The sequence below is a fragment of the Kibdelosporangium persicum genome, assembly GCF_013280595.1.
GTDB lineage: Bacteria > Actinomycetota > Actinomycetes > Mycobacteriales > Pseudonocardiaceae > Kibdelosporangium > Kibdelosporangium persicum.
Window position 1 is genome coordinate 56,408 of record NZ_JAAATY010000002.1, and the last position, 112,478, is coordinate 168,885.

Consider the following 112,478-nt stretch of genomic DNA (forward strand, 5'->3'; position numbering starts at 1 on the left):
TGAGTTCGTGCTCCAGGGCCTCTAGTTCCGCTCCGCCCGCCATCTGCCGGGTGAGCTCCTCGATGGTGATGTCGCCCTTGTCGAACGACCCCAGGCTCCGGCCGCGTTTGAGCAACAAGAACCTGTCGCCCACCGGATAGGCGTGGTGCGGGTTGTGCGTGATCAGCACGACCCCAAGCCCGCGGTCCCGGGCCTGGGCGACGTACCGCAGCACGACACCGGCCTGCTTCACGCCCAGCGCGGCGGTCGGCTCGTCCAGGATGAGCACCTTCGCTCCGAAGTGGACGGCACGGGCGATGGCCACGCACTGCCGTTCACCGCCGGACAACGTGCCCACCGGCTGTTCGACGTCACGCAGGTCGATGCCCATCTCGGCCAACGCGGCCTTCGTGGTGTCCCGGCCCTTCGCGCGGTCCAGCCGCCGGAACGGGCCCCACCCGACCGTCGGCTCGGACCCCAGGTGGAAGTTCCGCCACACGCTCATCAGCGGAACGACCGCCAGGTCCTGGTACACCGTCGCGATGCCGCGGTCCAGGGACTCACGCGGCGAGGAAAACCGGACCTCCTCGCCCTCGACCAGGAACCGGCCCCGGTCGTGCTGATGCACGCCGGCCAGGATCTTGATCAGCGTGGACTTGCCCGCACCGTTGTCACCGAGGACACACGTGACCTCACCGGCATTGACCACAGTGGACACGTCGGCCAGCGCGACGACGCTGCCGTACGTCTTGCCGACGTCACGCACCTCAATGAGTGGACTCATCGACGCACCCTCTCCGCCCGGCGCCGGAAGGTGTTGTTCACCAGCACCGCGGCCAGCAGCATGATGCCGAGGAACAGCATGAACCAGTCGCTGTTCCACTGCGCGTACACGATTCCCTGCCGGGCCATGCCGAAGATCAGCGCGCCGATCGCCGCGCCCACCGCGGACCCGAAGCCGCCGGTCAGCAGGCAGCCGCCGATCACCGCGGCGATGATGTACTGGAACTCCAGGCCGATCCCCTGGTTGGCCTGCACACTGGCGTTGCGCAGGATGTTGATCGACCCGACGATCCACGCGGCGAACGCGGTCGTCATGAACAACATGATCTTCGTGCGCACCACCGGCACACCGACAGCACGGGAGCTGAGCGACGAGCCGCCGACCGCGAACGTCCAGTTGCCGAACCTCGTGCGGACCAGGACCCACGCGGCGACCGCCGCGAACACGATCCACCACAGGATCGAGACCTGGAAGTCCGTGCCGCCGATGTTGACGGTGGACGCGAACAACATGCCCGCCGACTCGTACCCGTCGGTCGACCGCATCCCGGAAACCTGCACGGTTCCGGTGACCAGCCGCGTGACACCAAGGTTCAACCCTTGCAGGGCAAGGAAAGTACCCAGCGTCACGATGAAGCTCGGCAGCCCGGTCCGCATCACCAGCCAGCCGTTGAGCGCGCCGACGGCCAGGGCGAAGACCAACGACAGGATCAGCGCGAACCACACGTTCAGCCCGACCTGGGTCGCGAAGATCGCGGTGACCAGGGCGGTCGACGCGGTCATCACCCCGGCGGACAGGTCGAACTCGCCACCGATCATCAGCAGCGCCACGGCGACCGCCATGATGCCCAGCGTGGAGGCGTCGTCCAGCCAGTTCGCCACGCCGAGCGGGCTGAGGAACTCGCCGGTGACCACCGAGAAGAACACGAACACCAGCAGCGCCCCGAGCAGGGCGCCGATTTCGGGCCTGACCACGAGACGGTCCCACAGCCGGGGTTTGACCAGCCTTTCGTCGGGCTGGCTCGGCACCGCGACACTCATCGGCCACCGACCCGGTTCCCAGGAGCCGGACCCAGGAAGGTCGCCGGGCACTGGACGCCGAAGGTGCCTGCGGCCGGGCGGCCCACCGACGTCACCGAGCCAGCCGCTCCAGCGAAGCCACCCTCCCTCGCCGGGCCAGCCGACATCACCCAGCCAGCCATCGTCGCCGGGCCAGCCACCCTCACGGACCCAGCCACCGCGGCCGAGCCAGCCGCCCTCGCGGAACCAATCGCCCTCGCCGAGCCAACGGTCCGTTCACAAATCCAGTTGTCCACAACCGCCGAGTAACCCCTTTGACTCGGCCATACTCCCGGTAAACTGGAGCAGGGCAGTCCCCCCGGGGAGTGGTGGGGGATGTACTGGGGCGTTTGCTGAGAAATTTGCTGGGGGAAGTGCCGGGGTGGATCTGGCAGTGCCCGCATAGCTGCTGTCACCGTGTGCCCTTCTCGGTGAAGGGCGCGATCGTGTCCACGTTGGACTTGTCGACGAAGCCGGGGCCGGTCAGCACCGGGCGGCCGCCGCCGACGGTGTTGGCGTTCTCCTTGTACAGCTTCAGGAACACGATCGGCAGGTAGCCCTGCTCGTACTGCTGCTGGTCGACCGCGAAGAGCACGTCGCCGGACTCGATCGCGTTGACCACGTCGGTGTTCAGGTCGAACGTGGCCACCTGGGCCTTCGAGCCCGCGCCCTTGATCGCCGTCACGGCACCGGCCGCGACCTGCGAGTTCAGCGCCAGCACGGCGTCGACCGACGGGTCGGCCTGCACCGCGCCCTTGATCCGGGACTGCGCGTCGGTCGGGTTGTTGATGTCCACCTGGAGCGTGGTGACGTTGCCGAACGCGCTCTTGGCGCCGTCACACCGCTGGTTCTGGCCGATGTTGCCGGCCTCGTGGATCACGCAGAGCATCTTGGTCTTGCCCGCGTCCTTCAGGCGCTTGCCCGCGCCCTCACCGGCGATCGTCTCGCTCTGGCCGACGTGCGTGATCGCGCCGAACTCGGCGCTCCTGGCCTCGCCGGAGTTGATCGTGACCACCGGGATGCCTGCCTTGACCGCGTTCTCGATCGAGGTCCGCAGCGCGTCCGGGTTGGCCATCGACACCACCAGGCCGTCGACCTTCTGCGCGATCGCGTTGTCGATCAGCTTGGCCTGGGCGCCGGGGTCGCCGTCGGACTTGTAGTCCACCTGCGCGCCGAGTTGCCTGCCTGCGGCCTCGGCACCGTTCTTCACCACGTTCCAGAAGGCGTCACCCGCGCTGCCGTGGGTGACGACGGCGACCCGCAGGCTGCTGCCGCCGCCACCCGGGGTGGGCGCGGCGCCGCCACCTGCGTTGTTGGCCGGCTGGTCGCCTTGCGGGCCGCTGCACGCGGCCAGGACCAACGCTCCGGCGGCCGCCATGGCCGCGAACTTGAACTTGACGAAGCGATCGGACGTCATCGTCTCTCCTCGCTGAGCGGCTTGCTAAGGACCGCCGATTATCTGGTTGAGGTGGCGCAGGCTGCTCGCGGTGTCCAGTTTCGGCGTGTCGACTGAGCTCTGCTCGCTGAGGGCGGTGTCCTGTTCCAGGACGTACCACCCGTCGTAACCCGCTTGGCGGACGAAGCCAACGACCGCTTCGATGTCCACGTCCCCCTGACCGAGCGGCACGTACATGCCCTGCCCGACCGCTTCGGCGTAGCCGAGTTCGCCCGCGCGGACCTTGTCCGCGAGGTCGGCCCGGACGTCTTTCAGGTGCAGGTGCCCGATCCGTTGCGGGTACCGCTCGGCGAGCGCGACCGGGTCGGTGCCGCCGATCATCAGGTGCCCGGTGTCCAGGCACAGCGGCAGGTCGGAGTCGCGGAGGAACCGTTCGACCTCGGCTTGGGTCTCCACGTGCGTGCCCACGTGCGGGTGCAGCACGGTCTTCAGGCCGTGTTCCGCCGCGATGTCCCGGATCTTGGCCGCGGTGCTGATCAGCGTGACCCACTGCTCGTCGGTGAGCGCGGGACGGTCGTCGTAACCGTCGAGGCCCGTCGCCGCGGCCAGCACGAGGACGTCGGCGCCACACGATGCCAGCAGCTTCGCGGTCCGTTCCGCCTCCGCCACGCTCGATTCGTCGTGCAGCGGTACCGCGAGGAACCCGCCGACCAGTGTCAGGTTGTACGTGGTCAGCAGCGCACGCAGGTCGGCCGGATCGGTCGGCAGGTACTCCGGCGGGCCCAGTTCGGTCGCGGTCAGGCCGAGTTCGGCCATCTCGCTCAGCACCTTCGCCCGGTCGAGCATCCTGCCCCAGCCTGGGACTTCGCAGACGCCCCACGAGATCGGCGCTCCAGCGAGCTTCACACGACCACCTCCTGCTCGATCTTCACCGGGACGCCGGAGCGACGGGACTCGTCACACGCCAGCGCGAGGCGCAGGCTCGTCAGGCTGTCCCTGGCCGGGGACGGGTTCTGTGTCCGGCCCGCGACGACGTCCACGAACACGGCCATCTCGTTGAGGTACGCGCGGTGGAACCGTTCCGGGAAGCCCGGATACGCGTCCGGGCCGGCCTTGGGGCCGTCCGGCTCAAGCGAGGTCAGCGGCGTCCGCGAGTCCACGCCGACCGCCAGGGAATCCTTGCTGCCCAACACTTCGATGCGGTGGTCGTAACCGAGCGGATCATGCCGTCCCCCGACGAGTACGGCATGCGCGCCACCCGCGAACTTGAGCATCACGACGGCGTTGTCCACGTCGTCGGCGTCCGCGAAGGCCTGGTCGACCAGGACGGACCCGGACGCGTAGACCTCCACGACCGGCTCGCCGACCAGCCACGGCACCGCGTCGAGGTCGTGGATCAGCAGGTCACGGAAGATCCCGCCGGACGCGGGCAGATACCCGAAGTCGGGCGGCTCGGCGTCGTTGCCGGTCGAGCGGACCAGGTAGAGCTTGCCCACCTCGTCCGCACGGATGCGGCGGTGCAGCTCGGCGACGGCCGGGTCGAACCTGCGCTGGAACCCGACGAGCACCTCGACACCGGACGCCTCGATGTCGTCGACCAGCGCGCTCATCTCGGCGTAGTCGCTCGCGATCGGCTTCTCGCACAGTGCGGGCTTTCCGGCGCTCAAGGCCCGGCGGATGGTCTCCGGGTGGGTCGGGGTCGGAGTCGCGATCAGCACGCCGTCACCGGCTTGGAGCAGCGCGTCCAGGTCGTCGACCGCTGTCGCCTTCGCGCCCGTCTGGGCGGCTACCGCGGCGGCACGGCCGGGGACCGGGTCGAACAGCACGACCTCGTCGACCGCGTCGAGCGAGGCCAGGTTGCCGGCGTGCATCGTGCCGATCCGCCCGACACCGGCTACTCCGATACGCATGCTTCTCCAATGGATCCGCAGGTCAAGGCCCGTCATCGTTAGAGCGCTCTATTTGTTGGAGCGCTCCAATGCTGTAACGTGACCCAGGTCATGTCAAGGCCGCGTTGCGCGCTTGTTACGCCCGGAGGGCCCATTGACCCGCCCGACCATGGAGGACGTGGCCCGAGTGGCCGGCGTGTCCCGCGCGCTGGTCTCCCTGGTCATGAACGGTTCGCCGAAGGTAAGCGAGCAGCGGCGCAAGGCCGTGCTCGACGCGGCCGAACAGCTCGGCTACTCACCGCACGCGATGGCCCGTTCCCTGGCCAGCCGCACGTCGACAGTGCTCGGCGTGATGGTCTCGGACCTGCACAACGCGTTCTTCGCCGAAGTGGTCGACGGCATCGACGAAGTGGCGCAGGCCGAGGGCTTCGAGCTGATCATCAACACCGGCGGCCGCAGCCCGGCCCGGGAGAGGCGTGCGGTGAACGGACTGCTGGCCTTCCGTCCGGCCGGACTGGCGTTACTCGGCCCGGTCGTCCCGCCGACCACCCTGGCCGAGGCCGCGTCCCAGGCGCCCACGGTGCTGGTGGCCCGCTCGTCCCGCCTGTCGACTTTGGACACCGTGAACGACGACGGTGAAGCAGGATCCGGGCTGGCGGTCGACCATCTGGTGTCGTTAGGCCACACCGAGATCGCCCATCTGGACGGCGGCGTCGGCTCCCAGGCACCGCAACGCCGCCGCGGCTACATCGCGGCTATGCAACGCCATGGCCTCACACCGCGCGTGATTCCCAGTGAATACACGGACATCGCCGGCGCCAAAGCCGTCCGTCAACTGCTCGGACAGGGCCCGCTGCCGACAGCCTTGGTGGCGGCCAACGACTTCAACGCGGTCGGCGCTATCTCCGCACTGGAAGAGGCCGGCCTGCGGGTGCCCCAGGACATGTCGGTCGTCGGTTACGACAACACGTCGCTGGCCGGCCTCCGGCACGTCTCACTGACCACGATCGACCAGCCGCGCCACGAGATCGGCAGGCTCGCCGGCGAGGCCCTGGTGCAACGGGTCCGCGGCGAGCGGACCGAGCCGGTGAAAAGGCTGCTGCACCCCTCACTCGTCGTCCGCTCGACCACCCAGGCCAGGAGCTGAAATGACTTCGGTTGTCCCCCACTACATCGACGGCGCCCGCACCACCGGTTCCTCGGTGGCCACCAGCGATGTGTTCGAGCCCGCCACCGGTGCGCTGGCCCGTAAGGTGATCCTGGCTTCACAGTCCGATGTAGACCTCGCGGTGGCCTCCTCGGTGAAGGCGGCCCGCGAGTGGGCGGAGTCGTCGTTGTCGACCCGCAGCCGGATCATGTTCGCCTTCCGCGAGCTCGTGCACTCCCACCGCGACGAACTGGCGGCTTTGATCACGTCCGAGCACGGCAAGGTCCTGTCGGACGCGGCGGGCGAGGTGCAGCGCGGGCTTGAGGTGGTGGAGTTCGCCTGCGGCATCCCGCACCTGGTCAAGGGCGAACACTCCGAGCAGGTTTCGCGAGGCGTTGACGCGTACTCGGTTCGCGAGCCGTTGGGCGTGGTCGCGGGGATCACGCCGTTCAACTTCCCCGCGATGGTCCCGATGTGGATGTTCCCGCTGGCGATCGCGGCCGGGAACGCGTTCGTGCTCAAGCCTTCCGAGCGCGACCCGTCGACCGCGGTCCGACTGGCCGAGTTGTTCACCGAGGCCGGTCTGCCCGCCGGTGTGCTGAACGTCCTGCAGGGCGACGCGACCGCGGTGAACGCCTTGCTGGATCACCGTGACGTCGCCGGGGTGTCCTTTGTCGGATCGACTCCTGTCGCGAAGCACGTGTACTCGCGGGGAACCGCGAACGGCAAGCGCGTGCAGGCCTTGGGTGGCGCCAAGAACCACATGGTGGTGCTGCCCGACGCCGACGTGGATGTCGCCGCCGACGCTGCCGTGTCCGCAGGATATGGCAGCGCTGGTGAACGATGCATGGCCATCTCGGTTGTCGTTGCCGTTGGCGACATCGCTGATTCGTTGGTCGCCGCCATTGCCGCCCGCACAAGCACTCTGGTCACCGGTCCTGGCACAGACCCCGTGTCCCAGATGGGCCCGCTGGTCACCGGTGCACACCGGGACCGAGTCGCCTCCTATGTGGACGCCGGTGTCTCCGAGGGCGCTTCGCTCGTGGTGGACGGCCGTGGCTTCACTCCGGCCAGTCATGAGGACGGCTTCTGGCTCGCGCCAACGCTGTTCGACAACGTGACTCCAGAAATGTCGATTTATCGCGACGAGATCTTCGGCCCGGTGCTGAGTGTCGTGCGCGTCCCGACGTTCGACGCGGCGGTGCAGTTGGTGAACGCCAACCCTTACGGCAACGGCACGGCGATCTACACCGGTGACGGCCTGGCGGCGCGTGAGTACCAGCGTCGCGTGCACGTGGGGATGATCGGGATCAACGTGCCGATTCCCGTGCCGATGGCGTACTACTCGTTCGGTGGCTGGAAGGACTCCTTGTTCGGCGACACCCACGTGCACGGCGCCGAGGGCGTGAAGTTCTACACGCGCGCCAAGGCCATCACGTCACGCTGGCCCCGCCAGTCCGGCATCGACCTCGGGTTCCCCACCCACGGCTGACCGGTCCCACCACTTTCCTTCCGCACGGCGGATTACGCTTCGTCATCAGGTTCACGATCGGGTGATTGCCTTGCACATCAAGGATCTTCGGAGTGTTCAGGCGTAATCTGGAGGCATGGGGGAGATCGCATCGACGCTCTGGCAGCTGAGCAACCGTGAGCTTGTCGCGCACATCTCCGCTTCCGAGGACAAGCTTCGGCGGGACTACGCCGAACACCTTGCTCTTCTGGCCGAAGCGGATGCGCGGGGTACCGCGTACGAGCTCGGCTACAGCAACACCACCGCGCTTCTGGTGCATACCCAGAACATCTCACGGCGTGAAGCCAATCAACGACTCGCCCACGCGGCTGCTCTACATGATGCGAAGACACCCACCGGCGCCGTTGCCGAGGCGTCGATGCCGTTGACTGCCAAGAAACTCGCCGCCGGTGAGGTCTGCGTCGAACAGGTCGAGGTGATCCGGAAGTTCATCGGCACTCTGGATCACCTCGAACCGGACAAGGTCGCCCTGGCTGAGGAGTTGATGATCGAGCGGGCCGCCGAGGACGATCCGAACGCACTCGCGCGGTACGGCGAACGCTGGGTGCGAGACATCGTCGACCCTGACGGGAAACCGCCGAACTTCGACGAACCCCAGCGCCCGGAGCGAGAGCTGCGGCGGCACGTGTACCGAGACGGGCGGATGCAGTTCTCAGGACGGCTCGACGCCGAGACCTCCGCACTTTTCGACCAACTGCTTGCGCCCTTTGAGAAAAACGGACCAGACGACACCCGCGGGTACGCCGAACGAGCCGGGGACGCCTTCGCCGACGTGCTGCAGAAAGCTGCCAACTGCCCGGACTTGCCCACGCACAACGGACTCAAGACCGAAGTCGCGTTCACCATCTCGATGGACGAACTGGCGAAGGCCGTGGACGAGCGCGTGCTGCCGGGGACACAGCTGACCGCCGGTGAAATGCGACGGATCGCCTGCGATTGTCACGTGCTTCCCGCTGTGATGGGTGGCGAATCAAAGCCACTGGATGTCGCGGTTCCGGCTTACGTCGTGCCCGCGCACATCCGGCGGGGCTTGGTGCTACGGGATCACGGGTGCGCCTTCCCTGGGTGCGAACGGCCGGCAAGCGTCTGCCATTCGCACCACATTCGGTCGTGGCTGCAAGGCGGTCCGACCGCGCTAGGCAACCTCGTGCTCCTCTGTGGACACCACCACCGGCTGATCCACCGCAGTGAATGGGAAGTCAAGCTGGTCGACGGCGTTCCCTGGTTCACTCCACCGGACTACGTCGACCCGGAACGGAAACCGAGACGCAACCACCTGCACCGGTTAGCCGCCGGGTGAGGCCGCGCCGGAGTGCGGCGTCACCGTGCGGCGGGGTCAACCCAGACGAGGTCGGGAGCGGCGTCCGGATCGCTCCTGACGTACATCAGCGCGTTCTCGGCTTCGGCGAGGAAGTACTGGTTGCGGCCGTTGGCCGTGATCATGTACGCGCTGTCGGGGAACTCCATGCCCCAGCCGACGACTGTGGTGTCCCCGCTCTGGTTCGTCACGACGGTGGCGAACAGGCGGGGCGCCTGCGCCGCGACGATGGCCCTGATGTCAGACATGGTTGGTCTCCTTTTCCGGGACGAGGAGGTGCCGGTGCGCGATCAACCAGATCCGGCAGGGAAACCGCCGCTGTCGCCGCCATCCCCTGCAGCCACGGCACCTGCCGTGACAGTCAGGCTGGTGCAGTTCGAGGATCTCGCGCATTGCCGAGGACAGGTTTCCCAGGTCGGCATTGCCGAGCCTGGCCAACCGGTTGATCATCGCGTCCCGGAGGACAGCGGCAAGTACGTGCGCCATCCCTGCCCACCTCCCTCTGTTACCGGAATTACCGTAGCGCCGAAAGCGGCAACATTCCTGGTAAGTCGCCCGATCAGGCGACACAATGCAGCTGGTGAGCACCTCTAGTCTTTGTTGCATGGCTGGTAACAAGACATCGACGCCAAGAGGTCTGGCTCTGGGCTCAGCGTTGCGTGAGGCACGGTTGGCCGCTGGCTACGACAACCTCACCAAGTTCGCGGAGCGACTCGGCAAGACCGCGGCGACGCTGTCCCGATGGGAGACCGGCCAGCGAACGCCACGCCCCGAGGATGTCGCACAGATCCTCACAATCCTCGGAGTCGTGGGCGAGCGGTTCGAAGATCTTGTGGCGTTGACGCGAAATGCCGACGCTTCCTCATGGCTGGCGGTGGCGATGCCGGAGCAGCGCCGTCATCTGGACGCCTTGCTACGGTTCGAGCGCGATGCGAAGACGATCATCGCGGTGGCACCGTTGCTCTTGCCAGGTTGGTTGCAGACACCTGACTATATCCGGGCAATCATGACTGCGGGCGGTGTACCCGAAGATGAGGTCGAGTCCCGCATCGCCATCCGCTTGGGCCGCCGTGAGGTACTGCGCAACACCGAAGTGACGGCTTACATCGGTCAAACGGCTCTCGTACAGCAGGTCGGCGGCAGGGAGGTGCTGCGCAGCCAGTTGATGCACTTGCTCGAAATAGGCGAACAGGTGGATTTGCGAGTGGTCCCGTTCACGGCTGGGTGGCACCCGGCGCTTGAGGGACCGTGGTACCTGATCCAGTCGGTTCGGGAGACGTTCGTCGTGTACCTGGAGACCCGTCGATCGGCTTTGTTCCTCCATGAGGAAGCTGACATCGTGGCCTACCAGGAGGCAGTGGACATGGTGCACGAAGTGGCGATGAGCCCTCAGGACTCGAAAGGGCTCATCGCAAAGGAGATCAACAACCTCAAGGAATGAGGCGTGTCATGACGGTCCCCACTGGGTGGAGAAAATCGAGCCGTAGCCAGAACGGCGGCAACTGCGTCGAGGTCCGCGCTGACCTCAGTGCCGTTCGGGACAGCAAGAACCCAGACCGGTTCATCCGCGGCGACGTAAGGGCGTTGGCGCGTGCCGTCCAGGGCGGGTTTTCCCTGCGCTAGCGGCAGAAGACGGCCGCTGCAATGGTGACCACGGCGGTGGTGGACGGGTCCCGCTCGTACGGGTTGAGCGACAGGACCAGCGACTTGCCTTTCCCGTCAGTGACGGCCAAGGTGACGTAACCGATCAGCTGCCCGGTGTGGCCCCAGACCGGCCTCGGGCCGTCGGCGCAGGGGATCGCGAACTCCTGGAGTCCCAGGCCGTAGCGGAACAGCGGATCGGCTTCGCGCGTCCGCCGCATCTCCGCGAGGCTCTCCTTGCTGGTCAGACGGCCGTCCAGCAGTGCGGTGACGAACGTGGCCAGGTCCTGCGTTGTGGAGATCATCTCACCGGCTGCCCAGTCCAGTGACGGGTCCATGTCCGTGGCGTCCACAATGGTCGGTGGAGTCGTGGGCAGCGGTTCGTAGCCGCGGGCATGGGGGACGGGCAGGAACGGGCGGTTGCCCGGCACGCTCGTGTGCCGCAGGTTGAGGGGGCGCAGGATTCGTCGCGCCACCTCTTCGCCGTACGGGCGCCCGGTGAGCTTCTCGATCAGCAGGCCGGCCACGATGTAGTTGGTGTTCGAGTAGCGCCAGGACTCGCCCGGGTTCTCGAAATCCGGGCCGTGCGCGAACGCCACATCCAGCAGTTGCATGGGCTTGTAGTCGTCGAAGCGGGCGTCGCCACGCCAGCGGTTGGTCGAGTAGCCCGGCTCGCTCATGTAGTCGTGCAGGCCGCTGGTGTGCTGGAGGATGTGCCGCACGGTGATGGTTTCGCCGTTGGGCACGACGCCTGGCAGGTGCCGCGCGATCGGGTCGTCGAGGGCCAACCTCCGCTCATCGACCAACTGCAGGACCACCGTGGCCGCGAAAGTCTTGGTGACGCTGCCGATCCGGAAATGTCCGTTGGCCACGGCCGGTGTCTTCGACGCCAGATCACGCACGCCGACAGCGTCCGACCACTGGTTCCTGCCGTCCTGGACGTGGACCAGTCCGGCCGTGATGTCACGGTCTGCGGCGAGGGCGGCCAACTGGTCGCGCAGCTCGGCTTTCGGGATGTCCGGTGTGGACACTACTGGCCCCGCGGCGAGGGCGACGGCCAAGATCGTCTTCAGGAGCATGACCGCGACGGTACGCACGGCATGCCCGGCGAACCATGGGGTTGGCCGGACAGCCGACTGCGGAATTCCGCACCTCCCGGGGTGCGCACCGCCGCAGGCGTCAGACGCTGATCCGGGCCAGCTTGCCGTTCTCCAGCGCGGTCCACACCGCACCGTCCGGGCCCATGGTGATGCCGTGGGGTTCGGAGCCGGGAGTCGGCAGTTCGTACTCGTCGATCTTGCCCGCGAGCGTGATGCAGCCGATCTTGTTGGCACCCCATTCGGTGAACCACAGCGCGCCGTCCTCGGCCGCGACGATCGCGTGTGGACGGCATTCCCTGTCAGGCAAGGGGAATTCGTCGACGTGACCGTCCACCGCGATCCGGCCGACCTGGCCCGCGCCTATCTCCACGAACCAGAGGCCGCCGTCGCCGCCGTCGGTGATGCCGACCGGCGCGGCCGCCTCGGTGGGCAGCGGGTGGATCGTCACGTCGCCGCCGAGGTCGATCCGGCCGATCGCGTTCGCCTGGTTGAGGGTGAACCACAGGCCGTTGTCCGGGCCCGCTGTCAGGTGGCCGGGGTACGCGCCCGCGACCGGCAGCGGGAACTCCGTGATCTCGCCGTCCGGGGTGATCCGGCCGATCCGGTCGAGGTTGATCTCGGTGAACCACAGCGCCCCGTCGGCGCCGGACGCGATGCCGTACGGCTGGGCGTCGGCCGTGGGGAGTTCGAACTCGGTCAGGGCGCCGTCGACCGCGATCCGGCCGATCTTGTGGCCCTTGAGCTGCGTGAACCACAGTGCGCCGTCGGGGCCCAGCGTGATCACCGTCGGCTCGCTGCCGGGCGCCACCGCGAACTCGCGGACCTCACCCGCCTGGAACCGGCCGATCTTCCCGGCGTGCACCAGGGTGAACCACAAAGCGCCGTCAGGGCCGGACGTGATCCCGTAGGGACCCGCGTCCGGCCCTGACACCTCGAACTCCTCGATCATGCCCCGACCATACGGCCCTAGGCGTCAATCTTCTCGCGATCCACCGGACGGCGGGTCAGCCTGCGGATCAGCGGCCAGGCCAGGATCGCCACGATGACCACGTAGACGATCACCGACATCGGGGTGTTGACCAGGCCGCTGACCTGCCCGTCGCTGATCTGCAGCGCCCGCCGCAGCTGCTGCTCGGCGGCCGGGCCGAGGATCACGCCGATGACCGCCGGGAGCACCGGCAGGCCGTACCGGCGCATCGCCAGGCCGAGCAGGCCGATGACGAACAGCACGATCAGGTCGACGACGTCACCGCTGACCGCGTAGGCACCGACGCTGGCGAAGAACAGGATGCCTGCGTAGAGGTACGGCCGTGGGATGCGCAGCAGCTTCGCCCACACCGGAGCCAGCGGCAGGTTGAGCACGAGCAACAGCACCAGTGCGATGAACAGGCTGGCGATCAGGCCCCACACCAGACCGGACTCACGCTCGAACAACAGCGGGCCCGGCTGGATGCCGTACTGCTGGAACGCCGCCAGCATCACGGCCGCGACAGCCGTGGTCGGCAGGCCCAGGGTGAGCATCGACGTCAGCGTGCCGGACGCGGACGCCGAAGCCGTGGCCTCCGGACCGGCGACGCCCTCGATGGCGCCCTTGCCCCACTCGTCCTTGTTCTTCGACAGCCGCCGTTCGGTCACGTACGACAGGAACGTGGGAATCTCCGCGCCACCAGCGGGGATCGCGCCGAACGGGAACCCGATGAACGGGCCGCGGGCCCACGGTTTCCACGACCGCCGAACGTCCTCGCGGCCCAGCCACGGACGGCCGACCGGGATCGGCTCGGCCTGGATGCGCCGCAGGTGCGCGGCCACCCAGAGCGACTCGCCGACCGCGAACAACGCGACCGCGACGATCACGACGTCGATGCCGTCGGACAGGTGCAGCGACCCGAACGTCAGCCGCTGCTGGCCGGTCATCTCGTCCAGTCCGATCAGGCCGATCGCGAGGCCGATCAGCAGGGACGCGAAGCCGCGGATCCGCGACTTGCCGAGCACCGACGTGACCGAGATGAACGCCAGCAGCATGATCGCGAAGAAGTCCGGCGCGCCGATGCCGACCGCCAGCTTCGCGACCGTGGGCGCCAGCAGTACCAACAACAGGGTGCCGATCACGCCGCCGACGAAGTGCCCGATCGCCGCCGCGGCAAGGGCTTGCGAGCCACGGCCGCGCTTGGCCATCGGGTTGCCCTCGATCGCCGTGACCACCGCCGCGGTCTCACCCGGCGTGTTCAACAGGATCGACGTGGTCGAGCCGCCGAACATGCTGCCGTAGTAGATGCCCGCGAACATGATGAACGCGCCGGTCGGGTCGAGGCCGTACGTGACGGGCAGCAAGAGGGCGACGGCCATGGCGGCGCCGATTCCCGGCAGGACGCCGATGGCCGTGCCGAGCAGTACGCCGATCACGGCGTACATCAGGTTGACGGGAGTCAACGCGGTCCCGAAACCGTCGATCAGAGAGGCGAAGGAACCCATCAGAGCACTCCCATCAGCGGCCCGCCCGGCAAGGACACCCCGAGCAGGTCGTTGAACACGAAATAGGTGACGAGCGAGAGCCCGGCCGCGACGAGCGGGTCACGCACGAAATCACGGCTGCCCAAGGCATACGCCGCGCCCCAGAACAACACGGTCCCGGAGATCGGGAAACCCACCAGCCCGATCAGCACGACGTTCGCCAGAAAAGCCGCGGCCAGCAACAACACTGTCCGCCAGTCACCGGGCGCGCTCAGGTCGATGTCCTCGCCGCCCTCCGCTTCCCCCTTGCCACCGCGCAGCACGTCCCTCGCCAGCAACAGGGCGACCAGGATCAACGCGCTGCCGACCACGATCGGGACCACGTCCGGGCCGATCCCTCGCTCGGTCGGGATCTCCGGCAGGCCGATCGCGTCGACGAGCACAAGGACACCGAGTGCCGCAAGCACGACGCTGATGCCGAGCTCGGAGTACTCCTTGAGCCAGGACTTTCGCTCCACTGTGGACGTGCTCATACCAGCCCCAGCTCCTTCAGCGTCGAGGCGACCCGGTCGTTCTCGGCGGCCAGGAACCTGCCGAACTCCTCACCGGGCTGGAACGCCGACGTCCAGCCGTTGCGCTTGAGCACTTCCTGCCACTGCGCCGACGAGGTCAGCCTGGTGAACAGGGTGACCAGCCTGGTCCGCTCGCTCTCGGTGATGCCCGGCGGCGCGACCATGCCGCGCCAGTTGGTGAACACGACGTCCACACCGGACTCGGTCAGCGTCGGCGCGTTCACCCCGGGCAGCCGGTCCTTGCTGGTCACCGCGAGCACCCTGAGCTCACCGGCCTGGATCTGGTCGCGGTACTCGCCGATCCCCGAGACACCGAAGGCGATCTTGCCGCCGAGCACGGACGCCAGCAGCTCGCCGCCACCGTCGAAGGGCACGTAGTTGACCTGGCGCGGGTCCAGCCCGGCCGCCTTGGCCATCAACATCGGCGCCAGGTGGTCCGGGCCGCCCGCGCGGGAACCGCCGCCGACCGGCAGGGCACCGGGATCGGCCTTCCACGCCCGCAGCAGCTGGCCGATGTCCTGGTACGGCGAGTCCTTGCTGACCACGACGATGTCGGGTTCCTCGATCAGCTTCGCGATCGGTGTCGTGTCGGCCAGCGACGACGGGGACTTGTTCGTGTAGACCGCGCCGACGACACCGAGGCCCATGGACATCACGAGCTTGCCGTTGCCGCGCTCGTTGACCATCCGGCCGAGGCCGACCGTGCCACCCGCACCGGGCAGGTTGAACACCTCGATCCGGCGGGACAGGTCCGCCTCCTCGATCGCCTTGGCGGCGTTGCGCGCGGTGACGTCGTAACCACCACCCGGCGCGTTGGGCACCAGTACCCGGAGGCCGCGCACCTGGTCGCCCACGTCGTCGTCACTGCCGGAACTCAGCAGCGGTGGGATCAGCAGCAGGGCTGCGATCGCACCGAGCACGGCAAGCAGGGTATTCGCTCGCACGTCGCGACACCTCACCTCTCTGTGACTTCGCCGACTGCGTTGACTTATGTTGCACGCGGTTTACGGTGATGTCGCGCTTAGGCGCGTATCGAAGTTTTCGGTCCTTGTGTTCACGAGGAGGTGTGCATGGGCGTCAAGGGCTCGCTGGCCCGCCAGCTGCTGGCGTGGCAGGTGGTGATCGTGGCCGCCCTGCTCAGCTCCGTCGCGGTGTTCTCGACCATCCAGGCGAACGAGACCTTCATGGACGTCGAAGGACGCCGGATGCTGCTCGCCGCGGAGAACCTGGCGGCCACGCCGACGGTCCGCGGCACCGACGACAAGCCGCCGATCCCCGGCGCGCTCGCCGATCCGCTGCGCTACCAGCTCCTGCCGGGCTTCGGCGAGACCACACGCAGCCTGTCCGGTGCCGACAACGTCACGTTCGCGCTACCGGATCTGACCGTCGTGAGCTCGACCGTGCCGAACCGCATCGGATCGAAGCTGCCCGTCGACGGCAGCACGATCACAAATGGACGGTCGTGGGTCGGCGTGATCGACGACTCCCTTGTCGCGCACGTGCCCGTGATCGACAACAACCACCAGGTGACCGGCGTCGTCGCGGTCGGTGTGGAGACTCCCGGGTTCTTCGCCGGGATCGTGGAGTCGCCGACGAGTGCGCTCGCCCTGCTCGGACTGGCCACTGTGCTCGGTGTGGTCGGCTCACTCCTGCTGGCTCAGCGGGTGAAGAAGCAGACGCTCGGCCTGGAACCCGCCGAGATCACCTCGCTGGTGGAACAGCGGGAGGCCATGCTGCACGGGATCAAGGAAGGCGTTGTCGGCCTCGACCGCAACGACCGGATCATCCTGGTGAACGACCACGCCAGGACGCTGCTGTCGATCCCGCCGGACAGCGTCGGCAAGTCCGTGTCCGATTTGGACTTCAACGAGCGGATGACGGACGTGCTGACCGGGCGCTCGGCCGGGGCGGACCAGATCGTGCTGCGCAGGGGCCGCGTGCTGACGATGAACCGGATGCCGATCACGCTGCACGACCAGTCGATCGGTTCGGTGGTGACGATGCGGGACCGGACCGAGATGGTCGCACTGCAGACCGAACTGGCCGCGACCCAGAACGCCACGGACACCCTGCGTGCGCAGGCGCACGAGTTCTCCAACCGCCTGCACACCATCTCGGGCCTGATCGAACTTGGCGAGTACGACGAAGTGAGGCAGTTCATCACCACGGTGTCCAACACACAGCAGCAGTGGCACGCCGAGGTGAGCTCGCGGATCGACGACTCGGCGGTGGCGGCCTTGCTGATCGCCAAGGCCAGCGTGGCCGCGGAACACGGCGTCGGCCTGCGGCTGTCCCCCGGCAGCCGCTTGTCCGAAGTAGACTCGGCGCTGTCCGCCGATCTGGTCACCGTCCTGGGCAACCTGGTGGACAATGCCGTGGACGCGCTCGGCGGAGTGCGGGACGGGTGGATCGAGGTGCACATCAGCGAGCTCGACGACGCGATCCGGGTCGTGGTGCGCGACTCGGGGCCGGGCGTGGCCCCGGAGATCGCGCGGGAGGTGTTCCGCAACGGATTCACCACCAAGGCGGCGGAGCAGGGCGGTCAACGCGGCCTCGGCCTGGCGCTGGCGCGGCAGACGTGCATCCGCCGGCAGGGGTGGATCGACGTGCACAACGAAGGGGGCGCGGTGTTCACCGCGCTGGTGCCCCGATGATCAGGGTACTGGTGGTCGACGACGACTTCATGGTCGCCAAGGTCCACAGTGGATACGTGTCCCGGACGCCCGGCTTCGAAGTGGTCGGCGTGGCCCACACCGGCGCCGACGCGTTGCGCCTGGCCCAGGAACTGCGGCCCGACCTGGTCCTGCTGGACATCTACCTGCCGGACATGGACGGACTCGCCGTCCTGCAGGAACTCCGCTCAAGCCAAGGCGACACGGACGTCATCGTGATCAGTGCCGCCAACGACGTGGACACTGTACGGCGAGCGATGCGCGGAGGCGTACTGCACTACCTGATCAAGCCGTTCTCCTACTCGGCCTTGTTCGACCAGCTCCGGCACTTCGCCGCCCTGCACGAGAAACTCGACCGTCTGGCAGTCGCCGGGCAGGCCGACGTGGACCAGGTCTTCGGAGCACGACCGCGCGGCGCGTCCACTTTGCCCAAGGGGCTCACCGAGCAGACCGCGGAGTTGGTGGAACGCGTGATGCGGCAACACCCGGAAGGCCTGTCGGCCACGGAATGCGCGCAGCTGACGGAGTTGTCGCGGGTGTCGGCCCGGCGCTACCTCGAGCACTTCACCGAGTCCGGCAAGGTCGACGTGACCCTGAAGTACGGCGGTACCGGCCGCCCGGAACGCCGCTACCGCTGGCAGAGCTAGCCGAACACCTCGCGCAGCACACCGGGATCGACCGTCCAGTTGCCGACGAGTTCACCGGCCGCGCGGTCCATGTCGCGTTCGAGGATCGCCTTGGCGATCAGCCGGTGCTCGGTCTCCGCGCGCATGATCCGCTTGCGGCTGGTGAAGTAGGCGAACTCGTAACGGTGGACGACCGTCTTCTGCGCTTTGATCAACTGGAGCAGGCGCTTGTTCGGGCAGGACTTGAGCAGTTCGTCGTGCCACTGGTCGTCGATCCTGCCCGCTTCGAGCGGATCGACGTCCAGCATGCGCTGGGCCAGTTCGTTCAGCCGCGGCACGCTTTCGGCCAGCACCTGGATGTCGCACTGGCGCAGCGCGAACGCCTCAAGGGCGCCGATGATCGGGTACGTCTCCTTGACCTCGTCGACGGTCAGCGGCAGCAGCCAGAAGCCACGGTTGGGGCGTAGTTCGAGCACACCTTCCTGGGCCAGACCCGCCAGGGCCTCGCGCAGCGGCGTACGGCTGACGCCCAGCTCGTCGGCCAGTTCGCCCTCGTTGATCCGTTCGCCGACCGGGTGGTCGCCACGGACCAGCCTGGTCAGCACTTCGTCGCGGATCTGCTCGCGCAACGGCCGCCTGGTGATCGTCATGAACACAGAGTACTACATGCTGAACACAGAGTGCTGTATGTAGCACTTTAAATTCTGAATTCAGAATGTAGAGTGCAGGGCATGTACCTCAATCCGTCAGCCACTTCCTGGACCGCGCCGGTCACCGACCCGGACGGCGATCCGAGGACGGTGCACCGCGCCCTGCCCGGGTTCGCGCCCACCCCGCTGATCGAAATCCCCGAGCTGGCGACGGAACTCGGCGTCGGCCGGCTCCTGGTGAAGGACGAACACATCCGGGCCGGGCTGCCGTCGTTCAAGATCCTCGGCGCGGCCTGGGCCGTCTTCCGCGGACTCGGCGGCACCACGGGCACGTTCGAAGACCTCAAGATCGACCCGGACACCACGCTGGTCAGCGCCACCGCGGGCAACCACGGCCGAGCCGTCGCCTACCTCGCCAAACTGCTGGGCATCAAGGCGCACATCTTCATCCCGGCAGGGACCGCGCCCGGACGAATCGAAGCGATCCGCTCGGAAGGCGCACTGGTGGACGTCGTCGACGGCGACTACCGCGTCGCCGTGGCCCAAGCGACAGCCCGAGCCGACCAGGACCCGAAAGCACTGCACGCCGCGGACGTCGGCAACTCGATGACGCCGGTCTGGGCGACCCAGGGCTACCGGACGATCATGCACGAGATCGACGACCAACTCGCCGGGGTCGAACCGGATCTGGTGGTCGTCCCGGTAGGCGCCGGATCGTTCGCCTCGACGGTCGTGAGCCACTACCGGAGCGACGGACCCCGGCCCGCAATCCTGACCGTCGAACCGGATTCAGCGGCCTGCCTGCTGAAGTCGTTGCAGGCGGGCGAACCCGTCACCGTGCCAGGCCCACACCCTTCGGTGATGGCGGGTTTGAACGCGGGCGACGTTGACGGGCACGCGTGGCCGGTGCTGAAGCACGGCGTCGACTCGGCGATCACGGTCACCGATGAGGACGCCCACGAGGCCATGCGGACCCTCGCCGCGGCGAACGTCGTCGCGGGCGAATGCGGCGCGGCGAGCCTCGCGGGCGCACGGAACTTCCTTGCCACACAAAAACTACGGCCCGATGCCGTGGTCGTATTGATCAGCACTGAGGGCGTACACGACCAAGCCGCGTACGACGCCGTGATCAGTCGCTGAACGACGCGCGGCGCGAGCGCTTCGTCTCGCCACGCCGGCGCTTGGCGTCGAGACGCCGCTCCTTCGCCGCCCGGCTGGGCCGGGTCGGGCGCCGTTTGGGCGGTGGCGCCTCCGCGGCACTGCGCAACAACGCCGCGAGCCGTTCCCGCGCGGCCTGCCGATTCGCAAGCTGCGCACGGAATTCACTCGCCGCGACCGTCACCACCCCGTCGACGAGCCTGCGGTCGAGCCGTTCGAGGATACGCGGACGCAAAGTGTCCGGAATGGACGGTGAACCGACCACGTCGAACGACAGCTCCACCCGGCTGTCCGTGGTGTTCACCCCCTGCCCACCTGGTCCGGACGACCGAGAGAAGCGTTCGCGCAACTCGGCCGCTGGGATCACCAGCGCACCCGTCACGAACAAGTCCTCAGCCATACCCCCAGTGTGACGTGCGATCACCCGGAATGCGAATGGATAACGCTAGAACCGCGGGTGGTCGCCGCGGAGGATCGCACGCGGGCTGCCGGCGTCGGCGACCTCGATCTCACCGATCACCCACGCCGGCAGGTGCCGGGCGGTGAGGATCGCCAGCGCGCGGTCGATGTCCTCGGGGCTGAGCACGGCGACCATGCCGATGCCCATGTTGAAGGTGCGTTCCAGTTCGTCACGCTCGACCCGGCCGCGCCGGCCGATCAGGCCGAACACCGGAGCGGGCGTCCAGGCGCCGCGGTCGAGCACGGCGCTGAGGCCCTGCGGGATCACGCGCGCGAGGTTGGCGACCAGGCCACCGCCGGTGATGTGGGCGAACGTGCGGACGTCGGTCTCCGCGGCGAGAGCAAGGCAGTCCTTGGCGTAGATCCGGGTCGGCTCAAGCAGTTCCTCGCCGAGCGTGCGGCCGAACTCCTCGACCTGACCCGCCAGCGGCATCCGGGCGATGTCCAGCAACACCTTGCGGGCCAACGAGTAGCCGTTGGAGTGCAGACCGGACGACGCCATCCCGATCACCACGTCACCGGGCCGGACCCGTTCCGCGCCAAGGATGTTGTCCGCCTCGACCACTCCGACACCGGTCGCCGAGACGTCGTAGTCCTCCTCGGGCATCAGACCCGGGCGCTCCGCCGTCTCACCGCCGAGCAGCGCGCAGCCCGCTTTCACGCACCCGTCCGAAATGCCCTTGACCAGCGCGGCGATCCGGTCCGGGTTGATCTTTCCGGTGGCGATGTAGTTCTCCAGGAACAGTGGCTCCGCACCGCACACCACCAGGTCGTCGACCACCATCGCGACCAGGTCGATGCCGATCGTGTCGTGCACGTCCATCGCCTGCGCCACCGCGATCTTCGTGCCGACACCCTCGGTCGCCGACGCGAGCACCGGCTCACGCCAGCGGTCGAGCTTCAGCTTGAACAGCCCGGCGAACCCGCCGAGCACGGACAGCACCTCGGTCCGGGACGCCTTGTCCGCCCACGGCTTGAGCTTCTCGATGTGCTCCGCCGCGGTTTTGCTCGAGCCAGGGTCGTCCTGTGTCATCACCGAGCGGTCATCCTTGTCGTGTGGTTACGGCTTCAGGGACGCTGCAACGCGTCCTCGGCACCGTACCCGTTGACCAAGACAGGCGTGGCCGGCCCGGCGACACCTTTTTCCACACTTTCCAGCAGATGCTTGCCGATCAGGGCCTCACCGGGCAACTGGATCGGGTAGTTGCCGTCGAAGCACGCCATGCATAGCCGGCTGCGCGGCTGCTCGGTCGCGGCGACCATGCTCTCCCGCGACACGTAGCCGAGCGAGTCCGCGCCGATCGACCGGCGTACGCCGTCGAAGTCCAGTCCGTTGGCGATCAGCTCGGCGCGTGAGGCGAAGTCGATGCCGTAGAAGCACGGCCATTTCACCGGCGGGGACGCGATCCGGACGTGCACTTCGAGTGCCCCGGCCTCCCGCAGCATCCGCACCAGCGCGCGCTGGGTGTTGCCGCGCACGATCGAGTCGTCCACCACGACAAGACGCTTGCCGCGGATGACGTCGCGCAACGGGTTGAGCTTGAGCCGGATTCCCAGCTGGCGGATCGTCTGCGACGGCTGGATGAACGTCCGTCCGACATAAGCGTTCTTGACCAGGCCCTGGCCGTACGGGATACCCGACGCCTGCGCGTAGCCGATCGCCGCGGGCGTGCCGGACTCCGGGACCGGGATCACCAGGTCGGCGTCGGCCGGGTGCTCGCTGGCCAGCCGACGGCCGATCTCCACGCGGGTGGCGTGCACGCTGCGACCGGAGATCGTGGTGTCCGGCCTGGCCAGGTAGACGTACTCGAAGACGCAGCCCTTCGGCTCCGGCACGGCGAACCGCGAGGAGCGCAGGCCGTCTTCGTCGATCGCGAGCAGCTCGCCGGGCTCGACCTCACGGACGAACGACGCGCCGACGATGTCCAGTGCCGCGGTCTCGCTCGCGACGACCCAGCCGCGCTCCAGGCGGCCGAGCACAAGCGGGTGCACGCCATGCGGGTCACGCGCCGCGTACAAGGTGGACTCGTCCGAGAAGACCAGGCAGAACGCGCCGCGCAGCGTCGGCAGCAACTCCATCGCGGCCTGCTCGAGCGTGGTCTCGGAGGCGAGCGCGGCCAGCAGGCCGCAGATCAGGTCCGAGTCGGTGGTGGCGCCGTTCTTGGTGGTGATGCCCGCCTGCTCCGAGCGCTCCAGCAGCTCGGCGGTGTTCACCAGGTTGCCGTTGTGGCCCAGCGAAAGGCCCTTGCCCGCGGCCGTGGTGCGGAACGTCGGCTGCGCGTTCTCCCACGTGCCCGAACCGGTCGTGGAGTAGCGGCAGTGGCCGACCGCGACGTGTCCCTTGAGGGAGTGCAGCACCTGCTCGTCGAACACCTGGCTGACCAGGCCGAGGTCCTTGAAGACGACGACCTGCCGGCCGTCTGCCACCGAAATACCGGCCGCTTCCTGGCCACGGTGCTGCAACGCGTACAGCCCGTAGTAGGTGAGCTTGGCGACTTCCTCACCGGGCGCCCAGACGCCGAAGACCCCACATTCCTCGCGGGGTTCTGCGTCGATGGTGCCGGATTGGGGGGCTGACTGGTCGGTGACCACGCGAAGCGCTCCCTGGGGACGAATGCAGGCTGCGTCGTCCAGTGTAGATGGCGCTGCCACCCGTTCAGCCCACGCGGCTGTGGTCCGCCCCACTATCGCAACCGCGTTTGCGCTCGTCCGGCCTGCTTCACAGCCGCACGATCGGCAGCAGGCCGCCGATGTCGGCTCGGGTGCCGGACGCGGCGACCCGGGTGTTTTCGACGGCATCGGCCCACGTCAGCAGGCCGGTCGCGAGTTCGAGCCAGGTCCGCGGATCGGTCTCGATCACGTTCGGCGGCGTGCCGCGGGTGTGCCGGGGGCCCGGAACGCACTGGATCGCCGCGAACGGCGGGACCCGGACCTCGACGGTGTGCCCGGGGGCGATCTGTTCCAGGGTGCGGAGACTGGCCCGCACGGCCGTCGCGAGGACGGGCCGTGCGGGCTTCTCGTCTGTCTCGCCGGTGAGCCAGGGCATCACTTCGGCGACAGCCGAGCGCAGTTCGTGCGGGTCCACCGGTTTGCGGGGCACTACCTGCTCTCAGCTTGCCGGACTATCTCGCCGAGCAGCAGCTCGACCTGGTGGGTCAGGCGCCGGTTGTCGGTCGGCGAGATCGTGGTCCAGGCGCTGCCGTCCGGCGAGGGCTTCTTGACCTGGACGTACCGGCCGTCCTCGGTGTCGAAGAAGGCGATCACCCGCTCCGCGCGGTGCCGCTTGCCCCACTTGTCCCGCGCGGCCGCGCCGAAGTTCCCGGTCGCCACCACGTCCTTGATCATTTCCGCGAGCACCTTGACGTCGTCCTCGCGGATACCGCGCTGACGCAACGCCTTCTCGAACCCTTCCTTCGTGCCGCCCGCGCGGTTCGCGGCCGTCTCGAAGTCGTCCGAGCGGACGTTCACCGAGTGCCCGGGACCGGCGGGGACCGGGGAGAGCACCCCGGTCGCCACGCTCGGCAACGACTGCGCGGGCACGCTGTGCAGCGTCAGGAAGTCGTCCGCCAGGATCGCGAGCACCGCCTCCTCCTCGCGCGCGGCGGCGAGGAAACGGACACTCCGGCCGAGCCACGTCCGGCCGTCGACCTCACGGTCGGGCCGGGACAGGATGCCCAGGGCGCGCTCGATCCCCGGGTTCAGGTCGACCGGACGGCCCAGACCGCGCCGTTCCAGCTCGGTCCAGGCCTGGTCGACCAACTGCTTGCGCTCGGTCCACGTCGCGCCCGGTGAGGGCACCTTGACGGCCAGCGGCATGTCCTCGTAGCCGAGGTGCTCCCACAGGACGTCGAACTCGAGTGCCGACAGCGTGATCGGCCTGGATTGCACGGGTGCGCCCAGATCGATCACTGTTCCGGCTTCTCGCCGATCACGGACGGGGCGATCAGGCGCTCGTCACCGAAGATGTCGTCGGTCTCCATCAGGTAGTCCGGCGTCTCGTGCTCGGTGTCCTCTTCGCCGTCGACCGCACGCCCGCCAGGTGCCATCCCGCCCTGCGCACCACGGCCACCAGGGCCCATGTTGCCCGCGGGGCCGCCGGGACGGGCCGCGCCTTCCTGCAGCATGGGGTTGCCGCCCATGCCGGGACGGCCCTGCCTGCCGTCGTCCATCATCGACGAGTTCTGGCCGAAGCCCGCGTTCGGGTTGCCGCCCAGGCCGCCCCGGCCGCCGCCCGAGTTCGGGCCGCCGGTGCCGGAACCACCGCCGGTACCGGGCAGACCGTGCCGGGGGCCGGAGTTCGAGTTCTGGCCACCGGGACCGGTGTTGTACGGACCCGTGCCCGGCGGGAAGGGGCCGGGGCCGGTCCACGGACCGTTCTGGCCGCCGACGTTCGGCGGGAGCGGCGGCGGGAACGGCGGCTTCTGACCGGGCGGCAGAACCGGGTTGTGGTTCTGCGGCGGGGTCGGGTAGCCCTGGATCGGCGTCGGGTAGTTGTTCGGGTTGGTCGTCTGCGGCGGCGTGAACGTCTGCGGCGACACGTTGGGACCAGGACCGGTGCCGGTCTGCGACCCGATCGGGGTGTGGTGCACCGAGCTGGTCGACGTCTGGTTGTGGTGCACGCCGGTGGAGTTGTACATGCCGCTGGTCTCGACCACGCTCTGGTTCATGCCGGGGGCAGGCGGCGGCGTCTCGACGACAAGCTTCGGCGGGTCCTCGAAGTGGCCGAGGGTGTCGGCGTTCCACTCGCTGCTGGACTCGTACTTCTCCATGGCTTGGACGGCCTGACGCGCCGCCTCGTCCTGCGCGCGCTCCTGCGCCTCGTGATCCGCGGACTGCGCCGCGACCGCGGCGGCCGGGCCGGCGTTGCCGATCATCGCGGCGCCGACGGCGCCCGCGATCTGCCAGCCGGACGGCGCGGGCGTGGTGACCTCCTTGGGCGGCGGCACCTCGGCGCGGGCGTCACCCACGTAGTTGCCCTGCAGCTCGAAGGACGACTTCATCACGTTCGACCCGCTCTGGGCCTTGGCCGCCCATTCCTTGAGCGGGGTCATCCCGGCGAGTGCCTGGTCGGCGGACACACCCTGCCAGTGGACGTCGAGGTCCCCCAGCTTCTTGTGCAGGGTGGAGCTGATCTCGTTCAGGCCGTTGGACAGCGTTCCCCAGAAGTCCGCGGGAGCGTCGGACGCGTTCGCGCCAGGCCCCGCGTTGATCATTTTGTGGATGGCCGGGTGGTCCAGTCCCCGCCACCTGATGTCGCTGCTCATCGTCACCAACCCCCTCAGACGTCCTGGAAGCCCTGGCCCTGCCACCGCTCGGAGTTGACTCCCTCGACCCGCACGTAGCGGTCGTGGGCCTCCTGCAGGGCGTCACCGGAGTTCTGCAGCTCGTTGGCGTACCTGGTCAGCGCCTCGATCGCCGCCGCGCGACCGGTCGTGCCGTCACCGACGTCGAACCGCGCCGCGGTGAGCCTGCTGACCGGGTCGCCGGCCCACGCGGGCGTCTGCATGCCCTGGAGTTGCGTGACCAATGCCCGGATCTTCTCGGCGGCCTCGTGGAAGGCGGCACGTGCACCCGGAATCGCCTGCGGGTTGACCCTCACGGTGTGTGACGATCCCGCTCCCGTGGGGCCCGGTGCCGACGACCCCCCACCATCAGCTATAGACACGGCGCGTCTCCCTGATCTGCCTGTGCGTTTGCGATGACTTTAGCTCTGATGTATCCGGCGTGGGAGTGGTTCCCACAACCTCACAACTTTGTGCAGTGAATATGTGACGTACCGGCGCACCGGTCATGACGCGACGAGGACCTTCATCGCCGCCGTGGCGGCCTTGGTGGCAGCCGCGCACACATCGCTCATGGCGGGCTTGCCATTCGGCACGGTGATCGTCCACTGAATGGAGAAGGTCTGCCCGTCGGCCACGTCGACGCCGACATAGCAGTCGTTCTGGTAGTTGCCTTCCAGCAACAACGCCGGGAATCCCTCGAGCGTGAGCGGCGTGGAAACCTGGTAGCTCAGCGCGTAGTCCGCCAAGCCGAGACTGAGAATCGGCAGCACCTGCAAACTGGGCCCGCTGCCCGCGGTGGTCTGGATGCACGTGGCGGAACCGGGAAAAGCCACGGACTTCTCGGGAGTCAGCGGCTTCTCCGGAAGACCGACCTCCGGCCGGATCTTTTCCATGATCCGGCACGGATCAAAAGCCTTCAGATCGATTGTCCGAGGTCGCGTGGACTGAGTCGTCGTCTTCGTCGTCGTCGGGGCCGGTTGCGGTGTACTCGCCGTCGTGGTCCCGGTCCCGGCCTGCGCTGTCGGCGATCCCTGTTCGCTGCTGGAACACGCGCTCAGAGCGAGCAAGACCGCCAGAATCCCCACCCGAAAGCTCCCCATGGGCAGCACGGTACCGAACCCCGCCCCGGGGCCTGATCGCCACGGTGCCTACGATTCGCGGCATGGCGCCGGACATCACGCCCGAGATGCGAGCGAGCGCGAAGAGTAACCCGAACACGTGGTTGTACGTGATCGATCCACTGTTCGAATCGCAAGCGGACGTCCCCCCGTGGGGCGTGGTCGGCGCGTACCCGGTGGACGCCCACGGCGAGATCGAGGACGACTTCCAGCCCAACGACCGCTACCGGCCCTCGCCCCAGGCACTGCGGATGCCCCGGCCGGAGAACCCGGTCGACGAACTGCTGCAACTGATCCGGACCGGCCACCGTGAGGCGTCCGCGCTTCCGCCGCTGCTGCGCGACGCCACGCTGCTGTTGTACGCACGCTCCGCGGAGGAGTACGACGTCATCGGGTTCCCCGACGGCGAGGGCCGGGTGTTCGTACCCGTGTGCACGGCTGCGGCGCACGTTCCGGCGGCGTGGCCGGGTTGGCGCGTGACCACCGGCAAGGACATCGCACCACTGCTGAACGGCTTCCCGCTGCTGGTCAACCCGACCGGCCCGATCAGCGCGATCGTTCCGGCCGAGCACCTCACGGCCTGACTGCCACGGGCGCTCTGGGGAGATGGGCCGGAGGCGAGTAAGCCCTTGCCCCGCAAGCCATCCCGCACGCCCCACCCATACCGGGCTTTGCTCCAAGACATGCCCGCCCCCAGACAAGCCCCCACCCTGTCCCGGGGGGCGACCCCGGACCCAGTCTACCGGCGATAAGGCCTGGCCAAAGGGGTTACCGGGCGGTTGTGGACAACTCGCGGCACGAACGGAGCCTGTGACCGAGGATCACTTGATCGGGTGAAATCGAGCGCCCATGCAGAGGCGGCGCCCGCAGTTCACCTGGTTGGAGTAACCACTGGTCAGGACTCGGTTCTCGCCGCGGTCAGCCAGCGTTCGATCTCCTCTGGCGGCCCGGACTTCGCGTAGAGCCAGCCCTGGGCGCAGTCGGCACCGATCCGGCGGAGCCGGTCGGCCTGCTCGGTCGTCTCCACGCCCTCGGCCGTCACGGTCAGGCCGAGCAGGTGCGCCAGTGACACCAGGGTCCGGACGATCTGGGTGTCGACGAGGCTGGCGTTGCCGGGGTCGCGCAGGCCTTCGAGGAAGGAGCCGGCGATCTTGAGCGTGCGGACGGGCAGTACCCGCAGGTAGGCCAGGTTCGAGTACCCCGTGCCGAAGTCGTCGATCGCGATCGTCAGGCCGAGGTCGACCAGGGTGCGGAGCATCTCCAGCGGTTCGCCGGTCGCGCCCATGATCGCGCTCTCAGTCAACTCCAGCTGGACGCGGTGCGCCGGAAGGCCCGTCTCCGCAAGGATATTGCGGATGTCGTCGACCAGCCCGGGGTCGCGGCATTGGCGCACGGCCAGGTTGACGCTCACGTACGGCGCGTCGTCGCCGAAGCGATCCCACCACTGCTTCGCCTGGACGCACGCGGTACGCAGGACCCACCGTCCCAAGGGGACGATCAGACCGGTTTCCTCCGCCAGGCCGATGAAGCGGTCCGGTCCCAGTGGACCGAACTCCGGGTGCCGCCAGCGCACCAACGCTTCGACGCCGTGCAGCTCGCCGTCCGGCAGCCGGACTATCGGCTGATAGTCCACATAGAACTCTTCGCGTTCCAGCGCGGCGGGCATCCGGGCCGACAACGTGAACCTGGCGACCTCATGGGCGTTGCGCTCCGGGTCGAAGCAGGCGTACTGGTCCTTGCCGTCGGACTTCGCCCAGTACAGCGTGACATCCGCGTCGCGCATGGTGTCCGCGGGCGTTGTGCCTTCGCACGGCCGTTCCACGATGCCGATGCTGGCCGACACGGTCAGGTCGTGACCGCCGATCCGGACCGGTTCCCGCAGTGCCCCCAGGATCTTCTCCGCCAGCACGGTGAGTTCTTTGATCGACTCGCAGTCCTGGACCAGCACCACGAACTCGTCGCCGCCCATCCGCGCGACCATCCGGTCCGGGCCGTCCACCAGCATGCCGAGCCGGGCGCCGACCGCGACCAGCAACTGGTCGCCGACGTCGTGGCCGAGGCTGTCGTTGATCACCTTGAAGCCGTCGACGTCCAGGTAGCAGAGGCCGACGCGGCTGTCCCCGCCCGCCGCGAAGACTTCGTTGAGCCGCTCCTGGAACAGCGCCCGGTTGGGCAGACCGGTCAACGGGTCGTGCGTCGCCTCGTGCCGCAATCTGCGCTGCAGGGTGTGCCGCTCGGTGACGTCCTCGACCATCCCGACGAGGTACTGCGGGCGTCCGCTTTCGTCGCGGACCACCGAGACTTTCACGTTGGCCCGCAGGGTGACGCCGTCGCGGCGCCGGAACCGGCGCTCCACCTGGTAGTTGTCGCGCTTGCCCGCGAGCGCCTCGTCGTACTCCTTGCGGAGCTCGACCGGCATGTCCTTCTCGAAGAACTCCTCGATGTTCATCGAGCGCAACTCGGTCAGCGGCATGCCGAGCAGCTCGGACATCGCCCGGTTGGCGTCGATGACGTTGCCGCGCATGTCGCAGATGCCGATGCCGACCGCGGCTTCGTGGAACACCGCCTGGAACCGCGCCTCGCTGGCCCGCAACGCCGCGTGCGCGCCGCGGCGGGCGTCCATCACCGCGGACCGGACGGATTCCGACTGCTGATCATCGAGCTGGCGTTCGATGGTCGCTTCGTTGAACCCGGTGACGAGCGAGGCCAAAATGCCCGGCATTCGCTGAATCACCCGTTCGGCCGAGCCCGCCAGCGCCGGAAGTCCCTCGCCGATCACCCGAATGGACGCAGCCAGCGACTCCGTCTCCGCGAACCGCATCCGCACCAGTTCGACGCCGATCCACTCGACGCTCTCCCGCGAGTACGTGTCCGAGGCAGCGGCGTCGACGAGCACTTTGGCGAACTCGGTCAGCCGCTCGACGATTTCTTCCGTCCGCAGCGCGACATAACTGGTGTTCCGGACGGCCGCGGCCCAGCGCCGGGCGAACAGTTCACACCCGCCTGACCCCTCGGCCGCGGGCCAGCTCGGGCTCTCCACCGTCCACACCCTTCGGCACTCGCGCGTTCGATCCAACTGGCCGGCCGAGCGCAACCTTACCGGCTCTGAACAGGAACGTACTCAGGCCCGCAACTGTCAAGTCGGTGAACCCCAGTGATTCTTTCACACCAAAGCGTGACAAGTGGGTAGTTATGGGCTCACAATCCTGACCAGGCGGCTACTTTCAGTGAGCCGTCTGCGAGGGCAAGAAAGGGCATCCCCATGAAGATCCCTGCAATCCCAAGGGGCCGCCGCCTGCTGACCGCAGTCGTGTCCGCCTCCCTGCTCCTGCTCGGCGCCTTACCTGCCGGCGCCCGGCCCGACCACATCGACCACATCGACCAGATCGACCGCTACGTCGCCGAGAACGACCATCCGATGGGTTCGCAGATCGCCAAGCACGAGGGCGGCGAGCCGATGGTGCTGGTGCCGCAGGACGTCGGCGCCCAGGCCGTCGTGTACGGCATCGACGTCAGCGGCTGGCAAGGCAATGTGGACTGGGCCTACTGGTGGGGCCAGGGCAAGCGGTTCGCCTACGTCAAGGCGACGGAGAACACCAACTACCGCAATCCGTACTTCGCCCAGCAGTACAACGGTTCCTACAACATCGGCATGATCCGCGGCGCGTACCACTTCGCCACCCCGAACACCTCGAGCGGTACGGCACAGGCGGACTACTTCATCAACAACGGCGGCGGCTGGTCGCGAGACGGCAAGACGCTGCCCGGTGCGCTCGACATGGAGTACAACCCTTACGGCGCAACGTGTTACGGGCTGTCCAAAGCGGGCATGACCGCGTGGATCAAGGCGTTCAGCGACCGCTATCACGCCAGGACCGGCCGCTGGCCGGTGATCTACACGAGCACCAGCTGGTGGTCGCAGTGCGTCGACGGTGACTTCTCGTCGACCAACCCGCTCTGGGTGGCCAGGTACGCGTCCTCGCCCGGCACGCTGCCGTATGCGTGGGGCTTCTACACGATCTGGCAGTACTCATCCAGCCCCATCGACCAGAACCAGTTCAACGGCGCGTACGACCGCTTGCAGGCGTTGGCAAACGGCTAGTAGCGACCATTCCGAGCCGCGGCGACTGTGTCCAGCAACGCGGTCGCCGCGGCACTGGCCGCTTCGGACGTGACCACGACGGTCTCCCACGCGGGCACCGGGTCGGCCAGCCCGATGAACTGGACCTGGTCGGTCTTGACCGAGAACGACTGGGGCACCAGCGCGACGCCCAGCCCGAAGGCCACCAGGTCGAGCAGCGAATGCACGTCGTTGACCTCGAACGCGATCCGCCGTTCGCCGAGCACCGAGTCGACCAGATCGCGCGAACCCCAGTCCTGTTGGAAATCCACGAACGGTTCGCCGGCCAGGTCGGTCAGCGGCACTTCGGCCCGGCCGGCCAACGGATGGCGCAAACCGCACGCCAGCACGAGCGGTTCGCTCGCCAACGGGCGGATTCGCACGTCGTCCATCTGGCGTAACGGCCTGGCGACGAACGCGATGTCCAGCCGGCCTGAGCGGATCTGCTCGATCAGGTGGACCGACCCGCCTTGCCGCAGCTGGATCTCCACGCCTGGGTGCTCGGCGTGGAAGTGTGCGAGCAGCTGGTGCACGTTCACCGCGTGCACGCATTGCAGAGACCCGACCGCCAGGCGTCCCCGGAGCAGCCCCTGCACCGCCGCGACGGCGTCACGAGCCGCGTCCGTCGCGCTCAACGCGCGGCGTGCCTCGACGAGCAGCGCACGACCCGCGGGCGTAAGTTCGACCTGCCGGGTACTTCTGATGAACAGTGACGCTCCCAGTTCGCGCTCCAGCGAGCGGATCGCCGAGGACAGCCCGGACTGCGCCACGTGCAGCCGCTTGGCCGCGCGGGTGAAGTGGCATTCGTCGGCGACGGCGACGAAGTACTCGAGTTGCCGGAGCTCCACGACTGATCACCCACAGTATTGATCGCTGACAGTGCTGAATGGCATCACGTTTCCCTGTTGGACAGATTAATCGACCCGGCGCAGGCTGGAAGCACAGACGCGAAGAGCAGAAAGAGGGAACACCCATGCGGACTCGTCGTATCGGCGACACGCAGGTCAGCGCCATCGGCCTCGGCGGCATGCCGCTGTCGATCCAGGGCAGGCCGGACGAGCAGCGGGCGGTCGCGACGATCCACGCGGCGCTGGACGCGGGCATCAACTTCATCGACACGGCTGACGCGTACAGCCTCAGCAACGCCGACTTCGGCCACAACGAGACGCTCATCGCCAACGCCGTCGCCTCCTACCCCGGCGACACGTCTGACGTGCTCATCGCGACCAAGGGCGGCCACACCCGGACCGAGGACGGCGGCTGGTCGCTCAACGGGTCGGCCGCGTACATCAAGCAGGCGTGTGAGGCCTCGCTGAAGCGGCTCGGCGTCGAGGCGATCGGGCTCTACCAGTTCCACCGGCCCGACCCGGCCGTCCCGATCGCGGAGTCCGTCGGCGCGGTGCGCGACCTGCTGGACGAGGGCAAGATCCGGTACGCGGGCGTGTCGAACTTCAACCCGGCCGAGATCAAGCAGGCCAACGAGATCCTCGGCGGCAGGCTGGTCGCGGTGCAGAACCAGTTCTCGCCCGCGTTCCGGTCCAGCGAGCCGGAGCTGGAGCTGTGCGACGAGCTGGGCATCGCGTTCCTGCCGTGGAGCCCGCTCGGCGGGATCAGCAGGGCCGGCGAGCTCGGGTCGCGGTTCGCCGCGTTCGCCGGGATCGCCGACGCGCGCGGGGTGAGCCCGCAGCGGGTGTGCCTGGCGTGGATGCTCGCCAAGTCGCCGGTGGTCATCCCGATCCCGGGTTCGTCGCGGCCGGCCAGCATCCAGGACTCGGCCGCGGCCGCCGACCTGGAGCTGACCAGCGAGGAGATGGCGACGCTCGACAAGGCTTGACAGACTGCTGCATCCGGCCCTACCGGCGGGGCCGGATGCGCTCCAAAATGTGCGGATGAATCTGGCCCTGGTGATTGTCGGCGTGCTGCTCCTGATCGGCAGCGGAGTGGTGTTCGCGCAGCAGGCCCGTGCGCTCACCGGAACGATCATCGGCGCCGTCGGCCTGCTGACGGCCGTCACGGGCTGGGTGATGCTGGACGGCGGTTCCACGCTCGCGGAGGCGTTGCGGACCGGCGGTCTGGCGGCCGCCGCCGTCGTCGCGCTGTACGCGTTGTGGCTCAACGACCGCAGACGCAAGATCGACGAGGAGCGCCAGGACATCGAGCGGCGCAGGCACGACCTGGAAAGCCAGCGGCACACCATCGAGCAGGCCCGCCAGCAGATGGAAAGCCAGCGGATGCAGCACGACCGCGAGCGGTCGACCGACGAGCGCTTCGCCAGGGCGATCGAGCTGCTGGGCAACGACGCCGACCAGGTCAGGGTCGGCGCGTTGCACGCGTTGGCCGGCCTGGCCCGCAGCCGTGCCGAGTACACACAGACCGTGCTCGACGTGCTGTGCGCGTACCTGCGCAGGCCGTTCGACCACGCGCACTACGCACGCCTACGCGGTGACGAAGACGTCCAGGAGTCGGTGGACGCCGACCGCGAGCGCCAGGTCCGGTTGACCGCGCAGCGGTTGATCGGCGAACTGCTGCCGGAGGTCGGCGACGGCCGCGCGCCCATGTACGACCTGGACCTGACCGGGGCCACGCTGGAGTACTTCGACATCTCCGAGCGCGTGGTCGGGCAGATCACCGCCCGGTCGGTGAACCTCTACGAGGCCAACGCCTTCGGCAACATGGAGATCTTCGGCGACGCGTGGTTCACCTCGGCGCACAGCTGGGGCAAGTTCATCGCGTCGGGCACCACGTTCCACAAACGCGCCTGGTTCTCCAACTTCGAGGCCGACCAGCTCGTCGACCTCAAGCAGTCGAAGTTCGACGGCGTGGCCAAGCTGGCGCAGGCGACGTTCGAAGGCAAGGTCGTGTTGCGGGGCACCAGGTTCGCCCAGCCGATCGACCTCAACCACAGCTCGTTCCGTGGTGGCCTGGACATGTCGGCCGCGGCCACCACGACCGCCGACACCTACGGCATGACGGTGTCGTTGGAGATGAAGAACGAGCTGCCGCAGGGCTGGATCATCGACCAGAAGGACGACGGCACCGGCCTCGTTCGCACCTAACCGTTCCGGATCAGGTCCGCTGCCTTCTCGCCGACCATGATCGTGGGGGCGTTGGTGTTTCCGCGGGGCACCATGGGCATCACGGAGGCGTCCGCGACGCGCAGGCCCTCGACGCCGTTGACCTTCAGCGACGGGTCGACGACCGTGCCGATCGAGCATGTGCCGACCGGGTGGTAGAGCGTCTGCGTGTTCTCCCGGATGTGATCGGCCAGTTCGGCGTCGGTGATCCGCAGGGATTCCGGCTTGAACGGGCGGCCGAGGTAGCGGGCGATCGCCGGGCGTTCGCAGATGTCCCGCAGCATCCGGATTCCGGCCACCATCACGTCCATGTCGGAGGGGTCGGCGTAGTACGCCGGGTCGATCACCGGGCGCCATCGCGGGTTGTTCGACCGCAACCGCAGGCGTCCACGGCTTTTCGGCGCCACATGGACCGCCGCGGCGGTGAAGCCGCGGACCGTCGGCTCCTGCATTCCGTTGTCGTAGAACATGGTCGGCGCGGTGACGAACTGCATGTCCGGTGCGGGCAGGTCTTCGCTCGTGCGGGTGAAACCGCCTGACTCGCCGACGTTCGACGCCAACGGGCCGCGTCCGGTCAGCTGCCACTGCAGCAGGCGGCGCGGATTGGCGTAGTCGACCAGATCCGTCGTCTTCCGGGTGGTGTAGTTGATCCCGGCGGCCGGGTGGTCGTGCAGGTTCTCACCGACCTCGTTGAGGCCGACGACAACGTCTATGCCCATCTCGCGCAGGTGTTCCGCGGGCCCGATGCCGGAAAGCATCAGCAGTTGCGGCGAGTTGACCGCGCCGCCGGACAACACGACCTCACGCTCGACGTACGTGGTCTTGACTGTGCCTTCGTACAGATACTCCATGCCCACAGCACGGCCGGACTCGATGACGACCTTCGTGGCCTGCGCGTGCGTCCGTACCGTCAAGTTGTCACGGACCATGGCCGGGCGCAGGTACGCGTCCGCGGTCGACCAGCGACGGCCGTTGTGGCAGGTCACCTGGTACTGGCCGGCACCTTCCTGATCGGCGCCGTTGAAGTCGTCGGTCGGTTTGAGGCCCCAGGCGACGGCTGCCTGCACCCACGCGGTGGACAGTTCGTGCGTGTAGCGACGGTCCTCGACGAACAGCGGCCCGTTCGTGCCGTGTAATGGGCCGCTGAGGCGCGTGTTGCGCTCGGCCCGGACGAAGTACGGCAGGACGTCGTCCCAGCCCCAGCCGGTCGCGCCGTGCTCGTCGCGCCAGGCGTCGTAGTCGGCGCGGTTGCCCCGGATGTAGATCATCGCGTTCATCGACGAACAGCCGCCGAGCGCCTTCATCCGCGGCCAGTACGCCGTCCGGTCGCCCATGTGCTTCTGTTCGACCGTCTCGTAGTTCCAGTCCCACTTGGTCTTGAACAGGTTCGCGAACGCCGCCGGGACGTGGATCTCGTCGGCGTTGTCCTCGCCGCCCGCCTCCAGCAGCAACACCCGCACCTGCGGGTCCTCCGTGAGACGGTTCGCCAGCACGCATCCCGCGCTACCGGCGCCTACCACGATGTAGTCGAATGTCTCGCGCATTCACCGATCCTGCCATTCAACGACCCTCCAGCACCTCCACTTCCTCCGCCGAGGTGAGCCCGGCGCGACGGGACCGCGCCAGCCCCAGTTCGCGTTCGTACTCCAGGGCGCCGCGCGCGGCGTCCTCCAGCGAACGGAACTTCAGTCCGGCGTCGATCGCGGGGCGCACGTCCCAGTTCGCGCCGACGATGTGGCCGTCCGGCACCCAGAGCGGCAGGGATCGCGGACCGGCCCACGGCTGTACGTCCAGTTCACGCAGTTTGTCCGGGTTGACCGGCACCAGCTCGGCTGTGCCGCCCACCGCCTGGACCACGCGGGTGAGCAGTTCGCCCATGGGGATGGGCAGTCCGGAGGCGTTGAACGTGCCGCCGATCCGCTGCTCGGCGCCGTCGATGATCCATCTCGCCAGGTCCCGCACGTCGACGTGGTGCGTCGGCTGGTCCGGCGCGTCCGGCACCACGGCCTGTCCCGTTCCGGACAACCGCGCGGGCCAGTACCCGAAGCGGTCGCTCACGTCACCGCGTCCCGTGATCAACCCGGCCCGGACGATGAACGCACTCTCGCCGTGGACGTCCTTGACCGCGTTCTCGCTGGCCACCTTGATGGCGCCGTAGTTGTCCATGGTCGCGGCCGTGCCCTGCTCGGGCAGTGGGTCGAAGATCGGGTCGTCGACGCCGCCGGTGCGGAACTCCCGGTAGACGCTGATCGACGAGACGAACGTCCAGTGGTCCGCGGTGATCTGCTCGACGGCCCGGCGCACGTGCGGATAGGAGATTTTCGCCACGTCCACCACGGCGTCGAACCGCTCGCCCCGCAGTGGCGCCAGCCCGTTCTCGTCGTCCCGGTCGAGCTTGGTCAACGGGGCCGGTGCCCCGCCCGTGCTCCCCCTGGCCGCGCAGGTCACGTCATGCCCGCGCCCGACGGCCTCGGCCGCGATCGCGTGGCCGAGGAAGACGGTTCCACCCAGTACGAGAAGTCGCATGTCACGATCCTGGTGTGATGCCGCTCGCTTCGCCAGGCTGCTCGCGGAGAGCGAAACTCCCAGGTCAGGTACGCTTCTCCCGTCCACCGTGACCCGCTGTGATGGCTTTGATAATGGGAGCAACGACCGTGGCCCGTGTCGTCGTCGACGTAATGCCCAAGCCGGAGATCCTCGACCCACAGGGACAGGCGGTGGCGAAAGCACTGCCGCGTCTCGGATTCGCAGGTGTCACCGAGGTGCGCCAAGGCAAGCGGTTCGAGTTGGAGGTGGACGACTCGGTCGACGACGAGACGCTCACCAAGATCGCCGCCGACCTGCTCGCCAACACCGTGATCGAGGACTTCACGGTCCGGAGGATCGACGCATGACGGCGAAGATCGGCGTCATCACGTTCCCCGGCACCCTCGATGACCAGGACGCCGCCCGCGCGGTGAAGTACGCGGGCGCCGAAGCCGTGTCGCTCTGGCACGCCGACGCCGACCTGCGTGGCGTCGACGCGGTCATCGTGCCCGGTGGTTTCTCCTACGGCGATTACCTGCGCTGTGGCGCGATCGCCCGGTTCGCCCCGGTGATGGGCCCGGTGATCGAGGCCGCCGCCAAGGGCATGCCGATCCTGGGGATCTGCAACGGTTTCCAGATCCTCTGCGAGGCGGGGCTGCTGCCCGGCGCGTTGGTGCGCAACTCGGAGCTGCACTTCGTCTGCCGTGACCAGTGGCTCAGGGTGGAGAACACCACGACCGCGTGGAGCACCCGGTACGACCAGGGCGCGGAGATCCTGATCCCGCTGAAGTCCGGCGAAGGCGGGTACGTCGCGGAGCCGAACACCCTGGCCGAACTCGAAGGCGAGGGCCGTGTGGTGTTCCGGTACGCCGGCGCGAACCCGAACGGTTCGCTCAACGAGATCGCCGGGATCACCGACGCGCGTGGCCGGGTGGTCGGCCTGATGCCGCACCCCGAGCACGCCATCGACGCGCTCACCGGTCCGTCCGACGACGGCCTGGGCATGTTCCTTTCCGCCATCGACGCACTGGTGAAGGCATGACAGCCAACAAGACACACAACACCGATTCAGTCAAGCACGCGGAATCCACCCCCGACGTTCCCCAGCCGTACACAGAGCTGGGCCTGAAGGACGACGAGTACCAGCGGATCCGGGAGATCCTCGGCCGCAGGCCGACCGACGCCGAACTGGCGATGTACTCGGTGATGTGGAGCGAGCACTGCTCCTACAAGTCGTCCAAGGTGCACCTCTCCTACTTCGGCAAGACGACCACCGAGCAGATGCGCTCGAAGATGCTCGCGGGCATCGGCGAGAACGCGGGTGTGGTCGACATCGGTGACGGCTGGGCGGTCACCTTCAAGGTGGAGAGCCACAACCATCCGTCCTATGTGGAGCCTTACCAGGGTGCCGCGACCGGGGTCGGCGGGATCGTGCGCGACATCATGGCGATGGGCGCGCGGCCGCTGGCCGTGATGGACTCGTTGCGCTTCGGCCCGGCCGACGCCCCGGACACCCGCCGGGTGCTGCCCGGTGTCGTGGCCGGTGTCGGCGGCTACGGCAACTGCCTCGGCCTGCCCAACATCGGTGGCGAGGTCGTCTTCGACCCGACCTACCTGGGCAACCCGCTGGTCAACGCGCTGTGCGTGGGGGCGATGCGCGTCGAGGACCTGCACCTGGCGCACGCGTCCGGCACCGGCAACAAGATCATCCTGTTCGGTGCGCGGACCGGTCTGGACGGCATCGGCGGCGTTTCGGTGCTGGCGTCGGACACGTTCTCCGGCGACGAGACCTCCGCGGGCCGCAAGAAGCTGCCGTCGGTGCAGGTCGGCGACCCCTTCATGGAGAAGGTGCTGATCGAGTGCTGCCTTGAGCTGTTCCGTGAGGGCATCGTGGTCGGCATCCAGGACCTCGGCGGCGCGGGCCTGTCCTGCGCCACGAGTGAGCTGGCCAGCGCCGGGGACGGCGGAATGCATGTCGTCCTGGATCGTGTCCCGTTGCGTGCCAAGGGAATGACTCCCGCCGAGATCCTCTCCAGCGAGTCGCAGGAGCGGATGTGCGCGGTTGTCAAACCGTCCGATGTGGACGCCTTCATGCGGGTGTGCGCCAAGTGGGACGTGACCGCGACGGAGATCGGCGAGGTCACCGACACCGGCAGGCTCGTGATCACGTGGCACGACGAGGTCGTGGTCGACGTGCCGCCGCGGACCGTCGCCCACGAGGGCCCGGTGTACAACCGCCCGGTACAGCGTCCCGCCGACCAGGATTCCTTGCAGCGGCCGGTAGACCTGCCTCGTCCGTCCACTTCGGACCTTCGTGACCTGGTCCTGCGGATGGCGGGCTCGCACAACCTGTCGTCCCGCAATTGGGTCACCGACCAGTACGACCGCTACGTGCGCGGCGGCACAGTGCTGTCGCAGCCGTCGGACTCCGGCATGATCCGGATCGACGAGGAGTCCGGCCGTGGTGTCGCGCTTTCCGTTGACTGCAACGGCCGTTACTGCAAGCTCGATCCGTACACGGGCGCGCAGCTGGCTTTGGCCGAGGCGTACCGGAACGTGGCCGTCAGCGGCGCGACGCCGGTGGCCGTGACGAACTGCCTCAACTTCGGCTCGCCGGAGGACCCGGGCGTGATGTGGCAGTTCGAGCAGGCCGTGCGTGGCCTGGCGGACGGCTGCGTCGAGCTCGGCATCCCGGTGACCGGCGGAAACGTCAGCTTCTACAACCAGACCGGCTCGACGGCGATCCTGCCGACCCCGGTCGTCGGCGTGCTCGGCGTGATCGACGACGTCCGTCGCCGCATCCCGACCGGCATCGGCGCCGAAGCGGGCGAGACGTTGCTGCTGCTGGGAACCACGTCAGACGAGTTCGGCGGTTCGGAGTGGGCGCACGTCGTGCACGGGTCGCTGAGCGGCCTGCCGCCGCGGGTCGACCTCAAGCACGAGATGCTGCTCGCGGACATCCTGCGGGCCGGGTCACGGGACGGCATGATCTCGGCCGCCCACGACCTGGCCGAGGGCGGCTTGGCCCAGGCGATCGTGGAGGCGTGCCTGATCGGCCAGACCGGTGCCCGGATTTTCCTCGCCGAGGACCAGGACCCGTTCGTGCAGCTGTTCTCGGAGTCCACGGGACGGGTCATCGTGGCCGTCCCGCGCACCGAGGAACTGCGGTTCACCGACATGCTCACGGCCCGCTCGATGCCGTGGCGCAAGCTCGGTGTGGTGGACCCGGAGTCGAAGGCACTGGAGATCCAGGACGTGGCCACGTTCGGTCTCGAAGAGCTGAGCAACGCCTGGCAGGGCACCCTCCCCGCCCTCTTCCACTGACGCTGAACCCCTCGTGAGTGTTTATCCGGGTTAGAACACGGATAAACACTCACGAGGGGGGAGGTGGGGGTTACTTGCGTTTGCCGTGCAGCAGGGTGATGAGCTTGGCGACCGCCGCGTCCGCCTTTTCCGTACGGGTGAAGGTGGTCAGGTTGATGGGGGCGCGGAAACGTTGGCGGGCAATGGCTTTCGCGCGGGTGAACTCCTTCAGGCCGTCCGCGCCGTGGATCCGGCCGAAGCCCGAGTCGCCGACGCCGCCGAACGGCAGGGACGGGATGCCGGCGAAGCTGATGATCGAGTTGACCGCGGTCATGCCGGACCGCAGCCGGCGAGCCAGTTCCATGCCGCGGCGCTTCGAGTAGACCGCGGAGCCCAGGCCGTAGCGGGAGTCGTTGGCCTTCACCAGCGCCTCGTCCATGTCCTTGACCTTCGAGATGGTCAGGGTGGGGCCGAAGGTCTCGTCGCGCACGGCGATCGAGTCCTCGGGCACGTCCACCAGCACGGTCGGCTGGACGAAGCGGTCGCCGACGGCGTCCGGGCCGCCGACGAGGGCCTTGCCGCCGCGGGCGATGGCGTCGGCGATGTGCTTACGGATGATCTCCACCTGCGCGGGCATGGTGATCGGGCCGATCTTCGCGCCGGCGTCCGCGCCCGCACGGACCGCGCGGGCCTTCTCGACGGTCGCGGCCACGAACGAGTCGTAGACCTTCTCGTGGACGTAAACCCGTTCCACGCCAACGCATGTCTGGCCCGCGTTGGACATGCCGCCCCAGACGGCGGCGTCCGCCGCGGCTTCGACGTCGGCGTCCTCGTCGACGAGCAACGCGTCCTTGCCGCCCGCTTCGATCAGGACCGGCGTCAGCGTCTCCGCGCAGGCGGCCATGATCTTCTTGCCGGTCGCGGCCGAGCCGGTGAAGCCGATCTTGTCGACGCCCGCGCGGCACAGCGCCGCGCCGGTCGCGCCGAAGCCGGTGACCAGCTGGAAGACGGGGTGCTCGGGCACGGCTTCGGCGAAGCTGTCCACGAGCCACTTGCCCACGCCAGGGGTGTACTCGCTGGGCTTGAAGATCACCGCGTTGCCCGCGGCGAGCGCGTAGACGATCGAGCCCATCGGCGTGAACAACGGGTAGTTCCACGGCCCGATCACACCGATCACGCCGAGCGGCTGGTACTCGACCGAAGCCGCCTGGTTGGCCATCAGCAGGCCGGACGCACGGCGCTTCGGGCCGAGCACCTTGCGGGCGTTCTTGGCGACCCAATCGGTGTGGTCGACGGCCAGGACGACCTCGATCATCGCGTCGGAGTGCGGCTTGCCGGTCTCCTGGTGGATCACGTCGGCCAGCTGCGGGCCGCGCCGGGTGATGATGCCCTTCCAGCGCTGCAGGCGTTCCGCGCGGCCGGCGAACCCGAGCGACTGCCACCAGGCGGACGCGTTGCGCGCCCTGGCCACGGCATCCGCCACGTCCTTCTCGGTGTGTACGGGATACGTCCCGACAACCTCGTCGGTAGCCGGGTTCAGCGAGTCGAACGTCTCGACTTTGTGCTCCACGGTCGTCATGAGCGCGCCTCCTGGTTGGCTACCGCCGAGGTTACTCGACGGTAAGGCGCGCCGCGACGGGCGCTGAGCACAGCGAACGCGGCGACCAGCGCCACCGCGGAACCGAACAGCGGCGCCCCGCTCACCGGCAGAACCGACACGGACAGTGATCCCAGCGCGAAGCCGCCTGCCTGGGCCGTGAAGACCAGGCTGAAGCCCTCGGCCTTGCGGGATTCGGGCAGGGTCAGCTGGAGATGCATCGAAATCGTCGTGTTCAGCGGCCCCGTGCAGACACCGACCGTCACCAGCCCGGCGATCAGCAACGGCCAGGACACACCGAACGCCACGAGCACTCCGCCAGCGGCCATGATCCCCAGGAACACGGCCGCCCGGCCCGATCGATCCCCCTTCAGCCGGGGCCCGAGCCACGCGTACCCGGCGGCGCCCGCCATGCTCGCGCTGATCAGCACGGCCATCACCGCCACCGCGACCCCCGTGCCGCCGCCGAGCCGTTGCGCGAGCGGCAAGGACGAAACCTCGACCGTGCTGATCAGGACACCGAACCCGAACGAGCTCAGCAACCACGTCATGATCGACCCGAGCGGCGGTCGCTCGCCGCGCGTACGTGGCGGGGCAGCAACCGCGGGCACGAACACGACCGCCAGCAGGTAAGCCGCCGCCATCCCCAGCACAGGTGCCATGAAGCCAAGCGGGGACAGCAAAGCGACCACCAGCGGCCCGCTGACCACGATCAGTTCGACGATCACGGAATCGATCGCGACGGCACGTTCCAGGAACCCGGGTGCCACGGACTTCGGCAGCAGCGCCCGGATTCCCCCGGACAGCCCACCGGCCGCGAACCCCGTCAGCACGACAAAGACGATCGCCGGCACCGGCGCCGAGCCGGCCAAGGTCAAGCCGCACAGGAACAATGCCGAAACGACAAGCAGGACACGGAGACCCCGTGCCACGCCGACCCGATCGAGCAGGCGACCCACCGGACCGGCCGCGACGATCTCGGCGCCGACGAACACGGCCATCATCACGCCACCGAGGCGATACGACCCGGTCAGCTCGGTCGCCAGCAAAGCGAACGCCAACGGCGCCATCATGGCGGGCAGGCGAACGAACTGAGCGGCGATGGACCAGCGCACGTAACTCACACGGCTGACGCTGCCGTCGCCGCGGCCCACCGCGGTATTGATTCGGCTATATCCGAAAGGACGGCCGGTGATCGAGATCCAGCTCGGCGAGGTCGGCGCGCACCGGGTGCGGCTGGCGGTCTCCCCGCTCGAGGAAGTGCTCAACGCAGTCCGGCTGCTCACCCGGCCGGGCCGCTCCCCGGCGCACACGCGCTGGGCGATCGCCAACCGGTCGGTGCTGGCCTACGTGGACGCGCCCGAGCTGGTCACGCTGGTCGACGGCGACTGGTACTTCCCGGACTTCCTCAGCCCGCCGCCGTCCGACGCCGGGACCACCGTGGAAGACCAGCTCGAAGCCGTCGCCCGCACGCCGGTCGGCCAGGTCAGCCTCGAAGTCGGGATGTCGGCGGCGGGGCGCGACGAGGGCGAGCTCGCCGGCCTGCTCGCGGACCCGGCCAAGACCAGGGACCTGCTGGCCGAACAGCTGCGCAGGTGCTGGGACGTGCTGGTCAAACCGCTCTGGCCGCGGATCAAGGACCTGCTGGACACCGACGTGCACTACCGGACCCGCCAGTTCGGCAGCGGCGGTATCGCCAAGGTGCTGACGGGCCTGCACCCCGGCGTGGTCGTCGAGGCCGGCCGGGTCCTGGTGCCGACGGCCAACACCGCCCGGCTCGGCCTCGACGACCGGGGCCTGCTGCTGGTGCCGAGCACCTTCGCGGGCGGCATCGGCGTGATGATGACCCCGCCGTGGCAGCCGTCCGTGGTGTACCCGGCCCGAGGCGTGGCGACTCTGTGGGAGGACGTGCCCGCGCCGGAAGGCGACCCGCTGGCCGGTGTCGTCGGACGGACCAAGGCGCGTCTGCTGCGCGAGCTGGCCGAGCCCGCCAGCACGACGACGCTGGCGCAGCGGATCGGCGTGGCGCCCAGCACGATCTCCGGACACGTCAAGGCGCTCGCGGCCGCCGGCCTGCTGAGCGCACGGCGTTCCGGGCGTAGTGTCTATTACAGCCGCAGTGCACTCGGCGACGAACTGGTCGCCAGTGCGAGCTGAGAGGAACCGCGGATGCAATTCGTCCATTTCGGACATTCCTGCGTACTGGCCGAGACCGCGTCGGAGCGGGTGCTGTTCGACCCGGGCACGTTCTCCCGGGGATTCGAGGACCTCCGGCACCTCGATGCGGTCCTGATCACCCACCAGCACCCGGACCACCTTGACGTCCCCCGGCTGGCCGGGCTGATGAAGGCCAACCCGAAGGCGCAGCTGATCGTCGATCCGGCGTCGGCACAGGACGTGGTCGCGGCCGGGCTGACAGCGCGGACCGTGCGCCCCGGTGAGCGTTTCAAGGTCGGTACCACGCAGGTGCACGCCGTCGGCGGCAACCACGCGATCATCCACCCCGAGGTCCCGGTGCCGCCGAACGTCGGTTACGTGCTGGACGACGGCGCGTTCTACCACCCGGGCGACTCGTTCTTCCGCCCGGAGCAGACGATCGACGTGCTGGGCATGCCGACCGCGGCGCCGTGGCAGAAGCTGTCCGAGGCGATCGACTTCCTGCGGGTCATGAAGGCACGGGTGGCCGTCCCGATCCACCAGGCCGTGGTGAGCGTGCCGCAGATGTACTACGGCAGGTTCACCGAGCTGGGCCCCAAGGAGACCGAGGTCCGCGTGCTCACGCCGGGCGAGTCCACCGCCCTCTGATACGTGGTCGGCGTGGCGCCGTGGTGGGTGGCGATGTCGATGGCGTCCAGGACCGCCCGCCGCGGCCCGGGCTTGGCCAGGTCCGCCGCGTCGACCGAAAGCCGGACCAGGCCGCCTTTGCGCGCGGCCCGGGATACGCTGAGCACCAGCGCGAAGCAGGACCACGTCTCGACCCGTTCGCTGGCGGCCAGGCCGTGCACACGTCCCTTGTGGACGGTCTCGGTCCGCAGGTCGTAGATCCTGCTCGCGTCCGCGCAGAGCGTGAATTCGTTACGCCGCAACGCGGTCAGCGTGCCCGCGGACGCCGCCCACTGCGGCGGGGCGAAGCTGTCCACTTCGAGGTCGAGCCTGCCCATCAGCCTGCGGGCGGCGGTGAGCCGCAACCCGGCCTCGTGCGCGGGCAACGAGCCGAACTCGGCACGGCGACGTGGCGCGTCGGTGAGGTCGAATCCGTGCAGCAGCAGCGCGTCCCCCCGGTCGCGCCGCTGCCGTACCCAGTCCACAACCACCCTGTGCTGACCTGCCCCTGCCAGCCGCGGCGCGAACAACAGCGAGAGCGAGACGCCCCGAAGGTCCAGCTCACCGGCCAGTTCGGCGCAGCGGTGCAGGGTCCGGATCCCGATTCCGGACAGCGAGACCACCAGACGCGCGGACACCCCACCATGACGCCACATGACCATGGCGAGCGCCCGACCGTGGGGTAACGAGCCGGCACTGATGCGGTGAAATCACGAAAGGCTGATCACGGCCATTCGGCGAACGATTTCCCGGAAATCCGTTCGTACGCCTCGATATAGCGGGACCGGGTCGATTCGACGACGTGTTCGGGCAGCTCAGGCGGCAGTTCGCCGGACGAGCGCTGCCAGCCGGACTCCGCCGACACCAACCAGTCGCGCACGATCTGCTTGTCGAACGCGGGCTGGACCTGGCCCTCCTGGTAACCGTCGACGGCCCAGTAACGGGACGAATCCGGGGTCAGGACCTCGTCACCGAGCACGATCTCGCCCGAGTCGTCGAGGCCGAACTCGAATTTGGTGTCCGCGAGGATCATCCCCCGGCTGAGCGCGTGCTCCGCGGCCTTCGCGTACGTCGACAACGTCGCTTCGCGGAGCTTGACCGCGAGCTCGTCGCCGACCGCCGCGCGCACGGCGTCGAACTCCATGGCCTCGTCGTGCCGGCCGACCTCGGCCTTGGTGGTCGGCGTGAAGATCGGCTCGGGCAGCTTGGACGCCTCGACCAGGCCTTGCGGCAGCGGCACGCCACACACCCCGCCGGTCTTCCGGTAGTCGGTCAGGCCGGAGCCGGTCAGGTAGCCACGCGCCACGCACTCGACGGGCTGCATCGCCAGCCTGCGCACGAGCAGCGCACGGCCGCGCACCGCCGCGGGGATGCGCGGGTCGTCCCATGCCACGAGGTGGTTCGGCACGTCGAGCAGGTCGAACCAGAACACGCTCATCGCGGTGAGCACCCGGCCCTTGTCCGGGATCGTCGTCGGCAGCACGTAGTCGTACGCCGAGATCTTGTCCGAGGCCACGAGCAGCAGGTGGTCGTCGTCCACCGCGTACAGCTCGCGGATCTTCCCGGCGGCTACCTGCGGATACTCAGTCAGCGAAGGCACGGGGCCAGCTTAATTGCGTAGCGCCGGTCACACGCGGGCGGTAGCTTGCGCGCTATGCACCACTATTGACTCACTCCAGACTCGCGATCACCGCTGCGGTTCCTGTGGTGGTTGATCCGCACGTCGCCGCGCACCCTGACCGCGGCGATGGTTTTCGGCGCACTGTGGATGGTTCCGCTGGCGCTCCTGCCGCTGGCCATCGGTGCGGCCATCGACCAGGGCATCGCCCCTCGGGACACCGGCGCGCTGCTGATGTGGTCCGGCCTGATCGTGGCGCTCGGCGCGGTGTTGTCGTCCAGCACGGTCATGCTGACCAGGGCGGGCGACCGGGCGTGGTTGCACGGCGCCGCGTTGATGCAGCGAGCGGTCATGCAGCACGCCACGCGGGTCGGGGCCGCGTTGCCGTCGAAGATCAAAGCCGGCGAGATCGTCGCGGTCGGATCGTCGGACATGTACAGCATCGGTGGTCTGCTTGAGGTGATCGGCAGGCTGACCGGTGGTGTCGTCGCGTTCATCGTGGCCGCGATCGCGTTGCTGTCCAGCACACCGATCCTCGGCCTTGTCGTGGTCGTCGGCGTTCCGTTGGCGACACTGGGCCTGGTGCCGCTGCTCGGACCGTTGCGCAAACGGACCGAGGCACACCGCGAAGAGGTCGGCGCGGCCACGTCGATGGCCGCGGACATCGTGTCCGGCCTGCGAATCCTGCGGGGAATCGGCGGGGAGAAGCAGTTCACCGACCGGTTCGCCGAGACCAGCCAACGCGTGCGCAAGGCGGGCGTGAACGCGGCACGGATCGACTCGTGGCTGTCCGGGATCGAGGTCCTGCTGCCGGGCCTGGTCACCATCCTGGTGATGTGGCTCGGTGCGCGGCTGGCCCTGGACGGCACGATCTCGGTCGGTGAACTTGTCGCGTTCTACGGTGTCTCGGCGTTCCTGGTGATCCCGGTCGGCGTGGCCACCGAGGCGGTGCACCACTTCAACGAGGCGATCGTCGCGGCTCGCCGTGCCTGCGCCATCCTGCGGCTGACGCCCGCGCTGGACTCGCCGGAACACCCGAAACCGTTGCCGCCGGGCTCTTTCGGGCTGCACGACGAGACGTCCGGCCTGACGTTCCCGGCAGGCAAACTGACCGTGGTCCGGACCACCGGGTCCGACGCGTTCGCCGACCGGCTCGGCCGGTACGTCGACGCGCCCGTGGCCGCGGGCGGCGTTCCCTTGCGGGAAGCCGACATCGACGAGGTCAGGGACCGGATCCTGGTCGCCCACAACCAGGACGTGCTGTTCTCCGGCACGCTCGCCGACGAGGTCGACATGGGCAAGGCGGTCGAACTGGACACCGCGCTGTGGGCCGCGGACGCGACGGATGTCGTGGACGGCCTCGACCACGGAACCCAGGAGTACCTGGCCGAACGGGGCCGGACGCTGTCCGGTGGCCAACGCCAGCGGATGCTGCTGGCCAGGGCGTTGAGCTTCGACGCGGACGTGCTCGTGCTCGACGAACCGACGTCGGCGGTGGACGCCCACACCGAGGCCAGGATCACCCAGCGGGTGGCCGAGCTGCGCCGCGGCCGGACCACGGTGGTGTTCAGTCAAAGTCCTTTGTGGACACGAGTGGCGGACGAGGTGTACACGCCATGAAGACGACTCTTCCGCTGGCCGGCAAGCCCGCCGTCCGCGCGTGGATCTGGTCGGTCGCGGTCGCCAACAGGTGGTCGTTCCTCGGCATGATGTCGCTGTTCGCGGCGGCCACGCTGGTCGGCCTGATCGGTCCGCAGTTGCTCGGGCACCTGGTCGACGCGGTGTCCACCGGCACCACGACGTGGCACATCGATGTGATCGCACTGATTTTCATCGGAGTGCTCGCCGTGCACGCGGTGCTGCGCAGGCAGGCCCGGTTCCGAGCCGCGGTGTTCGGCGAGCGGCTGCTCGCCGAGGCCCGGGAGGGAATGGTCGAGCACGTCGTCCAGCTCCCGCTCGCCACCGTGGAGTCGGCCGGAACGGGCGACCTGCTCAGCCGCGCGACGTCCGATGTGGACAAGCTGGACGAGGGCCTGCGGCAGGCGGCGCCGGAGATCGTGATCGCGGCGGTCACCGTGGCGCTGACCGCCGTGGCGATGGTGATCACGTCCCCGATCGTCGCTCTGGGCATGCTGGTCGCGGTTCCGCTGCTGGTCGCGGCAACGCGCTGGTACCGGCCCCGGGTGCTGCCGAAGTACGAGGAGGCGCTGGCCGACTGGGCGGAGGTGCACTCCAGCACGCACGAGACGGCCGACGGCGGCCGGACGATCGAGGCGTTGCGGCTGCGCAGGCGCCGGCTGGCACTCAACGACCGGAACGTGGACAAGGCGGTCGGTGTCGAGTGGTACTGCAGTCGCCTGTGGGCGTGGTTCCTCGGCGCCCTCGACGTCGCCTACATCCTGCCGATCGCCGCGATCCTGGTGGTCGGTGGCGTCGCCTACACGCAGGGTCTCGCCGGGATCGGGGAGATCACCGCGATCGTGCTGTACGCACGGGCGCTGGTCGAGCCGTTGAGCGAAGCGTTGACGTGGATGGACGAACTGCAAGTCGGCAACGCGGCCCTGCGGCGCATCCTTGGCGTGCAACAGATCAAGCCGGACCCGGGGGACGAGTCCGCGGTTCCGGACGGCACGGCCATCGCGGTCAGGGGCGCCACGTTCGCCTACAGCCCCGGCCGTGAGGTGCTGCACGGGATCGACCTGGACATTGTGGAGGGTGAGCGGCTGGTCATCGTCGGCCCGTCCGGCGCGGGCAAGTCGACGCTCGGCCGGCTGCTGGCGGGCGTGAACGCGCCCGACTCCGGTTCGGTGACGATCGGCGGCGTCGAGGTGACGTCCCTGCCGTTGGCCAAGCGTCGTCAGGAAATCGTTCTGGTGACACAGGAACAGCACGTGTTCAGCGGGACTCTCCGGGAGAACCTGACGCTGCCCCGTGACGCCTCGGACGAGGAGCTGTGGGACGCGTTGCGGACGGTGGACGCCGCCGACTGGGCCAAATCCCTGCCGGCCGGACTGGACACTGTGGTCGGTTCCGGCGGCGAGGCGGTCGCGCCCGCGATGGTCCAGCAGATCGCGTTGGCGCGCTTGGTGATCGCCGACCCGCACACCCTGGTGCTCGACGAGGCCACGTCCCTTCTGGACTCGTCGGCCTCCAGGAACCTGGAGCGGTCGTTGACCGCGGTGCTGGCCGGCAGGACAGTCATCGCCATCGCGCATAGGCTGACCACAGCGCGGGACGCCGACCGGATCGCCGTGATGGAGGGCGGCCGGATCGTCGAGCTGGGCAGTCATGACGAGTTGATGGCCGCCAAGGGCTCGTACGCGGGACTGGTCGCCAGTCTGTCCGGATGACAACGGCGGGCCGTGCGTTAGGTGATGACTGCCAACGGCTTGATCGCGCTGGTCGTTTACGCCACGCAACACGCCCGACATCGCCCCAGCCAGGCTGGTTCGCAGGCGAGAGCGAAGATGTCGGCCGCGTGGGGCGGGGTGGAAACGACCGGCTTTGGCGATCAAGCCCGGCCGAGCGAAGCGAGGCCAATTGAACACGGCTTGGTCGCGCTGGTCGTTTACGCCACGCAACACGCCCGACATCGCCCCAGCCAGGCTGGTTCGCAGGCGAGAGCGAAGATGTCGGCCGCGTGGGGCGGGGTGGAAACGACCGGCTCCGGCGATCAAGCCCGGCCGAGCGAAGCGAGGCCAATTGAACACGGCTTGATCGCGCTGGTCGTTTACGCCACGCAACACCCCCGACATCGCCCCAGCCAGGCTGGTTCGCAGGCGAGAGCGAAGATGTCGGCCGCGTGGGGCGGGGTGGAAACGACCGGCTTTGGCGATCAAGCCCGGCCGAGCGAAGCGAGGCCAATTGAACACGGTAAGAATGCGCATGGCTTTCGACTGGGTGTCCTTGACCACGGACTATGGGCTGGCTGACGGCTTCGTGGCCGCGTGCCGAGGCGTCATCGCCCAGAAGGCGCCGAAAGCCCAGGTCATCGACGTGTCGCATGCCGTGCCGCCGCAGGATGTGCGGCGCGGCGCGACCATCCTGGCCCAGGTGGTGCCGTACCTGCCGCCGGCCGTGCACATCGCCGTGGTCGATCCGGGTGTGGGCACGAGTCGTCGTGGCATCGTCGTTGTCACCGAAGAAGGTGTGCTGGTCGGGCCGGACAACGGCCTGCTGCTGCCTGCCGCGGACGCCCTCGGCGGGCTGCAGGAGGTCTACGAACTCGTGGCCGAGGAGTACCGGCTGTCCACGGTGTCGCACACGTTCCACGGCCGCGACATCTTCGCGCCCGCCGCCGCGTACCTGACGCTGGGCGTGGAGCCCGCCGACTTCGGGCCCGAGGTCGACCCGGCCAGCCTGGTCCGGCTGCCCGAGCCGAAGGTCGTGGTCGGCAGCCAGCGGCTGCAGTCCGAAGTGCTGTCGGTGGACCATTTCGGCAACATCCAGCTGGCCGCGCAGGTCCGCGACATCATCGCGACCGGGTTGTTGCTGCCGGGCGCGTCCGTGCACGTACAGATCGGCATGCACACCATCGACGCCACGATCGGCCGGACGTTCGACGACGTCGAGCCGGGTGAGGCGCTGGTGTACGTCGACTCGGCCGGGCACGTCGCGATCGCGGTGAACCAGGGCTTCGCGTCCTCGCTGCTGATGGTGGGCCAGCGCAACCCGATCGCCGAGATCCGGCGTTAGACCCGCCTTCTGGCCACCGCGTGCGCCAGGCCGATGACCAGCCCGGACAGCACCACGGACTCGACCGCGATCAGCACGACCATGCTGACGGGTCCGGGCTGGTTGCCTGAGTACAGGTCGATCAGGGCGTTCACCGGCGGTGCCTGACGGACGAACAGCTGCGCGAAGCAGATACCGACGCCGAGCATCATGGTCCAGCCGAGCTTCGGCATCACCGGACGGCTGATCACCGTGCCGAACGCGACACCGGCGAGCACGGTCATGGCGAAGTCGAGCGCACCCACGCCGACCTGCGCGAACTGGCCGGACGTCAGGGTGAGCCAGCAGAGCGCGACCAGTCCGAGCACACCCGTGCACAGCAATGCCGTGCTGACCTTGGCCAGCCAGACGCGGTGGAACCCGCGGTTGATCGACATGGTGATCACGGCCTGCATCGGCTCTTCGTTGTGCATCACCACGACCGTGATCCACATACCGATCGGCACGAGCGCCGCGGACGCCATCGCGTACGTCGGCAGCACCGGGCCGCTCGACGGACCGATGATCAGCAGAATCGCCAGGTACGCCAGCATCGGCGCGGCCCACCGCTGGCCGCGCATGACGTCCGCGACGAGATACCGGACCAGAGGACTCATGACACCGCCTCGATCAGCGACCAGCCGTCAGAAAGGGCGTTGAGCAACAGCTTGTCGGCGTCGTCGGTACGTACGACCACACGACCCGGTTCCTCCAACAAGACCTCCGCCCGCAAATGTGACGCCGACAGTCCCGGCCGGGTTGGTCGCAGGGAAATCCGCATGCCGCGTAGGGATTCCGGCACGAGCCTGCCGTCGACCAGGCGGTACAGCCTGCCGTTGGGCACCGCGCTTTCGTGGGCGCTCAACAGAATCCGGCCACCGTCCTGTTCGGCCTCGGACATCAGCGCGGCCAGTTCTGCGCGGGCCGGGGCGTCCAGGCCGGTCGCCGGTTCGTCGACGACGAGCAGCTCGGGTGGTCTCAGGAACGCCTGCATCACCGCGACTTTCTGACCGTTCCCCTTGGACAGTGCGGCGATCGGCACGTCCGGTCCCGGCACCAGCCGCAGCCGCTCGGCCAGTTCGTCGGTGCGTTTACGGGTCTGTGCGGGCGACATGCCACGCATCCGGCCGACGTGTCCCAGGTACTGACGCGCGGTCATCCGGATCGCCGCGGGCGCGCGTTCGGGGACGTAACCGACCGTGCCCGGCCTGCCGGTGACCCGGCCGGACGTCGGCAGCGAGGCACCGGCCACGATTCGCAGCAAAGTGGACTTGCCAATGCCGTTACCAGCCACGATGACGGTCACGACGCCGGGCTCGACGGTGAGCTCGACGCCGTCGAGCACCCACGGGCTGGTCCGGGTGTAGCGCTTGCGGACACCTTGAACGACGGTCACGTATCCATCATGCCGAAACCGACGATCGATTCGCCGCCAAAGGGCTTCACGGTTTCGGCCGTACGTGCGTATTCGTCCGGCTATCCCTTGCGCACGTTCGGTGAGCGGACCCACGCTACGAGACACCCTGCACACAAGTTCACAAGGGAGGGCCCATGAGGTCTCGTCGCGGTCTGTTGGCCGCGGCGGCGCTTGGCGCTGCCATGCTGCTGCCTTTGCCCATCACGGCTTCGGCACAGCCCGAACAGAGCACGGCTGCCGTCGCCGACAGCCGGCCTTCTGCGATCTACACGGTCGAGAACACCACCCCCGTCTCTCGTACCGCGATCAGCCGGTTCGGCGTCGACATCCACGGCACCGACGGCGGAACGCTCACCTTCGCCGCGACCGCGAGCCAGGCCAAGGCCTTGCGTGAAGCGGGTTTCCGGCTGACCCAGCAGATGACGACGCTGGACTTCCCACCGGCCGACTCGATGTACCACAACTACGCCGAGCAGACCACGGAGCTGCAGAAGATCGCCGCGGACCACTCGTCGATCGCGCGGCTGTCGAGCATCGGCAAGAGCTACCAGAACCGCGACCTGTGGCTGCTGAAGATCAGCGACAACGCGGCGACGGACGAGTCCGAGCCCGAGGTGCTGTTCACCTGCCAGCAGCACGCCCGTGAGCATCTGACGCCGGAGATGTGCCTGCGGATCGCCAACCGCTACACCGACGGCTACGGCTCCGACGCGGCCATCACCAACGAGGTGAACAGCAAGGAGATCTGGATCGTCACCAGCGTCAACCCCGACGGTTCGGAGTACGACATCGCCACCGGCTCGTACCGGTCGTGGCGCAAGAACCGGCAGCCGAACGCCGGTTCGTCGAACGTCGGCACCGACCTGAACCGCAACTGGGGCTTCCAGTGGGGCTGCTGTGGCGGTTCGAGCGGCTCGACCGGCAGCGAGACCTACCGCGGCCCGTCGGCGTTCTCCGCGCCGGAGACCCAGCGGCTGCGCGACTTCGTGAACTCGCGTGTGGTCGGCGGTGTGCAGCAGATCAAGACGCACATCGACTGGCACACCTACTCCGAGCTGATCCTGTGGCCGTTCGGCTACACGTACAACAACACCGCGCCGGGCCTGGACGCCAACCAGGAGCGCGCGTTCCGCACGCTCGGTCAGCAGATGGCCCAGACCAACAACTACACGCCGCAGCAGTCCAGCGACCTCTACGTCACCGACGGCTCGATCGGTGACTGGATGTGGGGCGCGCACAAGATCTGGAGCTACACGTTCGAGATGTACCCGCGCTCGGGTGGCGGCGGCTTCTACCCGCCCGACGAGGTGATCGTCCGGGAGACCTCGCGCAACGACCGCGCGGTCGCCCTGTTCCTGAGCTACAGCGACTGTGTGCCGCGAGTCATCGGCGGAAGCTGCTGAGGCTGAGGGCGTGACCGGGGTGGGTCGCACGCCGCACTGCGATTTCGTGGTGCCGGAACGTGCGACTCACCCTGCCGGAATGGTGGACACGGGGTGCCGGAATGGTGGACACGGCGGTCAGGCCCAGGCGGTGACCTCGACCGGGTCGCCGACGGCCAGTTCGCCCGGCTTCGTCACGGCGAACTTGGCGCCGAAGGAGACCCCGCCTTCCTCTTCACGGCGGTAGCCCGCCAGCGTCCTGGTCGGTTCGTGGCCCGCTTTCCGGCCGGTCGCCTGGTCCACGGTCGGCACCACGCAGCGGACCGCCTTCTTCTCCCAGCTGGTCTCGACCGGGCCGAGGGTCATCCGGCGCACCCGGTCCTCGGTGTACGGCTCGTCCCAGCCCGTGACGACGACGTTGGGCCGGAACCTGTTCATCGGCAGGGCGTCCCCGCCTTTCTCCAGGATCAGGCCGTTCAGGTGATCCAGTGAGGACCGGCCGATCACGTGCAGCGCGTCCGCGTCGGCGAATCCGACCTGGCCGCCGGTCTCGCCGTTGGAGTGCCGCTCGTGCCCCGGCGGCACACGGACGAGCCGGCACGGCTCACCCATGAACTCGGAGAACCACCCGGCCGGCCCGGAGCCCTGGTCGACCGCCTTGCCGGTCCACTTGTGCAGCAGGACTTCGAGCTGTTCCCCGTCGGTGACAACGTCGAACTCGAAGTCCTCGATGCCGGGCGCGGACAGCTTGAGGGTGCCGTCGCCGAGTGTGGGGCGCACCACGGCCATCTTCGACCGGGTGCGCTGGGTGACGAACTTGTTGTCCTGGTCGACGATCATGAACGCCCGGTCCTCGGCGAGGCCCATCGGGCCGACGGCGACGCGGTCGAGCGATTCGCCCGCGCAGCCCTTCACCAGGTACCGGACGAGTTCGACCACGCACGCCTGCATGGCACCAACCTAGCTCAGAGGATCGGCGCGGGGGCGTAGCCCGCGGCCTCGGGATAGTCCTCCAGCACTTCGGAAACCCGCTTGACCACGGCACGGACCTGGCTGTCCGCGACACCGGTGAACGACAGCCGGTCGGCCAGCAACTGGTCCAGCTGCGCCCGGTCCAGCGGGATCCGGTCGTCGGCGGCCAGCCGGTCGAGCAGGTCGTTGCCGGCCTGGCCCTGCTCCCGCATGGCCAGCGCGACCGCGACGGCGTTCTCCTTGATCGCCTCGTGCGCGGTCTCCCGGCCGACGCCCGCCTGCACCGAGGCCATCAGAACCTTTGTCGTGGCAAGGAAAGGCAGGTACCGGTCGAGCTCACGGGCGATCACCGCCGGGTACGCGCCGAACTCGTCGAGCACCGTGAGGAACGTCTGGAACAGGCCGTCCAGAGCGAAGAACGCGTCCGGCAGCGCGACCCGGCGGACGACGGAACACGACACGTCGCCTTCGTTCCACTGGTCACCGGACAGCTCGCCGACCATCGACAGGTAGCCGCGCAGGATCACCGCGAACCCGTTGACGCGTTCGCAGGAACGCGTGTTCATCTTGTGCGGCATGGCGGACGACCCGACCTGGCCCGGCTTGAAGCCCTCGGTGACCAGCTCGTGCCCGGCCATCAACCGGATCGTCTTGGCCACGCTGCCCGGCGCGCCGGCCAGCTGCACCAAAGTGGACACCACGTCGAAGTCGAGCGACCGCGGGTACACCTGGCCGACGCTGGTGAACACCCGCTCGAACCCCAGGTGCCCGGCGACCTTCCGTTCCAGTTCGTCCAAAGTGGACTCGTTGCCGCCGAGCAGGTCCAGCATGTCCTGCGCGGTGCCGACCGGGCCCTTGATGCCCCGCAACGGATACCGGCCGGTCAGGTCACGCAGCCGCTCGAACGCGACCAGCAACTCGTCGGCCGCGGTCGCGAACCGCTTGCCCAGGGTGGTCGCCTGCGCCGCGACGTTGTGCGACCGGCCCGCCATCACCAGATCGGCGTGCTCGGTCGCCAGCCGTGCCAGCCTTGCCAGCACGGCCAGCGTCCGTGCCGCGATCAGCTCAAGCGAGCGCTTGATCTGCAACTGCTCGACGTTCTCGGTCAGGTCACGGGAGGTCATGCCCTTGTGCACGTGCTCGTGCCCGGCGAGCGCGTTGAACTCCTCGATCCGTGCCTTGACGTCGTGCCGCGTCACCCGCTCACGCTCGGCGATCGAGGCCAGGTCGACCTGGCCGATCACCCGCTCGTAGTCCGCGACCACCCCGTCCGGCACCGGCACGCCCAGTTCGGCCTGTGCCTTGAGGACCGCGAGCCACAGCTCACGCTCCAGCACCACCTTGTGTTCCGGCGACCACAGCTGGACCAGTTCGACCGAGGCGTAGCGGTTGGCGAGGACGTTCGGGATACGCGGCTTCACGGTGACACAGGGTATGTCACCTACAGGTGCAACGTGGGATCAGTGGCCAGCTTGACCAGCTGCTCCTCGGTCAACGCCACCCTGTCCTGGTACCTGAGCGGCGACCCACCGGTCGGGTCGTAGTTGTACGCGGTGATCCGGGTGGCCGTGCCGTCGTTGCGGAAGTGCGTGGCGGAGGTGATCAGCATCGCCGGGTCGTTGCCCGCGGGACCGGACTCGGCGTGGATCACCACCTTGCTGCCGTCCGGCTGCGGCCGTTCCTGACAGCCGGTGCACGGCTGGCTTGCCTGTTCGTTGCTGACGTACACGGCGACCGCCGTCTGCACCTCGCCCAGCGTGAACCGCACCATGCCTTCGAGGTAGTCCTGGCCTTCCCAGAACTGGTCCTCCGCCTCCCCGCCGAACGGCCGGACGTTGACGTTCTGCGCGCCGGGGACGTCCTTGGGGAACTGTGGCCGCAGATACGCCCGCAGCTCGTTGCCGCGCTGGCGGAGCTGAGCCGCCGTCAACTTCGGCCGTGCGGGCGGTGTGGCCGGTGTGGCCGACGTGGCGGTGGACGTTTGAGACGGCGTCGTCGACGGCGGCGCGGCCTGCGGTAGCTCCTCTGGGGAACCGCCGATCCCCAGCAACACCGGCACCGTCACAGCGACGACGGCCACAGCGGCCGTACTGACGCCAACGGCGACAAGAGCACGACGGCGACGCACCATCCGTTCCGCCGTCAGCATCAGTTCGTCGAGGTCAAAGGTCATCGGGGGCTCATCGGCGACGGCGAGTCGCAGGCCCTCCCGCAGCTCGTACTCGCTCATGAAACGACCCTCCTAGCCGGCCTGCCGGCCGTCAGGTTCTCCACGACATTTCGCAAGGTCGCCAGGCCACGGGCGGTCTGGCTCTTCACGGTGCCCTCCGAGCAGCCGAGCACCACGGCCGTTTCGGCCACCGACAGGTCGTCGAAGTAGCGCAGGACCAACGCGGCCCGCTGCCGTGGCGGCAGCTCCAGCAACGCACGGTGCGTCATGTCCTTCGCCCACGAGCGGTCCTGGGCGGCCTCCGGGTCGGCGGAGACGTCCGGCGTGTCCGGCACCGTCTCGTACCGCAGCTCACTGCGCCGCCACGGCCTGCGCTTCTCGTCCAGCCAGGTGTTCAGCAGCACTCGGCGGGAGTAGTTCTGCAGGCTGTCCTGCACCTGCACCTTCGACCACGCCCGGTAGATCTTGATCAGCGTGGTCTGCGTGAGGTCCTCGGCAAGGTGCCAGTCGCCGCAGAACAGGTAGGCACAGCGGCGCAACCCCGCCGCGTGTTTGCCGGCGAAGGCTCGGAAGTTCTCCTCGTCGGGTTTGCGCACTGTGGCTCCCTTCGCATTCCCGACCTACCTCACGTGTGCCGGGCTGCGCGGGTTGCACGCCTATTTCTGGAGCGCCGCCCGGAGCATCTGGCGGGCCCGTGCCCGCGGGTCGGCGTGGATCTCGATGATGGCGTTCAGCACGGCCCCGTCGACCAGGGCGATCACCTGCTCGATCCGCTCGGCCTCCACCGGCATCCCGCACTTGGCGAAGATCGCGCACAGCAGTTCCCGCAGCTTGACGGCATCACTGCGCATGACCGGCTTGAGATACGGCCGGCGGCCGGTGGCGACCAGCCGTTCGTACCTCAGAAGCACGGCTTCGGCGTCCCCTGATTCCGGCTCGTCGCCGAGCAACTGGTCGAGGACCAGTTCGACCAGGGTGTCGAACCCCGCGTTGGCCGGCGCCTGCTCAAGCTGAGCCCAGCCACGCGAGAACTCGATCTCCCCGCGGTGCATGACCGCCGCGGTGATCAACGCGTCGAGCGAGTCGAAGTAGTACGTGGTCGATGCCAGCGGCAGCCCCGCCCGCTCGGCCACCGCGCGGTGCCGGATGGCGTCGAATCCGCCCTCGGCGAGCAGTTGCGCCGCGGCCTCGACCAGCGCCTGGCGGCGGCGTTCACCTTTGGGCGTACTCGCGGCAGTCATAGTCCGACCAAGCGTAGTGCTGGTGCCGGTCAGAACCTGGGTGCGAGGTCCGCGGCGATCCTGGCGATGGTGTCGACGAACGGCGGTTCGGCCGGTTCGACGTTCGGATCGGGCTGGCTGACTACGTGCAGTGTCCCGCCCTTGCCCGCTTCGCTCGCGGCGTTGGCGGTGCCGTAGACGTCGCTGCCGAGTGGGGCGTTCGGGGCGCTGCCCTCGGGCACCAGGACGACCGAGATCGTGCCGGTCCTGCTGCCGTCGGTGACCTTGTACGCCGCGCCACGCGAGCCCTGCGGGCAGCCGAAAGGCACGCCGACACCGGTTCTGGTGGGGGCGGCCGGGAGCTCGCCCGCGAGGGCAGCAGCGAGCTCCCGGTCCGCCTGGCACCCACTCGGGGTGCTGCCGGCTGTGCCGGCGGAACCAGTCGGAGTGCCTCCCTGCTTAGGCAGATCCGACCGGCTGTTCGGGTCAAGAGGGGGCTGCTCGTTCAGCGTGAGCGGCACGCTGTCGGGCCCTGTTCCCTCTCCACGTTCCATAGTGCCACCGGTGGGGGCATCTCCGCGCGCGACAGCGGGGGCATTAGCCGCTGTCGGGCTCTCGAATCCACCCGAAAGAGCGACAGTGGTCACAGTTCCGCCCACGACCAGGGCAAAGGCCAGCACGGAGGCGCCCACGACAGTGTTGCGGCGTTTCACCGCGGCACGCTGTGATGCCCGCCGGACCTCGCCCGTGCCGAAGGTGGCCGGTGGGACGTCCCGCACCACGTCCTTGAACAGCTCGGACAGCTTCTTCTCGTCCACCTACATCCACCTCCTCACGTTGCCGGTCGCAGATCGTCCAGCGAGTCGCCCAGCGCCTCCCGCAGGGCGGCCAGGCCGCGTGCGGTCTGGCTCTTCACCGTGCCCTCGGAGCACTTGAGCGTCTCGGCGGTCGCCGCGACGTCCAGGCCCTCCAAGAACCTCAGCACGAGCACCGCACGTTGCCGTGGCGGCACCCGTTTCAGGCCGCCGAGCAGAGCCGACCTGGTCGCGACCGTGTCGCCCACCTCGCCATCGGTGCTCGGCGCGGGCTCGGGCATCTGGTCGACGAACCGCTCCCGCCGCCAGGGCCGTCGCGACTCGTCGATCATCGCGCGCACCACCGTCCGGCGGACGTAGGCGTCCAGGGCGCCCCGGTCGCGCACCTTGCGCCACCTGCGGTGCAACGCGACGAACGCGGTCTGAGCCAGGTCGTCCGCGCGGTGCCAGTCTCCGCACAGCAAGTACGCGGTCCGACGCACGGCATCCCGCCGAGCCTCGAAGTACTCCGCGAACTCCTGCTCGTCGCGCTGATCCACGCGGACTCTCTCCGCTCGTCGTCTTCGGCTAGGGGACGGACCGCACCGCCTCCACGGTTGCACGGTCGTGCGATGAGTTCTACGCCACACCCCGGACCGGGTTGCCTCCGGGGCCGCGACATTGGTGGGATCGCTTCGTGACCGCACCGATCATCGACCTGCGCTCGGACACCGTCACCAAACCGGACGATCGGATGCGGGCCGCGATGGCCGCCGCCGAGGTCGGCGACGACGTGCTCGACCGCGACCCGACCATGGCCAGGCTCGAGGAGCAGATCGCCGGACTGCTCGGCGTCGAGGCCTCACTGTGGGTGCCCAGCGGGTCCATGGGCAACATCATCGCGCTGATGCTGCACGTCAAACGAGGTGACCGGTTCCTGGCGACGGCCGCGTCGCACGTGATCTCCAACGAGCTCGGCGCCGGCGCCTGGCTGGCCGGCGGCATGCCTGAGCCGTTGCCGTGGGACGGCGGCCCCGGGAGACCGACGGCCGAGACGTTGCGGGCCGCGATCGGCGGGCCGCAGCCGTACTTCGGGCTGTACACGACCTTGCTGTGCTTGGAGAACACGCACAACGCCGCGGGCGGGACCGTGACACCGCCGGACGAGCACGCCGAATTGGTCGCCGTGGCCAAGGAAGCCGGCCTGACCGTGCACCTGGACGGTGCCCGGATCTGGAACGCGTCCGTCGCTCTCGGCCTGCCGCCCGCCGCGTTGACGGCCGGCGCGGACACCGTGCAGGTGTGTCTCAGCAAGGGGCTGGGCGCCCCGGTCGGCTCGATGGTCGCCGGACCGGCCGCGTTCGTCGAAGAGGCCCGCCGGGCTCGCAAGATGCTGGGCGGTGGCGTCCGGCAGGGCGGTGTGCTGGCCGCGGCCGGACTGGTCGCGCTGGAGAACATCGAGTCCCTGGCGCAGGACCACGCCAACGCGCGTGCGCTGGCCGACGGTCTCGCCGAGCTCGGCTGGGAGGTCGCCACGCCGCAGACCAACATCGTGATGGCGAGCGTTCCGGATGTCGCGCAGGCATTGGCTCAACTGCAACGAGTCGGCGTGCTCGCGGTGCCGATGGCCGGCCGGGTCCGGTTCGTCACGCACCGGGACGTCTCCGCCGACGACATCACCGAAGTGTTGCGCCGACTGGAGAAGGAGTGATCGTGCGCTGGATCGTGTTCGACTACGGCGAGGTCATCAGCAAGCGGACCGCCGCACTGCCTGAGCTCGCCGAAGTGCTGGGGGCGGACTCGGTCGCCTTCGAGAGCGCCTACTGGGCGCACCGGGAGGCGTACGACCGCGGCATGCCGGACCGGGAGTACTGGTCGGCGGTCGCGGGCAAGGAGCTGGACGAGCCGACTTCCGCGCAGCTGACCAAGATCGACACCACCGGCTGGCTGGTCACCGAGCAGTCCACTTTGGAGCTGATCACGGACCTCAAGGCCGCGGGCCACGGGCTGGCACTGCTGTCCAACGCCCCGTCCGCGTTCGGGCGCCTGGTCGAAGTCGAGGCGTGGAGCAGGCAGTTCGAGCACCTGATCTTCTCGGGTGACCTGCGGATGGCCAAGCCGGACCCGGAGATGTGGGCGGAACTGCTCGACCGCCTGGGTGCCCGGCCGCGCGACTGCGTGTTCTTCGACGACCGTCAGGTCAACATCGACGGCGCCGCCGCGGCCGGGATCGACGCGCAACTCTGGGTTTCGGCGGCCAAGGCCCGTGAGCACCTGACCGCCGTGGGAATTCTGTAGCTACGACTTGATCTGGGAGCGCTTGATGGCACCGTAGGCGAGCGCTCCCACCGTGGCCACCGCCGCGATGATCAGCACCCACTTGAAGGCGGACAGGATCCAGCCGAGCACCATGAACGCCAGCCAGATCAGGACGATCGCGCCGATGATCTTCACTACCATGTCCAGCCTCCCCGTCGGGTCATGAAGTGAACGATCCGCGCTCACCCGTGGTTCCCAGTCAACCAGTGCCCGGCCGCCCGGCCCATCGGGAATGACCCCGATATCGCACGTCAGGGGTTCACCCAGCCGCCGAGCCTGCGCAGCGCCTCCTCGATCTCGTGGTGCGCGCCCGCGAAGCTGAGCCGGACGAACCTCGAGCCGTGCTCCGGGTCGAAGTCGGTGCCCGGCACGATCGCCAGCCCGGTGTCCGCCAGCAGCCGCTGGCACCAGCTCATCGCGTCGTGCGTGAGGTGCTCGATGTCGGCGTAGACGTAGAACGCGCCGTCCGCCGGGGCCAGCCGGTCGATCTTGAGCCGGTGCAGCCCGGCCAGCAGCGTGTCCCGGTTCGCCCGGTACTTCTCGACGTGCCCGTCCAGCTCCCGGTACGACTCCTCGGTGAACGCGGCGACGGCGGCGTGCTGGGCGATCGCCGGTGCGCAGATGTTGAAGTTGCCGATCAGGCACTCGACCGCGCGGTGCAGCCGCCGCGGCACGAGCAACCAGCCCAGGCGCCACCCGGTCATCGCGAAGTACTTGGAGAACGAGTTCACCACCACGGCCTCACGGCTGTACTGCCAGGCCGTCGCGGGTTTCAGCCCGTAGTCGATGCCGTGGTAGATCTCGTCGCTGATCAGCTGGACGCCACGCTCGGCGCACCATCCGGCGATCGCGGCCAGCTCCGCTCCGGCGACGACCGTGCCGGTCGGATTCGCCGGGCTGGCGATCACGACACCCTTCAGCGGGCCCACCTGGTCGAGCAGCTCGACGGTGGGCTGGAAGGTGTCGATCTCGACCACCTCACAACCCAATGCGGTCAGGATGTTGCGGTACGCCGGGTATCCCGGCCGGGCCAGCGCGACCCGGTCGCCCGCGTCGAACGCGGACAGGAACGACAACAGGAATCCACCGGACGAACCGGTCGTCACCACGACGTCCTGCGGCGACACCTCAAGCGAGTACATCCGGTCGTAGTGACCCGCGATCGCCTCCCGCAACTCCGGGATGCCCAGTTGCTCGGTGTAACCGAGTTTGTTGCCGTGCAAGGCTTTCTCGGCGGCTTCGAGCACCGGCGCGGCCGCCGGTGCGGATGGCTGCCCGGCCGCCAACGACACCACGTCGCCTTGGGCGCGCTGACGCGCGTTGGCGGCCTCCAGGACGTCCATGACGTAGAACGGCGGCACGAGGGCGCGTGCGGCGACCGTCAGCGGGCTGTTGACCATGTCAGCCAGCCTAAGTCACCCACGCGCCCCGGGCTTCCGCTCAGTACACGCCCTTGCCCAGCCTCTTCGCGGAGATGTACTGCTGCACGGTGTCGGCCACCCCGGCCGCGTTCGCCGGACGCTGGCCGCTCTGCTCGCCGTCCGCGGGCACGTTCGGCCTCGGGTCGCCAGGGCAGGTGACGCGGGTACCCGGCAGCACGCCGTCGACCAGGTACTTGTCGATGATGTCGGACGCGCACGCGTTGCGGCTGTACAGGCTGTGCGTGCCGTCGTCGGCCACGGACACCAGCTGGTCCCTCAGCTTGGCCGCCATGGCAGGACCGCCGTCGTAGTGGGTCTGCGAGTCACCGTCGGCCTGGATGACCAGTCCCGTCGGGTAACCGGCACGCTTGAGGTCGGTCACCTTGTCCGCCGGCTTGAAGCTGCGGAAGGTGCACTCGGTCGGCGCCGCGCGGTAGACACCGAAGCCGTACGGGTACTTCTCGCGGAACAGCTTCATGTCGTTGTAGTAGATCGACAGGTCGCCCGGCCAGTCGGCCTCACACGTGACGGTCTGGAACACGCCGTTGACGGTCTCGGCGATGGCGAGGTCCTTCATCAGCTTCGCGGCCTTGGCCGCGTCGGCGAGCTCCGCCGAACCGGGCGCCAGGGTGCCGTCGGACGCGGCCTTGAAGGCCTTGATGACCTGGGCCAACGCGTCCCACAACGGGCGGTAGCGCGCGTTCGCGCCGACGATCGCGTCGTAGATCGTCCGGTCCACCTCGCCGAAATCCGGGTCGTTGATCGGCTTGGTCGCCAGCTTCGCGGCGAGGGCCTCGGTGGTGGCGAAGACCTCGGCGTAGGACTTGCCCAGCCCGTACACCGAGTTGCGCTCGCCCACCCACGTGTAGAACGCGTCGACGTTCTCACGCATGGCCACAGCCTGCTGCTTGAACTGCTCGCGCCAGATCCAGTCCGGGCTCACCGAGGAGTCCAGCACGTTGCGGTCCAGGCTGGCCGGGAAGAGGCTGCCGAACACCGCGCCGAGGTACGTGCCGTACGAGAAACCGAGGTAGTTGATCTTCTTCTCGCCGAGCGCTCCCCGGATGACGTCCATGTCGCGGGCGGTGTTCGGGGTGTTGACGTACGGCCGCAGACCACCGGCGGCCCGTTCACATGCGGCCTCGTCGTTGCGCGCCTGTGCCGTGTACAGCTCGAACTCGGCGTCGGTGGGCCGGGACGGGAAGTCGGCGATCGCCGGGCTGACCTCGCACCGCAACGGAGTGGAGCGGCCGACACCACGCGGATCGAAGCCGATCATGTCGTAGACCTGCGCGATCGGCCGGTCGGCGAACACCAGCGGCATGTCCACGCCCGGACCGCCGGGACCACCGGGGTTGATCAGCAGCACACCGCGGCGCTTGGCCGGGTCCTTCGCGGGCAGTTTGCTGATCGTCACCGAAATGCGCTCGGCGTCAGGTTTGCGGTAGTTCATCGGCACCACCAAGGTGGCGCACTGCAACGTGGCGAGCTCCCCTTCCTCCGCACACGGCGCCCAGGAAAGCGGCTGACTGTAGAACTCCTGTAACGCGGCCGGTTGCGCCGCGACAGCCGGCGACGCCAGCCCGGCAACGGCCAGGACAGCCATCGCGGTCACGCCCCCGCGTGCCCATCGACTCCCTCTGATCCCCGACATAGCCATCCTCTCAGTCCGACAGCGAAGCCATGACGGCACGAACCTAGAAGCCACGAATTGGCCGCACATCAGACTTTCGGCTGATCCGCCGGAACCGACTGGACGTACTTACCGGTCAAAACCCATTCACGATAGGGCATTTGCGCATGTCAGGACGTGACAGCGGAACCATTCCGGTCCGCGCGACGGAAGTACCGGAAATGTGGCGAGAAACTGACACCATCGTCCTCAAAGGACCAATTGGCCGGGGTCAGTAGCCGCGGTAGGCACCACCGTTCGCCATCGCCTTGATACCGGGCACGTTGTCCAACGAGCCGTAGCGGGAGATCGCGTAGTTCACGCCCGCGCAGATGTTGTCGACCGGGTTCCAGATGTTGTCGTGCCCAGGCAGCTTGTAGCTGTTGAAGGTCGGGTCGATGCACTGCATCAACCCCTTGGACGGCGTGCCCTTGGCAGCGTTCGAATCCCAGTTGTTGATCGCGTTGGGATTTCCGCCGGACTCGTGCTGGATGATCGTCCAGATCTTCTGCACGTCCGCGTCGCTGACGTTGATCCCGTTGGCGCGCAATACCTGCAACGCCTGCTGGATCCACTCCTGGACGTTGCCGGGCGGCGGGCCGGCGGGCGGGCCGCCGCTGGGGCCGAGGCCGCCACCGCCACCTCCACCACCGCCGCTGAAGCCGCCACCGCCGCTGCCTCCGCCGCCTTGGTTCGAACCGCCGCCACTGGTGTTGGACAGCGTGTTCTGACCGGGCTTGGTGCCCGCGTCGGCCGGTGTGGTCCGCTGGTCCCGCGGTGCTTCGGGCTGCCAGTCGATCGTCTTGCCCGGACCTGGCACGTACGGCTGGCTGCCGGGCTCGGGGATGTCGGAGAACCGGGCGCCCGGGTTCGCGGCGGCCTTGATCTCGCTCGCCGCCGCCTTCAGCTGCTCGTCGGTCTCCCTGAGCTTGTTCTCGATGTCGGTCGCGGCCGCGGCGGTCAACGGCCGGATCGCGGCGTCGATCCGCGCCTGGTCGGCCTCCGGGTTCTGCTGCGCGATCCGTTTGATCTCACCGAGCACCTGTTCACACCGATTGGCGACAAAATGCTTCGCCTCGTCGATCGCGGAGGCCACCTTGGTCAGTGCCGCACCGGCTTTCACCAGTCCCTCGCCACACGCCGTACCGGCTTTGGCGAACCGGTCCATATAGGCCACGAACTGATCGGCGGACACACCTTGCCAGGCAGCGTCGAGCGATTTGACCGAATTCGCCACGCCTGTGCCGTGTTCGCCGACATTCGTGCCCGCCTCGGTAAGGCGTTGCGCCGCGGCGGTGATCGCGCCACTGTTCGCATTCTCGACCTTCCGCGCGGCCGCGAGCACGGCTCCGCCGCCCGGATAGTTCGCCACCGCCTCAGCAGCGCTCACCGCACATCCTCCCCAGGACTCACACCGTCATCGTCTTGGCGGTGTGCTCTTCGACGTTCCGCACGCTCTGGATCACCGCGTCCAGCGCGCGGGCGATCCCGTCGAGCAACTGCTCTGCCTTGTCGAACTCGGTGAGCATCAGCCTGTTCACCTCGTCGACCGCACCGGACACAGCGCCGGAGCTCGGCAGCTCACCGTAGGCACCGGGGTCGCTCGGCACGTTGTGGAACGAGTCGGCGATCTGGCCGAACTTCGGTTTGAAGTTCTGCACGCCGGTCATGCAGTTGTTGATCGCCTCGATGTTGTAGTCGGCCACGGCCCACCCCTTCGCCACCCGAACATGTGACGCACGAGAACCCCTCGCGGGTTCCCGCCCGCCCTGAAGTGAATTCAGATCTCTTCGAGTAGTTCCCACACGAACGTCGCCAGCCGCTGGTTGTCGGCCGGCGAGACGGTCAGCCAGGTCCGGCCGTCCGGACTGGGTTTCACCAGGTCGAGATAACGGCCTTCCGGGGTGTCGTGAAATGCGACAACTCGTTCAGCGCGGACAATTCGCTGATCGCGGTGACGGCGTTCGGCGCCGAACTGCCCGCGCGTGGTGATTCCGCCGAGCATCGACGTCAACGTCTGCGCGTCGGTCAACGCGACACCCTTGGCCTCAAGGGTGGTGATGAACTTCCTGGTGTCGCCGTGCGACTCGTTGTCCGCCGCGGTCACCAGGTCGTTGGGCAGGCTGACCGAACGCCCCGGCCCGGCGACCATCTCCCCGGCGACCGACACCGCCGACTCGGCCAGCGCGGTGTCCCGCGCCGGGATCAGCCAGACCTGTCCCTCGTCGACCACGGCCAGCTGCGCCTGCCTGCCCGCCTGGGCCGCGAACGCCTTCACCTCGCGCCCGGCCCACACCCACACGTCGATGCTGACGTGCGGGTGCGCCAGGACGTCCAGCATGTCCACCAGCTCGGGCTCGGCCCGGCCGGACCGCGCCAGGCCGCGCGACTCCAGCGCCTTCCAGGTCTTGCGGACCAGTTCGGCCCGTTCCGTGTGTGTCTTGCCGGGGCTGGGCACGTCGAGGGCGACGTGCCGGTCCGGCAGCCGCTCGCTCTCCCAGACGACGTCGAACTCCAGCGCGGAGAGAACCAGGCTCACTCGTCGTCGTCTTCACCCAGGACCGACGGCATGACCATCCGGCCGTCGGCGAACACGTCCTCGGCCTCGATGCCGTACTTGCGCACGTGCTCCTCGTCCTCTTCGCTCTGCGCGGTGCCCGCCGCGGGCTGCATCATCGACACGCCGGGCTTGCTCTTCGCGCCGACCCGCTCAGCCGTCTTGGCGGCCGCGGCCTCCTCCGGCGGCAACGCGCCGAGCGCGGACGCGCCCCGCGAACCACCAGGCGGAACCACACCCGGACCACGCCCGGCGCCACCGCGAGGCGCGAGGCGGTCCTTGTTGCCGACGGACCCCACGGCCGCACCACCACCGGCGCCACCGGCCATTCCGGCGACCGCGGCGGTCATGCCCTCGTAGTAGGGGCGCATCGGCGGCGTCGGCGCAGTCCCCGGCTGCAACGGCCCGACCCCGGCCGGTCCCGGCATCGGGCCGACACCGACGACCTTGCCCGCCCCCGGCGGCTGGCCCGGCAGGCCAGGGTTCTGACCAGGCGCTCCGCCACCGGTCGGGCTCTGGTGCGTGGCGTCGAACGCGCCGACGGGCACGCCCGCCGACCCGGGAACACCAGGCGCCGACGCACCACCCGGCACGAACGCCGAAGGCCCACCGCCGACGCTCGAAATGCTCGTCCCGACACCCGCACGCGGCGGCGGCGCCGCGTCGAGGCTCATGTTGGGCGGAACCGGCAGGGACTGGTAGCCGGCCAGGTTGTTCCGGCTGGCGTTGGCGTAGTTGGTCATGGTGTCGACGGCCTGCGCCCTGGCCGCCTGCGTGCGCTGGACCTCCTTGGAGTGGTCCGTGGTGTGCAGCAGGAGCTTGTCGATGACGTTGTAGTCCTTGGCACCACGCAGGGCGCTCGACTCGGGGGCGCAGTTGCGGGTGCGGGAGTAGTCGTCACCCTGGTTGCAGACAGCCCCGGCGGAACTGGTGATCGTGCCGGTCGCCGAGCCGCCGTACTGAGCGGAGTCGGTCATCACGACCGTGGCGTCCTCACTGGACGCGCCGGTCCACTCGACCCCGATCTTGGCCAGTTCGGTGCGCAGGACCTCGTCGGTCTGCTTGAGGCCGTTGGCGATCGCCGTGAGCGCGTCGACCGCGCGATTCATGCTCTCCGAACCACGACCCTGCCGGATCTGGTCGACCATGACGGCGAGTTCCTCGTTGCTGTAGCCGGCGAATCGGTAGTCACCGATGTCGGTTCCGGTCATGACGGTTCCTCACTTCAGGGTCTTGAGGGTCTGCATGGCGAGCGTCGCGGCCTGCTCGCTCTTCTGACACATCTGCTCTTGGGTGAAAGCACCTCGAGTGGTGGGCCGGAACTGCACCATCAGTTGCTGGTTGTCGGCGACTCCGACAGCGGTCTGGCAGGTGAAGCTGGTCGTGCCGCGAACCTTGATGCTGGCTGCGGGAAACCCGTCGATCGACACCAGCTTGGCATCGACGTTGCGCTTTCCGCTCAGCCACGGATCGATTCCCTCGGTGGTCACCAACCAGGCCTCGTAGTCGAAGTAGGCCTGACCGTCGGCACCGTCCATCGCGCAGACCGGAGCACCCTTGAAGACCTCTTCGGTCTGGACGTCGTTCTTCTGCCGGGAGACCTTGATCTGCTGGAGCTGGGCCGGGCTGAAGAGTTTGCAAGGATCGACACCGTCGAGACTGATGTCTCGCGGCCGCGGTGGAACGGCCACGGTCGGCTGGCCGCCACCACCGGAGGCCCCGCCGGTCGGAGTGGTCGGGGCCGGGGGTACCGCCTCACCGGGATCTGTTTCGGTGCATCCGGTGAGCACGAGGCCTGCCACGGCGGCCACCAACGCGAACCTAATCAACGACGACCCCGCCGAAGCTGGCCTCGATGTCCTGCTCACTGAAGCCATACGTCTTCGCGCTTTCCTTCAGCTGAGTGATCAGCTTCTTCAGGCTTTCCATGTAGTCCTGAATCCGGGCGGCATAGGAGTCGTCCGCTTCGACCAGCCGGAAATTCCACGCCGCTGCCGCGTCCTGGCTGACCGGGTCGTCCGCCGTCGGTTCGACGAACAGAGCCTGACCGTGGTGCCGGAACGTATCGGTCAGGGCGTCGATCTGGGTTTGGATGATCTTCGCCGCGGCCAGCACGTTGTCGTGGTTGACCTTCATCGTCGCCGTGCTGGCGGGCGGTGCCTCCGGCATCGACGCCAGCATGTTCGCCCAGAAGGATGAGCCGGTCGTCTCGTTCATCCACGCACCCCCGTACGTTCCGTAGTCGTCCGGTCTCACTTCGCGAGGCTATCAACCGGTGGTAGACCGCTACCTGAAGTTTGACGAAGAAACCGGCGAACCGGTTCCACCGAATCAGCTAGCGGGGACCGCGACTTCGCCACGGGACGCACGCAGGGCGATGTCCGTCCGATGATGCGACCCGGCCAAGTGCAGGTTCTCGATCCGACGGTACGCATCCTGACGCGCCGCCTCCAGGTCGTCGCCCGTACCCACGACCGACAGCACACGGCCACCCGTCGACACCACGGCTCCGTCGTCACGCCTGCGGGTGCCCGCGTGCAGGACGCCCTCGGCTTCACTGCCCGCGATCACGTCACCGGTCCGCGGCCTGCCGGGGTAGCCCTCGGCCGCGACGACCACGGTCACCGCCGAACCCTCCGCCCACTCCAGCGGGGGTTGCGCGGCGAGGTTGCCGGTGGCCACCGCGTTGAGCAGCTCGCCGAGCGGCGTGCGCAGCAGGGCCAGCACGGCCTGGGTCTCCGGGTCGCCGAAGCGGCAGTTGAACTCGATCACCTGCGGGCCGGTCGGGGTGATCGCCAGGCCCGCGTAGAGCAGGCCGGAGAACGGCACGCCCCGGTCTGCCATCTCGTCGACCACCGGCTGGACGATCGTCTCGACGATCGTGGCCGTCAGGTCCTCCGAGGCCCACGGCAGCGGCGTGTACGCGCCCATGCCGCCGGTGTTGGGCCCGCTGTCGCCGTCGCCGACCCGCTTGAAGTCCTGCGCGGGCAGCAGCGGCACCACTGTGCGGTCGTCGACCAGACAGAACAGGGACACCTCCGGTCCTGACAGGAACGACTCCAGCAGGACCGGGTGGCCACCTTCGAGCAGGGTCATCGCGTGCGCACGGGCGGCCGCGAGGTCCGTGGTCACCACGACGCCCTTGCCCGCGGCCAGGCCGTCGTCCTTGACCACGTAGGTCGGGCCGAAGCGGCGCAGCGCGGCGTCCAGGCGGGCCGGGTTGTCCACGACCTCGCTGTGCGCGGTCGGGACCCCGGCGGCCGTCATGATCTCCTTGGCGAACGCCTTCGAGCCCTCGATCCGCGCGGCCTCGGCGGACGGGCCGAAGCAGGCGATGCCCGCCGCGCGGACGGCGTCCGCCACCCCGGCGACCAGCGGCACTTCCGGGCCGATGACGACCAGGTCGGCCTGCCACTTGGCCGCCAGCGCCGCGACCGCGGCGGGATCGGCGACCTCGACGCCGTACTGCTCGGCGACCGCGGCTATGCCGGCGTTGCCCGGCGCGCAGGCCAACGCGGTGACCTTCGGGTCCCGTGACAGGCCAAGAACAAGGGCATGCTCTCGGGCCCCAGACCCGATGACCAGAACTCGCACGACTGATGAGGATAGGTGCTCTGGTCCGTTCAGCTCACGCCGAGGGCCTGCTTGGCGCCGGGGTGCAGTGGTACTGGATCGGTCTTGACGGCCGTTTCCTTGGTGATGTCCTTGGCGGACGGGTGCGTCTTCTCCAGGTCGGCCTTCTTGTCGAAGATCAGCTTGGTGACCGCGCACGCGTTGCCCGCCGGGAAGTCCTCCCGGACCAGCAGGAAGTTCGGCACCACGACGGTCGGCACGTCCGCGGGCTGCTTGTAGGTGGCCGCCGGGATGGTGCCCTGGTCGTAGACCTGGTTGAGCTGCTTGAGGGCGCCGAGCTGCGGGGTGATGTCGATGAACTTCACCTTGTCGCCCATGGACGTGGTCAGGTCGGTGATCTCCGGGGTGGGCAGGCCGCCGGACCAGACCAGGCCGTCGATCTTGCCCTCCTTCATGCCGTCCACGGTCTGGCGCAACGCCAGCCGCTGCGGCGACAGGTCGGTGTCCTTCAGCCCGGCCGCCTGCAGCAGGCGGTTGGCGATCACCTCGGTGCCGGACTTCGGCGAGCCGGTCGAGATCCGCTTGCCCCGGAAGTCCGCGACGCTGTTGATCCCGCTGTCGGCACGCACGACGACCTGCGTGTAGTTCGAGTAGATCCGCGCCAGCGCCTGGACCTTCTGCGGCTTGCCTTCGAACGCGGACTTGCCCTGCACGGCGTCGGCCGCCGTGTCGGCGAGCGAGAAGGCGATGTCGTAGGTCTTGTCGCCCAGCTGCTGGATGTTCTGCACGGACGCGCCGGTGTCCGCGGCGGTCGCCTTCAGCTTGGAGTTGTTGCTGATCACCTGGGCCAGGCCGCCGCCGAGCACGTAGTAGACGCCGCCTACGTTGCCGGTGGCGATGGTGACCCGGCCGTCGGCCGCCTCACAGGCGGCCTGCCCGCCGCCGGGTTGTTGAGCCGCGGGGGCGTCCTCCCGCTTGCCGCCGCAGCCGGTGGCCACCAGCGCGAGCCCCAAGACGCCGACGAGTGTCCTACGCACGGTTGATCTCCTTGTCCTTTTGCCGCAACACCAGGTGCACGATGACGGCCGCCGCGGCGAAGCCCGCACCGATCGCGATGGAAAGTGGCTGGAGGTACAGCAACAGCAAAGCCGCGGGCACGCACAGAATCCGCACCGGCAGCTTCGCCGGACCGATCAGCCAGCCGGTGGTGACGACCGCGAGCATGGCGACACCGACCGCCGAAACCGCCGTCACCCACAGCACGTCGAGGAACGGACGCTGAAGCAGCAAGGCCGAACCGTTTTCGGTGAGCACGAACGCCAACGGCACCAGGAAGGCGGGCAGCGTGTACTTCCACGTCTGCCACATGGTCTTGATCACGGCGCCGCCGGTGATGGCCGACGCCGCGACGGCCGCGAGCGCGGTCGGCGGCGTGACCTCCGACAGCACCGCGTAGTAGAAGATGAACATCGCGGTCTCGGCGGGCTCGACGCCCAGCGTGATCAACGCCGGGCCGATCACCACCCACGAGATGATGAACGACGCGGTGACCGGAACCGCAAGGCCCAGAACACAAACCGCGAGCGCGCAGAACACGACCGTGAACGCGAGCACGACCGTCGGGTTGTCCGACAACGAGTTCGCTGCCTTGACCAACGAGTCCGCGAGCACCTGACCGAGGCCGGTCTTGGTGATCGTCGACGTGATCACGCCCGCCGCGGCGCAGACCGCGATCACCGGCAGCGCGCCACGGATGCCTTCGGACAGCGAGTCGACGAGCTCCTTCAGCCATGTCGTGACGGCGGCCCGCTTGTCCTCGGCGAAAAGCCTGGTGGCCAAGGAGAACAGCGCCGCCACGCCGGACGCGTAGACCACCGCGGAGAACGGCGGGATGTCCAACGCCAGGAACACGACGATGATCGCCAGGGAGGCGAAGTGGTACCCGCCCTTGGCGAGCACGGTCCAGGCTTTGGGCGTGTCGAGGTCCACCGAGTGCGCGCCGAACCGGCGGGCGTCCGCCTCGACGGCGAACACGATGCCGAGGTAGTAGAGCAGCGTCGGCACGATCGCCCAGAGCAGGACGGTCAGGTACGAGGTTTCGAGGTACTCGGCGATGATGAACGCGGCGGCACCGAGCGTCGGCGGCGACAGGATCGCGCCGATACCGGACGCGGCCAGCAGGCCACCCGCGTTCTCCTTGGGGTATCCGGCTTTTTTCAGGATCGGCCAGGTGATCGCGCCGAGCGTGACCGTGGTCGCCGTGCCCGAACCGGAGACCGTGCCGAGCAGGAACCCGGACAACGCGGTCGTCCGGCCGGGCGCGGTACGGGACTTGCGGAACAACGCGAAGCTGAAGTCGACGAAGAAGGCGCCCGCGCCCGAGTTCGCCAGCACGGCGCCGTAGATCGTAAACAGCACGATGTACGTGGCCGCGACGTCGAGCGGCGTGCCGAAGAAGCCGTTGCTCGGGTCGTAGAGGGCACTGATGATCTCGTCGAAGTTCATCCCCGCGTGCGAGATCGACCAGCTCTGCGGCAGGAAGCCGCCGTAGTAGGCGTAGGCCAGGAAGACCAGGCAGATGATCGGCAGGACCAGCCCGGTCGTGCGCCTCGTCGCCTCCAGGATCAGCACCAGCAGCAGCGCGCCGGCCACAACGTCCACTGCGGACAGCTGGCCCTGCCGGTCGAGGAAGGCGTCGAACCCGGTCAGCAACGGGTACAGCGCGACCACGAGCGTGATCGCGGACAGTACCCAGTCGATCACACCGGGGTCGTCCTTTTCCTTGCCGCTGCGGCCTTTCGGCCGGTACGACAGGAACACCAGCGGCAGCGTGACCGCCAGGAAGATCACCAGGTAGTACTGGTTGCCCTGGTCGAACGGCAGGAAGACCTGTTTGAGCACGAGCAGCGCGACACCGGCGCCGATGATCCACAGCGCGCGTTCCCAGCGTCCGGATAGCTTGCGCGCCGGTCGTTCCTCGTCGTGCGCGCCGACGATGTCGTCAACGCTGCGCTGCTCTGCGGTCGTCACGCGGCGAACCTACCTCCTGCCGTGGGCGAGGTCACAGATGTCTTAGCAGTGCCTTAGGACAGTCATCACCTCTTGCGGCAAGCCGGTGCCAACCCGCAACGTTCATCCGGACGTGGCCGTACGTGCAGGAACCAGAGGTAGCGTCCACGCACTTCGTTTCAGCAAGGAGGCACGTGATGGGTAAACGGCTCGCCGCAGTGGCGTTGTCGGGCTTCGCACTGGTCGCGCTGGTCGGCTCGGCGACCGCGGAGCAGCAGGAGCGCGGCGGGGGCGCCCAGGCCACCCCGTTGGTCTTCGGCCACCGCGGCGCCTCGGGTTACCGCCCGGAGCACACCCTGGCCTCGTACGAGCTGGCCGCCCGGATGGGCGCGGACTACATCGAGCCCGACCTCGTCTCGACCAGGGACGGCGTGCTGGTGGCCCGGCACGAGAACGAGATCGGCGGCACGACCGACGTGGCCGCACGGCCGGAGTTCGCCGGCCGCAAGACCACCAAGACGATCGACGGCAGCCCGCTGACCGGCTGGTTCACCGAGGACTTCACGCTCGCGGAGCTCAAGACGCTGCGCGCGACCGAGCGCATCCCGCAGCTGCGCCAGCGCAACACGATCTACGACAAGCGCTTCGAGGTGCCGACCCTGCAGGAGGTCATCGACCTGAGCAAGCGGTTGTCCCGGGAGCTGCACCGGGAGATCGGCATCGCGCCGGAGACCAAGCACCCGACCTACTTCCAGTCGATCGGCAAGCCCCTGGAGCCCGCGCTGATCCGGACCCTCGACCGCAACGGCCTCAACCAGCCGCACGCGAAGGTGGTCGTGCAGTCCTTCGAGGTCGGCAACCTGGTCGCCCTCAACCGTTCCCTGCGGGTGCAGCTGGTCCAGCTGACCGGCGCCACGGGCGCGCCGTACGACTTCGTCGCCAAGGGCGACCCGCGGACCTACGCCGACATCGTCAGCCCGGCGGGCCTGCGTGACGTGGCCCGCTACGCCGACTGGCTCGGCCCGGAGAAGTCGCAGGTCATCCCGCGCGACCCGACCGGTTTCCTGAAGGCGCCGACCTCGCTCGTGGGTGACGCGCACAAGGCCGGCCTGAAGGTCGTCCCGTACACCTTCCGCAACGAGAACAACTTCCTGCCCGCGGACTTCCGTTCCTCGGCGATCCCGGCCGAGTACGGCAACGCGTTGGGCGAGTTCGAGCGGTTCTTCGCCACCGGCGTCGACGGCGTGTTCACGGACAACCCGGACACGGCGGTGGAGGCCCGCAAGGCCCGCCGCTGACCTCCGCCCCGCACGCGAGCGCGGGGTGCATCCAGTACCAGCGCAAGCGCTGGTACTGGATGGGCGGTCAGCGCACCATCTCGTGCCGCACGATCGTCTGTTCGCGGCCGGGGCCGACGCCGATCGCGGAGACCTGGGCGCCCGACAGTTCCTCCAGCCGTTCGACGTAGGCGCGCGCGTTCGCCGGGAGTTCGCCGAACTCCCGGCATTCGGTGATGTCCTCCCACCAGCCGGGCATTTCCTCGTAGACCGGGATGGCGTGGTGCACGTCGGTCTGCGTCATCGGCATGTCGTCGATCCGCCGTCCGTCCACTTCGTACCCGACGCAGACCGGCACGGTGTCCAAACCGGACAGCACGTCCAGCTTGGTGAGGAAGAAGTCGGTGATGCCGTTGACCCGCTGCGCGTACCGGGCGATCACCGCGTCGAACCAGCCGGTCCGGCGGGAACGCCCGGTGGTGACACCGAACTCGCCGCCCTGCTTGCGCAGGCTCTCGCCCATCTCGTCGGTCAGCTCGGTCGGGAACGGCCCGGAACCGACCCGCGTGGTGTACGCCTTGAGGATGCCGATCACCGTGGTGATCCGGGTCGGGCCGATGCCCGAACCCGCCGCGGCGCCGCCGGAGGTCGGGTTCGAGGACGTGACGAACGGGTACGTGCCGTGGTCGACGTCCAGCAGGGTGCCCTGCGAGCCCTCCAGCAGCACGTTCTCGCCGCGCTCCAGCGCCTGGTTGAGCAGCAGGCGGGTGTCGGCGATCCGGCTGAGGAACTTGCTGCCCTGCTCCAGCACGGTGTCCACGACCTGGTTGGGGTCCAGCGCGCGGTGGTTGTAGACCTTGACCAGCACCTGGTTCTTGAAGTCCAGCGCGGCGTCGACCTTCTGCCGCATGATCTTCTCGTCCAGCAGGTCCTGCACCCGCACGCCGACCCGGGCGACCTTGTCCTGGTAGCACGGCCCGATGCCGCGGCCGGTCGTGCCGATCTTGGCCTTGCCCAGGTACCGCTCGGTGACCTTGTCGATGGCCACGTGGTACGGCATGATCAAGTGCGCGTCCGCGGAGATCAGCAGCCTGCTGGTGTCGACGTCCCTGGCCTCCAGCCCGGACAGCTCCTCCAGCAGCACACCGGGGTCGACCACCACGCCGTTGCCGATCACGTTGTCGACGTTCGGCGAGAGGATGCCGGACGGGATCAGGTGCAGCGCGAAGTTCTGACCGTCGGGAAGAACCACGGTGTGCCCTGCGTTGTTGCCGCCTTGGTAGCGGACGACCCACTGGACGCGGTCACCGAACAGGTCGGTTGCCTTGCCTTTACCTTCGTCGCCCCATTGGGCGCCGATGACCACGATGGCCGGCATGTGAGACTCCAGGTGGATTCGGGCGTGCGAAATGCCGGTAAGGAAGACTAGACCAGGAGCTCAGCGTGGGTGCACTCGTACTGGCCTGCGGCGATTCGGCCGGCCACGGTCGGTGGACGTCGTTGACGCAGCGTGATGACGTCGAGGTGCGTGCGGTGCCGTCGAATCCGGCTCGCCCGGACGTGGATCCCCTGCTCAAGGACCTTTCCGGGCGCCGCCTGGCGGTGCTCGGCACGGACGCGGACCTGGCCGCGGTGGTCCTGCGGGTGTTGCGCAAAGAACTTGTCGACGAGATCACAGTCGGGTTCGTGCCGGTCGGCGACTCCTGGGTGGCCGATCTGTGGGGTCTGCCGCCGGACACCGGCAAGGCGATCGAGGTCGCGCTGCGCGGTGACGTCGACCCGATCCCGCTGATCCGCGACGACGCCGGAGGCGTGCTGGTCGGACTGGGCAGGATCGGGCCGACCCGGGGCGTGGCCTACTGCGACGACACGACCGCGCTACGCGGCGGCGTGAGCGGGATCGAGGTGACGCCCGACCCGTCCGGCCGCAACGGGCTGATCGTCCGGGTGATCCGGCGCGGCCTGCTCGGCAAGCGCGTCACCGAGTTCCGTGGCCGCGCCTTCCAACTCGGCAGCCTGCCGGTGAACCCGGTCAAGGACGGCGTCACGCACCCTCGGCCGACGCAACGCTGGACGTGGTACCGGCACACCTCGGACCTCCGCGTGGCTCGCGGCGTCATCTGACCCGCAGCAGCACGGCGCCGACGTTCCGGCGCTCCTCGATCTCGCGGTGTGCCTTCGCGGCCTCCGCCAACGGGTGGACGGCGTGGATCTTGGCCTGCAGGCGGCTGTTGAGGGCCTGCTCGGCGTCGGCGCGCTGCTTCTCCGGAGTCCGTCGTCGGACCACGGCGGACGCGCCGACCACGGTCAGTCCCTTGCGGGCGATCAGGTCGGCGTCCAGCTTCGGCCAGCTGCCCGACGCGAACCCGTAGAGCCCGACTCGGTCCTTGGCCACCGCCATGGCTTTCTCGGCGACCTCGCCGCCCACGGAATCGAGCACGACCGTGGGCTCGCCCCAGTCGCCGTCGTACGCCACTGAATCCGGCACTTCGCTGTGGCTCGTCACGGCGATCACCCGTGCGCCACGGGCTTTGGCCAGCTGCACCAGCATCGACCCGATCCGGCCGGCCGCGGCCGTGATCAACACCGTGTCGGTCTCGTCCACACGCATCGCGTCAAGCAGGCCGATCGCCATGTCACCGCCGCCGAACAACGCCAAGGCGTCCGCCATCGGCATCCCGTCCGGGACCGCGTACACCTCTTCGGCCAAGGCGAATTCCGCGTAGCCGCCTTGCAGTCCCGCTGTCCTGGCCACGACACGGCGGCCGTCGGCCACGCCGCCGACCTCCATGCCGGGGACGTACGGCAGCGGCCACGGCAAGGCGCCACGCCGCGCCAATGTGTCGGCGAACAGGACAGCCGCCAGCTCCACCTCGACCAGCACCTGGCCCGGCTTGGGTTCCGGCCGCTCGGCTTCGTCCACACGCATCACGTCCGGCGCTCCGAACTCGGGGACACGGACAACTCGCATGATCGACTCCTCGTTACGAGACACCTTGTCTCTCATGAGGCACACTGTCCGGCGAGCGGCCCGCGGCCAACGAGCAATCGGGCCGGGCTGTCCCATCCTGGACAAGGAGCGCGAATTGTCTCGGCCCGAAGGTGATCTGCGGGTACGGCGGACCCGCAGACTGCTGCGCGACGCCCTGGTCGAGCTGATCGACGAGCGCGGCTTCGAGCGGATCACGGTCGGCGAGATCACGGCACGCGCGATGGTCAGCCGGGCCGCGTTCTACCGGAACTACAAGGACAAGTACCACCTCGCCGAGCAGGTCTTCGACGACGCGCTCGGCCCGCTGATGGACACCGCGCCGGAGACCCGCGACGACCGCTGGGTGGCGTTCTTCGACCACATCGCCACCTACGAACGGCTCTACAAGGCATTGCTGAGCCGCAAGGCAGGGTCGTGGTTCGCCGACAAGATGCGCGCGAAACTGGCGTCGCTCAGCTCCGGGCACCTGACTGGGAATGATGGGAATTCTTTGACCCCGACCATCCTCGGCGCGATCGCGGTGCAGTCGATCACGTGGTGGCTGACCCATGATCGGCCCTGCTCAGCGGCGGAGATCGCGGACCACACGGCGCGGCTGATGCGGGCGGTGATCGAGTCCGAGTTAGAGCACCGGTAGTCCGGGCGTCACCCGGAGGTATTGCCCGCGCCATCTCCGTCAGTCACCTTCGAGTGACCAATGCCACGGAGGTGACATGATCGCCAAAAATGCCTTACGGACCCTGCTGCTCGTCGTCGCTCTGCTGCTCGGAATGGTTGTGGTGGCGTCGGCGACCCCGCCAGGCATTCCCAGCGCGACCACCGCGCGCAGTCAGCTCAACGCGCTGACCGTCGCGCCCGACGGGACCATGACCGGCTACAGCCGTGACCTGTTCCCGCACTGGACGACCGTTTCCGGCAGCTGCAACACCAGAGAGCAAGTGCTGAAGCGGGACGGCACCAACGTCGTCGTCGACTCGTCCTGCGCCGCCACCTCGGGTGGTTGGTACAGCCCGTACGACGGCGCCACCTGGTCGGCCGCGTCCGACGTGGACATCGACCACATCATCCCGCTCGCCAACGCGTGGCGGACCGGCGCGCGGTCGTGGACGACGTCGAAACGACAGCAGTTCGCCAACGACCTGTCCGGCCCGCAGCTGATCGCGGTGACCGACGACGTCAACCAGGCCAAGGGCGACAAGTCACCCGACGCGTGGAAGCCGCCGCTCACGTCCTACTGGTGCACCTACGCCCGGATGTGGATCGGCTCGAAGTACAAGTGGACGCTGACGGTGAACTCCGCGGAGAAGTCAGCGCTCAACTCGATGCTCGACCGCTGCTAGATCTGGGGCGCGGCCGGGTCGGAGTCCTCGAGGAACTTCCTGACCCGGTCGTACTCCTCGGTCTCGCCGATGGCGTCGGCGGCCTTGCCCAGTGCCGCCAGTGCCCGCAGGAATCCCTGGTTGGGGCGGTGGCTCCACGGGATCGGGCCGAAGCCCTTCCAGCCGTTGCGGCGCAACTGGTCCAGGCCGCGGTGGTAGCCGGTGCGGGCGTAGGCGTACGCCGCCACGTTCTCGCCCCTGCCGAGGGCTTGCTCCGCGAGCACGGCCCAGGCCTCGCTGAAGTCCGGCCAGGCCGCGGCGACCTCAGCCGCGTCCTTGCCGGCCTCGATGGCGGCCTGCTGCTCAGCGCGCTCGGGCAGGAACGTCGGTTCGGGGCCAAGCAGGTTGTTCTGCATGACCCCATCCAATCAGCTCAGCAGCCCGGCGAGCGCCCCCAGGGTGGCGATCGCGAGACAGGCGAGAACGACAGCGGCGACAACGCGTTTCGGCATCACGCCCCAGCACCCTGGTGGCCCGGCCGCCGCACCGGCAAGGAAGTTCACCCGATCGAGCGGGATGCGGCATGAACGGCGAAGCCCGCGCCGGGACGGCGCGGGCTTCGTCAGGTCGGGCTGCCGCCGTCAGCCGGCGATCATGCGGCCGGCGGACTTCAGGTGCTGGCAGGCCTCGATGATGCGGTCGGCCATCGCGGTCTCCGCCTTCTTGAGGTAGCTGCGCGGGTCGTAGGTCTTCTTGTTGCCGACCTCACCGTCGATCTTGAGCACGCCGTCGTAGTTCTTGAACATGTGCTCGGCGATCGGGCGGGTGAAGGCGTACTGGGTGTCGGTGTCGATGTTCATCTTCACCACGCCGTACGACACCGCCTCGTGGATCTCCGACAGCTCGGAGCCCGAACCGCCGTGGAACACCAGCTCGAACGGCTTGTCGTCGGCCGGGCGGCCGAGCTTCTGGGCGGCGACCTCCTGGCCGCGCCTGAGCACCTCGGGGCGCAGCTTGACGTTGCCCGGCTTGTACACGCCGTGCACGTTGCCGAAGGTCGCGGCCAGCAGGTAGCGGCCACGCTCACCGGCGCCGAGGGCGTCGATCGTCTTGAGGTAGTCCTCTTCCGAGGTGTACAGCTTGTCGTTGATCTCGTTGGCGACGCCGTCCTCCTCGCCGCCGACGACACCGATCTCGACCTCAAGGATGATCTTGGCCTCGACGGTCTGCGAGAGCAGCTCGGCCGCGATCTTGAGGTTCTCGTCGAGCGGTACCGCCGAGCCGTCCCACATGTGCGACTGGAACAGCGGGTTCTCGCCGCGGGCGACGCGCTGCTTGCTGATCTCGATCAGCGGCCGGACGAAGCCGTCCAGCTTGTCCTTCGGGCAGTGATCGGTGTGCAGCGCGATGTTCACCGGGTACTTCGCGGCGACCACGTGCGCGAACTCGGCCAGCGCGGTGGCGCCGGTGACCATGTCCTTGACCTTGGTCCCGGACGCGAACTCGGCGCCGCCGGTGGACACCTGGATGATGCCGTCGCTCTGTGCCTCGGCGAAACCACGCAGCGCGGCGTTGAGGGTCTCCGAGGAGGTGACGTTGATGGCGGGGTAGGCGAATTCGTTCTGCTTCGCCCGATCCAGCATCTCCGCGTAGACCTCGGGTGTGGCGATGGGCATCGGTCTCGTCCTCCTCGGGGCTAGATGCCTGTGCAGCCGAATCCTACGAGGAGCAAACTGGCTGTATGGCGATAGCACGGTGGAACGGAACCGTCATAGCGGAGAGTGACAACACTGTGGTCGTGGAGGGCAACCACTACTTCCCGATCGATTCAGTGAACAAGCAGTACCTTCAGCCCTCCGAGACCACGTCGGTCTGCCCGTGGAAGGGCACGGCCAGCTACTACACGTTGCGGGTCGACGGCGCGGAGAACCCGGACGCGGCGTGGTACTACCCGGCACCGAAGGAGGCCGCGGCGCAGATCAAGGACCACGTGGCGTTCTGGAAGGGCGTCGACGTCACCGACTAGAGCGGCTCAAGTCGGACTGCCCCACTGCCGAGCGGGCCACTGGGCGTGGATGCTCGCTCGATCGGCTGACCACGCCCGGGCGGTGTTGCACTCGGTCGACACCGCCCGGGGCACGATCACCGACCACCACCGCGGTCCGCCTGGATCGGCTCAAGGCGCACAGGTCACGTCAGAGCGTTGCCCAACGCACGGAACGCGTCCACGTCAAGGGCACCGTCGGCGGTGAGGACCTGGAGGTTCACGTGGTCCGCGCCGGCCTCGTGGTGCTGCGCGACCGTCGCGACGATGTTGTCCACGCCCTGCGGGATCAACGCGCCGATCAGCCGGTCGCTGCCGCCGTCGGCGAAGTCCTCCTCGGTGAACCCGAGGCGCAGCAAGTTGTTGGTGTAGTTCGAGAGCTGCAGGTACATACCGGTGTACTTGCGGATGATCTGGTCGGCGACCGCGCGGTCGGACTCGAGCACGACGGCGACCTCCGGCGCGAGCAGCGGCCCGTCTCCCAGGGTCTGCCGTGCCTGCCGGGTGTGCTCGACCGGAACGAAGTAGGGGTGCGCGACCGCGGTGCGCTCGGCCGCGAGCGTCAGCGCCTTGGGCCCCAACGCCGCCAGGGCACGGCCGGACACGGGCACGCCCGCGGCGTCCAGCTCGTCCAAATAGGACACCAGTTTCGTGTACGGCTTCTCGTACTCGGTGTTGAGCAGCTTGTGCCCGGCGCCGACCCCGAGCAGGAACCGGCCCGGGTGCCTGGCCTCGATCCGGTGGTAGGACTCCGCCACCTCGGCGGCCTCGGTCACCCAGACGTTCACGATCCCGGTCGCGATCTTCAGCGTGCTCGTCGCGTCCAGCAGGTCCTCGGCGATCCGCAGGTCACCAGTGGGTGAGCCGCCCAGCCAGAGCGTGCCGAACCCGAGCTCCTCGAGTTCGCGGGCCACCTCGGGGCGATCCGCCCAGAGCTGGACCATGCTCCAGATCCCGACCTTGCCAAGCTGCATGTTCTCGCCTTTCGACGTAACGACTGCGGTCACCATCACACAGGGATACGTTCGACGCATGACGAACATTCCCGGAACCGATCTGGACGTCTACCCGCTCAACCTGGGCACCAACATCTTCGGGTACACGGCGGACAAGTCGGCCTCGTTCGAGATCATGGACCGCTACGCCGAAGCGGGCGGCAACTTCCTGGACACGGCCGACTCCTACTCGGCGTGGGCGCCGGGGAACGTGGGTGGCGAGTCGGAGACGATCATCGGCCAGTGGCTGACCGAACGCGGCAACCGCGACGACATCGTGGTGGCCACCAAGGTCGGCGCGCACCCGGAGTTCCGGAGCCTGGCGGGCAGGACGATCAAGGCGGCGGCCGAGGAGTCGCTCAAGCGCCTGCGGACCGACCACATCGACCTGTACTGGGCGCACTTCGACCACGAGCCGGCCGTTCCGGTCGAGGAGACGCTCGGCGCGTTCACCGACCTGGTCGAACAGGGCAAGGTCCGGTACATCGGCGCGTCGAACCTGACCGCCGAACGGATCACGCAGTCGCTCGCCGCGGCCGACCGGGACGGACTCGCCCGGTACGTGGCCTTGCAGCCGCACTACAACCTGATGGAACGCCAGGGTTACGAGTCCACGTACGCACCGATCGCGGCCAAGGAGAACCTCGCCGTGTTCCCGTACTACGGCCTGGCCAAGGGATTCCTGACCGGCAAGTACCGCGGCCGGGAAGGCGATGGCGGCGGCAGTGTCCGCACCAAGGGTGCGTCGGTGTACTACGACGAGCGTGGGAAGCGGGTGCTCGCCGTGCTGGACGAGATCGCGGCGACGCACAACGTGCCCGTGGGAAGTGTCGCCCTGGCGTGGTTGCGGTATCAGCCGAACATCGTCGCGCCGATCGCGAGTGCCCGTACGCCCGAGCAGGTGCCCACGTTGATCCAGTCCGTGACGCTCGAACTCGGCCCGGACGAGCTGGCGAAACTGGACGAAGCCTCTTCCTGACTCACAGTAGCTTACTGACAGTAGGTTACTGTACGGTCGAGTCAGCGGACCGAGGTGAGGAGGCCCCAGTGAGCACTGTTCGAGGCAAGGTCGTCCTGATCACTGGGGCCGCCCGCGGGATCGGCGCGGGCGTGGCCAAGCACCTGGCGCGGCAGGGCGCCAAGGTCGCTCTGGTCGGCCTGGAGCCCGAGGAGCTCAAGCGGGTCGCCGCCGACTGCGGGCCGGACGCGGCGTTCTGGGAAGCCGACGTGACCAGTTGGGACGCCCTGGAGAAGGCGGTCGGCGGCGTGGTCGGGCACTTCGGCGGGATCGACGTGCTGGTGGCCAACGCGGGGATCGCGGCGACCGGCTTCGCCCGGTCGATCGACCGGGCCGCGTTCGAGCGCGTGATCGAGGTCGACCTGCTCGGCGTCTGGCGCACGACCCGGGTCTGCCTGCCGCATCTGATCGACCGGCGCGGATACGCGTTGCTGGTGTCCTCGGCCGCGGCGATCATGCACATCCCCGGCAACGCCGCCTACAGCGCCGCCAAGGCGGGCGTGGAGGCGTTCGGCAACAGCCTGCGCGCGGAGGTCCGGCACCTGGGCGTGGCCGTGGGCGTGGCCCATCCGACGTGGATCGCCACCGACATGGTCAACAGTGCCGACAAGCATCCGGTCTTCGGCGCGCTGCGGGCCGCCGCGCCAGGCCTGGCCGGCAAGACGTACCCGCTGTCGCTGGCGGTCGACCTGATCAGTGAAGGCATCACCAAACGGTCGCGGGCGATCCACGTTCCCGGCTGGATCGGCGCGCTCAAGCTGGTCCGGGCGATCCTGCCGCGCCTGGTCGAGCTGTCCACCCGGCGGATCATGCCCGCCGCGGACAAGGCCGCGATCGAGGACATCGCCGAGCGCGGCAGCAAGGAGGCCAGCATCGTCGGCCCCGGCGCACGCGCGGATCTGGACGCTGTCCACAGGACGACCGAACAGGGTTAGATCAAGGGATGTCACGTCGCGCGGAGATCAAGATGACGCCCGGCGAGGTACGGGCGTACCTCGAGTCGGGCAGGGTGGCCAACGTCGCCACGATCGGCCCGAAAGGCCGGCCCCACCTGATCCCGGTCTTCTACATCCTTGAGGGCGACGGCATCGCCACCTGGACGTACGGCACCTCGCAGAAGGTGGCGAATCTACGCCGCCTGCCCGAGGCGACGGTGCTCGTGGAGAGCGGCGTGTCCTACGAGGAGTTGCAGGGCGTCTCGATGGAGTGCGACGTCGAGATCGTCGAGGACACCGAGCAGATCGTGCGGATCGGCACCGATCTGCTCGGCAGGATGTCCCTGGACACGACGGCACAGGGCAATGACGAGGTCGTGACGGCCGCCGCGCAGTTCATCCGCGTCCAGGCGCAGAAGCGCGTCGGACTGGTGTTCCGGCCGACCAAGGTGGTCAGCTGGGATCACCGCAAGCTCGGCGGGACCTACTGACCGGCCCACTTGCCCATGCGGATGTCCCACTCCCGCACGTCCCGCTTGGCCGCGACGCCTTCGGTCGTGTACGGGTCCTCGGCGATGATCGCGTCCAACTGGTCGCGGTCCTCGACCTGGTAGACCACGAACCCGCCCAGGTCGTCGGCCCACGGGCCGGCCGCGACCACGATCCCCTGCTCGGCGAGTCCTCGCAGGTAGTCGCGGTGTGCCGGGCGCACGGCGGCGAGCTTGTCCCGGTCGGTGGTGTACGTGACGTCAGCGGTGTACCAGGCCATGCCGCTCAGGCTAGTCGGCCGCCCCGATGGTCATCTTGGTCGGACGCTGTGGGTTGGGCCAGCCGACCGATACGCTCACCCTCGTGACAGGTCATGGCGGCAACCACGGCGGCAACCAGCCGTCGCAGCAGTTCCAGGGCGGCACACCGATGTGGCCCGGCCCGGAGCACAACGCGGAGCGCAGCGTGGAGACCACGCTCACCCGCCTGCGCGCGCTCGACGGCGGCGGCTCGATCGCCGAGACACCGGCCCGGCTGACGTTGGAAGACCTGTACCGGATGCATCGGATGCGGCTGGTCCGGCTGGCGCTGCTGCTGGTCGACGAGCCCGCGACGGCCGAGGACGTGGTGCAGGAGGCCTTCACCGGCCTGCACCGGCATTGGGCCAATCTGCGTGACGGTGCCGCCGCGGTCGGTTACCTGCGGACGGCCGTCGTCAACGGCTCACGCAGCGTCCTGCGCCGCCGTAAGACCGCTCGGGACTACACGCCCCCGCATGCGGTGAACGCGCGTTCCGCGGAGAGCCTGGCGATGCTGACGGCCGAGCACCAGGCTGTGGTGCAGGCGCTGTCGCAGTTGCCGCCGCGTCAGCGCGAGGTGCTGGTGCTGCGGTACTACGGCGGGCTGTCGGAGGCGGAGATCGCCGAGGCCGCGGGCATCTCGAAGGGCACCGTGAAGTCCACCGCGTCCCGCGCGCTGGACGCCCTGCAGAAGATCATGGCGGGTCCCGCCTGAGGTGGTTCTCACTCATGCGGGCGAGTGACACCCGTCCGTTGGTATAGACCAATCGCGGGTCGATGACCCATCATCGTCACCATGACCGACCTGGTGATCTCTGGGGGCAGAGTCGTGACGCCCGACGGTGTCCTCGATCCCGGGTGGCTGGAGGTCGAGAACGGCACCATCGCCGCGCTCGGTCCGGGTTACCCCAAGCAGTCCGGCGCCCCCGTGACGGATGTGGCCGGCGCATGGGTCGTGCCCGGTTTTGTCGACATCCACTGTCACGGCGGCGGCGGTGAGGCGTTCACCGACACCGATCCCCGTCGCGTGGGCACCGCGGTCGAGGCCCACCGCAGGCACGGCACGACGACCCTGCTGGCCTCGTTGGTCTCCCGGCCGGTTCCGGAACTGGTCAACCAGGTCGCGGCACTGTCCGAGCTGGTCAAGGACGGGATGATCGCGGGCGTCCACCTGGAGGGGCCGTTCTTGTCCGCGGCCCGCTGCGGCGCGCACGACCCGGCGATCCTCTGCCCGCCGGAGCCGTCGTCGATCCGCAAGCTGCTCGCCGCGGGCGACGGCGCGATCAGCATGATCACCATCGCGCCGGAACTGGACGGCGCCGTCAACGCGGTCCGCACCCTCGTGGACAACGGCGTGATCGCGGCGATCGGGCACACCGACGCGACCGAGGCGACCGTGCTGCCCGCGATCGACGCGGGCGCGACCGTGGCCACGCACCTGTTCAACGGCATGCGGCCGTTGCACCACCGTGAACCCGGACCGATCGGCGCGTTGCTGGACGATCCGCGCGTCACCGTCGAGCTGATCGTCGACCTGGTGCACCTCCACCCGACAGTGGTCCGGTTGGCCGCACGGCACGCCGGTCCAGGCCGGACCGTGCTGGTGACCGACGCGATCGCGGCCGCCGGTGTCGGCGACGGCGTGTACGACGTCGGCGGGCTGGAGGTCACGGTGACCGACGGCGTGCCCCGGATCGCCGGCGGCGGTTCACTGGCCGGCAGCACGCTGACCATGGACGCGGCTTTCCGCAACCTGGTCCAGGGCTGCGGGCTGACGATCCGCGAGGCCGTCACGGCCTGCTCGACGAGGCCCGCGCAACTGCTCGGCCTGGCGGAGCAGACCGGCTCGTTGAGCCCTGGTCTCGCGGCGGACTTCGTGCTGCTGGACGCCGCCCTGCGGCCCACCGGGGTGATGGCCCGCGGTGAGTGGGTCAAGTAGGTTGGCGGCGTGGCCAAGGACAAGGACCCGGAGCAGTTGCTCGCCGAGGCGTTGCGGGCGCAGGCCGTTCAGGTGAGCGGCCCGCCGGCGACCCCCGGCTACGGGTTGCTGTCCGGCGACGACCTCGGGCTGGCCGCCCGGGTGGAGACCCAGTCCCTGGCCGACGATCCGGTCACCACCGACATCCCCCGGCAACGGCTCGGCGGCTGGGCGGTGCTGCTGCTGGCGCTGTCCCTCGGCCTCGCCTGTGGCGCGGTGATCGGACTGGTCACCGTCTTCTAGCCGACCCTCCGTCCACATCGGACGGCTAGAACATCGACCCCGGGTTGAACAGGTTTCCCGGATCGAGCGCGTTCTTGATGGCCCGGTGGACCCGCATGCCCACCGGGCCGATCTCGCGTTCCAGCCACTCCTGCTTGATCCTGCCGACACCGTGCTCGCCGGTGACGGTCCCGCCGAGCGCCAGCCCGACGTCCAGGATGTCGTCGAAAGCCTTGCGGGCACGGGCGAACTCGTCCGCCGACGAGGCGTCGTAGACGATCGTCGGGTGCATGTTGCCGTCACCGGCGTGACCGACGACCGCGATCCGCAGCCCGCACTCCTCGCTGATCCGCTCGCAGCCGGCGATGAGTTCCGCGATCCGGGTGCGCGGCACGCTGACGTCGTCGGTCAGCCAGGTTCCGTACACCTCCAAAGCGGTCAGCACCGCCCGGCGCGCCTGCAACAGCATCTGCCCCTCGGCCAGATCGTGGGTCGTGTAGGCGAGATCCGCGCCCGCGGCACGGCAGACCTGTTCGATCACTTCGAGTTCGTGCCGTGCGGCCTCACCACCGGCGTCCGACTGGCACAGCAACAACGCCGCACATCCTTTGCCGGGACCCAGTTCCGTCTTCAGGTACTCCTCGACCGCCCGGATCGACGTGGCGTCCATGATCTCCATCAGGGACGGCACCATGCCTTCCCGCACGACCCGCGACACCGCGTCGCCCGCCGCCTCGATGGTCGAGAACGCCGCGATCGTGGTGCCGGGCACCTGTGGCAAGGGGCGCAACGCGACCGTGATCTCCGTGACGACGCCGAGCGTTCCCTCACTGCCGATGAACAACTTCGTCAGGTCGTAGCCCGCGACGCCTTTGACGGTCCGGCGGCCGGTCCGCAGCACCTCGCCGTCGGCGAGCACGACTTCCAGACCCAGCACGGAATCCGTGGTAACGCCGTACTTGACGCAACACAGACCACCCGCGTTGGTGGAGATGTTGCCGCCGATCGTGCACCAGTCGTAACTGGACGGATCGGGCGGATAGAACAAGCCGTGCTTCTCCACCGCGCCACGGAAGTCCAGATTGACCACGCCGGGTTGCACCACGGCGAGCCGGTTGTCCGGGTCGATCTCCAGAATTTCCTTCATCCGCGCGGTCACCAGCATGACGCAGCCGTCGATCGCGTTGGCCGCACCGGTAAGCCCGCTGCCCGCGCCACGAGGCACGATCGGCACCCCGAACTCCGCGCAGGCACGGACCACCGCCTGGACTTGGGACGTGTTCGAGGGCAGCACAACCGCCAACGGCGAGCCGTGCGGCGCCAACGGCATCATGTCGTGCTCGTAGCTGCGTGTGACGTCGGGATCGGTGATCACCGCGTCCGCACCCAACTCCGCTCTCAGCCGCTCTGCCAGAGTCACGATGTTTACGGTAACGCCCGGTAAGGGCATACCCCTAACAAGTCTTTCGGAGGGCAGCGAACCAGCGGTCCCCTGATCTACAGTGATAGTTGTCACGTCAAGGTCGACGAGACCTGGGGAGGCGATTCGGATGGCCGAGCTACCTGCTACCCCCAGTCTGGCGAGTCGCCTGCTGGCCTTGCTGATGGTGCGCAGTCTGCGGGTGCTCGGCGGCGTGGTCCGCCCAGGATCGACTCCATTACGTGTCGTGCGTGAGGCTTTCGACGCGATCGGCCGCACACCACTGCCGCGCGGCACCAGGATCAAGCACGTCACCGCCGGCGGAGTGCCCGGTCTGCTTGTGACGGCCAAGGAAGCCCAGGGCGCGGCCGGGATCATGCTGTACATGCACGGCGGCGGGTTCGTCTGCGGTTCGCCACGGACGCACCGCCAGCTGGCGTCCCGGATCTCCGCCTCGACCGGATTGCCCGTTCTGTTACTGGACTACCGGTTGGCGCCGGAACACCCCTTTCCGGCCGCCGCCGAGGACGCGCTCGCGGCGTACCGCTGGCTGCTGGCCGACGGGTACCAGCCGTCGCAGATCGTCGTGGGCGGCGACTCCGCGGGCGGCCACCTGACGGCGTGCCTGTTGGCGGACATCGCGAGCGAGAAGCTGCCGATGCCGTCCGCGGCGGTCATGCTGTCGCCGTTCCTCGACCTGACCGGCGCCGAGCTGGCGTCCCGGGACCTGGCACTGCGGGACCCGTTCGTCCCGCCGGACTACGCGATCTGGTGCGGCGCCGCGTACGTCGGGGAGACCATGCCCTCCCATCGCAGGCTGAACGTGCTGAAGGTGCGTAAGCGCGGCTGGCCACCGGTGCTGATCCAGGTCGGCGGCACGGAGTGCCTGCAAGTCGACTCCGAGCGGATGGCCGAGTCGTTACGGCGCGCGGGCGGTTACTGCGATCTGCAGGTATGGCCTGGCCAGGTGCACGTCTTCCACTGGTTCGCGCCGTGGCTGCCGGAGGCGAACGCCGCACTGCGGCACATCGGCGAGTTCGTCCGCGAGGTCTCGGACCAGACCGTCGCCGCATAGGGGGAGCGTGCGCGTGGCGTCCAGCCGCGTGCGGTCCGCTGGCCCGTGTCACGGCAGGCAGACGATTCGTTACCTAGCCGATCTCCTTTCCCCTTGAGCCGCGTGAACTCTCACGTACGCTCCATCAGGTGAACCTGGTTGGCTGGCTGGCGGAGAACGGTCCGCTGATGGTCTGGCTGATCGTGCTCAGCTTCGTCTTCATCGAATGCGCGTTTGTCGTCGGTTTGTTCCTGCCGGGTGATTCCCTGCTTTTCACCGCCGGACTGGTGCTGGCCCAGCACGGCTCGCACGACGTCGAAGCGTGGGCGCTGTCCGTCACCGCGACGGTCGTCGCCGTGGCCGGCAACCAGCTCGGCTACCACATCGGCCGCAAAGCGGGAACGTCCCTGACCGGGCGGCTGGGTGGCCGGGTGCTCACCGTGGAGCGGCTCGGCAGGGCCCGTGACTTCCTCGACCGCCGCGGCTTCTGGGCGATCGTGCTGGCCCGCTGGCTCCCGTGGGTCCGCACGCTGGCGCCGATGATCGCCGGTGCCGCCGCGATGAACCCCCGCCGGTACATGGTCGCGACCACGGTCGGCGCGGTGCTGTGGGTGCCGACGCTCGTGCTGGTCGGGTACTACGCCGCCGGCCTGCTCACGCAGTACCCGTGGGTGGTGACCACGGCCGTCGTGGTCGGCGTCGCGTTCTTCGTGGTGGGGACCGTGTGGGGCATCTGGCGCTACCGCCAGGAGATGCGCAGGCCCGCCGAGCTCGTCCCCGTGGTCGACTAGGTCGTGTTTCGAATGTCCCGGTCGATGAGAGTCGGGATCGGGGCGGTTCCTGGCGTCGCCGCGGGATCGCCGCGAATACTGGTTGTCTTTGGGCGGTCCCGCGGTGGCGTCAGGGGCCGCATCCGGCCCGGCTATCGCGATCGGGCATTTGAAACACGACCTAGGGCTTCTCCGCCCAGAGCACCAGCTGGATGCCGTCCGGGTCGCGCAGGGCGACCACGGACTTGCCCGCGCTCTGCTCCTCGGTGATCGGCGAGTACATCACGCCGTGTTCGTCGAGCCGGTCGGTCCACTCGGTCAGGCAGCCCTCGTCCGGCACGGAGAACGACAGGTGGTCCAGCCCGGGTCTCTTCTCGTCGAACACGTTGCCCGCCGCGTACGGGTGCTGGACCAGGGTGAGCGCGAAACCGTCGCCTGGGCCCCGCAGGAACACCTTGCGGACACCGAGGGCGTCCTCGTCGAGCGTGCCGACCACGCTGAACCCGAGGACCCGCTCGTACCAGGGGACACTGCGGTCCACGTCGGTCACGGTCAGCGCGATGTGATGCACGCCGCTCAACGTGGGCATTTCGGTCCGTCCTTTCGTGCGGCCACTACAGATCGGGGGAAAGGCCGCTCCGCCAATAGTGCCGCACGACTGTCTACAAATCCGGCGTCGTGAGCACGCTGTTATAGGACATTCCACACCGCGAGATGTGCCCGCTAGTCCCGTAGCACGAGATCCGCGCGTTCCGCCGTCGCATTGATCACGGTTGCGTTGCGTTCATCGGACCCCAACGCTCTGTCACGAGCCTCCTCGGCGCTGCGGCCGAACGCCTCGTGCCGCGCGATCAGCCTGCGGTGCCGTTCGCCCTCGTCGAGATCGAGGAACCAGACCTCGTCCAGCAGGTCACGCACCGCACCCCACGGCTTGTCCGGCACCAGCAGGTAGTTGCCCTCGGTGACGACCAGCCTGGTCTCCGGGAAGACCGGGACCGCGCACGCGACCGGTTCCTCGATCTCCCGGCGGAACTCCGGCGCGTACACCACCTCGTCGGCCTGGTCTCGCAGTCTGCGCAGCAGATCGACGTACCCGGCGCCGTCGAAGGTGTCCAGCGCGCCCTTGCGCTCGGTGCGGCCCAGCCGTTCCAGCTCCACCTGGGCCAGGTGGAAGCCGTCCATGCCGACGTAGACCGCCTGGTCACCGAGTGCTTCGACGATCCGGCTCGCCAGCGTCGACTTGCCCGCGCCCGGCGCGCCGCAGATCCCGAGCATGGCCCGGTCCTTGGCGGCCAGCGCCCGTGCGCGGTCGACCAGTTCAGCGAAGTTCATCGCGCCAGCTCGCTCCTTCGTGCTGTACCCGCAGACCGGCGATTCGGTTGGCGTAGCGGATCAAATCGGGCATGTCGGCGGTTTCGGGCACCCGGCCGAGCCGGGACACGCCGAGCGTGAGCGCGCCGTGCCAGACGTCGCCCGCGCCCGCGGTGTCCCTGGCTTCCACTTGCGGCACAGGCACTTCCCCATGGTCGGATCCGACGAACCACTGCACCGGCTCCGGTCCGTACGTGCGTGTCACCACCGGGCAGTCGACGGGATCCTGGAACGCCGACGAGCACGCGCACACGTCGACCATCGGCAGCAGTTCGTCGAACACCGCCTTGCGGCTGCCCGCGTCCAGGATCACCGGCACGTCGGCGCGGGCGGCCTTGAGCGCCAGGGCCGGGTGATGCCCGTCGAGCAACACCGTGTCCACATCAGACAGTTCGACGTCAGCGTCCGCCGTTATGCCCGAAGCGTTGTGCGAGACGACGGTCCGTTCACCGTCGGCGTCACGCACGGAGACCGCACTCACCGCGGGCGGCTCGACACGATCCGGCACGACGTCGACCACTTCGACGCCGTAGCGTTCAAGATCGCGCCTTGCCAAGTCCGCCAAGGGATGCGAGCCCAGGACGGTCACCAGGCGAACGTGCCCGCCGAGCGCGGCGATGGTGATCGCCGCGTTCGCCGCCGGTCCGCCCGCCACCAGTTCCACCGAACTGGACTGCACTTTCTGGCCTGGCACGGGCAGCACGTCCACCCGCTGGACAAGGTCCACTGTGCACAGACCGACCGTCAGGATCAACGGTTGAGTCCCGTGGTCACGCCGACTTCCTCGATCGTGCCGTCCTCGCCCATCCGCAGCGCGCCGGTCAGCAGGCCGACGACCTCGTTCATCGAGTGTGTCCCCGGCGAGACGACCGCGACCCGCCTGCCCAGCCGGTGCACGTGGACCCGGTCGGCGATCTCGAAGACGTGCGGCATGTTGTGGCTGATCAGGACCACCGGCAGGCCGCGGTCCCTGATCCGGCCGATCAGTTCGAGCACCTTGGCGGATTCCGCGACACCCAGGGCGGCCGTCGGCTCGTCCATGATCACGACCCGGGTCCCGAACGCGGCCGCACGCGCGACCGCGACCGCCTGCCTTTGCCCACCGGACAACGTCTCCACCGGCTGGGTCATCGACTTGATGTTGATCCCGAGGTCGTCGAGCACGCTGCGGGCCTCGGCACGCATACCCTTCGAGTCCAGCAGCCGGAACACCGCGCCGAGCACGCCCGGACGCCGTTTCTCCCGGCCCAGGAACATGTTCGTGGCGATGTCCTGCGCCTGGGCGAGCGCCAGGTCCTGGTAGACGGTCTCGATGCCGTGCCTGCGGGCGTCCAGCGGGCCGTGGAAGTGCACCCGTTCACCGTTGACGTGGATCTCGCCCTCGTCCGGGATCACCGCGCCGGACAGGGTTTTGATCAACGTGGACTTGCCCGCGCCGTTGTCGCCGACCACCGCGAGCACCTCGCCGGGCCGCAGGTCGAAGTCGGCGCCGTCCATCGCGGTCACCCGGCCGTACCGTTTGACCAGGCCTTTCGCCGCCAATACCGGAGTCATCGCTGCCTCCCCCGGGAGAACCGGTCCACCGCGACCGCCGCGATCACGAGCACGCCCGTGGCCACGTCCTGGTACAGGTTGTCGATCCCGGCCTGGGTCAGCCCGCTGCGAAGCACCGCCACGATCAACGCGCCGATCAGCGTGCCGATCACGCTGCCGCGCCCGCCGAAGAGGCTCGTCCCGCCGATGACGACGGCCGTGATCGAGTCGAGGTTGCCGAGCTGGAACGCGTTCGGGTCCGCGTTCGGCACGCGCCCCAACGCCTGCCAGGCCGCGATTCCGTAGATCACGCCCGCGACGAGGTACACGCCGAGCAGGCTGCGGCGCACGTGGATGCCGGACAGGCGCGCGGCCTCCGGGTCGTTGCCGACCGCGTAGACGTGCTTGCCCCAAGCGGTCCGCGTCAGCGCGTACCAGACCCCGAGGTACATCACCAGCATCAGGACCATGCCGAACGTGACTTCGATCTGGCCGAACAGGTACTGCTTCTGGCCGAGGAAGCCGAGCGTGTCGTCGGTGACCGGGAAGCTCTGCCCGGAGGCGTAGATCCGGCTCACCGCGGTCACGATGGTCAGCATGCCGAGCGTGACGATGAACGGCGGCAACCGGAAACCGGTCACGATGCCACCGGTCACCGCGCCGATCGCCGCCGCCACAACGATTCCGAGCAACAACGCGACGATCCCCGGCATGCCCGACTCAAGGGTCAGCCTGGCCATCAGCAGCGTCGCGAACACCGCGATCGCCGCGTTGGCCAGGTCGATGCCGCCGGTCAGGATCACCAACGTCTGGCCGAGCGCCAGCGTGCCGATCACCAGCGACTGCTGGACGACCAGGGACAGGTTGTCCACGTTGAGGAAGGTGTCGGTGGTGACCGAGAAGACCACCACCGCCACGGCCAACGCGATCGCCGGGCCGATCGCCGGGGTGCGCAGGATGAATTCGCTGCGCTCCTTGAAACCGCGTTCGTGAATGGTGCTCATCGGCTCAGCCCCAGCAGTTCTGCAAGCCCCACGCGGTGTCCTGGCTCTGGATTCCGGCAACCGGCTTGTCGGTGATCACGGTGACGCCCGTGTTCACGAATCCGGACGGCTTCTTGCCGGATTTGCCGAATTCCACCGCGGCCTGCACACCCTGCGCCGCCATTTTCTTCGGGAACTGCATCACGGTCGCCACGACTTTGCCGTCCTTGACGTCGGTGACGCCCTGGCAGGAACCGTCGATCGAGCCGATCACGACCTGGCCCGCGATTCCCTTCGCCTGCAACGCGCCGTAGGCACCGCGTGCGGCGGGCTCGTTGAGCGTGTAGACGGCGGTGATCGAGGCGTCGCGCTGCAGCAGGTTCTCGGTCGCCGTCTGCGCCTTGTTCTGCTCGCCGTTGGTCGCCTCGACGCCGAGGATCGCCGGGTCACCGTCCTTCAGGCCCATACCCTGGAGGAACCCGTTGTGGCGCTGCTCGCTCACGGTCGAGCCGGGCGTGCCGTCGAGCATGATCACCTTCGGTGCCTTGCCCGCCAGCGCGGCCTTCACGTACGTGCCCTGCATCCGGCCGGCCTCGGTGTTGTCGCTGGCGAACGTGGCGTCGACGGCGTCCTTCGGTTCGGTCTCGGTGTCCAGCGCGATCACCAGAACACCCCGGTCACGAGCGTTCTTGATGGCGCCGAGGATGCCGGTCGAGTTGCTGGGCGTGATCATGATCGTCTTCGCGCCCTGCTGGACCAGGTTCTCGATCGCGGCGACCTGACCTTCGTTGTCGCCGTCGAACTTGCCCGCCAGCGCGATCAGCTCCGCGCCCAAGCGGTCGGCCTCGGCTTTCGCGGAGTCGCGCAGGGCCACGAAGTACGGGTTGGAGTCGGTCTTGGTCACGAGACCGACCTTGATCCTGCCGCCATCGGCGGGTTGGTCACCACTTCCGGTCTTCTGGCTGGTACAACCACTCGCGGCGAACGCGAGCAGACCGGCGGCGATGATGGCGAGACCACGTCGTCCCATGACTTCCCTCCTAGGCATGCCTGGTTGCGGGGAAGCTAATGATTCACTTAGCCTGTCGCAACCGTTTGCGCAAACGCTTGGCCTTGTTTGCTGACAGGGAGACTCACTTGGTCACCATGAAGGATGTCGCCCAGATGGCGGGCGTCTCCATCACCACGGTGTCGCACGTGGTCAACTCCACCCGGGCGGTCGCCCCCGAGACCAAGTTCCGAGTCCTGGACGCGATCGAGCGCACCGGCTACACCGGCGACGCGATCGCCCGATCACTGGTCACCGGCGGCACCCGGTCGTTGGGCGTGGCGATCTCGCTCGTGGCCAACCCGTACTTCGGCGAACTGATCCAGGCGATCGAGCACGAGACCACCAAGTCCGGCTACACGCTCGTGCTGACCGACACCCACGACGAGCAGGCGACGGAGCAGTCCGCGGTCCGCACGCTGCGTTCCCGCCGCGTGGACGGGCTGATCCTGACCCCGTCACCCCGGGCCGCCGGCACGGTCCTGCCCGAGCTCAAACAGCTGGGCATCCCGATGGTGCTGGTCGACCGGCTGACCGTGGGCACCGAGTTCGACCAGGTCGGCCCGGAGAACGTGCACGCCACCTCGGCGCTGGTGCAGCACCTGGCGGAACTCGGGCACCGGCGGATCGGGATGGTCAGCGGCGCCGAAGGGCTGGCCACCACCTCCGAGCGGGTGCTCGGCTACCGGCTCGGCCTCGGCCGCTCCGGCCTGAGCTGGGACGAAACCCTGGTGCAGTCCGGCGAGTCGGCCGCGGAACCGGCCGCCGCGGCACTGGGCAGGCTGCTCGACTTAGCCAATCCACCGACCGCGGTGGTCGCGGGCAACAACGTGATGTTGTCCGGAGTTCTGCACGAAGCCCGCAGGCGCGACGTGAAAATCGGCAGGGAACTCGCGGTCGTCGGATATGACGACGTGGAATGGGCGGATCTGCTCGACCCGCCGATCACCACGATGGCCCAGCCGATCGCGGAAATCGGCCGGACCGCCGTGCGGATGCTGCTCAACCGGATCGCCGACCCGTCCCGCGAACCCACCACCGTCCGGTTGCAGCCGAAGTTGATGCACCGCAATTCCTGCGGCTGCTTCTGACGGCTACAACGGTTTTCACCGGCCGCCGCTGATCGTCACGACCGAACCGGTCACGAACGAGGCCGAGTCGGACAGCAGCCACGCGACACCGTCCGCGATTTCCTCGGGCTGACCCGCGCGGCCCAACGGGATCAGCGGCGCGGTTTTGGCGATGCGGTCGGGTGCTCCGGCGGCTTCGTGCATCTCGGTTTCGACCAGGCCTGGCGCCACGCAGTTGACCCGGATGCCCTCGTTGGCGACTTCGAGCGCGAGGCCTTTTGTCAGCGTCTCGACCGCTGCTTTGCTTGCCGCGTAATGGACCCACTCGTTCGGTGAGCCCCGATGCGCTGCCGTGGAAGAGATGTTGACGATCACGCCGCCCTGGCCGCCGTGCCGGGTCGACATCCGGCGGACGGCTTCCCTGTCGCACAAGAAGGTTCCGACCACGTTGACTTCCAGGACCTCACGCACCGTCCGCACGTCGTGCTCGTCGAGGCGCGCGATCTTGTTGCCGGTGACGCCCGCGTTGCACACCAGGCCGGTCACCGGGCCGAGTCGCCCGGCCTCGTCGAACAACCGGACCACGTCCGCCTCGTCGGCCACGTTCGCCTGGACCGCCAGGCCGCCGGTCTCCTTGGCGACGGCCTGCGCCGCGGCGGCGTTGCCGACGTAGTTGACGACGACCTGGTGGCCGGCTTTGGCCACCGTCCGGCAGATCGCCGCACCGATACCCCGGCTGCCGCCGGTCACGATCACCACACCCATACGGCCACACTAGTGTGATCGTTCGAGCAGGGCGGCCGCCTCGAGGATCATCCAGCCGCCCAGCTGCGACGCCAGCTCCCGCTCGGGAATCCGGTGCCGCGGCGACCTCGGCACCCGGGACGGGACTGTCCAGTCAGGACCGTAGAGCGGACCACCGCGCGCGACGGCCCGGTTTCGCCATGCGGCCGCGGCGCTCGTCAGCACAAGACGTTCCGCCACATGGCTGGCGGCCATGCCGGTCGCCGACGCACCCGTCAACGCGGGCAGTCGTAGCGCCGCCAACGCCAGGTACCGCGCGAGAATCCCGGTGTAGATACCGCCGTCACCGCCGCCGTGGCCACGCAGCACGCCGTTGTTCGCCAGGTGCTCGGAGACCGCGATGATGGTGCGCTCGGCCCGCTCCGCCCACACCGGGTCGCCGACCGCCAACTCCAGGCAGACGCCCAGGTAGACGCCCTGGATGTACGTGTAGATCTCTTTGATCGTCTCGCGGATCTCGCCGTCGAGGTTCACGTGCAGGCCGACCCAGACCAGCCCGGTGACCTCGTCGAACAGCGTGTCCTCCATCCACTCCGCGATCGCCCGCGCACGTTGCATGTCGATCCGGTCCCCGCTGCGGGCCAGCAGGATGGTCGCGGGACCGTTCACGCGGACGCTCTTGAGGTTCTCGTCCGACCGTGACCACAGCCCACCGCCCGCGTGGTCAGTCCATGCACTGCGCAGACCACGGATGATGTCGCCGACCGCGACCTTCACCGGCGTGTACTGCGACGCACGCAGCAACGCCAGACCCAGCCACGCCGCGTCGCCGTAGTCCTCGGACACCCAACGACGGCCGTGCCGCAACCGCACACTGCGCACGATCCGCGCGATGGACGTCGCCCGCGTCGCCGTCGGGTTGCGCTCCTGCGCGTCGACCAAACAGTCGATCAGATGCGCCTGCGCGAAGAAGTTCCACCTTCCGAACAGCCGCTCGCCCCGAGTGGGTGGCCACCCGTCGACACCGAGCAATGTGCCAGGGCGCGCCCACAGCCGGCGCAGGTGCCTGGCGTGCACACCCAACTCCGACACCGCGGCGCGCGCCGCCCACAACCGGGCGGTGGCGACGAGCTCTCTGGCCATGTCGCCCATGGTGGTATCTCCGACCGGTCAGGAGATACCCCTCAGCGTGGTACGTGCCCCACTTGGGCGAATTAATCAGTCACCAGGCGGAACCCAGGTCCGCGTGGTCACGGATCCACGAGTGCATCACGACACCCGCCGCCACGCCCGCGTTGATCGACCGGGTGGACCCGAACTGGGCGATCGACACGGTCATGCCGGCCGCCTCCCGCGCCTGTTCGGTGAGGCCAGGGCCTTCCTGACCGAAAAGAAGGACGCAGTGGCGCGGAAGTTTGACAGTCTCGATCCGCTGCGCGCCGGGCGTGTTGTCCACCGCGACCAGCGTGAGGTCCTCGGCTTTCGCGAACTCGGCCAGGGAAGCCACATCCGGGTGATGCACGACGTGTTGGTACCGGTCCGTGACCATGGCACCGCGGCGGTTCCACCGTCGCCGCCCGACGATGTGCACGGCCTTGGCCAGGAAGGCGTTCGCCGTCCGCACAACCGTGCCGATGTTGTGGTCGTGCTGCAGGTTCTCGATCGCGACGTGGAAGTCGTGCCTGCGCGTGTCCAGATCCGCGATGACGGCCTCCCGCCGCCAGTAGCGGTACGCGTCGACCACGTTGCGCCGGTCGCCCTCGGCCAGCAGTTCAGGGTCGTACTTGGGGTCGTCCGGCCACGGGCCTTCCCAGGGCCCGACACCGACGGGATCGCCGAACACCCACTCGGTCGGTCCGGTCACGCCGACACTTTGGCCCTGTTGCGCCACCGGATGTACGTCCCGGCATAGGACACGATGAGGATCACGATCGCCAGCACTGCCACCACCGGCAACAGGCTACGCGGGATCAGATCGTCGTAGATGTAGTACTCGTTGAAACCGCCCGGCAGCGACCCGAGCCCCTGCTGGTGCCGGAAGTAGTCCTCCAGCGTGGTGAGCGGGCACGGCAGGCCGGGGATGACGTTCACCGCGACACCCCACGCGGCGAAGAAGACGTGGATGAAGAGGGACTTCGGCCACCACCAGCCGAGTAACCCGCCGAAACCGATGTACAGCAGCGCGGCGAAATGCACCACGACCGTCACATCAGCCAAGAACGCAGCCACAGACCTCACCGCCCCTGTCCTTGACACCCAGTCTGGACTCGTCGCGGCCTGGAAGGCAACTGTCGTCGCAGGTGGTGGGGCCGCTGGTGAGCGACCCCACGCTTGGCCTACAGGCCGAGGTCGGCCAACCCCAGCAGGTAGCGGTACGGCAGCCCGGCCGCCTCGATGGCCTCCTTGGCACCGGTCGCCCGGTCCACGACGGTCACGACACCGACGACCTCGGCACCGGCCTCCCGCAACGCCTCGACAGCGGTCAACACACTGCCACCGGTCGTCGAGGTGTCCTCGACCGCGAGCACCCGCTGGCCCGCGACCTCGATCCCCTCGATCCGGCGCTGCATGCCGTGTTCCTTGGCGGACTTGCGGACGACAAAGGCGTCCAGCACATCCCCCTGCGCAGCCGCCGCGTGCATCATCGCGCACGCCACCGGATCGGCGCCGAGCGTCAGACCGCCCGCGGCCACGTAGTCCCAGTCGGAGGTGAGCTGACGCAGCAGCTTGCCGATCAGCGGAGCGGCCGCGTGCTGCAAGGTCGCCCGGCGCAGGTCGACGTAGTAGTCGGCCTCCTTGCCGGAGGACAGCGTTACACGACCACGGACAACGGCCAGCTCGGAAACGAGCCTGGCGAGTTCGGACTTGGCGTTCTGGTCAACGAGCACAAGGCCCCACCCTAAAACACGAAGCAGAATCCGCCGCCCGAACACCTGCGGACACCCGCATGCCCCACGTCACACTTCGCGAACCCGAACCGCAAAGTCCACAGTAGACACAATCACCGCTCCCCAAAACCCCAGCCACGCACCAAATCCCACCCCCAGACAGCCCCCACCACTCCCGGGGGGCGGCCCCGCTCCAGCCTACCGCGATGGCAAGATCAACGGGGGTGGTGAAGATCGACATGTGGACAGCCGGGCTGCTGTGGACAGCTTGGCCGATGTCGGCCTTCGCCGCTCGGGATCGTCGGTGCCCGCCGGTATGCTGGATTCCGGGGGCCGCGGCCACAAGATTCGCGGGCCACAAGATTCGCGGGCCGGAAGTCACCACCCCCGCGAGCCACAGACCACCGGACTCCGCAGGCCGCGAGCGTTTGGCGTGATCAGCCGAAGCCGCGGTCGTCCTGCTTCAGTGCTGTGTCGATCGCCAGGCCCGCTGCGACCACCAGGCTGGCGAGTGGGTTCTGCAACTGCCGGTGGATCTGCACGACGTAGTTGTCCGCCGTGGTGAACATGGTCTTGGCGAAGCCTTCCCAGGTCTTCGTGATCCGGGCGATCTCCTGGCCGGTGTGGTCGTGCACCATGAAGTTCCAGGCGCGCCAGTTCTCCGCACGGATTCCGCCGATCTGCTGGCCGTTGACGACGAAGGCGAAGTTGATCCTGCCGACCATGTTCTCCTGGAGGATCTCGCCGATTTGGTGGCCGTTCGGGTGTTCGACCACGATCCGGGACTTGAAGACCTTCGCGGGCCTGGTCAGCAGCAGCATCGGCTGGCCGTTGGCGTCACGCACCTCCAGCCGGTGCGTCATGAACTGGTCATAGCTCGTGAAGAACCGGACCGCCTTCTTCAGCGCGCTCTGGCCCACCTGGACCACCGACCCCAGCTGACGGCCGTTCTGGTCGAAGACCGCGTACTCGTTGGCCATCTCGATCAGCTTGACCTTCTGGTTCACCACGAGCACCGGCTCGGTGAACAGCGTCCCGCCACCTCCGCCCGCCGGGCCGACGCCTGCCTGCTGCTGGACCTGGTTCTGCACGCGCGACGGGTCCGGCTGCCCGCCCAGTTCCAGCTCCCACGGGCTGGCGTCCGTCTTCTGCTGGGTGTGGTTGGTCCACTGTGCACCGTCCCACCACCGCAGCACGGACGATCCCGGCCGCTCGGGGTACCAGCCAGGCGGTTGATGGCTCATCTGTGTCTCCCTCTCACGTGCGGCCCCGACCGAGACCTGCCTCCAGCCTGCGCAGCAGTCCAGGCGGCAACAGCCTGGTCACACCTACGAGGGCCTTGTACTGCCAGCCGGCGATGGACCGGATCCGGCCACGCGCCAGGTCGGCCATGCACTGGTCGATCACCTGGTCCGTGGTCAGCCACATCGGTTTCGGGATCGCCGACTTGTCGTCGCCGGCGCGGTCGTGGAACTCGGTACGGGTGAACCCCGGGCACAGCGCCATCACGCGCACGCCAGTGCCCTTCAGGCTCATCGCGAGGCCCTCGGAGAACGCCGTCACGTACGACTTCGTGGCCCCGTAGGTCGCGCCCGTCGCGGGGAAGAACCCGGCGATGCTCGACACGTTGATCACCGCGCCCCGGCCGCGCTCGACCATGCCAGGGATCGCCGCCCTGGTCAGCCGGAGCACGCTGGTCACGTTCACGTCCAACTGGTTCTGCAACCAGTCGACGGAGACGTCCTCGAACCGGCCCCGGGTGCCGAACCCGGCGTTGTTGACGAGGATGTCGACCGGACCGCCCGCGCTGAGCCTGCGCTCGACGGCCAGCCTGCCGTCAGCGGTCGAGAGGTCGGCGGGCAGCACCTCGGCTTCGACGCCGTACTTCGCCTTGACCTCCGTGGCCACCTCGTGCAGGCGTGGCTCGGTGCGTGCCACGAGCACGACGTGGTGACCGTCGCTGGCCAGACGGTGGACGAACGCGTTGCCGATCCCCGCGGTGGCGCCGGTGACGAGAGCAGTTGGCATGCGGCCAAGCTACTGGCCGGGGCGGCCAGGCGGGAGTTGGGCGGTGCTGTCCGACGGTTCGTCGTCCTCGAACGGGTCCACCACGTCGGCGACCTCGCCGAGGCTACGCAGCAGACGCTCGAGCCGGGACGGGTTGGCGTTGACGGGCGCCGCGGCGAGCACCCAGCCGTCCTCGATCCAGGCGACCATCACGTCCGGGCCGATTTCCTCGGCCGCGTCCACCAGGTCCGGCGTGATCAGGGCGCGGGCCCTGGCCAGGTCCGACACGAAGGCGTACCGCTGGCCGACCGGGCCGAGCAGTTCGGGCATGTGTTCCTGCTCGAATGGCACGCTCGGCAGCCACAGTTCCACCACGACCTCGTGTTTGCGGCGGCACTGCACGGCCGCGATCACCGCGCTGACGCGGCCGCCGTTGTCGAGGTCGAAGACGTAGACCCGGCGCCTGCCGTCGGCGGTGAAGGTCGAACCGGCCACCACGTCCCTGGCGATGCCGCCGCCGTAGTACGCCAGCGCGCCGCCGTCCCACTGGGTCGGCAGGACGTTGTCGGTCTCGGTGAACTGCCAGCCGCGTAATGCAGCCCAGCGCCGCCGTTCACGGTTACGGGAAGTCCGAACGGCACGGTCTCGAGCAAGCAGGGCAGCTCCACCGAGAGCCGCGACAGCGGCCACGGCGAACCAGACCCACGCGGGGATGCCCACCAGTCAGAGACTAGCGGACATCCCGCGGAAGGATCATTTGGCAGGAGCGCGTGTCCGGCACTGTGCCGGAAAGTGCGACTCGGGGTGCCGGAAAGTGCGACACACCGTGCCGCAAAGGTGGACACGGGGTGCCGCAAAGGTGGACACGGTGTTAGGAGGCGCGTCCGACGACCAAACTGGACGAGTCGTCGGCGATGTCCACGGTGACCCGGTCGCCGTCGGCGATCTCGCCGGCCAACAGCTTCTTGGCCAGTTGGTCGCCGATCGCCGACGAAACCAGGCGCCGCAACGGACGCGCGCCGTACACCGGGTCGAACCCGTTGAGGGCCAACCAGTCCCGGGCCGCCGCGGTGACGTCGAGGGTCAGCCTGCGCTGGGCCAGCCTGCGGCCGAGCCGGTCGATCTGGATGTCCACGATCGAGGTCAGCTCCTCGGTCGCCAGCTGGTGGAACACCACGACATCGTCCAGCCGGTTGAGGAACTCCGGCTTGAAGTGCCGCTGCACCACGGCCAGCACGGCGTCCTTGCGCTGCTGCTCGGTCAGCGACACGTCCGCGATCGCCTGCGAGCCCAGGTTGGAGGTCATCACCAGGATCGTGTTGCGGAAGTCGACCGTGCGGCCCTGGCCGTCGGTCAGCCTGCCGTCGTCGAGCACCTGCAGCAGCACGTCGAACACGTCCGGGTGAGCCTTCTCGACCTCGTCGAGCAGCACGACGCTGTACGGGCGCCGCCGCACCGACTCGGTCAGCTGGCCGCCCTGGTCGTAGCCGACGTACCCGGGCGGGGCACCGACCAGCCGGGCCACCGAGTGCTTCTCGGCGTACTCGCTCATGTCGATCCGGATCATCGCCCGCTCGTCGTCGAACAGGAACTCCGCCAGCGCCTTGGCCAGCTCGGTCTTGCCGACACCGGTCGGGCCGAGGAACAGGAACGAGCCAGTCGGCCGGTCCGGGTCCGCGACACCGGCCCGTGACCGGCGGACCGCGTCGGAGACCACCCGGACGGCCTCGGCCTGGCCGACGACGCGCTTGCCGAGCTCCTGCTCCATCCGCAGCAGCTTGGCGGTCTCGCCTTCGAGCATCCGGCCGGCCGGAATCCCGGTCCACGCGGACACGACCTCGGCGACGTCGTCCGGGCCGACCTCCTCCTTGAGCATCACGGACGCGGCCTTCGTGGTCTCGGTCGCGGCCTCGAGCTCCTTCTCCAGCGCGGGGATGCGGCCGTAACGCAGTTCGGCGGCGCGGCCGAGGTCGCCGTCGCGCTCGGCCCGCTCGGACTCGCCGCGCAGGGCCTCCAGCTGCTCCTTCAGGTCACGGGTCTTCTCGATCGAGCCCTTCTCGTTCTGCCAGCGGGCGGTCAGCGCCGACAGCGCCTCCCGCTTCTCGGCCAGCTCGGCCCGCAGCGCGGACAGCCGCTGCTTGGACGCCGGGTCCTCTTCCTTGGCCAGCGCCATCTCTTCGATTTCCAGGCGCCGCACGGCCCGCTCGACCTCGTCGATCTCCACCGGCCGGGAGTCGATCTCCATCCGCAGCCGGGACGCGGCCTCGTCGATCAGGTCGATCGCCTTGTCCGGCAGGAACCGCGCGGTGATGTACCGGTCGGAGAGCGTCGCCGCGGCCACGAGGGCGGCGTCGGTGATGCGGACACCGTGGTGCACCTCGTAGCGCTCCTTGAGGCCACGCAGGATGCCGATGGTGTCCTCGGCCGACGGCTCACCGACGAGCACCTGCTGGAACCGCCGCTCCAGTGCGGGGTCCTTCTCGATGTGCTCGCGGTACTCGTCCAGGGTGGTCGCGCCGACCATGCGCAGCTCGCCCCGGGCCAGCATCGGCTTGATCATGTTGCCCGCGTCCATCGCGCCCTCACCGGTCGCGCCCGCGCCGACGATGGTGTGCAGCTCGTCGATGAACGTGACGACCTGGCCCGCGGAGTCGGTGATCTCCTTGAGCACGGCCTTGAGCCGTTCCTCGAACTCACCGCGGTACTTCGCGCCGGCGACCATCGAGCCGAGGTCGAGGGCGACGACTCGCTTGCCGCGCAGGGACTCCGGCACGTCACCGGCGACGATGCGCTGGGCGAGGCCCTCGACGATGGCGGTCTTGCCGACACCGGGCTCACCGATCAGCACCGGGTTGTTCTTGGTCCGGCGCGACAGCACCTGCACGACGCGGCGGATCTCCGCGTCCCGGCCGATCACCGGGTCGAGTTCACCCTTGCGGGCGCGTTCGGTGAGGTCGACGCCGTACTTCTCCAGCGCCTGGTACGTGCCTTCCGGATCGGGGCTGGTCACCCTGGTGGAGCCGCGGACCTTGGAGAACGCCTCCTTGATGGCCTCGGGCGTGGCGCCGTGCCTGCGCAGCAGCTCGCCGACCGGGCCGCGCTCGTAGGCAAGGCCGTACAGCACGTGCTCGGTGGAGACGTACTCGTCGCCCATTTCGGTCGCGAGCTTCTGGGCCTGCGACAACGAGCGGGCTGTCTGCCCGTTCAGGTTCGGCGTGGACACCGTCGCGCCGGTCGCCGAAGGCAACGCGGCGACGATCTTCTCCAGTTCCTTGCCGATCACCGCGGGGTCCGCTCCGACCGCCGTCAACAGCGGCGCGGTCAGGCCCTCGCCCTGGGCGAGCAGGGCGGCGAGCAGGTGCGCCGGCGAGACGTCCGGGTTCCCGGCGACCGTGGCCGCCTGAACCGCGGCGGAGACCGCCTGCTGGGTCTTCGTGGTCGGGTTGAAAGCGTCCATCCCTCACCTCAGTACGCGTTGGTGCCCTTGTGCCAGCTTTCCGCAGAAGCCGTCATCATGCCTAACGTCAGAAAAGTTGAGCCTGTTCCGCTCAAGTCGAATTCACTCACACGTACCAACGTGGTTGTCCACAAGAAGTGCCCAGTTGTCCACAAACCGCAGGTCGCTATCCACAGCACGTGGACAAGGCGGGTGATCAACACCTGGGCAAGCCGCCGTCCGGGTGCACCCGGTCCCGACCTGCGTGACCTTGTCAGGTCGAGAGGCGGGCGCGGAAGGCGGTGTTGAAGCGGGCGAGGTGCTCGGTGGCGGCGGCGACCGCCTCGGCGTCCCAGTCGGCCAGCGCCTCGGCCATGGCTTCCACCTGGCGCTGACGCCACTGCTCCAGCACCTTCTCGCCTTCGGCGGTCATCCGCAGTAAGGCGGCACGACGGTCCTCAGGGGCGCGGCGACGCTCGATCAGGCCGAGCTTCTCCAGCTGAGCCGCCTGGCGACTGACCACGGACGCGTCGACGAAGCGCTGTTCGGCCAGGTCGGAGACGCGTGACTCGCCGCGATACGCCAGTTCGGCGAGGAGTTTGCCCGCACCGGGCTGCAGCCGGGTCTCCTCCCAGCTGCGCATGGTGGCGGCGTGCTGGATCTCCATCAGCGCGCGGACTTGCCGCAGCAGGCCGATGTAGTCCTCGGAAGTTGGCCGCATCGCCGCACCCCACCATTGGTTGTCTAATACAACTATACCAACGGCGAAACGGCCACGACCGCCCGCCGTGGCCGTTTTGTCAGGTGCGCGTCTACAGGTCCCGGTTGAGCTTGCCGAGCAGGGTGGAGAACGTGGTGATGTCCTCGGTCGGCCAGCTGTCGAGGATCGCGTGCAGCCGGGCGCGGCGGTCGGAACGGACCGTGTCCAGGCGTTGGGCGCCGACGTCGGTCAGCTGGACCAGCCGGGCACGGCCGTCGTGCGGGTCGGCGACCCGTTCGACGAGGTCCAGTTCTTCGAGCCGGGCGATCTGGCGACTTATCGTCGACTTGTCCAGGCCGGTGCGCTCGACCACGTCGGCCGCGCGGACCGGGCTGATGTCGCCGAGATGCAGCAGCAGGGCGTAACAGGCCGCGTCCAGCTCGGGGTGCACCCGCGCGGCCAGGCTCAGCGAGATGCTCCGAGCCCGGCCGAACAGCACGGACAGCTCGCGCTCCAGTGCTTGGGTCGCGGACTCCCGGTCGCCGGTCGGTTTCACAGGCTTGCCGTTCACTGCCCGGAAGTGTGCACCACCTGGTGCCACGGCTTCGGCGAGGCCTTCGCCCCGAAGTAGTCGCCACCCTTGCGTTTGACGTCGTCGGTGCCCCAGTCCCTGGTCCGGTCGACCGGCCGCAGGTGCGGGATGTGTTTGCGGCAGTGGATGTACGCCTCCTCCACCTCGACGACCACCCAGCGCTCGGGGATGCGGCCACGGTCGAAGTCGGACGGGATGCCGGGGTGACGCGCCCGGATGTCGGCGTCCTCGACGACCCGGGCCTTGCCGTTGACGTGCAGCCCGATCAGGTCGCGGACGAAGTCGACCATCAGGATGGCCAGGTGCGGGTTCTCGCTGACGTTGCCGAGACTGGCGTGCACGCCGTTGCCGCGGTACTCCGGGTAGGCGACGTGGTACGGGTCCAGGACCTGCATGAAGCCTGGCGGACCGGCGCGGAACGACGAGTCGCACTCGCCCTTGGCGTCGGCGCTGGCGATGAAGGCCATGTCCATCCGGCCGATGAACTCGATCATCGCCTCGTTGAGGTGGTCGAGCATCTGGTGGTCGTAGAACTTCTTGGCCCGGTCGCGGCTGCCGTAGGCGCACTGGAGCAGGTGCTCGCCGCGTGAGCCCGGTAAGTGATCAGACTCATGGTCGGCGAGTGGATCGGCGACTTCGGTGCGCACGACCGCGAGATTCGCTCGTGGGCGTGGTGATGGCTCCGCCAGTTCGAGGTCCAACAGGTGCGCCTCGGCGGTGCCGGTAGGGGTCGGGGTTGCGGAAGGCACGCGCGTAACAGTTTCATATCGGGGGGACGGGCGCCCAGTCCGCCCATCGGTTGTCGACCGGACGAGGTAATCGGAGGACATTTCGTCACGCACAACTACACGAAGGTGGCATCAAGGCCGACATCCCACGAGAATCGGGTTACTGTCCACCCTGTCGGGGGATGGATGCATGAGAAGACCGTGACGCCCATCAACATGTCCGAGCCAGAGGTTGGAGTCCGTGCCCCGACCATGACCGCAAACGCCGTAGTGAGTCCGATACCGCAGACACCGAAGTCCCCGGCCCCGGCGAGATCCATGGACGCCGCGTCCGGCGCGGCCGCGATGGTCCGCCTGACCAGGGAGAGCTGGGCCCTCGTCGAACCCAAGGCCGAGGAGGTCGCCAGGTTCTTCTACGGGATGCTGTTCAGCCTGTCACCCGACGCGCGGGACATGTTCCCGGCCAACATGGAGGTCCAGCGTTCCCGCCTGCTGCGGGCGCTGGTGCACATCGTGCAACTGGTCGACCGGCCGGACGACCTGCACCCGTTCCTCCGCCAGCTCGGCCGTGACCACCGCAAGTTCGGTGTGATCAGCGCGCACTACGAGGCCGTCGGCACGGCACTGATCGCGGCGGTGAAGAGATTCTCGGGCAAGGCCTGGACCAGCGAGATCGAGCTCGCCTGGGCCGAGGCCTACACGATCATGGCGCGCGCCATGCTGGACGCCGCGAACGCCGAGGACGGGCCCGCCTGGTGGCCCGCGACCGTCGTCGACCACCACCGGATCGGCTACGACCTCGCCGTGGTGACCGTCCAAACAGACCACCCGATGCCGTACCAGCCCGGGCAGTACGTGAGCGTGGAAACCCCGCACCGGCCGCGGCTGTGGCGCTACCTGTCGCCCGCCAACGCCCCACGCGAGGACGGGACCATCGAGTTCCACATCCGGACGGTCGAAGGCGGCTGGGTCAGCCGCGCGATCGTCGGGCACACGCGGATCGGCGAGACCTGGCGGCTCGGACCGCCGCTCGGCCGGATGCGGGTGGACCGTGAGACCACTCGGGACTTAGTCATGGTCGCCGGCGGGACGGGTCTCGCTCCCATGCGGGCGATCATCGACGAACTGTGCCACTGGGGCGAGAACCCGCGCGTTCACCTGTTCTACGGTGGACGCGTTCTGTCCGATCTGTACGACCTGCCGAACCTGCAGCAACTGGCCGCCACGAACCCGTGGCTGACCGTTGTCCCTGTTCTCGAGTCCGAACCGGACGCCACTGGGGCCGAACACGGGACGCTCGCCGACGTCGTCACCCGCTATGGCGCGTGGGCCGACCGGGACGTGCTGGTCAGTGGTTCGCCGGGGATGATCAGGTCCACTGTGTCGCGGATGCTGGTCGCGGGCACGCCGCTGGACCACATCACGTACGACCCGTTCACATTGGACTGAACGGGTCCGGACATGCGACCAGCCTCGACCCCCTCGTCCGCGAGGGTGGGGTCAAGGCTGGGGATCGGTGCTCGGGGTCAGCGGCGCGGCTGGGGGCGCCAGACCACCAGAGCGGTTTTCGGTTTGTGCACCGGCACCAGCTCGTGCCGGTAGGACTTGTGCACGGCCGCGGCCGCCTGTTCGGCCGCCGCGTAGGCCGCGGCCAGTTCGTGCGTGAGTTCCTCGACCCGCGCCTGGAGGGCGGTCACCTGGTTCTCCAGGTGGATGATCCGCTTGATGCCCGCGAGGTTCACGCCCTCCTCCTGGGAGAGGCGTTGAACCTCGCGCAGCACCGCGATGTCCCGCATGGAGTACCTGCGCCCGCCGCCCGAGGTCCGGCCGGGGGAGACCAGACCGAGGCGGTCGTAGCTGCGCAGGGTCTGCGCGTGCAGGCCGGACAGTTGCGCGGCCACCGAGATCACGAAGATCGGGGTGTCCTCGTCCGCGTTGGCCGGGAAGGGGACACCGCTGGGGAACGAGGGCATCACTAGTCGCTCCTCTGTTTCAGCATCGCGGTCAGCTCGGGCCTGGGGTCCTGGCCCGAAGTCGCCTTCGTGTACTCCTCCAGCGCGGCCTGCGCCTCGTCGGAGAGCTTGCTCGGCACCGAGACCTGCACGGTGACCAACAAGTCACCCGCGGCGCCGTCACGTTTGACGACACCCTTGCCCCGGACCCGGAACACCCTGCCATTCGCGGTACCCGGAGCCACCCGCAACGACACCTTGCCGTCCAGAGTGGGCACGGTCAGCGTGGTGCCGAGCGCCAGCTCCTGGAAGGTGACCGGAACGGTGAGGGTCACGTCGTTGCCCGAGCGGCCGAAAACGGCGTGCGGGGTGACGTGCACGCGCACGTACAGGTCACCGGCGTGCCCGCCGTTCTGGCCCGGCTCGCCCTGTTCGGCCAGCCGGATCTTCTGGTCGTCCTCCACCCCCGGCGGGATGCGGACGGTCAGCGTGCGGCTCTTGGTGCTCACACCGTCGCCGCCGCACTCGGGGCACGGGTCGTCGACGATGCGGCCGGTCCCACGGCAGTCCCGGCACGGCTCGCTGAACGCGAAAGCGCCCTGGCTGCGCGTGATCAGACCGGCGCCGTTGCACGTCGGACAGGTGCGCGGGCTGGTGCCCGGCCGGGCACCGTTGCCGTTGCACGTGCCACACGTGGACGGACTGGACAGTCGCAAGGGGACGGTCGCGCCACGGACCGCTTCCAGGAAGTCGATCCGCACCTCGGTGTCCACGTCCGCGCCGCGCCGCGGCCGGCCCGCGCTCGATCCCTGGCCGCGCCTGCCGAACAGGCCGCCGAGGATGTCGCCGAGCCCGCTGAAGCTGCCGGACGCGCCCTGCGCGTTGGCGCCGCCGAAGATGTCACCGACGTCGAACCCGCCGCTGCCACCGCCGAAGCCACGCAACCCGCCGCCGAACAGGCGGCGCGCCTCGTCGTACTGCTTGCGCTTCTCGGGATCACCGATCACGCCGTACGCCTCGGACACCGCCTTGAACCGCGTCTCGGCCTCGGTGTCACCCGGATTGGCGTCCGGATGCAGCTCCCTGGCCAGCTTGCGGTACGCCTTCTTGATGTCCGCGTCCGTCGCGCTGGACGAGACGCCCAGCTCACGGTAGAAGTCCTTGTCGATCCAGTCCCTCGCGCTCACCGGACGTCCCCTCCCTTCCCTTTTTCCGTGCTAGTTCCGATCCGCCGAGCCATCAGGCTGTTCCTCGGATGGTTCGACCCATTCCTGAGCCGGTGCCGCGGGCGCGCCGGGCTCGTGGTCGGTGACGGCCACCAGCGCGGGGCGCAGTGTCCGGTCACCGATCCGGTAGCCGCGGCGCAACACCGCGGTCACCGTCGGGCCCTGCACGTCCGGCGACGTGTCGTGCTGCACGGCCTCGTGCACGGACGGGTCGAACGGCTCGTTCTCGTGTCCGAACGGCTCCAGTCCGACGCGCTGCAGAGTGGCGGTCAGCTTGTCCGCCACCGCCTTGAACGCGCCGGTCAGGTCGCCGTGCGCGGCCGCGCGCTCCAGGTCGTCGAGCACCGCGAGCAGCTCGTTGAGCACCGAAGCCTTGGCGGTGGTGACCACGCTCTCGCGGTCCCGGTCCACCCGCTTGCGGTAGTTGGCGTACTCGGCCTGCAACCGCTGCAGGTCCTTCGTGCGCTCCTCGAGCTGCGTCTTCAGCGAAACCTCCTCGGAGACCATTTCCTCCGGGACGATCTCGGCCTCGACCTCGGGCGCCTGCCCGGTCTGCGTGGCGTCGTCCGACGCCGCGTGCCTGCCGCCCTCGGGGGCGCCCGTCTCGTCGACGGGCACCTCCTCGGTCACGGTCTTGACCTGACCGGTCTCCGGGTCGATCCGGCGTCGGTCGCGCACCACCACTCGCGGCTCCCCGGACTGGTCGGTCTCAGCGGAGTTGTTGTTGTCGTGCGGTCCCTGATCGGTCACTTCTTCTCGTCCTCGTCGACGATCTCGGCGTCAACAACGTCGTCCTTCGGCGGGGTGGCACCGGCGCCGCCGCCGGGCTGGCCGCCCTCGCCGCCTGCCGCGTTGGCGGACGCGTACATCGCCGCGCCCATCGCCTGCGACTCCTGCGACAGCTTCTCGACCGCGGCCTTGATCTTGGCCGTGTCCTCGCCCTTGAGCGCCTCGTTGGCCTCCGCGATGGCCGCGTTGACCTTCTCTTTGGCGTCGGCCGGGACCTTGTCCTCGTTGTCCTTGAGGAACTTCTCGGTCTGGTAGACCAGCGTCTCGGCCTGGTTGCGGGTCTCGGCCTCCTCGCGGCGGCGCTTGTCCTCCTCGGCGTGCGCCTCGGCGTCCTTGACCATCCGGTCGATGTCCTCCTTGGGCAGCGCCGAGCCGCCCGTGATGGTCATCGACTGCTCCTTGCCGGTGCCCAGGTCCTTGGCGGAGACGTGCACGATGCCGTTCGCGTCGATGTCGAAGGTGACCTCGATCTGCGGGACGCCACGCGGAGCCGGGGGCAGACCGGTCAGGTCGAACGTGCCCAGCTTCTTGTTGTGCACGGCGAACTCGCGCTCGCCCTGGAACACCTGGATGCCCACGGTGGTCTGGTTGTCGTCGGCGGTGGAGAAGATCTCGGACCGCTTGGTCGGGATCGTGGTGTTGCGCTCGATGAGCTTGGTGAACACACCACCCTTGGTCTCGATGCCCAGCGACAGCGGGGTCACGTCCAGCAGCAGGACGTCCTTGACCTCACCCTTGAGCACACCGGCCTGCAACGCGGCACCGACGGCCACGACCTCGTCCGGGTTGACGCCCTTGTTGGGCTCCTTGCCGCCGGTCAGCTCCTTGACCAGCTCGGTCACCGCGGGCATCCGGGTCGAGCCACCGACGAGCACGACGTGGTCGATGTCGCCGAGGTTGATGCCGGCGTCCTTGATCACGTTGTGGAACGGCGCCCGGGTGCGGTCCAGCAGGTCGGAGGTGATCCGCTGGAACTCCGCCCGAGTGAGGGTCTCGTCGAGGAACAGCGGGTTCTTGTCCGCGTCGACCGTGATGTACGGCAGGTTGATGTTGGCGCTGGTCGAGCTGGACAGCTCGATCTTCGCCTTCTCCGCGGCCTCCCGGATGCGCTGCAGCGCCATCTTGTCCTTGGTCAGGTCGATGCCGCTGGACTGCTTGAACTTGTCGACCAGCCAGTCGACGATCCGCTGGTCCCAGTCGTCACCACCGAGGTGGTTGTCACCGCTGGTCGCCCGGACCTCGACGACACCGTCGCCGATCTCCAGCAGGGAGACGTCGAAGGTACCGCCACCGAGGTCGAAGACCAGGATGGTCTGTTCCTTCTCGCCCTTGTCCAGGCCGTAGGCCAGTGCTGCCGCGGTCGGCTCGTTCACGATCCGCAGCACGTTCAGGCCGGCGATCTGGCCGGCCTCCTTGGTGGCCTGACGCTGGGCGTCCTCGAAGTAGGCGGGGACGGTGATGACGGCGTCGGTGATCTGCTCGCCA

The 112,478-nt window shown here is 68.5% G+C and carries 118 protein-coding genes (2 of these 118 running past the window's edge); 38 read left to right on the forward strand and 80 right to left on the reverse strand.

Annotated elements, in window-relative coordinates; translation table 11 throughout:
- The 5 genes from GC106_RS04785 to GC106_RS04805 form a co-directional block, all read right to left on the reverse strand.
- Positions 1-763, reverse strand: partial view of an ATP-binding cassette domain-containing protein gene (locus GC106_RS04785; protein ID WP_173124842.1) — the 5' portion only. Its footprint begins 17 nt before the window's first position; the window shows 763 of its 780 coding nt (coding positions 1-763); its start codon is at positions 761-763; its stop codon lies off the left edge, out of view.
- Positions 760-1,803, reverse strand: a complete 1,044-nt coding sequence (locus tag GC106_RS04790; protein WP_173124844.1) for an ABC transporter permease — start codon at positions 1,801-1,803, stop codon at positions 760-762. The genes GC106_RS04785 and GC106_RS04790 overlap by 4 nt, the downstream gene beginning before the upstream one ends.
- Positions 1,804-2,233: 430 nt before the next feature.
- Positions 2,234-3,238 (reverse strand): sugar ABC transporter substrate-binding protein, encoded by a 1,005-nt coding sequence (locus tag GC106_RS04795; RefSeq protein WP_246364909.1) that lies wholly within the window; start codon positions 3,236-3,238, stop codon positions 2,234-2,236.
- Positions 3,239-3,262: 24 nt separating this feature from the next.
- Positions 3,263-4,063 (reverse strand): sugar phosphate isomerase/epimerase family protein, encoded by an 801-nt coding sequence (locus tag GC106_RS04800; RefSeq protein WP_173125519.1) that lies wholly within the window; start codon positions 4,061-4,063, stop codon positions 3,263-3,265.
- 56 nt (positions 4,064-4,119) lie between these two features.
- On the reverse strand, positions 4,120-5,127 hold the full coding sequence (locus GC106_RS04805) for a Gfo/Idh/MocA family protein (protein WP_173124846.1): 1,008 nt from the start codon (positions 5,125-5,127) through the stop codon (positions 4,120-4,122).
- A 133-nt stretch (positions 5,128-5,260) separates the two neighbouring features.
- On the opposite strand from GC106_RS04805, the gene GC106_RS04810 reads away from it, so the two are divergent.
- From GC106_RS04810 to GC106_RS04820, 3 genes are all read left to right on the forward strand, one after another.
- Positions 5,261-6,253 carry a LacI family DNA-binding transcriptional regulator gene (locus GC106_RS04810; protein WP_173124848.1) on the forward strand — a complete coding sequence of 331 codons (993 nt, stop codon included), beginning with the start codon at positions 5,261-5,263 and terminating at the stop codon, positions 6,251-6,253.
- Between the two features lies 1 nt (position 6,254).
- Positions 6,255-7,745, forward strand: coding sequence for a CoA-acylating methylmalonate-semialdehyde dehydrogenase (locus GC106_RS04815; RefSeq protein ID WP_173124850.1), 1,491 nt, complete (start codon positions 6,255-6,257; stop codon positions 7,743-7,745).
- Between the two features lie 115 nt (positions 7,746-7,860).
- The gene (locus GC106_RS04820) at positions 7,861-9,084 is read left to right on the forward strand and encodes an HNH endonuclease signature motif containing protein (RefSeq protein ID WP_173124852.1); all 1,224 of its coding nucleotides are present in this window, start codon (positions 7,861-7,863) and stop codon (positions 9,082-9,084) included.
- Between the two features lie 20 nt (positions 9,085-9,104).
- Here GC106_RS04820 and GC106_RS04825 read toward each other — a convergent pair whose 3' ends face one another.
- Positions 9,105-9,350: a hypothetical protein gene (locus GC106_RS04825; protein WP_173124854.1), complete on the reverse strand. Its 246-nt coding sequence runs from the start codon at positions 9,348-9,350 to the stop codon at positions 9,105-9,107.
- Positions 9,343-9,588, reverse strand: a complete 246-nt coding sequence (locus tag GC106_RS04830; protein WP_173124856.1) for a hypothetical protein — start codon at positions 9,586-9,588, stop codon at positions 9,343-9,345. Before GC106_RS04830 ends, GC106_RS04825 begins: the two co-directional genes overlap by 8 nt.
- A 118-nt stretch (positions 9,589-9,706) precedes the next feature.
- Here GC106_RS04830 and GC106_RS04835 point away from each other — a divergent pair, with 118 nt between their 5' ends.
- Both GC106_RS04835 and GC106_RS04840 read left to right on the forward strand, forming a co-directional pair.
- Complete coding sequence (locus tag GC106_RS04835) at positions 9,707-10,543, forward strand: helix-turn-helix domain-containing protein (protein WP_173124858.1); 837 nt, start codon at positions 9,707-9,709, stop codon at positions 10,541-10,543.
- A gap of 8 nt (positions 10,544-10,551) precedes the next feature.
- Positions 10,552-10,725, forward strand: a complete 174-nt coding sequence (locus GC106_RS04840; RefSeq protein WP_173124860.1) for a DUF397 domain-containing protein — start codon at positions 10,552-10,554, stop codon at positions 10,723-10,725.
- On the opposite strand, the gene GC106_RS04845 is transcribed toward GC106_RS04840, so the two are convergent.
- The 5 genes from GC106_RS04845 to GC106_RS04865 form a co-directional block, all read right to left on the reverse strand.
- Positions 10,722-11,822: a serine hydrolase domain-containing protein gene (locus tag GC106_RS04845; RefSeq protein WP_173124862.1), complete on the reverse strand. Its 1,101-nt coding sequence runs from the start codon at positions 11,820-11,822 to the stop codon at positions 10,722-10,724. The genes GC106_RS04840 and GC106_RS04845 overlap by 4 nt on opposite strands.
- Positions 11,823-11,922: 100 nt before the next feature.
- The gene (locus GC106_RS04850) at positions 11,923-12,792 is read right to left on the reverse strand and encodes a Vgb family protein (protein WP_173124864.1); all 870 of its coding nucleotides are present in this window, start codon (positions 12,790-12,792) and stop codon (positions 11,923-11,925) included.
- A 17-nt stretch (positions 12,793-12,809) separates the two neighbouring features.
- On the reverse strand, positions 12,810-14,315 hold the full coding sequence (locus GC106_RS04855) for a tripartite tricarboxylate transporter permease (protein ID WP_173124866.1): 1,506 nt from the start codon (positions 14,313-14,315) through the stop codon (positions 12,810-12,812).
- Positions 14,315-14,827, reverse strand: a complete 513-nt coding sequence (locus GC106_RS04860; RefSeq protein WP_173124868.1) for a tripartite tricarboxylate transporter TctB family protein — start codon at positions 14,825-14,827, stop codon at positions 14,315-14,317. The genes GC106_RS04855 and GC106_RS04860 overlap by 1 nt, the downstream gene beginning before the upstream one ends.
- Positions 14,824-15,810, reverse strand: coding sequence for a Bug family tripartite tricarboxylate transporter substrate binding protein (locus GC106_RS04865; RefSeq protein WP_173124870.1), 987 nt, complete (start codon positions 15,808-15,810; stop codon positions 14,824-14,826). Before GC106_RS04865 ends, GC106_RS04860 begins: the two co-directional genes overlap by 4 nt.
- 126 nt (positions 15,811-15,936) lie before the next feature.
- Between GC106_RS04865 and GC106_RS04870 the strand changes: the two genes are divergently transcribed.
- Both GC106_RS04870 and GC106_RS04875 read left to right on the forward strand, forming a co-directional pair.
- Positions 15,937-17,520 carry a sensor histidine kinase gene (locus tag GC106_RS04870; protein WP_173124872.1) on the forward strand — a complete coding sequence of 528 codons (1,584 nt, stop codon included), beginning with the start codon at positions 15,937-15,939 and terminating at the stop codon, positions 17,518-17,520.
- Positions 17,517-18,185: a response regulator gene (locus GC106_RS04875; protein WP_173124874.1), complete on the forward strand. Its 669-nt coding sequence runs from the start codon at positions 17,517-17,519 to the stop codon at positions 18,183-18,185. Before GC106_RS04870 ends, GC106_RS04875 begins: the two co-directional genes overlap by 4 nt.
- On the opposite strand, the gene GC106_RS04880 is transcribed toward GC106_RS04875, so the two are convergent.
- Complete coding sequence (locus tag GC106_RS04880) at positions 18,182-18,814, reverse strand: GntR family transcriptional regulator (RefSeq protein ID WP_173124876.1); 633 nt, start codon at positions 18,812-18,814, stop codon at positions 18,182-18,184. The genes GC106_RS04875 and GC106_RS04880 overlap by 4 nt on opposite strands.
- A gap of 81 nt (positions 18,815-18,895) precedes the next feature.
- Here GC106_RS04880 and GC106_RS04885 point away from each other — a divergent pair, with 81 nt between their 5' ends.
- On the forward strand, positions 18,896-19,954 hold the full coding sequence (locus GC106_RS04885) for a pyridoxal-phosphate dependent enzyme (protein ID WP_173124878.1): 1,059 nt from the start codon (positions 18,896-18,898) through the stop codon (positions 19,952-19,954).
- On the opposite strand, the gene arfB is transcribed toward GC106_RS04885, so the two are convergent.
- From arfB to GC106_RS04925, 8 genes are all read right to left on the reverse strand, one after another.
- Positions 19,944-20,372 carry an alternative ribosome rescue aminoacyl-tRNA hydrolase ArfB gene (gene arfB / locus GC106_RS04890; RefSeq protein ID WP_173124880.1) on the reverse strand — a complete coding sequence of 143 codons (429 nt, stop codon included), beginning with the start codon at positions 20,370-20,372 and terminating at the stop codon, positions 19,944-19,946. The two genes, GC106_RS04885 and arfB, sit on opposite strands and share 11 nt — an antisense overlap.
- A gap of 45 nt (positions 20,373-20,417) precedes the next feature.
- On the reverse strand, positions 20,418-21,464 hold the full coding sequence (gene purM / locus GC106_RS04895) for a phosphoribosylformylglycinamidine cyclo-ligase (protein WP_173124882.1): 1,047 nt from the start codon (positions 21,462-21,464) through the stop codon (positions 20,418-20,420).
- Between the two features lie 35 nt (positions 21,465-21,499).
- Positions 21,500-23,023, reverse strand: coding sequence for an amidophosphoribosyltransferase (gene purF, locus GC106_RS04900; protein ID WP_173124884.1), 1,524 nt, complete (start codon positions 23,021-23,023; stop codon positions 21,500-21,502).
- A gap of 127 nt (positions 23,024-23,150) precedes the next feature.
- A complete protein-coding gene (locus tag GC106_RS04905; RefSeq protein ID WP_173125521.1) occupies positions 23,151-23,477 on the reverse strand; it encodes a sterol carrier family protein in 327 nt (108 codons plus the stop codon).
- A 53-nt stretch (positions 23,478-23,530) separates the two neighbouring features.
- Positions 23,531-24,340, reverse strand: a complete 810-nt coding sequence (locus GC106_RS04910) for an ESX secretion-associated protein EspG (RefSeq protein ID WP_312872431.1) — start codon at positions 24,338-24,340, stop codon at positions 23,531-23,533.
- Positions 24,337-25,695 carry a PPE domain-containing protein gene (locus tag GC106_RS04915; RefSeq protein WP_173124886.1) on the reverse strand — a complete coding sequence of 453 codons (1,359 nt, stop codon included), beginning with the start codon at positions 25,693-25,695 and terminating at the stop codon, positions 24,337-24,339. Before GC106_RS04915 ends, GC106_RS04910 begins: the two co-directional genes overlap by 4 nt.
- Before the next feature lie 14 nt (positions 25,696-25,709).
- Positions 25,710-26,030, reverse strand: a complete 321-nt coding sequence (locus GC106_RS04920) for a hypothetical protein (RefSeq protein WP_173124888.1) — start codon at positions 26,028-26,030, stop codon at positions 25,710-25,712.
- Positions 26,031-26,219: 189 nt separating this feature from the next.
- The gene (locus tag GC106_RS04925) at positions 26,220-26,816 is read right to left on the reverse strand and encodes a DUF3558 family protein (RefSeq protein ID WP_173124890.1); all 597 of its coding nucleotides are present in this window, start codon (positions 26,814-26,816) and stop codon (positions 26,220-26,222) included.
- A gap of 62 nt (positions 26,817-26,878) precedes the next feature.
- Between GC106_RS04925 and GC106_RS04930 the strand changes: the two genes are divergently transcribed.
- Complete coding sequence (locus tag GC106_RS04930) at positions 26,879-27,418, forward strand: type VII secretion system-associated protein (RefSeq protein WP_173124892.1); 540 nt, start codon at positions 26,879-26,881, stop codon at positions 27,416-27,418.
- Between the two features lie 311 nt (positions 27,419-27,729).
- On the opposite strand, the gene GC106_RS04935 is transcribed toward GC106_RS04930, so the two are convergent.
- Positions 27,730-29,874 carry a putative bifunctional diguanylate cyclase/phosphodiesterase gene (locus GC106_RS04935; protein WP_173124894.1) on the reverse strand — a complete coding sequence of 715 codons (2,145 nt, stop codon included), beginning with the start codon at positions 29,872-29,874 and terminating at the stop codon, positions 27,730-27,732.
- Positions 29,875-30,096: 222 nt separating this feature from the next.
- Between GC106_RS04935 and GC106_RS04940 the strand changes: the two genes are divergently transcribed.
- The gene (locus GC106_RS04940; RefSeq protein ID WP_173124896.1) at positions 30,097-30,936 is read left to right on the forward strand and encodes a lysozyme; all 840 of its coding nucleotides are present in this window, start codon (positions 30,097-30,099) and stop codon (positions 30,934-30,936) included.
- Here the strand turns inward: GC106_RS04940 and GC106_RS04945 are convergent.
- The gene (locus GC106_RS04945) at positions 30,933-31,802 is read right to left on the reverse strand and encodes a LysR family transcriptional regulator (protein WP_173124898.1); all 870 of its coding nucleotides are present in this window, start codon (positions 31,800-31,802) and stop codon (positions 30,933-30,935) included. The genes GC106_RS04940 and GC106_RS04945 overlap by 4 nt on opposite strands.
- Before the next feature lie 125 nt (positions 31,803-31,927).
- Between GC106_RS04945 and GC106_RS04950 the strand changes: the two genes are divergently transcribed.
- Both GC106_RS04950 and GC106_RS04955 read left to right on the forward strand, forming a co-directional pair.
- Positions 31,928-32,788, forward strand: coding sequence for an aldo/keto reductase (locus GC106_RS04950; protein WP_173124900.1), 861 nt, complete (start codon positions 31,928-31,930; stop codon positions 32,786-32,788).
- Positions 32,789-32,843: 55 nt separating this feature from the next.
- Positions 32,844-34,010, forward strand: a complete 1,167-nt coding sequence (locus tag GC106_RS04955) for a pentapeptide repeat-containing protein (protein WP_173124901.1) — start codon at positions 32,844-32,846, stop codon at positions 34,008-34,010.
- Here GC106_RS04955 and GC106_RS04960 read toward each other — a convergent pair.
- On the reverse strand, positions 34,007-35,572 hold the full coding sequence (locus GC106_RS04960) for a GMC family oxidoreductase (protein ID WP_173124902.1): 1,566 nt from the start codon (positions 35,570-35,572) through the stop codon (positions 34,007-34,009). The two genes, GC106_RS04955 and GC106_RS04960, sit on opposite strands and share 4 nt — an antisense overlap.
- A 16-nt stretch (positions 35,573-35,588) precedes the next feature.
- On the reverse strand, positions 35,589-36,554 hold the full coding sequence (locus GC106_RS04965; protein ID WP_173124903.1) for an NAD-dependent epimerase/dehydratase family protein: 966 nt from the start codon (positions 36,552-36,554) through the stop codon (positions 35,589-35,591).
- A gap of 128 nt (positions 36,555-36,682) precedes the next feature.
- Between GC106_RS04965 and purS the strand changes: the two genes are divergently transcribed.
- From purS to purL, 3 genes are read left to right on the forward strand one after another with little or no spacing between them, the layout of a single operon-like run.
- Positions 36,683-36,922 carry a phosphoribosylformylglycinamidine synthase subunit PurS gene (gene purS / locus GC106_RS04970; RefSeq protein WP_173124904.1) on the forward strand — a complete coding sequence of 80 codons (240 nt, stop codon included), beginning with the start codon at positions 36,683-36,685 and terminating at the stop codon, positions 36,920-36,922.
- Positions 36,919-37,596, forward strand: a complete 678-nt coding sequence (gene purQ / locus GC106_RS04975; protein WP_173124905.1) for a phosphoribosylformylglycinamidine synthase subunit PurQ — start codon at positions 36,919-36,921, stop codon at positions 37,594-37,596. Before purS ends, purQ begins: the two co-directional genes overlap by 4 nt.
- Positions 37,593-39,878 (forward strand): phosphoribosylformylglycinamidine synthase subunit PurL, encoded by a 2,286-nt coding sequence (purL, locus tag GC106_RS04980; protein ID WP_173124907.1) that lies wholly within the window; start codon positions 37,593-37,595, stop codon positions 39,876-39,878. The genes purQ and purL overlap by 4 nt, the downstream gene beginning before the upstream one ends.
- A gap of 70 nt (positions 39,879-39,948) precedes the next feature.
- Here the strand turns inward: purL and GC106_RS04985 are convergent, their stop codons facing one another.
- Both GC106_RS04985 and GC106_RS04990 read right to left on the reverse strand, forming a co-directional pair.
- A complete protein-coding gene (locus tag GC106_RS04985) occupies positions 39,949-41,436 on the reverse strand; it encodes an aldehyde dehydrogenase family protein (RefSeq protein ID WP_173124909.1) in 1,488 nt (495 codons plus the stop codon).
- Positions 41,433-42,578 carry an MFS transporter gene (locus GC106_RS04990; protein ID WP_312872433.1) on the reverse strand — a complete coding sequence of 382 codons (1,146 nt, stop codon included), beginning with the start codon at positions 42,576-42,578 and terminating at the stop codon, positions 41,433-41,435. Before GC106_RS04990 ends, GC106_RS04985 begins: the two co-directional genes overlap by 4 nt.
- Positions 42,579-42,645: 67 nt before the next feature.
- Between GC106_RS04990 and GC106_RS04995 the strand changes: the two genes are divergently transcribed.
- Both GC106_RS04995 and GC106_RS05000 read left to right on the forward strand, forming a co-directional pair.
- A complete protein-coding gene (locus tag GC106_RS04995) occupies positions 42,646-43,611 on the forward strand; it encodes a DUF5937 family protein (protein WP_173124911.1) in 966 nt (321 codons plus the stop codon).
- 12 nt (positions 43,612-43,623) lie between these two features.
- Positions 43,624-44,259 carry an MBL fold metallo-hydrolase gene (locus GC106_RS05000; RefSeq protein WP_173124913.1) on the forward strand — a complete coding sequence of 212 codons (636 nt, stop codon included), beginning with the start codon at positions 43,624-43,626 and terminating at the stop codon, positions 44,257-44,259.
- On the opposite strand, the gene GC106_RS05005 is transcribed toward GC106_RS05000, so the two are convergent.
- Together GC106_RS05005 and GC106_RS05010 are read right to left on the reverse strand one after the other, a co-directional pair.
- Positions 44,181-44,915: a DUF2334 domain-containing protein gene (locus GC106_RS05005; protein WP_173124915.1), complete on the reverse strand. Its 735-nt coding sequence runs from the start codon at positions 44,913-44,915 to the stop codon at positions 44,181-44,183. The two genes, GC106_RS05000 and GC106_RS05005, sit on opposite strands and share 79 nt — an antisense overlap.
- 86 nt (positions 44,916-45,001) lie before the next feature.
- On the reverse strand, positions 45,002-45,877 hold the full coding sequence (locus GC106_RS05010; protein ID WP_173124917.1) for a phosphoribosylaminoimidazolesuccinocarboxamide synthase: 876 nt from the start codon (positions 45,875-45,877) through the stop codon (positions 45,002-45,004).
- A gap of 111 nt (positions 45,878-45,988) precedes the next feature.
- On the opposite strand from GC106_RS05010, the gene GC106_RS05015 reads away from it, so the two are divergent.
- The 3 genes from GC106_RS05015 to GC106_RS05025 all read left to right on the forward strand — a co-directional run bounded on the left by GC106_RS05015 (position 45,989) and on the right by GC106_RS05025 (position 50,590).
- A complete protein-coding gene (locus GC106_RS05015) occupies positions 45,989-47,515 on the forward strand; it encodes an ABC transporter transmembrane domain-containing protein (RefSeq protein WP_312872434.1) in 1,527 nt (508 codons plus the stop codon).
- Entirely contained in the window at positions 47,512-49,245 is a 1,734-nt protein-coding gene (locus GC106_RS05020) for an ABC transporter ATP-binding protein (RefSeq protein ID WP_173124919.1), read from the forward strand. The genes GC106_RS05015 and GC106_RS05020 overlap by 4 nt, the downstream gene beginning before the upstream one ends.
- Positions 49,246-49,780: 535 nt before the next feature.
- The gene (locus tag GC106_RS05025; RefSeq protein WP_173124921.1) at positions 49,781-50,590 is read left to right on the forward strand and encodes an SAM hydrolase/SAM-dependent halogenase family protein; all 810 of its coding nucleotides are present in this window, start codon (positions 49,781-49,783) and stop codon (positions 50,588-50,590) included.
- Here the strand turns inward: GC106_RS05025 and GC106_RS05030 are convergent.
- Both GC106_RS05030 and GC106_RS05035 read right to left on the reverse strand, forming a co-directional pair.
- Positions 50,587-51,225 carry a hypothetical protein gene (locus GC106_RS05030; protein ID WP_173124923.1) on the reverse strand — a complete coding sequence of 213 codons (639 nt, stop codon included), beginning with the start codon at positions 51,223-51,225 and terminating at the stop codon, positions 50,587-50,589. The genes GC106_RS05025 and GC106_RS05030 overlap by 4 nt on opposite strands.
- Positions 51,222-52,004 (reverse strand): ATP-binding cassette domain-containing protein, encoded by a 783-nt coding sequence (locus GC106_RS05035; protein ID WP_173124925.1) that lies wholly within the window; start codon positions 52,002-52,004, stop codon positions 51,222-51,224. The genes GC106_RS05030 and GC106_RS05035 overlap by 4 nt, the downstream gene beginning before the upstream one ends.
- 155 nt (positions 52,005-52,159) lie before the next feature.
- Between GC106_RS05035 and GC106_RS05040 the strand changes: the two genes are divergently transcribed.
- Entirely contained in the window at positions 52,160-53,428 is a 1,269-nt protein-coding gene (locus tag GC106_RS05040) for a M14 family metallopeptidase (RefSeq protein ID WP_173124927.1), read from the forward strand.
- A 117-nt stretch (positions 53,429-53,545) separates the two neighbouring features.
- Here the strand turns inward: GC106_RS05040 and GC106_RS05045 are convergent, their stop codons facing one another.
- The 7 genes from GC106_RS05045 to GC106_RS05075 are packed head-to-tail and all read right to left on the reverse strand — an operon-like array spanning position 53,546 to position 59,123.
- Complete coding sequence (locus GC106_RS05045; RefSeq protein ID WP_173124929.1) at positions 53,546-54,358, reverse strand: MOSC domain-containing protein; 813 nt, start codon at positions 54,356-54,358, stop codon at positions 53,546-53,548.
- 14 nt (positions 54,359-54,372) lie between these two features.
- Positions 54,373-55,800: an adenylosuccinate lyase gene (gene purB / locus GC106_RS05050; RefSeq protein WP_446684927.1), complete on the reverse strand. Its 1,428-nt coding sequence runs from the start codon at positions 55,798-55,800 to the stop codon at positions 54,373-54,375.
- Positions 55,801-55,820: 20 nt separating this feature from the next.
- Positions 55,821-56,609, reverse strand: a complete 789-nt coding sequence (locus GC106_RS05055; RefSeq protein ID WP_173124931.1) for a hypothetical protein — start codon at positions 56,607-56,609, stop codon at positions 55,821-55,823.
- Entirely contained in the window at positions 56,606-57,145 is a 540-nt protein-coding gene (locus tag GC106_RS05060; RefSeq protein ID WP_173124933.1) for an RNA polymerase sigma factor, read from the reverse strand. Before GC106_RS05060 ends, GC106_RS05055 begins: the two co-directional genes overlap by 4 nt.
- Before the next feature lie 60 nt (positions 57,146-57,205).
- Positions 57,206-57,790 (reverse strand): TetR/AcrR family transcriptional regulator, encoded by a 585-nt coding sequence (locus GC106_RS05065; RefSeq protein WP_173124935.1) that lies wholly within the window; start codon positions 57,788-57,790, stop codon positions 57,206-57,208.
- Between the two features lie 29 nt (positions 57,791-57,819).
- Positions 57,820-58,587 carry a hypothetical protein gene (locus GC106_RS05070; RefSeq protein ID WP_173124937.1) on the reverse strand — a complete coding sequence of 256 codons (768 nt, stop codon included), beginning with the start codon at positions 58,585-58,587 and terminating at the stop codon, positions 57,820-57,822.
- A 14-nt stretch (positions 58,588-58,601) separates the two neighbouring features.
- The gene (locus GC106_RS05075; protein ID WP_173124939.1) at positions 58,602-59,123 is read right to left on the reverse strand and encodes a SigE family RNA polymerase sigma factor; all 522 of its coding nucleotides are present in this window, start codon (positions 59,121-59,123) and stop codon (positions 58,602-58,604) included.
- A gap of 137 nt (positions 59,124-59,260) precedes the next feature.
- Between GC106_RS05075 and GC106_RS05080 the strand changes: the two genes are divergently transcribed.
- Both GC106_RS05080 and GC106_RS05085 read left to right on the forward strand, forming a co-directional pair.
- A complete protein-coding gene (locus tag GC106_RS05080; RefSeq protein WP_173124941.1) occupies positions 59,261-60,274 on the forward strand; it encodes a threonine aldolase family protein in 1,014 nt (337 codons plus the stop codon).
- A 2-nt stretch (positions 60,275-60,276) separates the two neighbouring features.
- Positions 60,277-60,861, forward strand: a complete 585-nt coding sequence (locus GC106_RS05085; protein ID WP_312872435.1) for an HAD-IA family hydrolase — start codon at positions 60,277-60,279, stop codon at positions 60,859-60,861.
- Here GC106_RS05085 and GC106_RS05090 read toward each other — a convergent pair whose 3' ends face one another.
- The 12 genes from GC106_RS05090 to GC106_RS05145 all read right to left on the reverse strand — a co-directional run bounded on the left by GC106_RS05090 (position 60,862) and on the right by GC106_RS05145 (position 73,135).
- Positions 60,862-61,023: a hypothetical protein gene (locus GC106_RS05090; RefSeq protein ID WP_173124943.1), complete on the reverse strand. Its 162-nt coding sequence runs from the start codon at positions 61,021-61,023 to the stop codon at positions 60,862-60,864.
- Between the two features lie 110 nt (positions 61,024-61,133).
- Positions 61,134-62,282: an aminotransferase class I/II-fold pyridoxal phosphate-dependent enzyme gene (locus GC106_RS05095; protein WP_173124945.1), complete on the reverse strand. Its 1,149-nt coding sequence runs from the start codon at positions 62,280-62,282 to the stop codon at positions 61,134-61,136.
- Between the two features lie 40 nt (positions 62,283-62,322).
- Entirely contained in the window at positions 62,323-63,909 is a 1,587-nt protein-coding gene (locus GC106_RS05100; RefSeq protein WP_173125533.1) for an alpha/beta fold hydrolase, read from the reverse strand.
- A gap of 298 nt (positions 63,910-64,207) precedes the next feature.
- Entirely contained in the window at positions 64,208-65,365 is a 1,158-nt protein-coding gene (locus GC106_RS49210) for a transglycosylase SLT domain-containing protein (RefSeq protein WP_312872436.1), read from the reverse strand.
- A gap of 19 nt (positions 65,366-65,384) precedes the next feature.
- Complete coding sequence (locus tag GC106_RS05110; RefSeq protein ID WP_173124947.1) at positions 65,385-65,681, reverse strand: hypothetical protein; 297 nt, start codon at positions 65,679-65,681, stop codon at positions 65,385-65,387.
- Between the two features lie 74 nt (positions 65,682-65,755).
- Entirely contained in the window at positions 65,756-66,514 is a 759-nt protein-coding gene (locus GC106_RS05115; protein ID WP_312872437.1) for an ESX secretion-associated protein EspG, read from the reverse strand.
- A complete protein-coding gene (locus GC106_RS05120; RefSeq protein ID WP_173124949.1) occupies positions 66,511-67,743 on the reverse strand; it encodes a hypothetical protein in 1,233 nt (410 codons plus the stop codon). The genes GC106_RS05115 and GC106_RS05120 overlap by 4 nt, the downstream gene beginning before the upstream one ends.
- Before the next feature lie 9 nt (positions 67,744-67,752).
- On the reverse strand, positions 67,753-68,343 hold the full coding sequence (locus tag GC106_RS05125) for a DUF3558 domain-containing protein (RefSeq protein ID WP_173124951.1): 591 nt from the start codon (positions 68,341-68,343) through the stop codon (positions 67,753-67,755).
- 10 nt (positions 68,344-68,353) lie between these two features.
- A complete protein-coding gene (locus tag GC106_RS05130; protein WP_173124953.1) occupies positions 68,354-68,749 on the reverse strand; it encodes a hypothetical protein in 396 nt (131 codons plus the stop codon).
- 114 nt (positions 68,750-68,863) lie between these two features.
- On the reverse strand, positions 68,864-70,126 hold the full coding sequence (gene purD, locus GC106_RS05135) for a phosphoribosylamine--glycine ligase (RefSeq protein ID WP_173124955.1): 1,263 nt from the start codon (positions 70,124-70,126) through the stop codon (positions 68,864-68,866).
- A gap of 29 nt (positions 70,127-70,155) precedes the next feature.
- Positions 70,156-71,142, reverse strand: a complete 987-nt coding sequence (locus GC106_RS05140; protein WP_173124957.1) for a TAXI family TRAP transporter solute-binding subunit — start codon at positions 71,140-71,142, stop codon at positions 70,156-70,158.
- Complete coding sequence (locus tag GC106_RS05145; protein WP_173124959.1) at positions 71,135-73,135, reverse strand: TRAP transporter permease; 2,001 nt, start codon at positions 73,133-73,135, stop codon at positions 71,135-71,137. The genes GC106_RS05140 and GC106_RS05145 overlap by 8 nt, the downstream gene beginning before the upstream one ends.
- A gap of 176 nt (positions 73,136-73,311) precedes the next feature.
- On the opposite strand from GC106_RS05145, the gene GC106_RS05150 reads away from it, so the two are divergent.
- Positions 73,312-74,412 (forward strand): glycerophosphodiester phosphodiesterase, encoded by a 1,101-nt coding sequence (locus GC106_RS05150; protein ID WP_173124961.1) that lies wholly within the window; start codon positions 73,312-73,314, stop codon positions 74,410-74,412.
- 67 nt (positions 74,413-74,479) lie between these two features.
- On the opposite strand, the gene GC106_RS05155 is transcribed toward GC106_RS05150, so the two are convergent.
- Positions 74,480-75,769 (reverse strand): adenylosuccinate synthase, encoded by a 1,290-nt coding sequence (locus GC106_RS05155; protein ID WP_173124963.1) that lies wholly within the window; start codon positions 75,767-75,769, stop codon positions 74,480-74,482.
- A 65-nt stretch (positions 75,770-75,834) separates the two neighbouring features.
- On the opposite strand from GC106_RS05155, the gene GC106_RS05160 reads away from it, so the two are divergent.
- A complete protein-coding gene (locus tag GC106_RS05160; RefSeq protein ID WP_173124965.1) occupies positions 75,835-76,515 on the forward strand; it encodes a hypothetical protein in 681 nt (226 codons plus the stop codon).
- On the opposite strand, the gene GC106_RS05165 is transcribed toward GC106_RS05160, so the two are convergent.
- On the reverse strand, positions 76,508-77,398 hold the full coding sequence (locus GC106_RS05165; RefSeq protein ID WP_217280082.1) for a zinc-binding dehydrogenase: 891 nt from the start codon (positions 77,396-77,398) through the stop codon (positions 76,508-76,510). The two genes, GC106_RS05160 and GC106_RS05165, sit on opposite strands and share 8 nt — an antisense overlap.
- 79 nt (positions 77,399-77,477) lie before the next feature.
- Between GC106_RS05165 and GC106_RS05170 the strand changes: the two genes are divergently transcribed.
- Together GC106_RS05170 and GC106_RS05175 are read left to right on the forward strand one after the other, a co-directional pair.
- A complete protein-coding gene (locus GC106_RS05170; RefSeq protein WP_173124967.1) occupies positions 77,478-78,020 on the forward strand; it encodes a TetR/AcrR family transcriptional regulator in 543 nt (180 codons plus the stop codon).
- A 76-nt stretch (positions 78,021-78,096) separates the two neighbouring features.
- A complete protein-coding gene (locus GC106_RS05175) occupies positions 78,097-78,723 on the forward strand; it encodes an HNH endonuclease family protein (RefSeq protein ID WP_173124969.1) in 627 nt (208 codons plus the stop codon).
- Here the strand turns inward: GC106_RS05175 and GC106_RS05180 are convergent.
- From GC106_RS05180 to fbaA, 3 genes are all read right to left on the reverse strand, one after another.
- The gene (locus GC106_RS05180; protein ID WP_173124971.1) at positions 78,720-79,118 is read right to left on the reverse strand and encodes a DUF3151 domain-containing protein; all 399 of its coding nucleotides are present in this window, start codon (positions 79,116-79,118) and stop codon (positions 78,720-78,722) included. The two genes, GC106_RS05175 and GC106_RS05180, sit on opposite strands and share 4 nt — an antisense overlap.
- Before the next feature lie 12 nt (positions 79,119-79,130).
- Positions 79,131-79,265, reverse strand: coding sequence for a hypothetical protein (locus GC106_RS48690; RefSeq protein WP_281368382.1), 135 nt, complete (start codon positions 79,263-79,265; stop codon positions 79,131-79,133).
- Between the two features lie 78 nt (positions 79,266-79,343).
- The gene (gene fbaA / locus GC106_RS05185) at positions 79,344-80,378 is read right to left on the reverse strand and encodes a class II fructose-bisphosphate aldolase (protein WP_173124973.1); all 1,035 of its coding nucleotides are present in this window, start codon (positions 80,376-80,378) and stop codon (positions 79,344-79,346) included.
- A gap of 65 nt (positions 80,379-80,443) precedes the next feature.
- Between fbaA and GC106_RS05190 the strand changes: the two genes are divergently transcribed.
- Entirely contained in the window at positions 80,444-80,728 is a 285-nt protein-coding gene (locus tag GC106_RS05190; RefSeq protein ID WP_173124975.1) for a DUF427 domain-containing protein, read from the forward strand.
- Between the two features lie 164 nt (positions 80,729-80,892).
- Here the strand turns inward: GC106_RS05190 and GC106_RS05195 are convergent, their stop codons facing one another.
- Complete coding sequence (locus GC106_RS05195) at positions 80,893-81,720, reverse strand: LLM class F420-dependent oxidoreductase (protein ID WP_173124977.1); 828 nt, start codon at positions 81,718-81,720, stop codon at positions 80,893-80,895.
- 58 nt (positions 81,721-81,778) lie between these two features.
- On the opposite strand from GC106_RS05195, the gene GC106_RS05200 reads away from it, so the two are divergent.
- The 3 genes from GC106_RS05200 to GC106_RS05210 all read left to right on the forward strand — a co-directional run bounded on the left by GC106_RS05200 (position 81,779) and on the right by GC106_RS05210 (position 84,185).
- A complete protein-coding gene (locus GC106_RS05200) occupies positions 81,779-82,720 on the forward strand; it encodes an aldo/keto reductase (protein ID WP_173124979.1) in 942 nt (313 codons plus the stop codon).
- A gap of 68 nt (positions 82,721-82,788) precedes the next feature.
- Positions 82,789-83,694 carry a short-chain dehydrogenase/reductase gene (locus GC106_RS05205; protein ID WP_173124981.1) on the forward strand — a complete coding sequence of 302 codons (906 nt, stop codon included), beginning with the start codon at positions 82,789-82,791 and terminating at the stop codon, positions 83,692-83,694.
- A gap of 8 nt (positions 83,695-83,702) precedes the next feature.
- Positions 83,703-84,185: a pyridoxamine 5'-phosphate oxidase family protein gene (locus GC106_RS05210; protein WP_173124983.1), complete on the forward strand. Its 483-nt coding sequence runs from the start codon at positions 83,703-83,705 to the stop codon at positions 84,183-84,185.
- Here the strand turns inward: GC106_RS05210 and GC106_RS05215 are convergent.
- On the reverse strand, positions 84,179-84,463 hold the full coding sequence (locus GC106_RS05215; RefSeq protein ID WP_173124985.1) for a YciI family protein: 285 nt from the start codon (positions 84,461-84,463) through the stop codon (positions 84,179-84,181). The two genes, GC106_RS05210 and GC106_RS05215, sit on opposite strands and share 7 nt — an antisense overlap.
- 149 nt (positions 84,464-84,612) lie before the next feature.
- Between GC106_RS05215 and GC106_RS05220 the strand changes: the two genes are divergently transcribed.
- The 3 genes from GC106_RS05220 (at position 84,613) to GC106_RS05230 (ending at position 86,703) form a co-directional block, all read left to right on the forward strand.
- Positions 84,613-85,197 carry a SigE family RNA polymerase sigma factor gene (locus tag GC106_RS05220; RefSeq protein WP_173125541.1) on the forward strand — a complete coding sequence of 195 codons (585 nt, stop codon included), beginning with the start codon at positions 84,613-84,615 and terminating at the stop codon, positions 85,195-85,197.
- A gap of 81 nt (positions 85,198-85,278) precedes the next feature.
- Complete coding sequence (gene nagA, locus GC106_RS05225; protein ID WP_173124987.1) at positions 85,279-86,421, forward strand: N-acetylglucosamine-6-phosphate deacetylase; 1,143 nt, start codon at positions 85,279-85,281, stop codon at positions 86,419-86,421.
- Between the two features lie 9 nt (positions 86,422-86,430).
- The gene (locus tag GC106_RS05230) at positions 86,431-86,703 is read left to right on the forward strand and encodes a hypothetical protein (protein ID WP_173124989.1); all 273 of its coding nucleotides are present in this window, start codon (positions 86,431-86,433) and stop codon (positions 86,701-86,703) included.
- 25 nt (positions 86,704-86,728) lie between these two features.
- On the opposite strand, the gene GC106_RS05235 is transcribed toward GC106_RS05230, so the two are convergent.
- Positions 86,729-88,132 (reverse strand): FAD-binding oxidoreductase, encoded by a 1,404-nt coding sequence (locus GC106_RS05235; RefSeq protein WP_173124991.1) that lies wholly within the window; start codon positions 88,130-88,132, stop codon positions 86,729-86,731.
- 100 nt (positions 88,133-88,232) lie between these two features.
- Between GC106_RS05235 and GC106_RS05240 the strand changes: the two genes are divergently transcribed.
- Both GC106_RS05240 and GC106_RS05245 read left to right on the forward strand, forming a co-directional pair.
- Complete coding sequence (locus GC106_RS05240; RefSeq protein ID WP_173124993.1) at positions 88,233-89,177, forward strand: alpha/beta hydrolase; 945 nt, start codon at positions 88,233-88,235, stop codon at positions 89,175-89,177.
- Positions 89,178-89,344: 167 nt separating this feature from the next.
- A complete protein-coding gene (locus tag GC106_RS05245) occupies positions 89,345-89,947 on the forward strand; it encodes a DedA family protein (RefSeq protein ID WP_173125543.1) in 603 nt (200 codons plus the stop codon).
- A gap of 160 nt (positions 89,948-90,107) precedes the next feature.
- Here the strand turns inward: GC106_RS05245 and GC106_RS05250 are convergent, their stop codons facing one another.
- The 6 genes from GC106_RS05250 to GC106_RS05275 form a co-directional block, all read right to left on the reverse strand.
- On the reverse strand, positions 90,108-90,515 hold the full coding sequence (locus GC106_RS05250) for a VOC family protein (protein WP_173124995.1): 408 nt from the start codon (positions 90,513-90,515) through the stop codon (positions 90,108-90,110).
- A 134-nt stretch (positions 90,516-90,649) separates the two neighbouring features.
- Positions 90,650-91,258, reverse strand: a complete 609-nt coding sequence (locus GC106_RS05255; RefSeq protein ID WP_173124997.1) for a nucleoside/nucleotide kinase family protein — start codon at positions 91,256-91,258, stop codon at positions 90,650-90,652.
- Positions 91,245-92,048: a PfkB family carbohydrate kinase gene (locus tag GC106_RS05260; protein ID WP_173125545.1), complete on the reverse strand. Its 804-nt coding sequence runs from the start codon at positions 92,046-92,048 to the stop codon at positions 91,245-91,247. The genes GC106_RS05255 and GC106_RS05260 overlap by 14 nt, the downstream gene beginning before the upstream one ends.
- A complete protein-coding gene (locus GC106_RS05265; protein ID WP_173124999.1) occupies positions 92,048-92,851 on the reverse strand; it encodes an ATP-binding cassette domain-containing protein in 804 nt (267 codons plus the stop codon). Before GC106_RS05265 ends, GC106_RS05260 begins: the two co-directional genes overlap by 1 nt.
- Entirely contained in the window at positions 92,848-93,834 is a 987-nt protein-coding gene (locus tag GC106_RS05270) for an ABC transporter permease (RefSeq protein ID WP_173125001.1), read from the reverse strand. Before GC106_RS05270 ends, GC106_RS05265 begins: the two co-directional genes overlap by 4 nt.
- Before the next feature lie 4 nt (positions 93,835-93,838).
- Positions 93,839-94,843 (reverse strand): substrate-binding domain-containing protein, encoded by a 1,005-nt coding sequence (locus GC106_RS05275; protein WP_173125003.1) that lies wholly within the window; start codon positions 94,841-94,843, stop codon positions 93,839-93,841.
- A 116-nt stretch (positions 94,844-94,959) separates the two neighbouring features.
- On the opposite strand from GC106_RS05275, the gene GC106_RS05280 reads away from it, so the two are divergent.
- Positions 94,960-95,952, forward strand: a complete 993-nt coding sequence (locus GC106_RS05280) for a LacI family DNA-binding transcriptional regulator (RefSeq protein ID WP_246364967.1) — start codon at positions 94,960-94,962, stop codon at positions 95,950-95,952.
- Between the two features lie 15 nt (positions 95,953-95,967).
- Here GC106_RS05280 and GC106_RS05285 read toward each other — a convergent pair whose 3' ends face one another.
- The 12 genes from GC106_RS05285 to GC106_RS05340 form a co-directional block, all read right to left on the reverse strand.
- Entirely contained in the window at positions 95,968-96,696 is a 729-nt protein-coding gene (locus GC106_RS05285) for an SDR family oxidoreductase (RefSeq protein ID WP_173125007.1), read from the reverse strand.
- A gap of 9 nt (positions 96,697-96,705) precedes the next feature.
- Entirely contained in the window at positions 96,706-97,818 is a 1,113-nt protein-coding gene (locus GC106_RS05290; RefSeq protein WP_173125009.1) for a glycoside hydrolase family 76 protein, read from the reverse strand.
- Positions 97,819-97,897: 79 nt separating this feature from the next.
- Entirely contained in the window at positions 97,898-98,539 is a 642-nt protein-coding gene (locus GC106_RS05295; protein WP_312872440.1) for a TrmH family RNA methyltransferase, read from the reverse strand.
- Positions 98,536-98,904, reverse strand: coding sequence for a DUF2784 domain-containing protein (locus tag GC106_RS05300; protein WP_173125547.1), 369 nt, complete (start codon positions 98,902-98,904; stop codon positions 98,536-98,538). Before GC106_RS05300 ends, GC106_RS05295 begins: the two co-directional genes overlap by 4 nt.
- 107 nt (positions 98,905-99,011) lie before the next feature.
- Positions 99,012-99,563, reverse strand: coding sequence for an orotate phosphoribosyltransferase (gene pyrE / locus GC106_RS05305; protein ID WP_173125013.1), 552 nt, complete (start codon positions 99,561-99,563; stop codon positions 99,012-99,014).
- A 437-nt stretch (positions 99,564-100,000) separates the two neighbouring features.
- The gene (locus tag GC106_RS05310; RefSeq protein WP_173125015.1) at positions 100,001-100,807 is read right to left on the reverse strand and encodes an LURP-one-related family protein; all 807 of its coding nucleotides are present in this window, start codon (positions 100,805-100,807) and stop codon (positions 100,001-100,003) included.
- A gap of 13 nt (positions 100,808-100,820) precedes the next feature.
- Positions 100,821-101,591: an SDR family NAD(P)-dependent oxidoreductase gene (locus GC106_RS05315; protein WP_173125017.1), complete on the reverse strand. Its 771-nt coding sequence runs from the start codon at positions 101,589-101,591 to the stop codon at positions 100,821-100,823.
- Positions 101,592-101,600: 9 nt separating this feature from the next.
- Positions 101,601-102,290 (reverse strand): TtfA family protein, encoded by a 690-nt coding sequence (locus GC106_RS05320; protein ID WP_173125019.1) that lies wholly within the window; start codon positions 102,288-102,290, stop codon positions 101,601-101,603.
- A 151-nt stretch (positions 102,291-102,441) separates the two neighbouring features.
- Positions 102,442-105,027 (reverse strand): ATP-dependent chaperone ClpB, encoded by a 2,586-nt coding sequence (gene clpB / locus GC106_RS05325; RefSeq protein WP_173125021.1) that lies wholly within the window; start codon positions 105,025-105,027, stop codon positions 102,442-102,444.
- Positions 105,028-105,280: 253 nt separating this feature from the next.
- Positions 105,281-105,727: a MarR family winged helix-turn-helix transcriptional regulator gene (locus tag GC106_RS05330; RefSeq protein ID WP_173125023.1), complete on the reverse strand. Its 447-nt coding sequence runs from the start codon at positions 105,725-105,727 to the stop codon at positions 105,281-105,283.
- A 91-nt stretch (positions 105,728-105,818) separates the two neighbouring features.
- Complete coding sequence (locus GC106_RS05335; protein WP_312872441.1) at positions 105,819-106,277, reverse strand: MarR family winged helix-turn-helix transcriptional regulator; 459 nt, start codon at positions 106,275-106,277, stop codon at positions 105,819-105,821.
- On the reverse strand, positions 106,274-107,047 hold the full coding sequence (locus GC106_RS05340) for a pyridoxamine 5'-phosphate oxidase family protein (protein ID WP_312872442.1): 774 nt from the start codon (positions 107,045-107,047) through the stop codon (positions 106,274-106,276). The genes GC106_RS05335 and GC106_RS05340 overlap by 4 nt, the downstream gene beginning before the upstream one ends.
- 324 nt (positions 107,048-107,371) lie before the next feature.
- Here GC106_RS05340 and GC106_RS05345 point away from each other — a divergent pair, with 324 nt between their 5' ends.
- Entirely contained in the window at positions 107,372-108,475 is a 1,104-nt protein-coding gene (locus GC106_RS05345; RefSeq protein ID WP_246364977.1) for an FAD-binding oxidoreductase, read from the forward strand.
- A 77-nt stretch (positions 108,476-108,552) separates the two neighbouring features.
- Here the strand turns inward: GC106_RS05345 and GC106_RS05350 are convergent, their stop codons facing one another.
- The 4 genes in view from GC106_RS05350 to dnaK are tightly spaced (at most 30 nt apart) and all read right to left on the reverse strand, a layout consistent with a single transcriptional unit that may run on beyond the window.
- Positions 108,553-108,999, reverse strand: coding sequence for a heat shock protein transcriptional repressor HspR (locus GC106_RS05350; RefSeq protein ID WP_173125029.1), 447 nt, complete (start codon positions 108,997-108,999; stop codon positions 108,553-108,555).
- A gap of 2 nt (positions 109,000-109,001) precedes the next feature.
- Complete coding sequence (gene dnaJ / locus GC106_RS05355) at positions 109,002-110,165, reverse strand: molecular chaperone DnaJ (protein WP_173125031.1); 1,164 nt, start codon at positions 110,163-110,165, stop codon at positions 109,002-109,004.
- 30 nt (positions 110,166-110,195) lie between these two features.
- On the reverse strand, positions 110,196-110,954 hold the full coding sequence (grpE, locus tag GC106_RS05360) for a nucleotide exchange factor GrpE (RefSeq protein ID WP_173125033.1): 759 nt from the start codon (positions 110,952-110,954) through the stop codon (positions 110,196-110,198).
- A protein-coding gene (gene dnaK, locus GC106_RS05365) for a molecular chaperone DnaK (protein WP_173125035.1) crosses the window boundary here: on the reverse strand, positions 110,951-112,478 show its 3' portion. Its footprint extends 323 nt past the window's final position; only the last 1,528 of its 1,851 coding nucleotides appear in the window; its start codon lies off the right edge, out of view — the gene reads right to left on this strand; the stop codon is at positions 110,951-110,953. The genes grpE and dnaK overlap by 4 nt, the downstream gene beginning before the upstream one ends.

Bases quoted from the DNA above. Each gene is read 5' to 3' on its own strand.
- GC106_RS04795 (WP_246364909.1), bottom strand. From the start codon at position 3,238: ATGACGTCCGATCGCTTCGTCAAGTTCAAGTTCGCGGCCATGGCGGCC.
- GC106_RS05155 (WP_173124963.1), bottom strand. From the start codon at position 75,769: ATGCCGGCCATCGTGGTCATCGGCGCCCAATGGGGCGACGAAGGTAAA.
- GC106_RS04850 (WP_173124864.1), bottom strand. From the start codon at position 12,792: ATGATCGAGGAGTTCGAGGTGTCAGGGCCGGACGCGGGTCCCTACGGG.
- GC106_RS05310 (WP_173125015.1), bottom strand. From the start codon at position 100,807: ATGAGCCATCAACCGCCTGGCTGGTACCCCGAGCGGCCGGGATCGTCC.
- GC106_RS05165 (WP_217280082.1), bottom strand. From the start codon at position 77,398: ATGAGAGACAAGGTGTCTCGTAACGAGGAGTCGATCATGCGAGTTGTC.
- GC106_RS04905 (WP_173125521.1), bottom strand. From the start codon at position 23,477: ATGCCCTGGCTCACCGGCGAGACAGACGAGAAGCCCGCACGGCCCGTC.
- GC106_RS04915 (WP_173124886.1), bottom strand. From the start codon at position 25,695: ATGAGCAGCGACATCAGGTGGCGGGGACTGGACCACCCGGCCATCCAC.
- GC106_RS04855 (WP_173124866.1), bottom strand. From the start codon at position 14,315: ATGGGTTCCTTCGCCTCTCTGATCGACGGTTTCGGGACCGCGTTGACT.
- GC106_RS04925 (WP_173124890.1), bottom strand. From the start codon at position 26,816: ATGGGGAGCTTTCGGGTGGGGATTCTGGCGGTCTTGCTCGCTCTGAGC.
- GC106_RS05000 (WP_173124913.1), top strand. From the start codon at position 43,624: ATGCAATTCGTCCATTTCGGACATTCCTGCGTACTGGCCGAGACCGCG.
- GC106_RS04940 (WP_173124896.1), top strand. From the start codon at position 30,097: ATGAAGATCCCTGCAATCCCAAGGGGCCGCCGCCTGCTGACCGCAGTC.
- purQ (WP_173124905.1), top strand. From the start codon at position 36,919: ATGACGGCGAAGATCGGCGTCATCACGTTCCCCGGCACCCTCGATGAC.
- GC106_RS04835 (WP_173124858.1), top strand. From the start codon at position 9,707: ATGGCTGGTAACAAGACATCGACGCCAAGAGGTCTGGCTCTGGGCTCA.
- GC106_RS05150 (WP_173124961.1), top strand. From the start codon at position 73,312: ATGGGTAAACGGCTCGCCGCAGTGGCGTTGTCGGGCTTCGCACTGGTC.
- GC106_RS05290 (WP_173125009.1), bottom strand. From the start codon at position 97,818: ATGGCCAGAGAGCTCGTCGCCACCGCCCGGTTGTGGGCGGCGCGCGCC.
- GC106_RS04845 (WP_173124862.1), bottom strand. From the start codon at position 11,822: ATGCTCCTGAAGACGATCTTGGCCGTCGCCCTCGCCGCGGGGCCAGTA.
- GC106_RS05020 (WP_173124919.1), top strand. From the start codon at position 47,512: ATGAAGACGACTCTTCCGCTGGCCGGCAAGCCCGCCGTCCGCGCGTGG.
- GC106_RS05040 (WP_173124927.1), top strand. From the start codon at position 52,160: ATGAGGTCTCGTCGCGGTCTGTTGGCCGCGGCGGCGCTTGGCGCTGCC.
- GC106_RS05240 (WP_173124993.1), top strand. From the start codon at position 88,233: ATGGCCGAGCTACCTGCTACCCCCAGTCTGGCGAGTCGCCTGCTGGCC.
- GC106_RS05130 (WP_173124953.1), bottom strand. From the start codon at position 68,749: ATGAACGAGACGACCGGCTCATCCTTCTGGGCGAACATGCTGGCGTCG.
- GC106_RS04820 (WP_173124852.1), top strand. From the start codon at position 7,861: ATGGGGGAGATCGCATCGACGCTCTGGCAGCTGAGCAACCGTGAGCTT.
- GC106_RS05280 (WP_246364967.1), top strand. From the start codon at position 94,960: ATGAAGGATGTCGCCCAGATGGCGGGCGTCTCCATCACCACGGTGTCG.
- GC106_RS05090 (WP_173124943.1), bottom strand. From the start codon at position 61,023: ATGGTAGTGAAGATCATCGGCGCGATCGTCCTGATCTGGCTGGCGTTC.
- GC106_RS05210 (WP_173124983.1), top strand. From the start codon at position 83,703: ATGTCACGTCGCGCGGAGATCAAGATGACGCCCGGCGAGGTACGGGCG.
- GC106_RS04790 (WP_173124844.1), bottom strand. From the start codon at position 1,803: ATGAGTGTCGCGGTGCCGAGCCAGCCCGACGAAAGGCTGGTCAAACCC.
- GC106_RS05100 (WP_173125533.1), bottom strand. From the start codon at position 63,909: ATGGCTGTCCTGGCCGTTGCCGGGCTGGCGTCGCCGGCTGTCGCGGCG.
- GC106_RS04960 (WP_173124902.1), bottom strand. From the start codon at position 35,572: ATGCGCGAGACATTCGACTACATCGTGGTAGGCGCCGGTAGCGCGGGA.
- GC106_RS05275 (WP_173125003.1), bottom strand. From the start codon at position 94,843: ATGGGACGACGTGGTCTCGCCATCATCGCCGCCGGTCTGCTCGCGTTC.
- GC106_RS05095 (WP_173124945.1), bottom strand. From the start codon at position 62,282: ATGGTCAACAGCCCGCTGACGGTCGCCGCACGCGCCCTCGTGCCGCCG.
- GC106_RS04965 (WP_173124903.1), bottom strand. From the start codon at position 36,554: ATGCGACTTCTCGTACTGGGTGGAACCGTCTTCCTCGGCCACGCGATC.
- GC106_RS05315 (WP_173125017.1), bottom strand. From the start codon at position 101,591: ATGCCAACTGCTCTCGTCACCGGCGCCACCGCGGGGATCGGCAACGCG.
- GC106_RS04870 (WP_173124872.1), top strand. From the start codon at position 15,937: ATGGGCGTCAAGGGCTCGCTGGCCCGCCAGCTGCTGGCGTGGCAGGTG.
- purL (WP_173124907.1), top strand. From the start codon at position 37,593: ATGACAGCCAACAAGACACACAACACCGATTCAGTCAAGCACGCGGAA.
- GC106_RS05065 (WP_173124935.1), bottom strand. From the start codon at position 57,790: ATGACTGCCGCGAGTACGCCCAAAGGTGAACGCCGCCGCCAGGCGCTG.
- GC106_RS04860 (WP_173124868.1), bottom strand. From the start codon at position 14,827: ATGAGCACGTCCACAGTGGAGCGAAAGTCCTGGCTCAAGGAGTACTCC.
- purM (WP_173124882.1), bottom strand. From the start codon at position 21,464: ATGACACAGGACGACCCTGGCTCGAGCAAAACCGCGGCGGAGCACATC.
- GC106_RS04885 (WP_173124878.1), top strand. From the start codon at position 18,896: ATGTACCTCAATCCGTCAGCCACTTCCTGGACCGCGCCGGTCACCGAC.
- GC106_RS05255 (WP_173124997.1), bottom strand. From the start codon at position 91,258: ATGAACTTCGCTGAACTGGTCGACCGCGCACGGGCGCTGGCCGCCAAG.
- GC106_RS05030 (WP_173124923.1), bottom strand. From the start codon at position 51,225: ATGAGTCCTCTGGTCCGGTATCTCGTCGCGGACGTCATGCGCGGCCAG.
- GC106_RS05025 (WP_173124921.1), top strand. From the start codon at position 49,781: ATGGCTTTCGACTGGGTGTCCTTGACCACGGACTATGGGCTGGCTGAC.
- GC106_RS04950 (WP_173124900.1), top strand. From the start codon at position 31,928: ATGCGGACTCGTCGTATCGGCGACACGCAGGTCAGCGCCATCGGCCTC.
- GC106_RS04805 (WP_173124846.1), bottom strand. From the start codon at position 5,127: ATGCGTATCGGAGTAGCCGGTGTCGGGCGGATCGGCACGATGCACGCC.
- GC106_RS05180 (WP_173124971.1), bottom strand. From the start codon at position 79,118: ATGCAGAACAACCTGCTTGGCCCCGAACCGACGTTCCTGCCCGAGCGC.
- GC106_RS05215 (WP_173124985.1), bottom strand. From the start codon at position 84,463: ATGGCCTGGTACACCGCTGACGTCACGTACACCACCGACCGGGACAAG.
- GC106_RS05045 (WP_173124929.1), bottom strand. From the start codon at position 54,358: ATGCAGGCGTGCGTGGTCGAACTCGTCCGGTACCTGGTGAAGGGCTGC.
- fbaA (WP_173124973.1), bottom strand. From the start codon at position 80,378: ATGCCCATCGCCACACCCGAGGTCTACGCGGAGATGCTGGATCGGGCG.
- GC106_RS04880 (WP_173124876.1), bottom strand. From the start codon at position 18,814: ATGACGATCACCAGGCGGCCGTTGCGCGAGCAGATCCGCGACGAAGTG.
- GC106_RS04930 (WP_173124892.1), top strand. From the start codon at position 26,879: ATGGCGCCGGACATCACGCCCGAGATGCGAGCGAGCGCGAAGAGTAAC.
- GC106_RS04800 (WP_173125519.1), bottom strand. From the start codon at position 4,063: ATGCTCGACCGGGCGAAGGTGCTGAGCGAGATGGCCGAACTCGGCCTG.
- GC106_RS04830 (WP_173124856.1), bottom strand. From the start codon at position 9,588: ATGGCGCACGTACTTGCCGCTGTCCTCCGGGACGCGATGATCAACCGG.
- GC106_RS04825 (WP_173124854.1), bottom strand. From the start codon at position 9,350: ATGTCTGACATCAGGGCCATCGTCGCGGCGCAGGCGCCCCGCCTGTTC.
- clpB (WP_173125021.1), bottom strand. From the start codon at position 105,027: ATGGACGCTTTCAACCCGACCACGAAGACCCAGCAGGCGGTCTCCGCC.
- GC106_RS05120 (WP_173124949.1), bottom strand. From the start codon at position 67,743: ATGACCGGAACCGACATCGGTGACTACCGATTCGCCGGCTACAGCAAC.
- GC106_RS05270 (WP_173125001.1), bottom strand. From the start codon at position 93,834: ATGAGCACCATTCACGAACGCGGTTTCAAGGAGCGCAGCGAATTCATC.
- GC106_RS05350 (WP_173125029.1), bottom strand. From the start codon at position 108,999: ATGCCCTCGTTCCCCAGCGGTGTCCCCTTCCCGGCCAACGCGGACGAG.
- GC106_RS05345 (WP_246364977.1), top strand. From the start codon at position 107,372: ATGGTCCGCCTGACCAGGGAGAGCTGGGCCCTCGTCGAACCCAAGGCC.
- GC106_RS04955 (WP_173124901.1), top strand. From the start codon at position 32,844: ATGAATCTGGCCCTGGTGATTGTCGGCGTGCTGCTCCTGATCGGCAGC.
- GC106_RS05055 (WP_173124931.1), bottom strand. From the start codon at position 56,609: ATGAGCGAGTACGAGCTGCGGGAGGGCCTGCGACTCGCCGTCGCCGAT.
- GC106_RS05175 (WP_173124969.1), top strand. From the start codon at position 78,097: ATGATCGCCAAAAATGCCTTACGGACCCTGCTGCTCGTCGTCGCTCTG.
- GC106_RS04840 (WP_173124860.1), top strand. From the start codon at position 10,552: ATGACGGTCCCCACTGGGTGGAGAAAATCGAGCCGTAGCCAGAACGGC.
- GC106_RS05200 (WP_173124979.1), top strand. From the start codon at position 81,779: ATGACGAACATTCCCGGAACCGATCTGGACGTCTACCCGCTCAACCTG.
- GC106_RS05235 (WP_173124991.1), bottom strand. From the start codon at position 88,132: ATGCCCTTACCGGGCGTTACCGTAAACATCGTGACTCTGGCAGAGCGG.
- GC106_RS05330 (WP_173125023.1), bottom strand. From the start codon at position 105,727: ATGCGGCCAACTTCCGAGGACTACATCGGCCTGCTGCGGCAAGTCCGC.
- GC106_RS05220 (WP_173125541.1), top strand. From the start codon at position 84,613: ATGTGGCCCGGCCCGGAGCACAACGCGGAGCGCAGCGTGGAGACCACG.
- GC106_RS04985 (WP_173124909.1), bottom strand. From the start codon at position 41,436: ATGACGACCGTGGAGCACAAAGTCGAGACGTTCGACTCGCTGAACCCG.
- arfB (WP_173124880.1), bottom strand. From the start codon at position 20,372: ATGGCTGAGGACTTGTTCGTGACGGGTGCGCTGGTGATCCCAGCGGCC.
- GC106_RS05250 (WP_173124995.1), bottom strand. From the start codon at position 90,515: ATGCCCACGTTGAGCGGCGTGCATCACATCGCGCTGACCGTGACCGAC.
- GC106_RS05245 (WP_173125543.1), top strand. From the start codon at position 89,345: ATGGTCTGGCTGATCGTGCTCAGCTTCGTCTTCATCGAATGCGCGTTT.
- nagA (WP_173124987.1), top strand. From the start codon at position 85,279: ATGACCGACCTGGTGATCTCTGGGGGCAGAGTCGTGACGCCCGACGGT.
- GC106_RS05195 (WP_173124977.1), bottom strand. From the start codon at position 81,720: ATGCAGCTTGGCAAGGTCGGGATCTGGAGCATGGTCCAGCTCTGGGCG.
- GC106_RS04875 (WP_173124874.1), top strand. From the start codon at position 17,517: ATGATCAGGGTACTGGTGGTCGACGACGACTTCATGGTCGCCAAGGTC.
- GC106_RS05265 (WP_173124999.1), bottom strand. From the start codon at position 92,851: ATGACTCCGGTATTGGCGGCGAAAGGCCTGGTCAAACGGTACGGCCGG.
- GC106_RS04815 (WP_173124850.1), top strand. From the start codon at position 6,255: ATGACTTCGGTTGTCCCCCACTACATCGACGGCGCCCGCACCACCGGT.
- GC106_RS05190 (WP_173124975.1), top strand. From the start codon at position 80,444: ATGGCGATAGCACGGTGGAACGGAACCGTCATAGCGGAGAGTGACAAC.
- GC106_RS05285 (WP_173125007.1), bottom strand. From the start codon at position 96,696: ATGGGTGTGGTGATCGTGACCGGCGGCAGCCGGGGTATCGGTGCGGCG.